The organism is Lactobacillus apis, assembly GCF_003150935.1.
Lineage (GTDB): Bacteria > Bacillota > Bacilli > Lactobacillales > Lactobacillaceae > Lactobacillus > Lactobacillus apis.
This window is the reverse complement of sequence record NZ_CP029476.1, coordinates 1,360,349-1,475,691: the sequence shown is the minus strand read 5'-3', so window position 1 is coordinate 1,475,691 and position 115,343 is coordinate 1,360,349. Positions and strand designations below refer to the sequence as shown.

The 115,343-nt window shown below is 37.4% G+C and carries 102 protein-coding genes, 2 tRNA genes and 1 riboswitch (1 of these 105 cut by a window edge); of the genes, 87 read left to right on the top strand and 17 right to left on the bottom strand.

The genetic code is table 11. The annotated features are described in order from the left end of the window. The 6 genes from DKL56_RS07010 to DKL56_RS06985 all read left to right on the top strand — a co-directional run. Positions 1-1,159 carry the 3' portion of an FAD-binding protein gene (locus DKL56_RS07010; protein WP_109715885.1) on the top strand. 650 nt of this gene lie to the left of the window's left edge, so 1,159 of the gene's 1,809 nt are visible here — the last part of the coding sequence; the start codon falls outside the window, past its left edge; the stop codon is at positions 1,157-1,159. A gap of 96 nt (positions 1,160-1,255) precedes the next feature. Further along, the gene (locus tag DKL56_RS07005) at positions 1,256-2,167 is read left to right on the top strand and encodes a LysR family transcriptional regulator (protein WP_162542517.1); all 912 of its coding nucleotides are present in this window, start codon (positions 1,256-1,258) and stop codon (positions 2,165-2,167) included. Between the two features lie 205 nt (positions 2,168-2,372). Next, entirely contained in the window at positions 2,373-3,857 is a 1,485-nt protein-coding gene (locus tag DKL56_RS07000) for an FAD-dependent oxidoreductase (RefSeq protein ID WP_109715883.1), read from the top strand. A gap of 27 nt (positions 3,858-3,884) precedes the next feature. After that, complete coding sequence (locus DKL56_RS06995) at positions 3,885-5,102, top strand: MFS transporter (RefSeq protein ID WP_109715882.1); 1,218 nt, start codon at positions 3,885-3,887, stop codon at positions 5,100-5,102. Between the two features lie 39 nt (positions 5,103-5,141). After that, a complete protein-coding gene (locus DKL56_RS06990; protein WP_109715881.1) occupies positions 5,142-7,007 on the top strand; it encodes an FAD-dependent oxidoreductase in 1,866 nt (621 codons plus the stop codon). 25 nt (positions 7,008-7,032) lie between these two features. After that, positions 7,033-8,478: a vinyl phenol reductase gene (locus tag DKL56_RS06985; protein ID WP_109715880.1), complete on the top strand. Its 1,446-nt coding sequence runs from the start codon at positions 7,033-7,035 to the stop codon at positions 8,476-8,478. A gap of 88 nt (positions 8,479-8,566) precedes the next feature. Here the strand turns inward: DKL56_RS06985 and add are convergent, their stop codons facing one another. Further along, positions 8,567-9,589, bottom strand: coding sequence for an adenosine deaminase (gene add / locus DKL56_RS06980; RefSeq protein WP_109715879.1), 1,023 nt, complete (start codon positions 9,587-9,589; stop codon positions 8,567-8,569). Positions 9,590-9,782: 193 nt separating this feature from the next. After that, positions 9,783-11,138 carry a threonine/serine exporter family protein gene (locus tag DKL56_RS06975; protein ID WP_239440580.1) on the bottom strand — a complete coding sequence of 452 codons (1,356 nt, stop codon included), beginning with the start codon at positions 11,136-11,138 and terminating at the stop codon, positions 9,783-9,785. 168 nt (positions 11,139-11,306) lie between these two features. On the opposite strand from DKL56_RS06975, the gene DKL56_RS06970 reads away from it, so the two are divergent. The 13 genes from DKL56_RS06970 (at position 11,307) to DKL56_RS06910 (ending at position 26,022) form a co-directional block, all read left to right on the top strand. Continuing rightward, positions 11,307-11,759: a MarR family winged helix-turn-helix transcriptional regulator gene (locus DKL56_RS06970; RefSeq protein ID WP_074425885.1), complete on the top strand. Its 453-nt coding sequence runs from the start codon at positions 11,307-11,309 to the stop codon at positions 11,757-11,759. A 57-nt stretch (positions 11,760-11,816) separates the two neighbouring features. Then, positions 11,817-13,223 carry an MDR family MFS transporter gene (locus tag DKL56_RS06965; RefSeq protein ID WP_109715877.1) on the top strand — a complete coding sequence of 469 codons (1,407 nt, stop codon included), beginning with the start codon at positions 11,817-11,819 and terminating at the stop codon, positions 13,221-13,223. Positions 13,224-13,388: 165 nt separating this feature from the next. Further along, positions 13,389-14,144 carry a DeoR/GlpR family DNA-binding transcription regulator gene (locus tag DKL56_RS06960; protein WP_109715876.1) on the top strand — a complete coding sequence of 252 codons (756 nt, stop codon included), beginning with the start codon at positions 13,389-13,391 and terminating at the stop codon, positions 14,142-14,144. Next, positions 14,144-15,058 (top strand): 1-phosphofructokinase, encoded by a 915-nt coding sequence (pfkB, locus tag DKL56_RS06955; protein ID WP_074425882.1) that lies wholly within the window; start codon positions 14,144-14,146, stop codon positions 15,056-15,058. Before DKL56_RS06960 ends, pfkB begins: the two co-directional genes overlap by 1 nt. 16 nt (positions 15,059-15,074) lie before the next feature. Continuing rightward, positions 15,075-17,045 (top strand): PTS fructose transporter subunit IIABC, encoded by a 1,971-nt coding sequence (locus DKL56_RS06950; RefSeq protein ID WP_109715875.1) that lies wholly within the window; start codon positions 15,075-15,077, stop codon positions 17,043-17,045. Between the two features lie 459 nt (positions 17,046-17,504). Beyond that, positions 17,505-18,395, top strand: coding sequence for a metal ABC transporter solute-binding protein, Zn/Mn family (locus DKL56_RS06945; RefSeq protein WP_109715874.1), 891 nt, complete (start codon positions 17,505-17,507; stop codon positions 18,393-18,395). A gap of 13 nt (positions 18,396-18,408) precedes the next feature. Beyond that, positions 18,409-19,575, top strand: a complete 1,167-nt coding sequence (locus DKL56_RS06940) for an SLAP domain-containing protein (RefSeq protein ID WP_109715873.1) — start codon at positions 18,409-18,411, stop codon at positions 19,573-19,575. A gap of 56 nt (positions 19,576-19,631) precedes the next feature. Beyond that, complete coding sequence (locus DKL56_RS06935; RefSeq protein WP_109716050.1) at positions 19,632-20,252, top strand: metal ABC transporter ATP-binding protein; 621 nt, start codon at positions 19,632-19,634, stop codon at positions 20,250-20,252. Continuing rightward, the gene (locus DKL56_RS06930) at positions 20,252-21,049 is read left to right on the top strand and encodes a metal ABC transporter permease (protein WP_074425878.1); all 798 of its coding nucleotides are present in this window, start codon (positions 20,252-20,254) and stop codon (positions 21,047-21,049) included. Before DKL56_RS06935 ends, DKL56_RS06930 begins: the two co-directional genes overlap by 1 nt. A 172-nt stretch (positions 21,050-21,221) precedes the next feature. Then, positions 21,222-22,451: a lactate oxidase gene (locus tag DKL56_RS06925; protein ID WP_074425877.1), complete on the top strand. Its 1,230-nt coding sequence runs from the start codon at positions 21,222-21,224 to the stop codon at positions 22,449-22,451. Between the two features lie 175 nt (positions 22,452-22,626). Further along, positions 22,627-24,123 (top strand): ABC transporter substrate-binding protein/permease, encoded by a 1,497-nt coding sequence (locus tag DKL56_RS06920; RefSeq protein WP_109715872.1) that lies wholly within the window; start codon positions 22,627-22,629, stop codon positions 24,121-24,123. Continuing rightward, a complete protein-coding gene (locus tag DKL56_RS06915; protein ID WP_046307802.1) occupies positions 24,116-24,865 on the top strand; it encodes an amino acid ABC transporter ATP-binding protein in 750 nt (249 codons plus the stop codon). The genes DKL56_RS06920 and DKL56_RS06915 overlap by 8 nt, the downstream gene beginning before the upstream one ends. A 14-nt stretch (positions 24,866-24,879) precedes the next feature. Continuing rightward, positions 24,880-26,022 (top strand): ArgE/DapE family deacylase, encoded by a 1,143-nt coding sequence (locus DKL56_RS06910; RefSeq protein WP_074425875.1) that lies wholly within the window; start codon positions 24,880-24,882, stop codon positions 26,020-26,022. Positions 26,023-26,063: 41 nt separating this feature from the next. On the opposite strand, the gene pepF is transcribed toward DKL56_RS06910, so the two are convergent. Next, the gene (gene pepF / locus DKL56_RS06905) at positions 26,064-27,869 is read right to left on the bottom strand and encodes an oligoendopeptidase F (protein ID WP_109715871.1); all 1,806 of its coding nucleotides are present in this window, start codon (positions 27,867-27,869) and stop codon (positions 26,064-26,066) included. 144 nt (positions 27,870-28,013) lie between these two features. Here pepF and DKL56_RS06900 point away from each other — a divergent pair, with 144 nt between their 5' ends. From DKL56_RS06900 to DKL56_RS06880, 5 genes are all read left to right on the top strand, one after another. Further along, entirely contained in the window at positions 28,014-29,222 is a 1,209-nt protein-coding gene (locus DKL56_RS06900; RefSeq protein WP_109715870.1) for an LCP family glycopolymer transferase, read from the top strand. 45 nt (positions 29,223-29,267) lie between these two features. After that, positions 29,268-29,627 carry a hypothetical protein gene (locus DKL56_RS06895; RefSeq protein ID WP_109715869.1) on the top strand — a complete coding sequence of 120 codons (360 nt, stop codon included), beginning with the start codon at positions 29,268-29,270 and terminating at the stop codon, positions 29,625-29,627. Positions 29,628-30,045: 418 nt separating this feature from the next. Beyond that, positions 30,046-31,593, top strand: a complete 1,548-nt coding sequence (locus DKL56_RS06890) for an ABC-F family ATP-binding cassette domain-containing protein (protein WP_046307793.1) — start codon at positions 30,046-30,048, stop codon at positions 31,591-31,593. A gap of 10 nt (positions 31,594-31,603) precedes the next feature. Further along, positions 31,604-32,380, top strand: coding sequence for a threonine/serine exporter family protein (locus DKL56_RS06885; RefSeq protein WP_109715868.1), 777 nt, complete (start codon positions 31,604-31,606; stop codon positions 32,378-32,380). 2 nt (positions 32,381-32,382) lie between these two features. After that, entirely contained in the window at positions 32,383-32,859 is a 477-nt protein-coding gene (locus DKL56_RS06880) for a threonine/serine exporter family protein (protein WP_046307789.1), read from the top strand. A 212-nt stretch (positions 32,860-33,071) separates the two neighbouring features. Here the strand turns inward: DKL56_RS06880 and DKL56_RS06875 are convergent, their stop codons facing one another. Further along, positions 33,072-33,782: a C39 family peptidase gene (locus DKL56_RS06875; RefSeq protein ID WP_239440578.1), complete on the bottom strand. Its 711-nt coding sequence runs from the start codon at positions 33,780-33,782 to the stop codon at positions 33,072-33,074. A 163-nt stretch (positions 33,783-33,945) separates the two neighbouring features. Next, positions 33,946-35,607, bottom strand: a complete 1,662-nt coding sequence (locus DKL56_RS06870; RefSeq protein ID WP_109715866.1) for a multicopper oxidase family protein — start codon at positions 35,605-35,607, stop codon at positions 33,946-33,948. A gap of 362 nt (positions 35,608-35,969) precedes the next feature. Here DKL56_RS06870 and DKL56_RS06865 point away from each other — a divergent pair, with 362 nt between their 5' ends. Further along, positions 35,970-36,512 carry a hypothetical protein gene (locus DKL56_RS06865; protein ID WP_109715865.1) on the top strand — a complete coding sequence of 181 codons (543 nt, stop codon included), beginning with the start codon at positions 35,970-35,972 and terminating at the stop codon, positions 36,510-36,512. 94 nt (positions 36,513-36,606) lie between these two features. Further along, positions 36,607-37,227, top strand: coding sequence for an LVIS_2131 family protein (locus tag DKL56_RS06860; protein WP_074425865.1), 621 nt, complete (start codon positions 36,607-36,609; stop codon positions 37,225-37,227). Positions 37,228-37,429: 202 nt separating this feature from the next. Here DKL56_RS06860 and DKL56_RS06855 read toward each other — a convergent pair whose 3' ends face one another. The 3 genes from DKL56_RS06855 to DKL56_RS06845 form a co-directional block, all read right to left on the bottom strand. Further along, complete coding sequence (locus DKL56_RS06855) at positions 37,430-38,044, bottom strand: Fic/DOC family protein (protein ID WP_109715864.1); 615 nt, start codon at positions 38,042-38,044, stop codon at positions 37,430-37,432. Next, positions 38,041-38,460: a helix-turn-helix domain-containing protein gene (locus DKL56_RS06850; RefSeq protein ID WP_109715863.1), complete on the bottom strand. Its 420-nt coding sequence runs from the start codon at positions 38,458-38,460 to the stop codon at positions 38,041-38,043. Before DKL56_RS06850 ends, DKL56_RS06855 begins: the two co-directional genes overlap by 4 nt. Before the next feature lie 152 nt (positions 38,461-38,612). Next, positions 38,613-40,148 carry an O-antigen ligase family protein gene (locus DKL56_RS06845; RefSeq protein ID WP_109715862.1) on the bottom strand — a complete coding sequence of 512 codons (1,536 nt, stop codon included), beginning with the start codon at positions 40,146-40,148 and terminating at the stop codon, positions 38,613-38,615. A 284-nt stretch (positions 40,149-40,432) separates the two neighbouring features. On the opposite strand from DKL56_RS06845, the gene DKL56_RS07875 reads away from it, so the two are divergent. The 4 genes from DKL56_RS07875 (at position 40,433) to DKL56_RS06830 (ending at position 44,135) form a co-directional block, all read left to right on the top strand. Further along, the gene (locus DKL56_RS07875; protein WP_162542516.1) at positions 40,433-40,609 is read left to right on the top strand and encodes a hypothetical protein; all 177 of its coding nucleotides are present in this window, start codon (positions 40,433-40,435) and stop codon (positions 40,607-40,609) included. A 321-nt stretch (positions 40,610-40,930) separates the two neighbouring features. After that, on the top strand, positions 40,931-41,245 hold the full coding sequence (locus DKL56_RS06840) for a YxeA family protein (protein WP_109715861.1): 315 nt from the start codon (positions 40,931-40,933) through the stop codon (positions 41,243-41,245). A gap of 207 nt (positions 41,246-41,452) precedes the next feature. Further along, complete coding sequence (locus DKL56_RS06835; RefSeq protein WP_109715860.1) at positions 41,453-43,462, top strand: hypothetical protein; 2,010 nt, start codon at positions 41,453-41,455, stop codon at positions 43,460-43,462. Positions 43,463-43,472: 10 nt separating this feature from the next. Continuing rightward, positions 43,473-44,135, top strand: coding sequence for a putative bacteriocin export ABC transporter (locus DKL56_RS06830; protein WP_109715859.1), 663 nt, complete (start codon positions 43,473-43,475; stop codon positions 44,133-44,135). A gap of 120 nt (positions 44,136-44,255) precedes the next feature. Here DKL56_RS06830 and DKL56_RS06825 read toward each other — a convergent pair whose 3' ends face one another. Continuing rightward, positions 44,256-44,570 carry a DUF2187 domain-containing protein gene (locus DKL56_RS06825; protein WP_109715858.1) on the bottom strand — a complete coding sequence of 105 codons (315 nt, stop codon included), beginning with the start codon at positions 44,568-44,570 and terminating at the stop codon, positions 44,256-44,258. Positions 44,571-44,664: 94 nt separating this feature from the next. On the opposite strand from DKL56_RS06825, the gene DKL56_RS06820 reads away from it, so the two are divergent. The 4 genes from DKL56_RS06820 to DKL56_RS06805 all read left to right on the top strand — a co-directional run bounded on the left by DKL56_RS06820 (position 44,665) and on the right by DKL56_RS06805 (position 47,857). Continuing rightward, on the top strand, positions 44,665-45,213 hold the full coding sequence (locus tag DKL56_RS06820; protein ID WP_109715857.1) for a guanylate kinase: 549 nt from the start codon (positions 44,665-44,667) through the stop codon (positions 45,211-45,213). A gap of 139 nt (positions 45,214-45,352) precedes the next feature. Continuing rightward, entirely contained in the window at positions 45,353-45,844 is a 492-nt protein-coding gene (locus tag DKL56_RS06815) for a C40 family peptidase (RefSeq protein WP_109715856.1), read from the top strand. Between the two features lie 204 nt (positions 45,845-46,048). Further along, positions 46,049-46,786, top strand: coding sequence for a C40 family peptidase (locus tag DKL56_RS06810; RefSeq protein ID WP_109715855.1), 738 nt, complete (start codon positions 46,049-46,051; stop codon positions 46,784-46,786). A gap of 156 nt (positions 46,787-46,942) precedes the next feature. Then, the gene (locus tag DKL56_RS06805; RefSeq protein ID WP_109715854.1) at positions 46,943-47,857 is read left to right on the top strand and encodes a C40 family peptidase; all 915 of its coding nucleotides are present in this window, start codon (positions 46,943-46,945) and stop codon (positions 47,855-47,857) included. A 48-nt stretch (positions 47,858-47,905) separates the two neighbouring features. Here the strand turns inward: DKL56_RS06805 and hflX are convergent, their stop codons facing one another. Beyond that, a complete protein-coding gene (hflX, locus tag DKL56_RS06800; RefSeq protein WP_109715853.1) occupies positions 47,906-49,171 on the bottom strand; it encodes a GTPase HflX in 1,266 nt (421 codons plus the stop codon). A gap of 274 nt (positions 49,172-49,445) precedes the next feature. Here hflX and DKL56_RS06795 point away from each other — a divergent pair, with 274 nt between their 5' ends. The 16 genes from DKL56_RS06795 to DKL56_RS06720 all read left to right on the top strand — a co-directional run bounded on the left by DKL56_RS06795 (position 49,446) and on the right by DKL56_RS06720 (position 65,930). Further along, positions 49,446-50,186 (top strand): L-ribulose-5-phosphate 4-epimerase, encoded by a 741-nt coding sequence (locus DKL56_RS06795; RefSeq protein ID WP_109715852.1) that lies wholly within the window; start codon positions 49,446-49,448, stop codon positions 50,184-50,186. Positions 50,187-50,286: 100 nt separating this feature from the next. Next, positions 50,287-50,742, top strand: a complete 456-nt coding sequence (locus tag DKL56_RS06790; protein WP_109715851.1) for a PTS sugar transporter subunit IIA — start codon at positions 50,287-50,289, stop codon at positions 50,740-50,742. A gap of 20 nt (positions 50,743-50,762) precedes the next feature. Next, positions 50,763-52,163, top strand: coding sequence for a PTS galactitol transporter subunit IIC (locus DKL56_RS06785; protein WP_074425850.1), 1,401 nt, complete (start codon positions 50,763-50,765; stop codon positions 52,161-52,163). 18 nt (positions 52,164-52,181) lie between these two features. Next, positions 52,182-52,472, top strand: coding sequence for a PTS sugar transporter subunit IIB (locus DKL56_RS06780; RefSeq protein WP_074425849.1), 291 nt, complete (start codon positions 52,182-52,184; stop codon positions 52,470-52,472). A 37-nt stretch (positions 52,473-52,509) separates the two neighbouring features. Continuing rightward, entirely contained in the window at positions 52,510-54,609 is a 2,100-nt protein-coding gene (locus DKL56_RS06775) for a BglG family transcription antiterminator (protein ID WP_109715850.1), read from the top strand. A gap of 325 nt (positions 54,610-54,934) precedes the next feature. Continuing rightward, the gene (locus DKL56_RS06770) at positions 54,935-56,380 is read left to right on the top strand and encodes an MFS transporter (protein ID WP_109715849.1); all 1,446 of its coding nucleotides are present in this window, start codon (positions 54,935-54,937) and stop codon (positions 56,378-56,380) included. Positions 56,381-56,625: 245 nt separating this feature from the next. After that, on the top strand, positions 56,626-56,913 hold the full coding sequence (locus DKL56_RS06765; protein WP_109715848.1) for a type II toxin-antitoxin system HicB family antitoxin: 288 nt from the start codon (positions 56,626-56,628) through the stop codon (positions 56,911-56,913). Positions 56,914-57,250: 337 nt separating this feature from the next. After that, the gene (locus tag DKL56_RS06760; protein WP_109715847.1) at positions 57,251-57,817 is read left to right on the top strand and encodes an aldose epimerase family protein; all 567 of its coding nucleotides are present in this window, start codon (positions 57,251-57,253) and stop codon (positions 57,815-57,817) included. A 99-nt stretch (positions 57,818-57,916) separates the two neighbouring features. Continuing rightward, entirely contained in the window at positions 57,917-59,014 is a 1,098-nt protein-coding gene (locus tag DKL56_RS06755; protein WP_109715846.1) for an LCP family glycopolymer transferase, read from the top strand. Between the two features lie 19 nt (positions 59,015-59,033). Further along, the gene (locus DKL56_RS06750) at positions 59,034-59,651 is read left to right on the top strand and encodes a glycerol-3-phosphate acyltransferase (protein WP_109715845.1); all 618 of its coding nucleotides are present in this window, start codon (positions 59,034-59,036) and stop codon (positions 59,649-59,651) included. Positions 59,652-59,691: 40 nt separating this feature from the next. Next, complete coding sequence (locus DKL56_RS06745) at positions 59,692-62,667, top strand: LTA synthase family protein (protein WP_109715844.1); 2,976 nt, start codon at positions 59,692-59,694, stop codon at positions 62,665-62,667. 265 nt (positions 62,668-62,932) lie between these two features. Then, on the top strand, positions 62,933-64,198 hold the full coding sequence (gene tyrS, locus DKL56_RS06740) for a tyrosine--tRNA ligase (RefSeq protein WP_109715843.1): 1,266 nt from the start codon (positions 62,933-62,935) through the stop codon (positions 64,196-64,198). A gap of 100 nt (positions 64,199-64,298) precedes the next feature. After that, complete coding sequence (locus tag DKL56_RS06735; RefSeq protein WP_109715842.1) at positions 64,299-64,688, top strand: NUDIX domain-containing protein; 390 nt, start codon at positions 64,299-64,301, stop codon at positions 64,686-64,688. A 109-nt stretch (positions 64,689-64,797) separates the two neighbouring features. Continuing rightward, positions 64,798-65,121: a heavy metal-binding domain-containing protein gene (locus DKL56_RS06730; RefSeq protein ID WP_046307748.1), complete on the top strand. Its 324-nt coding sequence runs from the start codon at positions 64,798-64,800 to the stop codon at positions 65,119-65,121. 57 nt (positions 65,122-65,178) lie between these two features. Beyond that, a tRNA-Thr gene (locus tag DKL56_RS06725) sits at positions 65,179-65,251 on the top strand. A 25-nt stretch (positions 65,252-65,276) separates the two neighbouring features. Continuing rightward, on the top strand, positions 65,277-65,930 hold the full coding sequence (locus tag DKL56_RS06720; protein WP_109715841.1) for an HD domain-containing protein: 654 nt from the start codon (positions 65,277-65,279) through the stop codon (positions 65,928-65,930). Here the strand turns inward: DKL56_RS06720 and DKL56_RS06715 are convergent, their stop codons facing one another. Further along, positions 65,931-66,431 (bottom strand): methylated-DNA--[protein]-cysteine S-methyltransferase, encoded by a 501-nt coding sequence (locus tag DKL56_RS06715; RefSeq protein ID WP_109715840.1) that lies wholly within the window; start codon positions 66,429-66,431, stop codon positions 65,931-65,933. It lies immediately after the preceding gene. Between the two features lie 345 nt (positions 66,432-66,776). Here DKL56_RS06715 and DKL56_RS06710 point away from each other — a divergent pair, with 345 nt between their 5' ends. The 6 genes from DKL56_RS06710 to DKL56_RS06685 all read left to right on the top strand — a co-directional run bounded on the left by DKL56_RS06710 (position 66,777) and on the right by DKL56_RS06685 (position 73,707). Continuing rightward, entirely contained in the window at positions 66,777-67,868 is a 1,092-nt protein-coding gene (locus tag DKL56_RS06710) for a BMP family lipoprotein (protein WP_046307744.1), read from the top strand. 125 nt (positions 67,869-67,993) lie between these two features. Next, positions 67,994-69,064: a BMP family lipoprotein gene (locus tag DKL56_RS06705; RefSeq protein ID WP_074425838.1), complete on the top strand. Its 1,071-nt coding sequence runs from the start codon at positions 67,994-67,996 to the stop codon at positions 69,062-69,064. Between the two features lie 78 nt (positions 69,065-69,142). After that, a complete protein-coding gene (locus DKL56_RS06700) occupies positions 69,143-70,678 on the top strand; it encodes an ABC transporter ATP-binding protein (protein WP_109715839.1) in 1,536 nt (511 codons plus the stop codon). Next, positions 70,671-71,804, top strand: a complete 1,134-nt coding sequence (locus tag DKL56_RS06695) for an ABC transporter permease (protein WP_109715838.1) — start codon at positions 70,671-70,673, stop codon at positions 71,802-71,804. The genes DKL56_RS06700 and DKL56_RS06695 overlap by 8 nt, the downstream gene beginning before the upstream one ends. Next, a complete protein-coding gene (locus DKL56_RS06690; protein ID WP_046307737.1) occupies positions 71,804-72,760 on the top strand; it encodes an ABC transporter permease in 957 nt (318 codons plus the stop codon). The genes DKL56_RS06695 and DKL56_RS06690 overlap by 1 nt, the downstream gene beginning before the upstream one ends. A gap of 8 nt (positions 72,761-72,768) precedes the next feature. After that, complete coding sequence (locus DKL56_RS06685; RefSeq protein ID WP_109715837.1) at positions 72,769-73,707, top strand: nucleoside hydrolase; 939 nt, start codon at positions 72,769-72,771, stop codon at positions 73,705-73,707. 63 nt (positions 73,708-73,770) lie between these two features. Here DKL56_RS06685 and DKL56_RS06680 read toward each other — a convergent pair whose 3' ends face one another. Both DKL56_RS06680 and DKL56_RS06675 read right to left on the bottom strand, forming a co-directional pair. Continuing rightward, the gene (locus tag DKL56_RS06680; protein WP_109715836.1) at positions 73,771-75,087 is read right to left on the bottom strand and encodes a C1 family peptidase; all 1,317 of its coding nucleotides are present in this window, start codon (positions 75,085-75,087) and stop codon (positions 73,771-73,773) included. A 145-nt stretch (positions 75,088-75,232) separates the two neighbouring features. Continuing rightward, positions 75,233-75,655 (bottom strand): Hsp20/alpha crystallin family protein, encoded by a 423-nt coding sequence (locus tag DKL56_RS06675; protein ID WP_046307732.1) that lies wholly within the window; start codon positions 75,653-75,655, stop codon positions 75,233-75,235. Positions 75,656-75,880: 225 nt separating this feature from the next. Between DKL56_RS06675 and greA the strand changes: the two genes are divergently transcribed. The 3 genes from greA to DKL56_RS06660 all read left to right on the top strand — a co-directional run bounded on the left by greA (position 75,881) and on the right by DKL56_RS06660 (position 78,506). Next, positions 75,881-76,342 (top strand): transcription elongation factor GreA, encoded by a 462-nt coding sequence (greA, locus tag DKL56_RS06670; protein ID WP_046308155.1) that lies wholly within the window; start codon positions 75,881-75,883, stop codon positions 76,340-76,342. Positions 76,343-76,418: 76 nt separating this feature from the next. After that, positions 76,419-77,735: a Y-family DNA polymerase gene (locus tag DKL56_RS06665; protein WP_109715835.1), complete on the top strand. Its 1,317-nt coding sequence runs from the start codon at positions 76,419-76,421 to the stop codon at positions 77,733-77,735. 108 nt (positions 77,736-77,843) lie between these two features. After that, on the top strand, positions 77,844-78,506 hold the full coding sequence (locus DKL56_RS06660) for a CPBP family intramembrane glutamic endopeptidase (RefSeq protein ID WP_109715834.1): 663 nt from the start codon (positions 77,844-77,846) through the stop codon (positions 78,504-78,506). A gap of 58 nt (positions 78,507-78,564) precedes the next feature. Here DKL56_RS06660 and DKL56_RS06655 read toward each other — a convergent pair. Next, positions 78,565-78,635: transfer RNA gene (locus tag DKL56_RS06655), tRNA-Gly, on the bottom strand. Between the two features lie 94 nt (positions 78,636-78,729). Beyond that, complete coding sequence (locus DKL56_RS06650; protein ID WP_109715833.1) at positions 78,730-79,335, bottom strand: SOS response-associated peptidase family protein; 606 nt, start codon at positions 79,333-79,335, stop codon at positions 78,730-78,732. Positions 79,336-79,431: 96 nt separating this feature from the next. On the opposite strand from DKL56_RS06650, the gene trpS reads away from it, so the two are divergent. From trpS to DKL56_RS06520, 26 genes are all read left to right on the top strand, one after another. Further along, positions 79,432-80,451, top strand: a complete 1,020-nt coding sequence (gene trpS, locus DKL56_RS06645) for a tryptophan--tRNA ligase (RefSeq protein ID WP_109715832.1) — start codon at positions 79,432-79,434, stop codon at positions 80,449-80,451. Positions 80,452-80,456: 5 nt separating this feature from the next. Then, positions 80,457-80,936, top strand: a complete 480-nt coding sequence (locus tag DKL56_RS06640) for a deoxycytidylate deaminase (protein WP_109715831.1) — start codon at positions 80,457-80,459, stop codon at positions 80,934-80,936. Next, positions 80,866-81,522 carry a TPM domain-containing protein gene (locus DKL56_RS06635; protein ID WP_420812388.1) on the top strand — a complete coding sequence of 219 codons (657 nt, stop codon included), beginning with the start codon at positions 80,866-80,868 and terminating at the stop codon, positions 81,520-81,522. The genes DKL56_RS06640 and DKL56_RS06635 overlap by 71 nt, the downstream gene beginning before the upstream one ends. Before the next feature lie 62 nt (positions 81,523-81,584). Further along, a riboswitch (M-box (ykoK) riboswitch) is annotated at positions 81,585-81,749 on the top strand. Positions 81,750-81,835: 86 nt separating this feature from the next. Further along, entirely contained in the window at positions 81,836-84,526 is a 2,691-nt protein-coding gene (mgtA, locus tag DKL56_RS06630; RefSeq protein ID WP_109715830.1) for a magnesium-translocating P-type ATPase, read from the top strand. Positions 84,527-84,637: 111 nt separating this feature from the next. Next, complete coding sequence (gene metG, locus DKL56_RS06625; RefSeq protein WP_109715829.1) at positions 84,638-86,614, top strand: methionine--tRNA ligase; 1,977 nt, start codon at positions 84,638-84,640, stop codon at positions 86,612-86,614. Further along, the gene (locus DKL56_RS06620) at positions 86,614-87,381 is read left to right on the top strand and encodes a TatD family hydrolase (protein WP_109715828.1); all 768 of its coding nucleotides are present in this window, start codon (positions 86,614-86,616) and stop codon (positions 87,379-87,381) included. Before metG ends, DKL56_RS06620 begins: the two co-directional genes overlap by 1 nt. Next, positions 87,368-87,940 carry a ribonuclease M5 gene (rnmV, locus tag DKL56_RS06615; RefSeq protein WP_046307716.1) on the top strand — a complete coding sequence of 191 codons (573 nt, stop codon included), beginning with the start codon at positions 87,368-87,370 and terminating at the stop codon, positions 87,938-87,940. The genes DKL56_RS06620 and rnmV overlap by 14 nt, the downstream gene beginning before the upstream one ends. Next, a complete protein-coding gene (rsmA, locus tag DKL56_RS06610; protein ID WP_109715827.1) occupies positions 87,933-88,823 on the top strand; it encodes a 16S rRNA (adenine(1518)-N(6)/adenine(1519)-N(6))-dimethyltransferase RsmA in 891 nt (296 codons plus the stop codon). Before rnmV ends, rsmA begins: the two co-directional genes overlap by 8 nt. 82 nt (positions 88,824-88,905) lie before the next feature. Further along, positions 88,906-89,151: a Veg family protein gene (locus tag DKL56_RS06605; protein ID WP_046307712.1), complete on the top strand. Its 246-nt coding sequence runs from the start codon at positions 88,906-88,908 to the stop codon at positions 89,149-89,151. 124 nt (positions 89,152-89,275) lie between these two features. Next, the gene (gene purR, locus DKL56_RS06600) at positions 89,276-90,106 is read left to right on the top strand and encodes a pur operon repressor (protein ID WP_074425824.1); all 831 of its coding nucleotides are present in this window, start codon (positions 89,276-89,278) and stop codon (positions 90,104-90,106) included. Positions 90,107-90,156: 50 nt separating this feature from the next. Then, the gene (glmU, locus tag DKL56_RS06595; protein ID WP_109715826.1) at positions 90,157-91,542 is read left to right on the top strand and encodes a bifunctional UDP-N-acetylglucosamine diphosphorylase/glucosamine-1-phosphate N-acetyltransferase GlmU; all 1,386 of its coding nucleotides are present in this window, start codon (positions 90,157-90,159) and stop codon (positions 91,540-91,542) included. A 153-nt stretch (positions 91,543-91,695) separates the two neighbouring features. Next, positions 91,696-93,264 (top strand): SLAP domain-containing protein, encoded by a 1,569-nt coding sequence (locus DKL56_RS06590; protein WP_162542515.1) that lies wholly within the window; start codon positions 91,696-91,698, stop codon positions 93,262-93,264. A 161-nt stretch (positions 93,265-93,425) separates the two neighbouring features. Then, a complete protein-coding gene (locus tag DKL56_RS06585) occupies positions 93,426-94,802 on the top strand; it encodes a glycoside hydrolase family 1 protein (protein WP_204116342.1) in 1,377 nt (458 codons plus the stop codon). 16 nt (positions 94,803-94,818) lie between these two features. Next, positions 94,819-95,688, top strand: coding sequence for an ROK family protein (locus tag DKL56_RS06580; protein WP_109715823.1), 870 nt, complete (start codon positions 94,819-94,821; stop codon positions 95,686-95,688). Positions 95,689-95,690: 2 nt separating this feature from the next. Beyond that, a complete protein-coding gene (locus DKL56_RS06575; protein ID WP_109715822.1) occupies positions 95,691-96,674 on the top strand; it encodes a LacI family DNA-binding transcriptional regulator in 984 nt (327 codons plus the stop codon). After that, positions 96,667-97,992, top strand: a complete 1,326-nt coding sequence (locus DKL56_RS06570; RefSeq protein WP_109715821.1) for an alpha-L-fucosidase — start codon at positions 96,667-96,669, stop codon at positions 97,990-97,992. The genes DKL56_RS06575 and DKL56_RS06570 overlap by 8 nt, the downstream gene beginning before the upstream one ends. A 138-nt stretch (positions 97,993-98,130) precedes the next feature. Continuing rightward, entirely contained in the window at positions 98,131-99,465 is a 1,335-nt protein-coding gene (locus DKL56_RS06565) for a PTS sugar transporter subunit IIC (RefSeq protein WP_109715820.1), read from the top strand. A 296-nt stretch (positions 99,466-99,761) separates the two neighbouring features. Continuing rightward, a complete protein-coding gene (locus DKL56_RS06560; RefSeq protein ID WP_074425821.1) occupies positions 99,762-101,117 on the top strand; it encodes a PTS sugar transporter subunit IIC in 1,356 nt (451 codons plus the stop codon). Positions 101,118-101,143: 26 nt separating this feature from the next. Continuing rightward, positions 101,144-102,244 carry a DUF871 domain-containing protein gene (locus DKL56_RS06555; RefSeq protein WP_109715819.1) on the top strand — a complete coding sequence of 367 codons (1,101 nt, stop codon included), beginning with the start codon at positions 101,144-101,146 and terminating at the stop codon, positions 102,242-102,244. Positions 102,245-102,363: 119 nt separating this feature from the next. Then, positions 102,364-103,413: a MupG family TIM beta-alpha barrel fold protein gene (locus DKL56_RS06550; RefSeq protein ID WP_109715818.1), complete on the top strand. Its 1,050-nt coding sequence runs from the start codon at positions 102,364-102,366 to the stop codon at positions 103,411-103,413. A 100-nt stretch (positions 103,414-103,513) separates the two neighbouring features. After that, the gene (locus DKL56_RS06545; RefSeq protein ID WP_162542514.1) at positions 103,514-103,987 is read left to right on the top strand and encodes a cysteine hydrolase family protein; all 474 of its coding nucleotides are present in this window, start codon (positions 103,514-103,516) and stop codon (positions 103,985-103,987) included. A 109-nt stretch (positions 103,988-104,096) separates the two neighbouring features. Beyond that, complete coding sequence (locus DKL56_RS06540; protein WP_109715816.1) at positions 104,097-106,070, top strand: glucose PTS transporter subunit IIA; 1,974 nt, start codon at positions 104,097-104,099, stop codon at positions 106,068-106,070. 9 nt (positions 106,071-106,079) lie between these two features. After that, entirely contained in the window at positions 106,080-106,976 is an 897-nt protein-coding gene (gene murQ / locus DKL56_RS06535) for an N-acetylmuramic acid 6-phosphate etherase (protein WP_109715815.1), read from the top strand. Between the two features lie 164 nt (positions 106,977-107,140). Then, a complete protein-coding gene (locus DKL56_RS06530) occupies positions 107,141-108,112 on the top strand; it encodes a ribose-phosphate diphosphokinase (RefSeq protein ID WP_109715814.1) in 972 nt (323 codons plus the stop codon). A gap of 190 nt (positions 108,113-108,302) precedes the next feature. Beyond that, the gene (locus DKL56_RS06525; protein ID WP_162542513.1) at positions 108,303-109,892 is read left to right on the top strand and encodes an ATP-binding cassette domain-containing protein; all 1,590 of its coding nucleotides are present in this window, start codon (positions 108,303-108,305) and stop codon (positions 109,890-109,892) included. After that, positions 109,892-111,484 carry an ATP-binding cassette domain-containing protein gene (locus DKL56_RS06520; protein WP_109715812.1) on the top strand — a complete coding sequence of 531 codons (1,593 nt, stop codon included), beginning with the start codon at positions 109,892-109,894 and terminating at the stop codon, positions 111,482-111,484. Before DKL56_RS06525 ends, DKL56_RS06520 begins: the two co-directional genes overlap by 1 nt. A gap of 65 nt (positions 111,485-111,549) precedes the next feature. Here the strand turns inward: DKL56_RS06520 and DKL56_RS06515 are convergent, their stop codons facing one another. Further along, positions 111,550-112,917, bottom strand: a complete 1,368-nt coding sequence (locus tag DKL56_RS06515) for an HD domain-containing protein (protein ID WP_109715811.1) — start codon at positions 112,915-112,917, stop codon at positions 111,550-111,552. A gap of 191 nt (positions 112,918-113,108) precedes the next feature. Between DKL56_RS06515 and DKL56_RS06510 the strand changes: the two genes are divergently transcribed. Then, the gene (locus tag DKL56_RS06510) at positions 113,109-113,939 is read left to right on the top strand and encodes a helix-turn-helix domain-containing protein (RefSeq protein WP_162542512.1); all 831 of its coding nucleotides are present in this window, start codon (positions 113,109-113,111) and stop codon (positions 113,937-113,939) included. 275 nt (positions 113,940-114,214) lie between these two features. Here DKL56_RS06510 and DKL56_RS06505 read toward each other — a convergent pair whose 3' ends face one another. Next, positions 114,215-114,451: a hypothetical protein gene (locus DKL56_RS06505; protein WP_109715809.1), complete on the bottom strand. Its 237-nt coding sequence runs from the start codon at positions 114,449-114,451 to the stop codon at positions 114,215-114,217. 475 nt (positions 114,452-114,926) lie between these two features. Here DKL56_RS06505 and DKL56_RS06500 point away from each other — a divergent pair, with 475 nt between their 5' ends. Next, a complete protein-coding gene (locus DKL56_RS06500; protein ID WP_109715808.1) occupies positions 114,927-115,331 on the top strand; it encodes a YwiB family protein in 405 nt (134 codons plus the stop codon). The last annotated feature ends 12 nt before the right edge of the window (positions 115,332-115,343 follow it).

Genomic DNA, 115,343 nt, shown 5'->3' with positions numbered 1-115,343 from the left:
CATGGTTGAAGATTATCTTGGCGCTAAGAGATTAGCACCTTTAGGTACTCTTTATAACAAAGGTGACGGTATTAAGATGGCTGAACAAGTTGGTGCAGACTTCTGGCACATGCACAACTTTGAATCACTTGGCTTACTTCACGGAATGGCTTTTGCAGTACCAAAGGGTGAACGTGGTCGTTTGATGCTTGGTGCACAAAATATTGCTGTTGCTCATGGTAGTTCATTTGTTATTGGTGATGATGGTACAAGATACTTCGATGAAGCTGAAGAAAACCGTCATGGTCACATTAAGAATCACGGTCAATGGAAAGTGCCAATTAATCAGGAACACCCTTACTTAATTTTTGATGAGGCTAAAAAGGCAGAATTGGATGCAGACCCAATTATTGGTAGTTATCCAGTATACAAGGAAAATGTAGTTAAGGCCGACTCTGTAGAAGAACTAGCAGATAAGATTAAGGTAGATCCTGCTATTTTAAAAGATTCATTGGAACGCTTCAACAAAGCTGCTCAAACTGGTGATGATCCTGAGTTCCGTCGTGATCCAAAGACCATGCGTGTGTTTGCTGATGGCCCAATTTATGCTATTCAAATGGAGCAGACAATGCTTAACACCCAAGGTGGTGCAAGAAGAAATGCTCAAGCTGAAATTTTGGATACTAAGGGTCAACCAATTCCACATCTATATTCAGCTGGTGAATTTGGTGGTATTTGTGCAAATCAATATCAAGGTGGTAACAACATTGCTGAATGCTTGATTTGGGGTAAGATTGCCGGTGAAAATGCTGCTAAGGCTAAAGACGATGTTACTGTTGATGCAGCAACTGGTGCTTCTAGTCATGATGTTCACTTAACTTCTGACCTTAACCATGAAACTTTTGAAACTGGCAAAGATCAATACATTGGTAGAACCAATGGCGGTATGGGCGGCGAAATCGTCGTTCGTGTTACTGCAGACAAGGACAAGAACTTGAAGAAGATTGAGGTCCTGAAACAAGCAGAATCCGAAGACTACGGCTTAAAGGCAGTCAAGACATTACCTGAAGAAATGGTTAAGCAAAATAAAGTTGATGTTGATGCAGTTTCTGGTGCTTCAAGCACAAGCCGCGGACTAAAAGATGCGGTTAATGACGCATTAAGTAAAATCGATAAATAATTCAAAAATGAAAAGGCCATTTGTTAGGATGGCCTTTTTCTGTACAATTACTTTAATACCACTCCAATAACTTATATTAATTGAATGGACAGGAAAATGAACTTTACTCAATTGCGCTGTTTTATTAAAGCAGTGGATAATTCAAGCTTTACAATTGCTGCAGAGCGACTCAATTTTTCTCAATCTGCGGTCTCAAAAAATATCAAGGATCTTGAGGATACAATTGGTGTGACGTTAATTAATCGTGCACATCATCGTATTTCATTGACCAACGCTGGTAAGTATTTTTACCGTGTTGCACGCAATGTTGTTGATGATATGGATTATACGGTAGCGTATTTGCAAAGTAAGAAAAATGATCCAGAAACGTTGCTGCGAATCGGAGTTTGCGATACACCTTTAGAGCAAAAAATTTTACCAATCTTTTTGCGCAAGCTTCGTGAATCTGGTAGCAATATTAATGTCCAATTTGTCTTTGTCCTTAATAATTCGATTGGCGAATTATTAAACCATCACGTTGATATTTGTGCGATTGCACGTGACGACGTTGATATTGTTGATGACGTTTTGTTTGAGCCACTGATTATGGGAAAAGTGGTTATTGCATGCCCACAAGATTCTGAACTTGCTCAAAAAAAGCTAGTTACAATAGCTGATTTAAAGGACAAAAATATTTTTCTGCTAGATCCTAACAGCTCATTGAATGTTCAAATGAACTTTCAAACTACCCTAATTAATAGTTTGGGAATGGAGCATATTAAATTTGTCCAAGACTTTCTCGCGATGGATATCTATGTGCGTGGAGGCTGGGGTTACGGCATTTTGCCGAACTTCATTGCTGATTCACAATCTGAGGGTATTACTTATGTTCCGATTGATTATCACGATATTTCTCCTTATGGAATTGCGTATATGGACTCTTTTTCAAATAAATCAGTTTTGGAAGAAGTACTAAAGACATTGGAGAGTGCAGTTAAAGAGTATTCACAAGTAAATATAAATAAGTAACTCACAAATATAAAAATAATGAAAAGCACTTGTATTTAACGCTGAAGCGTTGGAATATAAGTGCTTTTTTGATGACAACTAAATTAGAAAATAGTTGAACATTCCATTTAGTAATCTTCAATTCTAAAGATGGTGCAGAGATTCACTTGATTAGCAGTATGATGAAAGCGGTTAGAAGAATTGCTTTAAAAGTGAGGGATAAAAAATGGATAATACTTATGACGTTATTATTGCAGGAGCAAGCAATGCTGGTGGAATGGCAGCATGTGCAGCAGCCGAAAAGGGTGCTAAAGTCCTGTTAATTGATAAACAAGGGAGTTCCCAATTTCTCTACCGTTCATTCTTTGCAGCACTAGATAGTAATGCACAAAGAAGAGCTGGCATTAAAGTTGATAAAGCTAAACTGATGAACTTTTTGACGTTGTTTTTCCAAGATAATGTTGATGAACGTTTGTTATGGACCTGGGCTAATCACACGGATGAAACAGCTAACTGGCTGGAAGATAACATTTTGAAGCCTAATGGTGGAGTCTTAAGACCGCAATCTGACGCTCATTATGAAACGATTGTTAACACCGCGTTTAACACCGAATTGGCAATCGCAACACCTGATAATGGTTGGGCTCATTATGGTGATTGGATGATTGATAAGATTAAAGAGCTAGGAGTAACGCTTAAATATAATACTAAGCTTGAAGAATTAGTAACGGATGATAGTGGTGCTGTTACCGGTATCATTACAAGTGACCGTTCTAGTGGTGAAAAAACTGAATACCATGCCAATAAGGGAGTCATTATCTGTACAGGTGGTTATGGTGGAAACGTTGAATTAATGAAAAAGTGGGATCCACTTGGCTACAAGAAAAATGTTTATTCAGATGGACCTCGTGATGATGGTTCAGGTATTCTAGCTGGACTTAAAGTGGGAGCTGCTCGCGATGAAGAACCAGCAGAAATTATTTTTGATCGTGGTGCTGTGCCAGTCGGTACTAATGCGGAAGAACACTATCAAATCGACTTTAAAGATCCAGGATACTTCTGGATGGGTGCTTATCCGTTACTAAAAGTAAACCTTAATGGTGAACGTTTTGGTAACGAAAGTGTTCCTTATCAATTTGATATTAATGCAATGGCTAAGCAGCCTGGTTACTTGGAAGCACAAATTTGGTCAGAAGACACAATGGATCATTTGGCTCAATTTGATACCCAGGGCTGTTCACGTTTGGGTTGGCCTGGCATTTACAATACTGAGGAAAACAAAGAAGAGATTAAGCGCAGAATTGATGATGGTATGATTCAGAAAGCCGACACAATTGAGGAATTAGCTGAAAAACTGGAATTACCAAAAGAAAACTTGGTTGCAACTGTTAAACGCTATAACGAAATGTGTGAGCAAGGCGAAGATACAGACTTTGGTAAAGAAAAGTTCAGATTATTCCCAGTTGATAAGGCACCATATTACGGTGTCATTATGGGCGGTCGACTTCTCGCAACACTTGATGGATTACGCATCAATACCAAGATGGAAGTTATCGATAAAAAAGGTAAGCCAATTCCGCATCTTTATGCAGCTGGTAATGCAAGTGGTGGTTTCTTCTGGGGTAGTTATCCTGACCGGGTTCCTGGCCTTACTTGCAGCCACGCTCAGACTTTCGGTCGATTAGCTGGGCAATACGCAGCTGAAAATTAGTTTTTATCAAAAAGGAGTTAAAGAATCATGGAAGAAAAACAATTACCGAAGCTTTCGAATTATCGGTGGGTAATTTTGGCAATTGCTGCTTTGCTTGATGCAACAAGCAGTTACATTCAATTTCAAATTTCTGCTTTAGCCGTTCAAATTATGCCAGCTTTGCATATTTCACCAGCACAACTGCAGAGTTTAGTAATGGCACCAATGTTAATTGCAGTTTTCTTGAGTATTCCTGCAGGATCACTTGCGGATAAATTTGGTGCAAAAAAGATTGTTTCAGTTGGACTGGTTATTTCTGTAATAGGTGCATATGGCCGTTTAATTGCAACCAACTTCGTTACACTAATGATTATGTTGCTATTATTTGGTGTTTACATGGCACTGTTAAACGCGAACACTTTAAAGATTTTCGGTACTTGGTTCAAGCAAGATACTAATACCGCTATGGGTGTTTTCTTTGCCTCAGCCAGTGTTGGTATCATGCTTTCCCAAGCTACCAGCTCAATGTTCCCAAGCGTTCAAATAGCATATACTTTTTCATCTACTGTTTTATTAGTTTTAGCAGTTTGTTGGATGATTTTTGTAAAAGATACTCCAGAAGGAGAAGAAATTCCTCAACCACAAGTGGAAGATGGAAAGGCTGAGTCTTCACTCGAATTCTTTAAAGCTGCTGCTCACAGTAAGAAAACTTGGTATGTTGCTTTGGCTGTTGGCTTCGGAATGGGTTCTAGTGAGGCCTTTTCAAGCATTATGCCACAGGCTTTTGCCGCTAGAGGTATGAGTCCTGCTCAAGCTGGTGCAGTTGCGGCTGTAGCTACAATCGGTAGCTTATGTGGTTCATTATTTGGACCTGCAATTATTAATAAAGCTAAAAAGGCAAAACCATTAATGATTCTTATTACAATCTTAGGAGGTTTATTAATGGCAGTTACTTGGTACATTCCTTTAGGAATGCCACTAACAATTGCTTTGATACTCGGTGGTGTGTTTGGTGCCATGACCGGACCTATCATGCAAGCAATGCCTATCACATTCCCTGAAATTGGACCTAAAAATGCTGGTAGTGCCGGCGGTTTAGTAGGTACTGTTTCATTACTTCTTTCATATGGAGTTCCGGTTATTATTTCAGCAATTGCCGGTGCAAATTATGCGTTAACTTTTATTATTCAAGGTGTTGTTTTTATGATTCAAGTAATCGTGCTAGCAATTTTACCAGATCCAAATGCTGCTCGTGAGCACGAATAGATTACATTAAAGGTTATGGCTTAGAAAGGAATAATTCTTATGACAAAGGAAATTACAAAGATACCTGGTAAATATACAGGTTCTGGTCAAGGCAAAGAGAGCGAAATTAACCTTGAGGTTGAAGTTGGCTCTGACAAAATAGTTAATGTAAAACCATTAGATAAATATGCACCTGATAGCTTGGCAGATAATGCCTTTAAGAAAATGGCGCAAAAAATTGTTGACCATCAATCAGTTGATGTTGACGTTGTTTCAGGCGCTTCTGAAACTTCACGTGGAATTATCGAAGGTGTAAAAGAAGCTTTAGGCAAAGCACAAGTTGATTTTGCTGCTTTAAAAGAGAATAGCTCGCATTCTAACGCATCTGGTAAAAAAACAGTGGATGTTGATGTAGCAGTTGTTGGAGCAGGCGGTGCTGGTGTTGCTGCAGCTCTTGCTGCACGTCAACATGGTGCAAGTGTGGCTTTAATTGAAAAGACGATTTCACCTCTTGGTGCAAGTACTTTTGCTGGTGGTATGTTTGCTGGTGATAGTCAACAACAGAAAGAAAAGAATGCGGTTGTATCTAAGAAGTGGCTCTATGACGAATACATGGACGCTTCTCAAGGTTATATGAACTCAATTTTAGTTCGTCGCATTATTGATGAATCTGGTAAGACAGTTGATTGGTTAAACGAAAATGGTGCAATCATGAAGTTAGTAGATGCCGGAACGGGCGGTAGTTATGACCATATCGGCATGCCCGCTACATTGCATGGTTACCAAGAAGGCGGTACAAAAGCTGTCACTAAATTAATCGAAAAGTTTAAGTCTTTAGGCGGCAAAATGTACTTTGGCTTTGCCGGTCAGAGACTATTGCAAGACGATAACGGCAATGTTACTGGCGTTGTTGCACATGGCGATGATCAAGTTTTACATGTCAATGCTAAAAAGGTAATCATTGCTACTGGCGGTTTTGGTGGTAATCCAAAAATGCGTAAGGAGTACTTGGGCGATGTAAGTACACAAGGCCAAGTTTTACAAAATACTGGTGATGGCTTAAACATGGCATGGGATGCCGGAACTGCCCACCATATTAATGGTTCTACGCATTACTTCTGGCAAACTTTTAGTGATGAAGATATTGGTGAAATGGCTAAAATTGTTGGTCCTAATTGGATGCCAATCAATGCGCTAGCTGATTTTCCAAACTTACGTGTTAACAATCGTGGTCAACGTTATGCCAGTGAAACTCATGCACTCGACTTTGCAGTTCACGGAGCTGAATTGTCAGAGCAACCACAACAAACCGAATTTGTTGTTTTGGATCAAGCAATGCTTGATAAGATCAAAGAAGGCGGAACAGTAGCAATCGAAGATCACTATGGCAAATGGAAAGATCACCGTGAATTCTATATGGAATTTAATTTCCCTACTGACACTGACGAAGCAATCAAGCGTGAGCATGAAAAAGTTGATTTTACGACACTTTTGGATAAATTGTCTTCAACCAATGTGGTCTTTATTGGAAAGACTATTAAAGAATTGGCCCAAAGAATGGGAGTTAACGAAGAAAACTTGCAAAATGCAGTAGATCAGTATAATAACGCTAAAAAGAAGGGCGAGGATGATCTGTTCTTCTCTGATACTAAGCGCATGATTCCAGTAGAACAAGGTCCATTTTATGCCGTTAAATTCATTGCACGTAACTTAGGTACACTCGGTGGTGCAACAATTGACGAAAAAATGCATGCACTTGCTCCAGATGGTGAGCCCGTACCGAACTTGTATGTTGCTGGTGCTGATGCGTCTGGAATGTATGGTAAAGCTTACGTTGATTTCGAAGGCGGAACTTTAGGATTTGCTTACATTTCTGGCCGACTGGCAGGAATTGATGCTGCTGAGACAGCAAAAGCTGGTAAGTAATTATTAGCCAAAAAGGAGAATAGTGATGGCTGAAGAAAAATATGATGTAGTAATTGCTGGTGCTGGACTTGCAGGCTTTGCAGCAGCTGCTGAAGCGGGGGAACAAGGCTTAAAAACGCTGTTAGTTGAAAAAGGCAAGACAACCGGTGGTACTGGTAACTATGTTGAAGGTGTTTTTGCAGCTGATTCTGCATTGCAACAAAAAGACAATTCTGCACTTGATAAAGAAGAACTTTTAAAAGAAGAGTTAAACTATTCGCACTACAAGGCTGACGGTAAAATGTGGCAAAAGTACATTGATCAAGCTGGTACTAATGTTTCTTGGCTTGAAGACCATGGTGCCAAAATTGCGATGGTTGCCGGACTTGGTGATGGCGCTAAAACATGGCATTTGTTTGAGGGCAAAGGCCATGATGCAATTCATAATGGTTTAGAGCCATATGCCAAAGAAAACGGTGTCGAAATTAAGACATTAACTAGAGTTACTGATCTTCAAAAAGCTAAGAGTGGTTCCTTTGAAGTGACTCTGACTAATGTTGAAGATAATACCGATACTGTTGTTAAAGCTAAAAATGTTGTTTTAGCAACTGGTGGCTACTTGAACAATTTAGAGTTAATGGAACAAACACCACATCAAAACCCTGATAATGTTATTCCAGTAAATTCAGGCAAGAGCACAGGTGATGGCTTGAAATTGGCTTGGCAACTTGGTGCTAAACAATTCTTTACAGGGATGTCAATGATGTTTGGTGGCCAGCTAAAAGATCGCACAGTTCCATCATTTAAGTTATGGGGCACAGCAATTTGGAGCTCAGTTTGTGATCAGCCACAAATGTGGGTTAATGAATTAGGTGAACGTTTTGTTGATGAAAGTGCTGCGGTCGTCAACTGGGCTAATGAAGGTAATGCAATGAACCGTCAAGAGCGTGTCTTCTGCGTCTTCAGCCAAAAAATTCTGGACGATTTTACCGATAAGTCCTATCCAAGGTCAATGAAGCCATTTGTACCAGAAGATCGCTATCCAACCTTGCGTGATGATATAGAGCAGGCCGAAAAAGATGGCCGCGAGTACTTACACAAAGCTAACACCCTTGAAGAACTGGCTGAAGAAATCGATACACCAAATCTGGTTTCATACGTAAAACATTACAATGAAATGGCAGCAAACGGTGAAGATACAGATTTCCATAAACCTGCTAAATATCTATTACCTGTTGATGGCAATGGTCCATTTTATGCAATTGAATTAGGTGTCGGAGCCTATACAACTGGTGATGGCTTAAGAGTCGATACAGATAATGAAGTTCTAGATACTAAAGGCAGACCAATTGAAGGACTATATGCAATTGGTAGTGATGGTTCCGCGATTCTCTATGGCGATACATACGGTGTCAACGTTCCAGGAACACATGCCGGATACTGTATTTTCTCAGGTAGAAATGCAGTTAAAGCAATTGCAGATAAGGCGTAAACATAAGTTAGTTTTAATTCTATATTCTCTCAAAAAAACAACTTCTAAAAAATGGAAGTTGTTTTTTTATTGGTTTTGATTTTTATTTTTATTTACTAAACTTAGCAACATAGGAATCAATTTCTGCTAAGTAGAGTTCTTTTTGCTTTTGGCTAATCCAAGAAGATTCAAAAGAGTTTTTGGCTAATCGAACAACTTGTTCTTGCGATAGCTGATACTTTTGTGCAAGTGCATAGTAATTATCACTGATGTAACCTTTAAAATAGGCAGGATCGTCTGAATTAATTGATACTTTAACTCCTGCTTTTAAAAGAGAAATTATTTCTTCACCTTTCATTTCTGGAGAAACAAAACCATTTGATAGTGGGCATGAGGTTAAACCAATTTGCCTTTTAGCTACTAATTCAACTAAATCAGGATCTTCAACAATGTTTGTTCCGTGGTCAAGACGTTCAACTTCCATAATTTCTAATGCTTGTTGAATGTGCTCAATGGAATCTTTTTGGTCAATATCACAGTGAGTAGTCAAGTGAAGTCCTGCAGCAGCAGCATCTTCAAATTGACGTGCAAATTTTAGTGGTGGATTGTTATGTTCGTCTGAATCAAGTCCAACCCCGATGATCTTATCGCGATATTTCAGACCTTCTTGCAAAGTTAGGCGTGCAGATTCTTTAGAGAAATCACGTAAAAAGCACATGATTAAGTGAGCATCAACGTTTAATGCATGAGCGTCAATTGTTGCTTGATATAAGCCATTGATAACCGTCTCAAAAGGAATACCACGGCTGGTATGAGCTTGAGGATCGAAAAATATTTCAACGTGGCGAACGTTGTTAGCCGCAGCCTTGGTCAAATATGCCCAAGCTAAGTCATAAAAATCTTCTTCGGTTTGTAAAACATTCATAGCTGGATAGTAAACAGCTAAAAATGATGCTAAATCATGGTAATCATATGTTTTTTGGACATCTTCAATAGTTTCTTGTCCAATATCAACATTATTGCGTTTAGCCAGTTTTAACTTTAGTTCTGGTTCTAGTGTACCTTCAATATGCAAGTGCAATTCTGCCTTAGGCAAACCGCGGGTAAATTCTGGCGTCACAGTTGAACTCATTTTATTCCTCCTGAAAATAATGTTCACTTTATATATAACATATTTAAATTTTAACATAAAAATTAGCTCATAAATACAATTTATCCGAACTATTTTGTTAATTTATTTTTATAAAGTACGCCTTTACTCGAAAAGAAGAAAAGAAAAAACCAGCTCTTATCAGCTGGTTTTACAAAACTTTTAGTTTTAAATACTAATCTGCATGACGCCATTTTGGATCTGTTAGAATTCGGGCAGTTAATAATCCAATTGGCAAAGCATTAATAATCATTAGAGCATTCATGATCCAATATGCTCCGATATTAATATTAGTTACACCAAAATTAAAAACTGCTCGATACATGTAGAGCCCTGGAACCATGATAACAATGGCCGGAACGGTAATGGCGATTCGCGGGAATCCAACTTTATCACGGACGAAGCTAGCAATTAAGCCGGCAATCAGTGCACCAATAAAGGCTGCTAAGGCAGCTGGTAAATGATTAAATTCGACTAAATTTAGACGTAAAGTGTTAGAAAATGCGCCGATAATTGCTGCAACTGCAGCCATTGATGGCTTGGCGTTAAACATGATTGAGAAACCATAAACACCGCAGAAACTGGCAATTAGTCTAAAGATGGTTAACGCAAGTGGATTAAGTTGCAATTCAGGAATAGAGCCAGGCTTTAAACTTAAGGCTGTTGCCATGCCCCAACCTACCATAGTTGCAATCAAAATAGTCAAAATGGCGTAGGCTAATCGCTCAAGCCCAGACCTCATGTCTAGTTTTGACATATCAAGTCCAGAAGTAATAAATGGAAAGCCGGGAATAACATAGAGCATAGCCCCGATATAGCCATAAGCATGGCTGTAACTCCAGCCGAAGCATAACTGTCCTAGTTTAAAACAGAGGAAGTAAACAGCACACGAAACTGCAACTCCAGCTGCAATTTTAGCAACTAAAGTTATTTTCTTTTTTCCCATGTATTCACGTAAGTAATTACCAATAACTGCACCAAAGAAAGTACAAATCATTTCTGGCAGTCCGCCGCCGAGTAGAAAAATGAAACTAGTACAAGCGATGCCTGCACTTAAAGCAGAAATAGCAATAGGATAGGTTTGCGTATGACGTTCAATTTGATTAAGTTCATGATGAACGCCCCCAATTGTCCAATATTCGTTTTCTGTTTCAAAGCGGCGTACGAAATCTTCTAATTTATTGAGTTTGTTCATGTTGACGCCAGTAGAAGGCAAAGATAGGGTTTGGGAGTATGACTTGTTATCAACGTCAAAGCAGGTGTAGCTAATAGTCAGCAGTCCAATGTCGGCAGAACAGGTGACGTCCAGTGCCCGTGAGATTGTGTTCATTGAATCGCGCACGCGCCATGCTCCTGTTCCACATTCCAGTAGCATCAGTCCAATTCGGCCAACTAGCGAGCCCTTTTCCACTAGCGTTGTATCCTTTATTAAAGTATCATCTGGACTTTTAAAGAACTCTTTCCAGTGAATTCTCATATGATGATGGCCAGATATATGATGCTCTTCTTGACTTGTGCTATTTTCGTCCATTACTAAATGCATAACCTTTCTAAATGCTAAATTACAATGTTTTCATTGTAGCACAAATGAAAATATGAAAATTATTCTGAAATCACTTACAGTGATACGTAAAATTCCTATCTTAAATTGCAAAAATAATTTTGTGTAGTATACTACACAAATGAGGTGAGGGAAATCATGAACGTATATTTAAACCGAATTGGTCCTAAAATCAAAGCTGCGAATACATTAATTGAAAAACAACTAAATAATCAGTTTGGAGAAATGTTCAAGGACTATTCTTTAACTGGTGCACAGATATCGTTAATGGTTTTTCTGTATGATGCCAAAGATAGAACGGTGACGCAAAAAGAAATAGCGGATATGTTTGTGCTAAGTCATCCAACAATCAGAGGAATTGTGCGACGCTTGGAAGAAAATGGTCTGATTTATACAGCCCACCTTGAAACTGACCAACGTCAAATAGTTTTGCAATTATCTGACAAGGGCTTTGCTCTAGTTGATAAGAACATTAACAAAATTCATGCAATTCTTGATAACACTAATGAACAAATCACACAAGGTTCATCAGTTGTTGAAGTTGAGCAGTTTGAAGCTTTTCTCGATCAAATAATTGAAGGTTTTAAATAAAGTCATGCTTTATTTCTATTAAATGTAGCTTGCTACATATTATAAAAGGGAGAAAAAATGGAAAAAGAAGTGAAAGAAATTTCTGGTAAAAAAAGAGCGCTGATGATGGCGGTGCTACTGTTCGGTGCCTTTGTTTCATTATTGGCTGAAACTTTTTTAAATAATGCATTACCGTCAATCATGAAGTCGTTTAACGTGGGACAGGCAACAGCTCAATGGTTAACCACGGCATATTTATTGGTAGTTGGGTTAATGATTCCGATTTCGGCTTGGATTTTTGAGTCATTTAGTCTCAAAAACAATTTTTTAACTATGATGGCAATCTTTTTTGCTGGCTCGTTAGTTTGTCTGTTTGCGCCAAATTTTGAAGTTTTGCTACTGGGACGTATTATTGAAGCCATTGCCGCGGGAGGGCTGATGCCATTTATTCAAAATGTCATTTTAATTCTATTTCCACCAGAAAAGCGTGGAATGGCAATGGGAATCACTGGATTGGTAATTGGTTTTGGACCAGCCGTTGGACCAACCATTTCAGGCTTGATTTTGAAATATGCAGAATGGCAAATGCTATTTATAATTTTAAGCTTTGCCAGTGCTTTAGTATGTGTACTTGCCTTTTTTACAATTCAAAATATCACTGTTGCTCATTTAAGCTCAGTCGATGTGGTTTCTTTTCTGGAATCAATTGTAGGATTTGGGTTGATCTTGTATGCACTGTCAGAAATAGGTAATACTGGTAAAATCACCGTAACTTTAACTTTGATTTTTATTATTGGTATTGTAATTATTTGGCTATTTTGTCGTCGCCAGTTGAAGATGTCTAAACCTTTATTAGATATCAGAGTTTTGAAAAATTCAGGCTTTGATCTGTGTACATTGCTTAGCACAATTAGTAACATTTCAATGGTAGGAATAGAGTTAGTTTTGCCATTGTATTTACAAACAACGCGTGCGGAAACTGCATTAACTTCTGGCTTAGTGATGATGCCTGGAGCCTTAATAATGATTATCTGCAATCCGATTTCAGGTACTTTATATGATAAATTTGGCATTAAAAAACTGTCTTTGTTTGGCTTTGGGATGTTGTTGTTAGGTACTCTACCAATGTTGATTTTCAACACTAAAACAAGTCTAGTTTTAATTAGTTTATGCTATGCGCTAAGAATGATTGGTATTTCTTTCACCATGATGACTACTTTTACTGCTGGAATTAATCAAGTGGATACAAATATGACAGCTCATGCGAATGCTGTTTCATCAACCATTAGACAAATAGGTGGTTCACTTGGGACTGCTTTGGCGATGCTAGTTATAACATTAGGAGCAACTGGCAGCGGTGTAAGCGAAGCAATAAGGTTGGATAATGGCTATCGCTTAGGCTTTATCATGATGTTAATTTTTGCAATTATTGGGTTTGTTTGCTCATTTATTTTGCCGTCTGCGCAAAAAGAACTACGTAAATAGTGAAGAGAAAGCTGTGATGCTAATAGCGTACAGCTTTTTTGTTGTCTTTAAGGTTAGGAGTTAAGAATAGGCTGCTTGTTTTTGCGTAAAAGTGAATGATTTTGAGTAAAAATGATTGATTTTGAATGGAAACGCGCATAAAATACTCTTCGGAGGTGAGGGAAGATGCTAACACAGGAACGTCAAAAGTTGATTGAAAACTATGTTAATCAACATGAACTATGTCGTGTTTGCGACTTGTCCAAACTGACGGCAACGTCAGAGTCGACGATTCGGCGAGACCTAATTCGAATGGAAGAAAAAGGTTTAGTTCGAAGAGTTCATGGTGGTGCACAGTCGGTTAAGAAACTTGCTCATGATGTTTCGCAGCATATTCGCTTCACAATGAATCACGATGATAAGGTTCGAATTGCACGCTACGCAGTTGAGCATTACGTGCATGAAAATGATTATCTTTTTATCGATGCAGGTACAACTGCTTATGAAATGGTTCCGTTTCTTGCCAATGTAGCAGGTATAACCATTGTCACTAATGGAATTGAAACAGCACTAAGTGCTGTTGGGCATGGCATTAACACCATGCTTTTGGGTGGCAAGATTAAAGAAGATACTCATGCTGTGATTGGGCAATTTGCGATTGAACAATTGCAGAGCATGAACTTTGCTGCCAGCTTTATTGGAACTAATGGAATTGATCACAATGGTAATCTGACAACACCGGATCCAGAGGAAGCAGCCATTAAGAAGCAAGCAATTGCCTGTGCAGATCATACTTACGTTTTGACGGATGAAACTAAAATTGGTGAACGTAACTTCGCTGTTTTTGGCAACGTCAAACACCTCACCGTGATCACAAATAAACTTAAGGTACAAAACAAAAAGATTTTACCTGCAAAGGTTAATTTGAAGGAGGCCAAATAATGATATATACGGTAACCGTTAATCCTGCTTTGGACTATGTCATTCAATTAGACAAAGTGGATAGCGGTAATGTTAACCGTAGCAATAATTGCTCATTTCTTGCTGGGGGTAAGGGAATCAACGTTTCCCAAATTCTAAATCAGCTTGAAATTGACAATACTGCTTGGGGCTTTGTCGGTGGTTTTACCGGTAAAGAGTTGGTGCGTCAACTAAATCAACGCCGCATTGTTAATGACTTTGTGACTATTTCAGACGATACGCGCGTCAATGTGAAGGTTCATGCACAAGACGAAACCGAGATTAATGCTGCGGGACCAAATATTACAGATCAAGAAATTACTGCTTTCAAGTCACGAATGGGTGATTTACAAAAGGGTGATATTGTGGTCTTAAGTGGATCACTTGCACCAAGTTTGCCAGTAGACTTCTACAAAGAATTATTGCCAGAAATTAAGGAAGCTGGCGCCGAGTTTGTCATTGATACAACCGGTCAGGCACTACTTGACACACTGAGTTACAAGCCATTAGTAATCAAGCCTAACCATCACGAACTTGCTGAGCTGTTCAACACTACCTTTGATTCAGATCAAGATATGCTTGAATGTGCACGTAAGCTACTTGATATGGGAGCGCAAAACGTGATGGTTTCAATGGCTGGCAAAGGCGGTTATTTGATTACCAAAGATCATTTCTATCACGCTAAAGGAGCTGTGGGTACGGCTGTTAATTCAGTCGGTGCTGGTGACTCAATGATTGCTGGTTTTGTTGGAACTTATGTTAAGACCAATGATCCAGCTGAAAGCTTCCGTATCGGAATGGCATGTGGTGCAGCTACCGCCTTTACCAAGGATATTGCTGTGATGAGTCAGATTGAAGCTGTTTTACCACAGATTAATGTAGAACAACTATCGTAATTAAGGAGAAGAACTAATGAAAATTAAAGATATTTTAGCTCCTGAATCGATGATTATGTCGCTTAATGCGACTAATAAAGAAGATGCTATTAAGGAAATGGCCGATTTAGAGGTCGAAACAGGCATCGTCAACGATGAAGATGAATTCATCAAATCGATTTGGGCACGGGAGAATGAATCAACAACCGGTATTGGTGACGGAATTGCAATGCCTCACGCGCGCAACAAGTCTATCAATAAGGCACGTGTACTTTTTGCTAAGAGTGCACAGGGAATTGACTACAACTCACTTGATGGTCAACCAGTTAACCTCTTCTTTATGATCACTGCTCCTGATGGTGCAGACAATACTCACCTTGAGGCTTTGGCAAAACTTTCAGGTTTACTAATCAATCCTGATTTAGTTGCTGCACTTAAGGAAGCAAAGAATCCAGAAGAAGTTATTAACTTATTCGAAGAAGCTGAACAAAAGAGCGATGCAGATAAGAAGGCTGAAAAAGAACAAGCTGCTAGTCCTGCTGCTTCAACTGGTGAAGAAAAGCCATTAATTGTTGGTGTTACTGCATGTATTAACGGTATTGCTCATACTTACATGGCTCAAGAAGCTATTATTAAAGCAGGTAAAGCACGCGGTGCGGATGTCCGCATTGAAACTAATGGTTCTGAAGGTGTTAAAGATAAATTGACAGCTGATGAAATTAGTCGTGCTAAAGGTGTCATTATTGCTTCAGACAAGAAAGTGGACATGCCACGTTTTGATGGTAAGCCATTAATCAGTCGTCCAGTTGTCGATGGTATTAACAAGCCAGATGAATTAGTTGAAACAATTTTAGATTCAAAAGCTAGTGTTTACCACTCAGACGGTCAAGCAAGTTCTGAAACAAGTGATGATTCAAAGAAGGGATTCTGGGGCTCAATTTACCAAAACCTAATGAACGGTGTTTCGCACATGTTACCATTCGTTATCGGTGGTGGTATCTTAATGGCCATTTCCTTCATCGTTGAAAACTTTGCCGGTGGACCAAAATCACCTGCTTTCATTTTCTTAAACAATGCTGGTAACATGGCCTTTGCCTTCATGGTGCCAATCCTATCAGGTTATATTGCTGAATCAATTGGTGACCTGCCTGCCTTAATGCCAGGTTTTGTTGGTGGTTTCATGGCTACCGTTTATAGTGGAGCATACGGCGGTGCTTATGTTGCTAATGTTGTAACTAATGCTAAATCACCAGCCGGTTTCTTAGGCGGGCTTGCTTCCGGTTTTATTGCTGGTTACTTAGTAGTTGGCTTAAAGAAGCTGTTTGCTAAATTGCCAAAATCACTTGAGGGAATGAAGCCGATGCTCATTTACCCAATTTTGAGTTTGCTGCTGATTGCCTTAATTATGTACTACATTATTAACCCAATCTTCAGTGCAGTTAACTTTGCAATTACTAACTTCTTAAACCAAATGGGGACAGGCAACTTAGTAGTCTTAACAACTATTTTGGCTGCGATGATGTCAATTGATATGGGTGGACCTTTCAACAAGGCTGCTTACGTATTTGCATCAGGTGCCTTTGCTAACGACCCTCATTCAACTGTTGCCGCTGTAATGATGGCTGCCGTAATGGTTGGTGGGATGGTTCCACCATTTGCTACTGCAATTGGTACTACCTTCTTCAAGAACAAGTACACTTTGGATGAGCGTCGTGCAGGTTTAACTAACTGGATTTTAGGTTTCTCATTCATTACCGAAGGAGCTATTCCATTCGCTGCTGCAGATGCAGGTCATGTTATTCCTTCATGTATTATTGGTTCTGCTGTCGGTGGTGCTCTAGTAGGCCTATGGCGGATTGGTGTTCCTGCACCTCACGGTGGTCTATGGGTATCACCACTTGCTAACCATATTGTGCTTTACTTTGTAGCCACTATTATTGGTTCAATTGTTGCTGGTGTAATCTTAGGATTATGGAAGAAGCCAGTTGACAAGCAAGAACAAAAATAATTAGATAAATTAACCAAGTCTAGTAATGGGGATATTGTCCCTGTAAAAATGAAGAGACATCACACTTTTGAAGTGAGTTGTCTCTTTTTTGTTATCCAACAGTTACTGCTTTAGGATGGTAATAGTGAAAGAAATAATAGGTAAAAAATGAATAGTACGTCGAATGAAGAAAAGAAAAAGATAACCAAATGTACTGAGCCTAAAAATTGACCAGCTTCTGGGCTTTTATGATGAAAGTATATTATAAAGCTTAGTTATTTACTTACTTTAAAAGCGCGCAAAATTTTCGTACGCTTTTTTGTTTACTAGGAACTATCAGAGCTGATTTTGGTTATTATTTGTAAGTGACTTTAATTGCTGTATAATGGTTATTAATAGTAAGTGAAAATACAAATCTACGACTTACTATGTGATAACGGGGTAAAAGCCGATTATTAAATTGAAAGGTTTTTTAACAAGATGAAATTTGAAAAATTGAAGAAATTTTTTGCTGTAACTGTTTTATTTAGCGTGGTAGCAATCACCCTGGGGGCATGTTCGCAAAAGCCACAGAAGAGTAGCAAAAAAATTTCGATTATGACAACCACTAACGTTTATGCAGATATTGCGCAAAACGTTGTTGGAAGATATGGTAAGGCAGAAGCCCTCATTAAAAATCCTAGTGCGGATCCGCATGATTTTGAGCCAACTACTAATGATGCCAAGGCTCTATCAAGTGCTGATATTGTAATAGAAAATGGGCTAGGCTACGATAGCTGGATGGATAAACTTGCGTCTTCTGTAGAAAAAGAACCAATTAAAGTTGGTGAAGACCTAATGGGACGCAAAAAAGGTGATAACCCGCATATCTGGTTTGATTTGAACATGCCAAAAGAGTATGTTAATTACTTAATTAAGCGGCTAAGTAAAAAGGATCCGAAACATGCTGATTACTACCGTGAAAATGGATTGAAGTATTTAGCTAAGATTGACCGAATCAAAAAAGATGCGGCAAAAATAGATCATCAGGTTGATAAACCGGTTTATGTTAGTGAACCTGTTTTTGATTATGCCTTATCTTCTGTTAATATTAAGGTAGCAAACCAGGACTTTGAAAAAGCAATTCAAAATAATACAGATCCTAGTGCTGCGACCGTTCAAGAAATGACGCATGGAATTGAGAAGCGCAAGATAGCCTTCTTTGTTGATAATGAGCAGACTTCGAGTACGACGGTTAATAATTTTATTAAATTGGCAAAAAAGAATAAAATACCAGTTTTAAAAGTTAGAGAAACGATTCCGACTAAGATGACTTACCTTGATTGGATGACTGAAAGTTATCAAAAGTTGGCTGATGTAGCCAAGAAATAGTTATTGAAAGGGAATAAAAATGAGGAAATTAGTTGCTGCTATGGCTGTAGCTGTAGGAATGGCGGTTCCGCTTACGGCGGTCGCAATGGCAAATGATTCTGCGGTCGTTCAGGCAAGCTCGATTAATGATATGGCTAAACAAAATAGCTATGGTGGTATAACTTACCTTGATCAAATGCTTCAGCAGCAAGGCATAAAATATAATGATTTTTATGCCAGCAATCCTTTGAATTACCGCTACGGTAAGCCCGAAGGTGTGGTTGTTCACGAAACTGCTACACCAGGAGCTTCCGCATATAACGAAGCAATTTATTTTAACCGTGAGTGGATGAATATCTATTCTTATGTTCATGCATTTGTGGATAAAACTGGTGTAATCCAGATGACTTCACCAGATCATGGTGTTTGGGGTGCTGGCCCAGTTGCCAACAGCCGTTTTTTCCAAGTTGAACTGTGTGAAGATAATAATTTGGCTGACTTTGCCAAAAGCATCAATAATGATGCAATTTACATTGCGCAAATTATGCGCCAGTATAATCTTGCTCCTGTTAATGCTGTTCATACTGGTAAAGGAACCGTTTGGTCACACGCAGCAGTTTCTAAATTCTTAGGCGGGACAGATCATGGCGACCCAGATGGCTATTTTGCTAAATGGGGCTATTCAATGGATGATTTCTTCGACCTGATTAAATACTATTATGATAATGGTTCAACTGGTTCTACTACACCGGCGCCAACTCCATCAAAACCTGTCACACCAGCAAAACCTGTCACACCAGCAAAACCATCAACGCCTAAACCGACGCAACAACCAAAGCCGATTGATACTAAGCTATTGATGCACAATGCTTTAGTTTATGATGGTAATGGTGAAAAAACTAAGCAACCTACTAAGAAGGCTGGAACAAAGTTAAGCGTTTATGGTACCAAAACTATTAAAGGCAAAAAGTATTTCCAAATTGGGACAGATCAATATGTTGTCGCAACCAATATTGAAGGAAGCTTGCAGCTTTTAACACATAATGCCTATATTTATGATAGGGAGGGCAAGCGTGTTGGCACTGGTAAATTCAAACGTGGCAGTTATGTTAGAACATATGGTGGCCGAGTAAAGATAGACGGTCGTAAGTATTATATTATTGATGAAGATCAATACATTAAAGTGGGAAATTTTAAGTAAAAGATATTATTAAGGAGAGAAAATTGTCTGACATTTTAGAAGTAAAAAATCTCTCAATGAGATTTGATAAAAAGACTGTTTTTTCGGACCTCAATTTTAATTTAGAAAAAGGTTCAACAACAGCTCTTTTAGGACCAAACGGTACAGGCAAAACAACCTTAATTAGTATTTTAATGAAAATGCTAGCACCAACAACAGGCTCTTTTAAGTTTGCAGATGGTGTCAAGCTAGGTTATGTACCGCAGTTTCGAAATATTGATGCGGAATATCCACTATCAATCGAGGCTTTTGTTGGTTTAAATGCATCGACTTTTAAAAAACGTGAAGTTAAAGAAGCCATCAAGAACCAATTACAGGAAACTAATTTATATGAAATTAGGCACACCAGGATGGGCGAAGCCTCTGGTGGACAGAAGCAGCGCGCTTATTTAGCACAGGCGCTACTTGATCACCCGAACGTAATTATCCTTGATGAGGCAACGGCAAGTCTGGATCCTATGGCTAAAGACGAACTGATGAAGCTAATTAGACATTTAAATGAAAAACATAATATTACTGTTTTATTTGTTACCCATGATGTTGCATTAGCACAAAAATATATGCAGAACTATTTGTATTTAATTAATGGGCACATTGAACAAGGCGAAATGGCTCAATTTAAGGAGGCGTATGAATAATGTTTGCTTTTGATTTTATGCGTAATGCCTTCTTGGCCAGTACCTTTATTGCAATAACGTGTGGTACCGTTGGTGTTTATGTAGTTGCCCGTAATTTTAGTTTTTTGGCGCACACATTATCTGAGATTGGGTTCGCAGGTGCAGCTTTTGCTGTGTGGCTTGGAATTGGGCCACTTTGGGGAATGTTACTGTTCACACTCCTTGGTTCGATTAGTGTTGGCGAATTATCACTTCACAGTGATCAAAAAGAATCATCAATTAGTGCGATTTCGGCACTTTTTACAGGACTAGGAGTGCTATTTTTAGCAATTTCTGGTGCAAACAGTAACTACGCAACTAATATTTTATTTGGAAGTATTGTTGGTGTTGACAAGCAGGGGGTTATCCAGCTGGTAGTCTTGTCAGTAATTGTTTTACTAATGATTTTTAGTATTCAGAGGTCACTCAATTTTGATTCATTCGACCATATTGGAGCGGTAGCTCACGGAGTAAAAACTGGTTTAGTCAGTGTGATTTTCTTAATTGCACTGGCAATGTCTGTTTCGATTGGTGCGCAAATTGTTGGTTCCTTGCTAGTTTTCATTTTGCTCACCTTACCACCCGCAACGGCCAATTATATTGGTAAAACAATTGGCTCGATGATTGCATGGTCTGTTTTCTTTGCTTTAATTGGGGTCTGGCTAGGATTGTATCTTGGTTTTATTACTAATTTACCTGTAACTTTCTTTATTGCAGTGATTGAAGTAGTAATCTATCTTGTTACTTACTTCACCCATTTAATTAAGCGTAGCCTATAAGGAAAATAATAAAGAGGAGTCTATAATAATAGATTCCTCTTTTTGTTTGTGAAAAAATGAACGCTGTAAAGGCTGATATTTTAATGTTTCTTAACAAGCGTCACTAACTTTTGTAAGTGTTTGCATGTATAATAGATGTATGACATTTTAGAGTTAAAAAGGAGTATTTATAATGACATCATATTATAATGGATTTCCCCAAAGCGATCGGGATGAAGCAATCGACATGATTAACCTTGATGAACTTGAAGAGCGTGCGAAAGAAGTAATGCCAGAGGGTGCTTACTACTACATTGCTTCAGGTTCTGAAAATGAATGGACATGGCGTAATAATATTGCTGCATTTAACCATTTCCAAATTGTGCCACGTGCATTAACAAATATGGATAATCCACAGCTTGATACTGAATTCATGGGAATGAAACTCAAGACGCCTGTCATGATTTCACCAATTGCATGTCATGGTATTTCTCACAAGGATGCAGAAGTCGCCACTCAAAAGGGTGCAGCAGCGGCTGGCGCACTCTTTTCATCAAGTACATATGCTAATAAGAGCGTTGAAGATATTGCAGCAGCAGCTCCAGATGCACCACGCTTTTTCCAACTTTACTTAAGTAAGGATTGGGACTTTAACGAGATGGTCTTTGAAGCAATCAAAAAAGCTGGATACAAGGGTATTTTCTTGACGGTTGATGCACTTGTTTCTGGTTATCGCGAAGCTAACCTTAGAACTAACTTTGCCTACCCTGTACCACTAGATTTCTTCACTCGTTACCAGGGCGGTAAAGGTGAAGGTCAAACTGTTGCGCAAATGTACGCTTCATCTGCACAAAAGATTGGTCCAGAAGATGTTAAACGAATTAAGGAAATGTCCGGCTTGCCAGTTTTTGTCAAAGGTGTAGTTTGTGCTGAAGATGCATATCTAGCAATGGGTGCCGGAGCTGATGGGATTTATGTCACTAACCACGGTGGACGTGAAGTTGATTGTGGTCCAGCTACTATCGATATGTTGCCAGAAATTGCTAAGGCAGTTAACCATCGTGTACCTATTGTCTTTGATTCAGGTGTTCGCCGTGGTTCACATGTCTTTAAGGCTTTAGCACTTGGTGCAGACCTTGTTGGTGTTGGTCGACCATACCTTTACGGTTTAGCTCTTGGTGGTGCTAAAGGTGTGCAATCAGTAATTGAACAACTCAATAAGGAATTATTGATTGATATGCAATTGACTGGTTGCAAGACAATTGAAGATGTTAAGCACGCTAAAATTACGCACATCAACTACGCAGCTGATAACTTGAAGTCAAACACTGATCCTTCAAGAATCAAGCCATACCCTGTAACTGCAGAAAATCAAATGAAAGAAAGTGCAGCTGATGCAGTTTCAGGTGCTTCACACCATTAATAATTAAATAAGATTATCAAGGAGCTTTGTCTATATTGGGTAAATCGATATGCGACAAGGCTTTTTTTTGCGATAAAATATGATAAATGAGAAAATAACTCAAATATATCGTTGTATTCTAATTTTCATATTATTATAATTGCAATAACTATACTAACCTCGGAGGGCAGGAATAATGAAAAAAGCGTGGAAATGGCTTGAAGCGCTTTTGGTAGCAATGATGATGTTGGCGTTAGTGCCACAAACTGTCAATGCTGCCGAAAGTACGCAAGCCCCAAAAGTAACGGATAATTATTTGAAAAAGGTCAAGGAAAAGGGCGAGTTGGTTATGGGAACTAGCCCCGATTTTCCTCCTTATGAATTTGTCCAAAATGTGAATGGCAAATCCAAAGTAATGGGTATGGATATCGAAGTTGGCCGCAAAATTGCCCGAGACATGGGGGTTAAGCTAGTCATTAAAACGATGGACTTTGATTCATTATTGGTTGCCCTTGAGACAGGTAAGATTGATATGGTCATTTCTGGAATGACCGCAACACCGAAGCGGGCACAAAGTGTTGACTTTAGTCAAACTTACTATAAAAGTGGACAGGATCTAATCATTAGAAAGTCCGACAAAGGTAAATTCCATGATTATCGGTCTTTTAGTGGCAAAGCGATTGGTGCACAAACTGGTAGTATGCAAGCCACACTGCTTAAGGAACAAGCCAAAAAGTCTAAAATCAAAACAATGGATAAGACCAACGATCTTATTTTAGGCCTGAAAACTAACAAGTTTGATGCAGTCTTAGTTGATACTGCATCTGCTGCTGCTTTTGCGAAAAATACAGATGGCATAACATCAATACCTTCTGGACTTAAAATACCTTCTCAAGGTAGTGCTGTAGCTTTTCATAAAGGCGCTAAAAGTTTAGTTAAGTCTGCTAATAAATCAATCGATGAAATTAAAAAGAAGAAATTAGTAACTAAAGTATATTTACCTAATGTTGGTAAATATATTGCTAAAGGCAAAACTAAAAAAGAGGTTAAGGCTTCTAACTCGATGTGGGCCTACAAGGACTTCTTTATTGCTGGTGTTGGCTATACGCTATTTATTTCGGCAATTTCAGTTTTCTTTGGCTTTCTTTTAGGAGCAATCCTAGCCTTAATGCGCTTAAGTCATAATAAAATTGCACACTCAATTGCTACAGCATATATTGAATTCATTCGTGGCACACCATTAATGGTGCAATTATTATTCATTTACTTTGGCTTAGGCTTAGTTATTAATATACCTGCACTTTTATCAGGAATCATTGCGGTCTCACTGAACTCGGCGGCCTACGTTGCTGAAGTAATTCGGTCAGGAATTAGCTCAATTTCAGTTGGGCAAACCGAAGCTTCTCGCTCATTGGGACTGTCTAAGACAGCTACAATGCGCTATGTCATCATGCCGCAAGCAATGAAGAATATTTGGCCAGCACTTGGTAATGAATTTGTTTCCCTAATTAAGGAAAGTTCCATTGTATCGGTTATCGGTGTGAAGGATCTGATTTACCAATCAAGAATTGTCCAAGCTGATACTTACCGTGGAGTCATGCCATTAGTAATCACTATGATTTTGTACTTCATCATAACCTTTGGCTTGTCTAGCTTAATGAAAGTTTTTGAAAGGAAAATGAATCATGACTAAAAATGCGCCAGTGTTGAAAGTTGAACACTTGAAGAAAACTTTTGGCAAAAATGAAGTTTTAAAAGACATTAATGCAGAAGTTAAAGATGGCCAGGTTATTTGTTTAGTCGGACCATCAGGAGCTGGTAAGAGTACTTTTTTGCGTTGCCTTAACTTATTGGATCAACCAACTGCAGGCAAAGTGCTGTTTGAAGATAAAGAATTAACTGCTTTAAGTGAAAAACAGCTTGATACCTTGCGTGAAAAAATGGGCATGGTGTTCCAACAATTCAATTTATTTCCACATATGAATATTATTGAAAATATTAAGTTAGCACCAATGAAAGTTAAAAACGCTAGTGATGAGGAAGCAACTGCTAAAGCTGTTGAACTTTTAAAACAAGTTGGACTAGAAGAAAAAGCGATGGCTTTTCCAGCTAATTTATCAGGCGGACAACAACAACGTGTAGCGATTGCACGTGCATTAGCAATGGATCCAGAAGTAATGCTTTTTGATGAGCCAACCTCAGCATTAGATCCTGAAATGGTCGGGGAAGTACTTAAGGTTATGCAGGACTTGGCTCAAAAGGGGATGACAATGGTTGTTGTTACCCATGAAATGGGCTTTGCCAAAAACGTTGCAGATGAAGTATGGTTTATGGCAGATGGTTATATTCAAGAAAAAGCAACGCCACAAGAGTTCTTTGAGCACCCAAAGACTGAACGTGCGCAAGACTTTTTAGCTAAGGTACTTGAAGCATAAGAGGGGATAAAGCTGTGGAAAAAGAACGAGCACTTAAAATTTTGACCGATTTAATTGCGATTGATTCGGCTAATGATCATGAAAGTTTAGTTGCAGATTACCTAACAGATCTTTTTAAAGGATATGACGTAGAAATAGAACGTGTGTCTTATGCTCCAGGACGTGATAACCTGGTTATTACAATGGGAAGCCACGGCCCCTTGCTTGGCTTTTCAGGACACGAAGATGTTGTTTCCGCAGGAGAATTAGAGAACTGGCAGTATCCGCCTTTTGAAGCGACTGTTCAAGATGGCAAAATTTATGGCCGTGGAACTAGCGACATGAAATCAGGCCTATCTGCCATGGTTGTAGCCATGCTCGATTTATTAGATAGTGGAAAAGAACTACCAGGTCGAATTAGGTTGTTAGCTTCCGTTGGCGAAGAGACCGGTGAATATGGTGCAGCCCAGCTAGCAAAAGAAGGCTATGCAAACGACTTAGATGGATTAATAGTCGGTGAGCCATCCAATTTTGACGTCCGCGTCACGCACAAAGGTGTGATTGACTATTATGTTACTTCTAAAGGTCTTTGTGTTCATTCTTCTACACCTGAAAAGGGCCGCAATGCAATTATGCCATTGGTCACTTTTGCCCAGCGTGTACAGGAACTAATGGATTGTCATGACCAAAAAGATCCAGTCTTAGGTTCGCTTACCCATGTCATTAGTCAGATCCAAGGTGGTAGTCAAATTAACTCGGTCCCTGATAGTGCATGGCTTTCAGGAAATATTCGGACAACGCCACTTTATTCTAATGATCAAATTTATCAGGAATTAGAAGATTTAATTGCTGAACTCAATAAACAGGGTGCGGAATTAACAATTCGCTATAGTTTCCCTGAAGTTCCACTCCCAAGTCAGGCAGGGACAAAGCTTGCTAAATTGGCTCAGGAAGTTGTTCAAAATGATTTTAATCGCTCCTGTGATTTCACTGCAGGAACTGGCGCAACAGATTCATCAGAATATATTCAGGCTGGCGCTTTTCCAATCATTATTCTGGGACCATCTGATGGTCTAACAGCACATCAGCCGAATGAATTTGTTAAAGTTGATGACTATCTCGTGGGATGTCAGCTTTACCAAGCAATTGCACGGAAATTTTGGCAAGAATATGCTTAGGCATGCAAAAACCACTTCAAAATATGAAGTGGTTTTTATTTTTATTTAAAATCATTTTTGATGATGTCTTTAAATTCGGCTAGGCGCTTTTTAAAGGTTTCAAAGGCTTCTTCCAGATAATCTGGTTTAGTCATATCAACTCCGGCTTTCTTCATGATTTCGACTGGGTAATCACTTGAACCTGATTTTAAGAAGTTAATATAAGCTTCTCTTTGTTCTAATGTGCCGTGCACAACATTATTGGCTAGTGCAGTTGCTGCTGCAAAGCCAGTTGCATATTGGTAAACGTAGAAATTGTAATAGAAGTGTGGAATTCTTGCCCACTCTTTAGCAATTTCACTTCCTGGTTCAACCGCATCGCCATAGTAACGCTGGTTTAAGTCACCGTAGAAGTCGTCAAGCATGTCTGCAGTTAATGGCTCACCTTTGGCGTCTAAATCATGAATGTACTGCTCAAATTCAGCGAATTGAGTTTGTCTAAATAGTGTTCCCTTAAACGAATCAAGGTAGTAGTTAAGCACAAAAGCACGTGTTTTTGAATCCGTAATATGATCTAAAAAGTACTCGGTTAAAATATTTTCGTTGGTAGTTGATGCAATTTCAGCCACAAAAATAGGATAATCGCCATAAACATAAGGTTGAGTTTGACGTGTGTACATACTGTGGACAGAGTGGCCAGTTTCATGAACAAGGGTGTAAAGTGAATCGATATTATTTTCCCAGTTCAAAAGCTCATAAGCATCTGTATCATAAGAGCCACCAGAATAAGCACCAGTAACTTTATTTTGTGATTCAACGACGTCAATTACACGGTTATTAAAAATATAATCAACTTGCTTTAAGTAATCTTCTCCTAATGGAGCTAGGGCTTTTTTAGCCTCTGCTTTTGCCTGCTCAAAAGTATATGACAATGACGGTGTTCCAGTTAGTGGAACATACAAGTCCCACATTTGCAGATCATCAAGTCCAAGAATTTGTTTGCGCAAAGCAACGTAGTCATGAAGTAAATCAAGGTGACTGTCAACTTCACTAATCAAAGTATCATAGACAACAGTAGGTACGTGATTTTCTGCTAAAGCTGAGCTGCGTGCAGAGTCATAATTATGAACTCGAGCCAAGTAATTATGCTGTTTAACAACTCCTGAAAGAGTTGAAGCAAGTGAATTTTCAAATTGGCCATAGGTAGCATACATTACATCAAAGGCATTTTTACGCACTTCACGGTTTTGCGATTGAATGAGGTTGGAATAAAGTCCGTCTGACAGCTGAACCATTTCGCCATCATCTGTTTCAACGTAACCATATTCCATATCTGAATTTGTCAAAACGTTGAAGGTGTTTTCTGAAGTGCCAAGGGCATCCCCAGCATCAGCAATTATTTTTTCTTCCTGTGCCGAAAGAGTATGCGGCTTTTGCTGCATAATTTGTTCAAGCATATGAGCGTAATTGTTTAGCTTGGGCTCATCTTCCATAAACTGTTTTAACTCTGCTTGCGAGAGCTCTAAAATTGAAGGGTTCATAAAGGAAGTTGCTGCTTCAAATTGGCTTACTAAGGTTTGGGCTTGTGCTACATAGCCAAGATAGTGTGAGTCGCTTGAGTCAACGTCACTGGACATTGTTGCATAAACATAGACTTTTTCTAAACGGCGACCAACTTCTAAAATTTTGGTTAAGTCATCGTACAGATGATGACCATCCTTAGTAAAATCTTTCTTAAGTTTGCTTAAGTCTTGCACTTCTTTTTTGATAAGAGTATATTCTTGTTCCCAGTCATTATCTGAACTAAATACTCTTGTTAAGTCCCATTTAAGTTCTTCTGGGACTTCTGTTCTTTTAGGTATAGCCATAAAAATCTCCTTACATGTGTTAATAATAGTTATGCCAAATAATAAAAAATAAGATATTATTAATTATATTTGGTAATATTCTAATTCAACTTTGAAAGTGATACAAATAAACTTGGATAATTATGAAGGGAATTGAATAAAGGTATGGAACCAAGTTCAAAACGTAGAGAAGATTATCGTAAACATCAATCTTCTCTAAATCTTCACCGCAATCATGTTTTTGCTTCACCAGCACAAAAAATGACGGGTAGTGTAATTGCTCGAATTTGCGGTATTGTAGCTGTCTTATGCTTAAGTTGTGGACTCGCTTGGGCAGCTCATATGTACTTTGCTTTGCATAGTGCCATCGATGGGCAAGACGGTAACACCGCTACCTCTGCTCGAATCGCTAATCGGCAACCTATTTCAGTTCTAATTCTTGGCGTTGATCAAGGGCTTGAAGGACGTCATGATAAAGGTAATTCTGATACAATTATTTTAGCAACGGCTAATCCAGGAAAAAATAAGGCAACAATGACCTCGATTCCGCGAGATACGTTAGCCAACATTTTGGGCGATCCAGGGGACAAATATAATATGTTTAGGGTTAACTCAGCTTACGGTATCGGTGGCAGTAAAGCGTCAATGAGTACCGTATCTGCGTTGTTAAATGTACCGATTAACTATTATGTTGAAGTCAACATGAAGGCCTTAAAGAGTCTAGTTGATGCTGTTGGTGGTGTCGACGTTAATGTTCCATTTAAGTTCTCTTATGACTGGTGTGATTTCCATAAAGGAAAGCAGCATTTGAATGGTCGTCATGCTGTGGCTTATGTCCGTATGCGTCATGACGATCCTAGAGGAGACTACGGCCGCCAAATGAGGCAACGACAAGTAATTAATGCTGTCGTACACAAGGCTGTTTCTGTTGATTCAATTGCTAACTACCGCAAGTTAGTTAAGATTTTTAATAAATATGTCCGAACTAACTTAACCTTCAATGACATGCTGGCTTTGGCGTTAACTTACCGCGGCTGTTCGCAAAATATTAGTAGTGGGTACATTCAAGGTCACGATGCATGGATTAATGGTTCTTCAATCCAGGTTGCATCAACTGAAGAATTACAAAAAGCTTCAAACAAAATGCGTGCTAATTTAGGGTTAGAACAACAAGTTTTGGATAATGATGAAACTAAGCTCAATAAGTTGAATGAGCAAAACAATCACATTAATTGGAAGGATCCTAATCCGTTTACTAATTATCAAATTTATCATTCTGTTGTTACTAATGAAAGCACTGATAGTACCAATAATACTAATGGCTCTTCTGATACTGGGAATGGCACAGGCAGTGATAATTCTACTGGGCAGTAAGTCTTTTGAAGTAAGTTATTTAAGTGGAACTAAGAGGAGAACGAAATGCAAAAGAAGGCACTTTTCCCCATTATTTATGGTGTATTGTCTGCACTAATTGGCTTTATTGCAGCATTCTTTATTTGTCTGCGATCATTCCATTTGACGCTCCCTGTCTCTGTCATGGTTGCTGGGATTTTCGCATTATTCTTCTTTGCTCTTTCATGGTTTCGTGGGCATGCTTCCTATGAAATTAAGCGGATTGCACGTGAATTTCATTTGTCAGATGAAGATTTGGCGAAAATAACAGGGATGAAAGCAAGTGATTTTCCTATCTATAATGATAAATTGCAGTTAATCTTGCCTAAACGCTACTGGCCTAAAGTTCTAGATGCTCTGCAAAAGTATGAGCAGGAACGAAAATAAAAAGATGTCTGACGAAAAGTCAGACATCTTTTATTTATGACCACCTTTAAGACACAAAATTTTACCAATCAAATGTATTCTTTCTTTGTGCCAACTGCAACGGTGCTTTGGATAGTCTTGACTTGATTTAAGCAATAATAGATAATTATGAAACAGTACGCAGACTATTAATAAGACAAAAAATTTTGACTTAAGACTAATTTTGGCTTATATGCAGCTAATAGTCTAAAACAGACAGCTGTTATTAGGGATGATTAAAAATCCTAGCAATTACAACTAAAGAAAAGCACTTGGAATAAGATGAAAATAAAAGGGTGGGCAAGACGTCCACCTTTTTATTTCGGATGTAATTAATTAAAACTGCAAGCAAAAAAGATTACTTTACTATATAATTTGATTAACCCAAAGGAGATGCACAATGAGCTTACTAACAGTTAAAGATTTAGGTCAGGGCTTTGAAGATAAGACTTTGTATCAGGATGGCAATTTTGTGCTCAATAAAGAAGACCACATGGGAGTCACCGGCCAAAACGGAGTTGGCAAATCAACTTTAATTAAAATTTTGACTGGTGAAATTCTTCCTGATGAGGGCCAGATTAAATGGCAAAATCGTGTGACGGTTGGCTATTTAGACCAATATGCTAAATTAGCACCTGGTGTGACCATTCGACAGTTTTTACGTACAGCTTTTGAAAAGCTATACCAAAAAGAGGAAGAATTAAATAAATTGTATGAGGAATATGCGGAAGACGGCAACGATGAGTTACTGGAAAAAGCAGGAAAGATTCAAACATACTTAGAAGAAAATAACTTTTACGGAATTGATACTGAAATCGAACGTGTTGCTTCTGGCTTAGGGCTAGCAGAATTAGGCTATGAACATGATGTTAGTCAGCTTTCAGGTGGTCAGCGATCGAAAATTATTTTAGCCAAGTTGCTACTGCAAAATCCTGATGTTCTTCTTTTGGATGAGCCAACTAACTACCTTGACGTGTCACACATCGATTGGTTAGTCGATTACTTAAACGAATTTGCCGGAGCATTTATTGTTGTCAGTCACGATTATGATTTTCTTGGTCGAATTGCCAACTGCATTATTGATATTGACCTCGGCACAATTACTCGCTACACGGGTACATTGAAACAGGCAATGCGTCAAAAAGAGGCTAATCGTGAAACTTACCTAAAGGCCTATACTAACCAGCAACGAAAAATCGCTAAGACTGAAGCCTATATTCGAAAAAATAAAGCAGGTACCCGTTCAAAGAGTGCCAAATCACGTGAACGTCAACTGGCTAAAATGGACGTATTGAATCCGCCTAAGGGTAACCGCAAACCACATTTTGAATTTCCTTATGTAGCGACTGCTGCCAACTTGCTTTTACAAACCCAAGACTTAGTTATTGGTTATGATGAGGCAATCGTAAAGGAGCCATTTAATTTTTCAGTTGGTGGTAATGAAAAAATTGCAATTACTGGTTTTAATGGGATCGGTAAGTCGACTTTATTAAAAACGTTACTAAGTCAAATAGAGCCAATCTCTGGTTCATTTAAACTGTCAGAAACGGCAAAGGTTGCATATTTTAAGCAGGATTTAGCTTGGCCAAATAAGAATATGACACCGCTACAATACTTGCAGGAGATTTTTGAACGAATCAAGCCTAAAGAATTGCGTGGGGCCCTAGCTAGACTAGGTGTAACTGCGCAACAGGCAATGAGTCCACTGAAAAAGCTATCCGGTGGGGAACAGGAAAAGGTTAAGTTGGCTAAAATGCAGTTCGAACCGGCTAACCTGCTATTTTTGGATGAGCCGACCAACCACTTGGATCGTGATTCAAAAGATGCACTTAGGGATGCAATCGTGAAGTTCCCAGGTGCAGTAATTATCGTTAGTCATGAGCGTGATTTTTTCCAAGGTAATTGGATTGATAAGACGATTGACATTGAGACAATGAATAATAATTAGAGGAAAAATTATGTCTAGCAAGCAAGATAGCTCTTTTTACCATGATTTACTAGATACATGCTTAACAGTTGGCGAGCTAATGATTGAAGGCGGTAGTGAGATGTATCGTGTTGAGGACACAATGGTGCGAATCGCAAAAACCGCCGGTGAACCTGATCCACGTGTCTTTATCGTACCGACAGGGATTTTTATGAGCCTTGATCGAGGGAACTATTGCCAAAGCATTTTGGTTCATGAGCGGAATATCAACTTGGAACTAGTTGACCGCATTAATTCATTATCACGTGATTTTGCTGCACATAAAATCACTTTGCCACAAGTAAAAGAGCAGGTTTATAAAATTGCCAATGGTGATTTTCCAGTTTTTCCTTTATGGGTACAAGTAATTGGTGCTGCTGTTTTAAGTGCGACATTAATGGTAATGTTTATTGAAAACTACGATTGGCTTGATTTCCCCGCTGCTGCAGTTGTTGGTGCAATTGGTTTTGTCTCAGCATATTACTTTAAACGATTTACAAAGGTTAAATATTTAGCTGAATTAGTCGCGGCGATGATTATGACGACAGTCGCGGTTGGAATAGTTCACCTTTTTCCGGCAATGATTATCGACAATATTTTAACAGGAGCACTGATGCCACTAGTGCCAGGCTTGTCCTTAACAAACGCGCTACGTGATTTGTTTAAGGGTGATCTGTTATCCGGGATGGTTAAAATTTGTGAAGCCTTGCTTACCGCCTTTGCACTTGGTGGCGGAGTAGGTATTATATTGAAATTTTTGGGAGCTTAAAAATGCCATTTTGGTTAGAGTTAATTATTAATATCTTATTTGCCTACCTTGCTTCTGTTGGCTTTGCATTGACCATTAATGTTCCGCATCGGGTGCTGAACTTGGCGGGAGTGAGCGGAGTAGTTAGCTGGATTATTTATTGGTTAGCAATGAGAGCATCAATGGGAAGACTGATTTCAAACCTTTTAGGATCATTTGCAATTGGAATTTTGGCAATTGTTTTTGCTAGAAGAAAAAAGTGTCCTGCATCTGTATTTTATATTCCGGCAATTGTTCCATTAGTTCCAGGTGTTCCGGCTTACCAAGCGGTTAGGGAATTAACAGCTGGAAATATCAATGGTGCGAGTGATTCAGCACTAAGAGTGATTATTGTTACAGGCTCAATCGCGCTAGGGATGTTACTGTCTAATATGTTTGTCGAGATTTTTTTCAGAGCAAAAAAGTTTTACAAAGAGAAGAAAAATTCGTATAATAATTAATACGAGTCGACAAAACGCGAGATGCGTATTTGGATGAGGACACCAGCCTTAATTGGCAGACACGGGAAGTGTTGGTGCTTGACCAACCTGATGTGAACAGAAGTAGTCACCTATTTTTTAACGGGCCTCGATTTAAAAAGAGCAGATTCTTAATTGAATCTGCTCTTTTTGCTTATAAAAAACGCAATCCCATATAATCTGGGACTGCGTTTTTAGTTAATGTAGATAGCCTGTTTACCTTGCTGAATATAACTGCTTTCCAAGTTCTTCCATGAGACTACTTTGTTTTTATGTCCGAACGGGTCATTTACGAGTACTGTACCGTTTTTCTTATTAAAACCTGTAATTACACATGCGTGTGAAGAAGGGGTTACATGGACCTTTCCTTGAGCAGTGTCCCAAGTTTGCATGTCATTAACACGGTTAAACTTGATTGTGGTGATAATTAAAACAGGATGGCCCTCAGAAACACGCTTCAGGACCTGAATAAAGTCATGGCCGGTATAGTTTTGCACCCGATTAGTGTATTTACGTGCAACCTGTTCAAGAGGCTCATTATAAACGCACCAGCCAGCGTTAGCTTGGCTCATATATCCGACAAAGCCAACATGGGGATTACCACGATATTGACCATTATCTGTGTATGAAGCAACGTGTTTGATATTTTCTGATAAATCCAGCTTATTGACCTTGATGCCATAATATTGCAATAGCATGGATAGCGAAGTAACTTCACAGCCATTTGGCAGGTCAGGGTACTGATTCTCTAGCGGTACATCAAGTTTTTGTTCTGACTTCAAGGTTAACCAGTCGTAGCGATCTTGAAATGCTCTTGAGTTAAGAACTGCAAAAACCAGTCCTAAAAAAATTACACCCAAAAGTAGATACATAATTTTTCGGGTAAGTGTTCTTTTCTTTCTCATAGGGCTATTTAACCACATGATAAAGAAAAAAAGCAAAGGAATTTGCTAAATTTCATAACAAGTCCAAGCTATTTAGGGAAATTTTAACCATTATATTTTGGAGAAAAGAAAAACCACTCAATTGCTTGAGTGGTTTTAATTGATTTATGCAAAAATAAATTAATTAGTGATGACTTGCACCTGAAGTAGCGTCTTCGTGGCTAGGTTCTTCATGACTAACTGGAGCTTCTTCGTGATGTTCTTCATGGTGGCTGTGGCTAGCACCTGAAAGTGCGTCTAATGAGTGGTCAACACCCTTAACAGCCATACCTTCAGTATCCATACCTGGGCAGTAAACTTCATCCATAGGAATACCCTTTTCTTCTGAGAAGGCCTTAGTTAAAGTTTCCATGTCCATCAATTCATATGTCTTATCTGGATCTTTTGGATCAACGATTTGAATTTGAGCCATCATACCTGCATCTTCGTGTTCGATGATGTGGCAGTGGTACATGAAGACACCAGTGTTTTGGAAGTAAACCTTCAAACGAACAGTTTCTTGTGGGGCAACTTCAACAGTGTCCTTGTAAACGCCCTTTTCGTTTGGATATGGTTCTTCACCATTACGTGAAACGACTAAGAAGTGAGCACCGTGAATATGGAATGGGTGTAACATACCGTTAACCTTGTCGTTAGTGTTAGTGACGTCCCAGTATTCTGCGTTCATTAAGTCTTGCTTCAAGTCGATACGTTGCATAGCAAACTTCTTACCGTTGATCATGTTGTGGTTGTCCATAGTAACATGAGGAACTGGTGAGTTAGGGTTAACAACTGGATCATATGGCTTGAATAAGGTGTCAGGAATTACGCTGTCATCTTTTTCGTAGTTATGAATTCTAAATTCAACTAACTTGAAGTCATCAGTGTAAAGGTTAACAACGTCACCTTCTTTGTAGTTGCTGAAGTCAACAACTACTTGTTGACGTTCACCAGGTCCGATTAATACTTTAGTCATCTTAACTGGATGCTCCAAGAATGAATCGTCACCACCGATTTGAGTCATTACCAAATCGTCACTAAAGTGTAAACGCCATTCACGACGGTTAGAACCACCTAAGAAGATTAAACGAACTTTTTGAGTTGTAACATCAACGTAAGGACGAACAACACCGTTGATAATTGGAGTATCACCAAAGATACCCATTGCGTTGTAGTCTGCCTTGTAGTCAAATTGGTTATCTTCATGGAAGATTCTATCTTGCAAGATAATTGGGAATTCGTCTTTACCATAAGTCTTAGGAATTGGTAATTGTGCTTCATTAGCATCAGTAACAACAACACCCATTGCAAGTCCCATCCAAACTTGTGAAGCAGTTGATGGACATGGGTGAGCGTGAAGCCAAGTAAGTGCGGCTGGTTGGTTAACAACGAAGTCGATTTGCTTTTCTTCGCCTGGGTATACAGGTGAGTGACATGCACCATCGTTACCAGGACCGGAAACTTCCATACCGTGCCAATGGTAAGTAGTTAATTCTGGCAAGCTGTTTTTCAAGGTTACATGTACATGTTGACCCTTAGTTAAAACCATTGTCTTACCAAGAACTGGGAAATTATAGCCCCAAGTATGAGTCTTCTTACCTGGCAAAAATTGGAATTCACCTTCTTGAGATTCAATGGTGTACCAAACATCATTGTTTTCTTGCTTATCAGGCTCTAATACTGGAGGAACGATTAAAGGCTGAGCCTCTACTCCTTCTGGAATATGAAGTTCTTTGTAGCCCATACCATGATTTTTGTCAAAATCATCTGAGTTATAGAAATAATCTGTGTAAACTTTTTCTGACATATTTGTCTACCTTTCAATTTAAAACTTTAGCTAAAAATTTTATATTCAAGTTAAATTTTATTCTTTGTGAAAACGCTTGTAAAGTGCGGGAAGTAATGTTTTTTAAGCTTGAAAAATATAAAAACGCTTTTTTGATTTTTAGACTGGCAGAGTGTTATTTTATCTTATTCACAAATAGCTTGAGCGCAAGTGATTGTAAAGAAAATTGGATAAAAAGAGGAACAAAAGTTCACTTTCTTCAAACAATTGTTCTTTAAAAAAAAATTTTAAAGAAAGAAAAATAAATTGTTTTTAATGATGAATTTGAGTATCGTAATAGAAGACTGATAACAAATTGATTAACTTAAAAGGGAATTTTTATTTTGAAGATTAACTTAACAGACTTAGCAGAGAGAATTGAAGAACAAAACTACCTGCAAGATTTAGAAACCGTTAAATACGCTGACATTAGTAAGTCCAAAGCCAAGCTTAAGGAACTAGCGACGAAAATGGTTAAGGAAACAGTTGCCGCAATCAAGCATGATTCTTTAAGCCATGTTGCCCTTGAAGTAACAGGACAAAGACCAGTCACTTTCATTTTAGAAAATAATATTATCAACTTGCCATATAGCAATTACAAAAAGGTCAGTAACTTTTTTGAAGAAGGCAAAGACTACCCAATCTATGTTTACTTTGAAACACAGTCAGAATTTTTGAATGCATCGAATTTTCGGATTGATCAATTAGCTACTGAAGATGAAATTATGCAATCCGAAGATGAAGTCACCGCAAAGCTAGTGGAAGCAATCGAAGAAAAAATCACGCAAGTAAGAGAATATGCTAAGCCTGAGCCAGCACCTGCTAAAAAGCCTGCCGCTAAGAAAGCTGCTACGAAAAAGAAAACTACAAAAACCAAGAAAAAATAGCCCGATTATTTATGAACAGGAGATAGTTTAGGCTTTTTTTACTATTCAAAATCAAGTTTTTACAATATAATGAAAGCAATTACAGGAGGGTGTTATGTTTAGTTGGAATTTGCTCGGCGTCTTATTGTGGGTCTTTGTCATTTTATATTTTATCTTTGTCATTCAGAACATTCGCAGACGGCGAATTACAATGATTATCAAGGAGCACCGCAAATTTAGCTGGACTAATTTTTTAATTGATCTAGTTGAAGTGGTGATTTTTTTAGTGGCACTTATTTGGTTATTTGATCGCACAATGCTTGATAATCCAGACCTTGAGGATACGAGCAAAATCACGTCAACAGTAACCTATGAACCACTGGTAATGAACACAGGTGAGGGTAATTCTTCCTATGTAACGATTAATTCAAAGAAGAAAAAGATTGGCACCCAAACATATACTTATTTCCGTAATGGTAGAAAAGCGCAAGTTTCAAGCGACTTTGCAACGGTAGCATATGGTAAAAATCCAATCGATCTTAATGCTACTAGGATTCCTTATGACAAAAAGCAACTAGAAAAAATGGATCGAAAATATCAGCGTGCGTATGTGGCTGTTTACTCTGCCAATTATAAAAAAGTTTGGCAAAATGGCATTGGCATGCACGCTGGACATAATGCTATTAGATATTATCTAATCAGGATTCCAGACGCGTCATTTATCAAAGAAAAGTAAAATTAATTTTAATAATAAAAAGGGTTCTGAAAGTTGTTTAGCTTTCAGGACCCTTTTCGTTATGCGGTAGCTTTAAGGATATTATTAAGTTATAAAAAGCCTTACCAAGAATTAGGGCATATAATAAATTTCCAACCTCACTAAAGGTAAGGATTATCATCGCAATCAATTTCTTGCTGTCCAGAGTTTTTGGGAGTCTAGATTAGTTAATTTGCTTCTGCGCATTCTTTTGCTGTGAGGCCAATAATTGAAGTGTTCTATTACGGCTTGGAGTATTTTCAACTTTAATTAATTTCGCAATCTTGTCAATATTGGCCTCACTTTGCGCTTGAATCATTTCTTCGTTTTTTCTTGGATAATCAATAATTTGACCATGATTAGCTGCGTATGCAGAAAGGAAAACTTTGCAGCTACGACCATTGCCTTCTCTAAAGGGATGCATAAAGTTAATTGCGTCTAATAGTTCAGCATAGTCTTTAGCAGATAAGAGCGTTGTTTTGGGATGCTTATGTAGCATACTATTGATGTCTTTTTCAGCGAAATCAAATCTGGTGAAGTCAAAAAACTGATAGCCATTTTTACTAAAATTACCTGGGCGATATTTACCAGCCCAATCGTATAGTTCGCCAAATAAGAATTGGTGAATTTTTTTAAGGTCATTGATATCTTTTATCTGCGGCTTTTTTTGTAATAGGAATAAAGCATTTCGAGCAGATAATTCATTCTCTTTTTTCTCTAATTCTGCTGCATCATGAACATGGAGCTTGTTTTTTAATACACCATTTGAATACAGAGTTTTACTAATCCAATCATTCACTGTTCTTGCTCCCAAACTTCTTCAAAACGTTTAGCTACTTGAGGATCGGGATTGATTGCTTCATCTAGCAGTTCCTGAATATCTGATTTTGTTGGATTCCATCCTTCTAGGTGGTTAACTTCGACAACAGTTCTAATTTGCTGATAAGTCTCTTTATCAGCAATAAAAACTCCTTGGATAGTTTGCGTCTCATCATTTATATCTAAAATATATGGTTGCGCTTCTAATACGTTTAACAAATCTCCTGGTCTTTCTCCTAAGCCAATTGCAAACGCATTAAGCACACGGATTGACCAGGTTTCAATCGGTTTAACGATTGCATTTCTTAAGGTACTAAGTGGAACATTACTAATTTCAGAAACTTTTGTAACACTCATATTTTTGCTTTCAAGCAGTTTAACAATTGTTGCACTCATTTTAGAACCCCCAGTGTTTTGTCTCGATTTTACCATATTTAGACACTTTTTTGATGATATATGGGATAGAGAGCATGACACAGTATATTTTTAATTAACTAAAAAAACCTAACAAAAGTTAGGTTTAGTTATTATATCTATCACGAGTCTTTTCAATTCTGATTTAAATTGATAGTCGTATTAGTTTTCGTTTTTCGCACCTGTAGTAATAAGTTTCCTTCAATGAATGCGAAGATAAAGCTGGCTGTTAGGAAGTCCATTACGTTGCCTGAATAAAAAGCTGCAAGCAAGATAAAAGCGCTTGAGACAATTAATGAACTAACCAGATAGGTTCGAGCTGATTGATACCTGAGCCAGCGATAAGCAGCATAAAGTAGTATTGCCAAGTAAGGTCCGACAAAGATTAACATGCCAATCCAGCCTAAAGAATAAATCTGAGCCGCGAAGTCACGCTCTAAGTTGAAAATGTTGTTTTCACGAACATAGGAAATACCTAGGAATTTGTCTAGCTTATTGTCATTAGTCTTAACAACTTGATTCAGCATAGCCTTTTCAAGATGGCGATTTTCCATACGCGTTTGACCGGGCTCGTTAATAATTTTTAACCAAAACTCAGGATCATACTGGTAAGGATAGCTCTTGAAGACGAATTTTGGATTGAGTGCATAGGCTTGGTAGTTTTCCTTAATAAAACTTCGTAAAAAGTCTTCTCGCTTTTGACCAGTAGGATATTTTTTAAGGCCAGCATTCAATTCACGTGTTTCGTCGGATAAATCATGGTCAGATTGCTTTGCCAAATATATTTCGTAATTATAGCGATGAATTGCTGGACCAAAAGGTAAGATTGCAATCGAGCCTGCTCCAATTAGCAAACTAACTAAAACGGCAAGCATATTTTTTTTCGCATTCTTAAGGATATAGCGGTGGAATAGGTAGAGCAGAAGCCCAACTAGAATTCCGCCAATTAAGCCGATTGCGGCAACCTTAGTTCCGATTTCAATCATTGCTAAAGCCTGAACAACGTTCAATGTGATTGTGCTCCAGTTGAAATCAGTAAATAGATAATAAATAAGTAACGGTAACAGCATAAACAAAACAGCTGAAATCATGTTGGTGAAATTAAAGAAACCTTTCGAAGCCATATGCGAATAGCCGATATTTGGATTGAAAAACCACTCGAAAATATTAGCGCTGATTACGCCTGTTTCATAAGATTTCAGTGAAATTACGAACAAGTTTGATAGGACAATTGTGCCTGAAAAAAGTCCAGAAACGCCCTCGATTACTTGCTGTAACTGTTTTGTGCCAAAATTAAGTTCTTTGGTTAAATAAATAATGACGAGTGGCAGACACATGCGAATCAAATAGAATAGCTCACCACTAGTGGAGTAACCGTAGTTAGTGGGATTAACACTGGTAAATGTCCGTACGTGCACTAAATGCAGAAAGCTATAAATAATTAATAAAATTAGATAGGCGATTAACCATTTTTGTGTACTCAACTTCTGCCACGACTCTTTTTGGCTAAAAAATAGACAAAATAAAACAGCTACGGCAATGAGTCGAATAATGGTCGGCAATGTAAAAGGTAAAATAGTAGCAAGGCTGCCATGGTAAAACCAGTACAAGTCAAGAAACGGTTGAACAAGGATAAACCAGAATAAAATTTTTTTTGCTTTTTCTTTCACTGTTTTTCTCCCAAAATGCTAAGTAATATGTAAGCCTAATTTTAGGCAAAAATGAACGAAAAAAAAAGAGTTTAAAAGTTTAGCTGAGCTAAAATTAAGCGGATTTTTATATCTTATCCACTAGATTAGCTATATACTCAGAAAAGTATCATATATTACGAGAATTGACTTGTAACTTATTTGATGTGATAATTGTATTGAATTTATTAAAATTAAATTAAGTGATTCAAGCTGAAGACGTGTTTTAACAGTTACGACTACTTGTTAATTGAAGAGGATTTATTATGAAAAAAGGCACTTTAAGTGATAAACAAATTCTAGAAAGTTTACTTGTATTCTTTTTCTTATTAATTGCTATGCCTAAGCCATATAATATACTATTGAAGGTAGCTATTATTGTTACTTTGATTCTTTTGTCTTTCATGCTTATTAAAATATATAAGAATGAAAAGGGCGCTTAAATCAAGCAGCTGGCCATTTATAGTAATTTAAAGGGTGTAGAAGCATTTTGGCTTGTACATCTTTTTAATTATTTGCGAGTGCAATAACAAATTACTTTCAATGAATGAGAAGATTAACATATAAATATGGTTAAACTTTTCTAAATTTAAACTAAACTAATAATGAAGTAAGTACAATTGTTTATAATTATCATTATAAGTCAGAAAAAGTCATACTATGTCAGAATTCGGGGAGTGCTTTGAGCAAATGCTGCATCAGTCATAATGGAAGCTGATAATTGCAGTAGTAATTCAAAATAAGTACATTAAAAGGAAGAATATATGAAAAAACTATTTTATTCTATTATTGGTATTATCGCACTCGCAATTGCAGCCTTGGTAGTTATACCTAATCAGTATACGGATTACTTTAATCCTCACATTAAGATGGAAACCGATTATGCAAAGGTACCGAAGAGCACACAAAAATATTACAATGTTCAGGCAGTTGACCGTAATGGCAAAAAACTCCCTTATAAGATAATGTATGTTGGCGGTTATGATCCGTCACAGGAGTATATTGCAATTCATCATAAGAGACAGTATGTAAAACTAATTGAATATATCTCTAAAAACAAAATGCCAAAAAATGACTAACTGGAAAAATGTCCAAACCAAAAGGTTTCATTACGATATGAGACCTTTTTAATAGCAATTATACACATAGTATTTAAACTCTCCTAAATTTAAATTAAGTTAATGCTGATGTTTCTATAACTATAGTACAATTAACTAAATTGTGATTTTAAGCAAAAAGTACGGGTATTAATAGACTGTGTTTTTTGTATATTAGAAAGATAAAACATGTTACGGAAATTAAAAATTATACTTTTTTCACTAACCACAGTTATTGCAATTGGCTTATTTGCTGAGAGTATTCACACTTATGATGATGAAACACTGCCAAACAATCAAACTTGTATAAATGTTTATGCCGCCAAGCCTGTAAAAAATAGTGCCCCTATAAATCAAAAAGTTACTAAGAAGGCATTTTTTGATAAGCTTCGGGGAATAGCTGACGATAAAAATGTTTCTTTGATTAAATTACGGATTAATAAGACTAACGGACGTACAAGCAAACTAGTATATAATCTTGGCTCCAAAAATGAAACTTATGCAATTTATAAAAATGCAGCAATAAAAAAGCTGACAAATAATGAATTTCAATTAGAAGATATATACGGCTTATATTTTACCAATGCTAAAGGTGAGGCTTTAAATCGAATAGTTTCATTCCTACGTAAAGAAGACCTGAAAGTAGAAGTCAGAAGCACTGCCCCAACTCCCAGTATTTTATTAAGCTCAACTCTTAGTGGCTTTCCGCAAGGTACAGCAACTATTTTTATTAGTGTTATTAGTATCATATTTATTATTATGATACTGGAAAAAGTATACCGCTTTAAAGCTTATGCCATAATGAAGATCCATGGCTTGAGTAATTGGCAAATAATCAAGTCTGATTTCAAAGATGAAATGCTATGGTTTTTGTTGACACTGGGTGCTATTGCTATGATAGTGATTGCAAGGAGTTTATATGTGTTTACATTTGCAGGCTTGCGAATGTTCTTACCGTATTTACTTATATTTTTGACGATTTTCTTACTAGTTTTTTTATGTTTAGACACTCTATCATATTCAGTTTTAGTATTAATAAAACCATATCAAGTGATTAAAGGAATAGGAAATTCACGCCCATTTTTATTAATTGGTTATGCGTTAAAGATATTATTGCTTGGGATAGTAGCACTTAATGCTATATCTCTACACAATAGTCATCAGGCTTATGTAAGAGACACAAAAATAATTCAAGAAATCCATTCCAAGAATAATCGTTATTCACTTGGGCTTGTGTGGCAACTGTCAGACAAACAAGTAGATAGACGAGTAGCAAGACTGGTACATAAACTGGTCGTGCAAACACCGAACGTAATAGTTGCGCAAAATTCACAGGAATATCTTCCACCTAGGCGCTCTACTCATCCTGACAATGGCAATGTAATTATTGCAAACGATAATTTCATTAAGAACAGTGAACTTAAGTCTCAACGACTCAAACTTGACAGTAAGAAAGTTCTTTTACTAGTACCGAGCAATCGCTTAGATCAGACCAAACGCGCTAAAAAGCAGTTGATAAGCTATCTTAAATTCAGGAACTCTCTCCCTAATTATTATCAAAAAAAATCAAATCATTTACCGTCCATTCAAGTTGTACCCATTGACAGCGGACAAAAAATATTTAATTACACAGTTGGATATGATGATATTACGACGGCAATCTCGATAGACCCAATAATCGTAGTTGCAAACAATAAGCTACTATCAGATGATTTTTATTTGGCTTCCGTTAGTCAATCAAAAACGGTATTTTCTGATCTCAAGTTACTTAAAAAAATGATCAAGAAGTTGGGATTAAGGCCGTATTTTTGGGGCATTACCAGTCAAAGGGCATTAACAGATAATTATCAGCGAAATGCTAATCGCCATTTACTGATGCTAACAATTACAATGATTTTATCTATTCTCCAGCTTAGCTTTGTTATTATGTTTGTTAGCTCAACTTTTCTACAAAGCCAGAGGCATAAGATGGCAATTTATCGAGCATTTGGTAAATCAAATGCTAAATTATTGGTAGAATTTTTGGTTTTCAATCTGGGCTTCGACTTATTGACAATTAGCTTTATTTTAATAAAGCATAGTTACTTGAGCTTGATTCCATTTGGTTTCGGCTACATTTTACTGGAAGCAGTTATTATTTTATTAACATACTATAGAGCCCAGCAAAATATATTAATCACACTTAATCATGGAAATTAGGAGCTGTAATTTGATTAAAATAAGGAATCTTACAAAAAAATTTAAAGAAAAAACCATTTTTGAAGATGTTAGCTGTACTTTAGAAACGGGGAAAAGCTATGCTATTGTGGGCAAAAGTGGGGCTGGGAAAACTACTTTTCTAAATATTTTGAGTGGCTTAGAAAAAGCTACCTCAGGTAAAGTGGAATTTAATGACTTGAATATTAACTCAAAAAATAGAAAAAAACTATATCGTGATTACTTTGGCTTCGTTTTTCAAAATTTTGCTTTAATTGATACTGAGACAGTTAAACAAAATTTGCGCCTGGGACTAACTAATTCAAAGCTGTCTAAAACGGAAAAAGATAATAAAATGCGGGCAGCTTTGGCCCAAGTTGGACTTGGAAAAATGCAATTACAGCAAAAAATATACACTTTAAGTGGTGGTGAACAGCAAAGAGTAGCACTGGCGCGAATAATATTAAAAGAGCCTAAGGTGATTTTTGCAGATGAGCCAACTGGTTCGCTAGATGCTGAAAATAGTCAACTAGTACTAAGAACTTTGTTAACTAGCTTTGATTCAGATGCAACAGTCGTGATAGCAACACATGATCCAACGGTTTGGCAACAGTGTGACTATGTAATTGAAGTTGAGAATCAAAAAATAAAAATAACTAAACGTAAAACTAATTGAATATATCCCTAAAGATAAAATGCCAAAAATAACTAACTGAAAAAATGTCCAAACAAAAAGGTCTCATTATGATTATGAGACCTTTTTAATATCAGTTTTTAAAAACTGCTTCTTGTTAGACTACTTTTCAGCTTTTTGTTCATCCTCCGTTTCATCTGCTACTTTGGCAATTTTTTCCACCTTAATATCACTTGTAGCCTTAGCCTGAATTTCTTTGATTTTGCGTTTAGGTGCCTCTTTAAGGTTTTTAAAATTAACTACGATTTTTTGGTTAAGGTCGCTAACTGCAGTATCATCAACCTCATCATAGTCGATAATTGTCAACAGGGCAGAATTCTCGTAAATTTTTTCCACCTTACCTATAAATGGTTTGGTAAGTTCTTCTTCGGATTTTGCGCTAAGAATGTCATCTATTTTTACATCTGATTTTTTCATGATGAGTTTTACTTCCTCTCTTACCCATGTTTATTTATAATAGAAAGATATTATTATAAAAAGCAATTGTTTTCAAGTAAAGGAAGCCTGGATATTGCGAAAATTAATTTTGATTGCCGGTCCGAGTGGAGCAGGTAAAACGACAATTTCGGATTATTTAACCAAGGAATTTGCTATTCCACGTGTTGTAACACATACTACAAGACCAATGCGTAAGGGAGAAAGTCCGGATAAATCTTATTATTTTGAAAGTGAAAGTAGCTTCAAAAAGCTTCACTTTTTTGAGCATGTTAAATATGGGTCATATCAGTATGGCTCAAGTAAGGAAGCACTTGATGCTGCTTGGAAAAACCATCAAGTAGTTTCACTGATAGTTGATATCAAAGGTGCTGCTTCCTATATTAATGCACTAAAAGAACAAGTTTATTTTTTATATGTTACGACAAGCACTAGAGAGGAATTACGCCAGCGTTTATTGGAACGTGGTGATACTCCAGAAAAAATCAATGAGCGTCTTAGTGGCAGTGAACTAAATGCCTTGCCAGAAGAATTAAAGGCAGATGCACACATTTTGATAAATGATGATTGGGCACAAACGCAGCAAAAACTGCGTGAAGTTGTTACAAATTGTCAAGTTTCATAATAAAAATTACATAAATACCGTCTTTCCTATAAAATTTCTAAATGTTTTGTAGCTCGTTTGACATGAACGTGTAACATTCTGTGAGTAGTATATAGACTGTTGAGAACGAAATAGATTTGATATAGGAAAGAGATTAATTTTGAAACACGGACATAGACAGAATTTAGTTAAATTAATTGCTTTAGTAGCTTTATTTTTCACAGGTATTGTCACTGTCGGTAAGGTATCTGCAGCAACAGCAACTGAAGTTGAAGCAAGTACTGTTACACAAAAACGTAATTCAGTTGCTAAACTTGCAAAAAAACAAGTTGGTAAGGGTTATGTATATGGTGCAACTGGTCCCTATGCCTTTGATTGTTCTGGATTAGTCCAATATGTCTATAGGAGCTCCGGTGCAGCTGTTTTACCAAGAACAACATATTCACAAGTTGCTTTGGGTAAAAAGGTTTCAATGAATAAATTAAAAAAGGGTGACTTGCTTTTTTGGGGCTCTGTAGCTTCACCATACCACGTTGGCATTTATGTTGGTGATAATCAATATGTTCACGCTGCAACACCTGATCAAGGAGTAATAAAGCAATCAATTAGCACCTACTTCTATCCTTCAGCTGCAAAGCGCGTCATTCAGTAAATAGTTTCCGTTCAAATAAATCTTTTTCAAAAAATTATTAACAACTCAAGCCTCGCAAACTAACCTTTGGGAGGTTTTTTACGTTTCAGTATTGTTTTTGTAATGGTTCTGTAACATAACTGACGTAGAATTAAACTTGTGATATTAAAATAATAATTAACTAATTTAAATAAAATACAGATAAAAACATGGGGGCAATTTGATTTGAAAGTTAAGAGCAATTTAGTAAAATTTACTACGGCTGTAGCTCTGACCATTACTGGGTTAGGAGCAGTAAATGCCGTTAATTCAAATTCCACCACTAACCGTGTACAAGCTGCAACAACTAAAGTAAAAATCAATTACGTTCCAGGTTACGGCATTAACATTTGGGACGATTATAATAATCCAAGCTTTACCGGCAAACGAATCCAACACGGTGAGACAGTAGATGTTCTAGGTACTGCGGTTGATGCTAAAGGTAAAACATGGTACCAAATTGGTGAAGGAAAGTGGATTCAAGCTCGATATACTGTTGACGCTAATAAAAAGGTTAAGCAGCAGGCTGAGCCAGATATTGCAAATAGTGTAATTTCAACTTCAAAGCAAGCAAACAAAGTTGTTAATGTTGCAAATTCAACGGTTGGCAAACCTTATACATGGGGTGGAAATGGTCCTAGTGGCTTTGACTGCTCAGGGTTAGCACAATATGTATATAGTAAAGCTGGTCTTGACATTAGTCGTACGACTTATTCTCAAGTTAAGCAAGGTAAAACTGTTTCAATGAAGAATTTAAAACCAGGAGATTTGTTATTCTGGGGTTCAGCCTCCTCACCTTATCATGTTGGCATTTATGTTGGTGACAATCAATATGTTCATGCAGCAACTCCTGCCCAAGGTGTTGTAAAAGATAATATTAGCTCCTACTTTTATCCATCTGTGGCCAAACGTGTTCTTAACTAATTTAGATTAAAGAAATAAAGCATTCCGATATTACATCTGAGTGCTTTTTATTTTGTATTTTAACCAGTGTAGCTTGATAAATTAATTTAACCAGTTAAAATAAAGGGTGAAGTACTAATTTATGACCACATTAGCTACCAAAGGAGATTAAATTTAATGAGACGTAATTTCTTGAAAATAGGTCTTGCAGCGGCGATGACACTGACAGGAGTCGCCACAGTTGCACCACAAAAAATAGTGAATGCAGCTACATTGAAAGCGCCAATCAAACGCGTCCAAATAGATTACTTACCGGGTAAGGACGTTAAAATATGGACAAATTATCAAAAAGGCCAGTTGATTAGCTTCCGTGCCAAAAACAATAGCAAATGGAATGTTGCTGAAACTGCTGTCGATAAAAAAGGCAACTTATGGTATAAAATTGGCGACAATGAATGGATTGAAGCCCGCTATACTAAAGATTTAGATGGTGAGGCTGTTGATTCTGACGATCAGCCAGCTAAAAATCAGCTAAAAGATTTGGCTAATAATAAAAAGGATAAAAAAGACAAAAAGACTAAGAAGCAAAAGCAGCCTAAACAGACAAATAAAGAGGTTACCCCACAACCAACCAATGTGACAAATAAACCTCAAAAGCCTAGTCAAGCTAAGAATAATCCTAGTTCATTACCTGCAGCAACTGCACCAGCAGCTACTGGCAGTACAGCACAACGTCAACAAGCAGTTGTTAAATTGGCTAAAAGCCAAGTCGGTAAAGGCTATGTCTGGGGCGGAAATGGTCCTGATGCTTATGATTGTTCTGGATTGGTGCAATCAATCTATAGTAAAGTAGGTGGAGTGCAATTGCCCCGCGTAACTACTGATCAAGTAAAAATGGGTACAACAGTTTCAATGGATCAATTGCAGCTAGGCGATCTGCTATACTGGGGCTCAGTCGATGCTCCATATCATATTGGAATTTACATTGGAAATAATCAGTATGTTCATGCTTCTACTCCCGATAAAGGTGTAGTCCTTGATACAATTAGCTCATACTTTTACCCTTGTATTGCTAAACGTGTCATTCAATAAAAATAAAATAATAAAAGGTCACGCATTTGCGTGACCTTTTTGTGTCTTCTAAACAATATATTGGTGAAACTGAGCCTGCTTTTCAGGAGCCAATCTGGCAGTTACATGAACTCCATCAGTCTTATATTCTTCTAGAATAATATGGGCGTATTCATGCAGGTTAGCCAGTGCCTTACCATCAGCCAGTGGAACAACCAAATTAACCTTCTGATAGCTTGCAAAAACACGCTTAGTAATTAGTTGGGCGAGCAGCTTAATCGATTCAGAATCAGTCGCAGAATATAAAATGCCGCTGCCCTCAATTTGCGGATAATTTCGGTCGGTTTTATCAGCCTTGTTATATGCGGTAATCATTGGCACATCCTTAACGTCAATTTCGCTCAAAACGTTCTGCGTTGTTCGAATCATTTGAATCATGTTTGGATCTGAAGAATCAACAATGTTAATCAATAAATCAGCATCCTTAACTTCCTGTAAAGTTGCCTTAAAGGATTCGATTAGATTGTGTGGCAATTTAGAAATGAAGCCAACTGTATCAGAAAGAATGAAGCTGAAGTTATTACTTAGCTCAATTCGCCGTACGCTAGTATCAAGTGTTGCAAATAACATGTCTTTAACAAAAACTTGCTTTTCATCATTTTCTTTAGAAAACTCTTCCAGTAAACCGTTCATCGTGGTTGATTTACCAGCGTTTGTATAACCGACTAAAGCAACTTTGGGAATATGAGTCTGGTTGCGGCGTTTTGCTTTGATTTCTTCTTGCCCCGAAATAGCGTTAAGCTCTTTTTTAATTATCGTAATTTGCTTACCGATTGTTCTTCGATTTAATTCCAATTTTGATTCACCGGCACCACGGTTGGCAAAGCCACCACCACGCTGCTGGTCTAAATTGTTTTCTGATGGGTGCAATCGCGGCAACTCATACTCTAACTGAGCCAACTGAACTTGAAGTTTAGCCTGCTTTGTACGAGCACGACTTGAAAAAATTTCTAGAATAAGTTCGGTGCGATCAATAACACGTAATTTTGTCATTTTTTCCAAATTGCGAATCTGCACTGGGGATAACTCATCATTTAAAACAAGCACTTCAGCTTTTAAGCCATGTGCCATATCTTTTATTTCATTGATTTTTCCAAGACCGAAATAAGTACCTGCAACCACATGCTCTAAGTTTTGTCTTGATTGTCCGACAACTTCCATATTGGCAGCTTGAGCCAGGTTAGCAAGCTCGGTCATATAGTAATCAAAATTCGAATCATCTAAATTAACGCCGGCGAGATAAGCTTTAACTTTACGAGGGGTATTATCAATCATTTGTTCCTCTTTCTACGTAAATCTTTAGTTTGTTTATTTAATATTCGCTGTTTTAATTTTAATAATCCACATGATTGCTATCTTCCTTCTTTAATTAGGTTAGTTTAATTGTAATACAAATGTTTGGGTTTACAAATAAGTAAAGTTTAGTTACACACATGTAGTTAACAGTGTGCACTAAAAACAACTCCTTTATTTGACTTCTTTGCTTTTTTACAGCGTGCTTCAATAATTGTTGGCAAGCTAGTATTAATGAATTAGAGGAAAAAAAGCAATGTTAGAGAAGCTTAAAAGAGAAGTTTATGAAGCAAATATGCAGTTACCCAAATTAAATTTGGTCACTTTTACTTGGGGAAATGTCTCAGGAATAGATCGAGATAGTGGATTATTCGTTATTAAGCCATCTGGTGTCAGCTATGAAGAACTAAAGCCAGATGATCTTGTGGTAGTTGATTTAAATGGACAAGTTGTTGAAGGAGAAATGAATCCGTCTAGTGATACGCCAACACATACAATTCTTTATCGCGAATTTCCTAAGTGTGGCGGAATAGTTCACACTCATTCTCCTTGGGCTGTTTCTTTTGCTGCAGCACAGATGGATATTCCAGCAATGAATACGACTCATGCCGATACTTTCTACACCGCAATTCCAACAGCTGAGGCTCTAAGTAAGGAAGAAATAGAATCAGATTATGAAGGTAACACGGGACGAGCTATCGTACGCACTTTTAAAGATCGTGGACTCGACTATGAGGCAACACCTGGTTCACTTGTTAGCCAGCATGGTCCATTTTGCTGGGGTAAAACGCCTAAAGAGGCGGTTTATAACGCTAAGGTTTTAGAAGTAATAGCTGAAGAAGACTACCATACTTTACAATTAACAAGGAAGAATTCTGAATTACCGCAATTTTTACTTGATAAACACTACTATCGAAAACATGGTCAAACAGCTTACTACGGCCAAAATAATGCTAAGTCTAAGGAATATAGCAAAGCGAACCACAAGATTAGCTAGTTCAGTACTTGCACTGGTATTTTGTGTTAGCGGTTACTTATATAGTATTAACATAAATGCTTAAATGAAAAAGTAAACAAAAAGTAAAGGGGGTGGCTAGATGAATTTATTAAGTCCTCAGTTGGTTTTTGCACAAGTTGATTTTAATAGTGCAGATGAAATTATTCATTTTTTAGCAGAACAGTTAAAAAAAGAAAACAAAGTCAAAAATACGTTTGAGCAAGCAGTCAAAAGCCGCGAAGCAGTCCATCCTACTGGATTGCCTAGTGGCGAAATTGCGGTTGCGATACCACATACTGACGTTCAGTATGTAAACGCACCTGCAATTACATTTGCGACCTTAAGTCATCCAATAAGTTTTCATAATATGGCTGTTACAGAGCAAATTTTGAATGTACAGATTGTTGTTATGCTTGCTTTAAAGGATCCACACAGTCAAGTGGAGATGCTTCAGAAGCTAATGGCTTTATTTCAAGATCAGGAATTATTAAGCAAGTTGATGCAAATATCAAGTGATGAAGATCTTTATAAAGCTGTTTCTAAGCATATACAATAAAAAAGTTTGGAGGGAAATTTATGAAACCGGTAATTGATTTCATTATGTATATTGTTGGCTTAGGTCCAACTGTTTTAATTCCAATCATCATGTTGATTTTTGGATTGTGTGTTAGGGTTCCATTTACTAAAGCATTACGTGGCGGATTAATGGTAGGTATTGGCTTTATCGGTCTGAATGCTACAGTTTCGATTTTGACTGACGTAATGAATCCTGCAATTAAGAATATGATTCAGGTTATGCACTTGAACTTACAGGTAATTGATGTTGGCTGGCCTTCAGCATCTGCTATTGCATATGGTACTGCCGTTGGAGTAAGTATGATTCCATTAGGAATTGCCATTAATATTTTGATGCTTATTACCAGAACAACTTCAACTATTGATGTTGATATCTGGGACTTCTGGCACTTTGCTTTTAGTGGTTCACTTGTTTATGCTCTAACTAAAGACATCATTCTTAGTCTGTTTTTAGCTAGTGTAAACATGATTGTTATCATGGTAATTGCTGATAGAACAGCCCCACTTTCAGAGAAATACTTGGGTCTACCAGGAATCTCAATCCCACACGGTTATGCAGGATCATTTGTTCCAATTGCAATCGTATTTAACTGGATTATTGATAAGATACCTGGAATTAACAAGATTCACATGGATGCAAAAGACTTTAACAAGAAATTTGGTTCTTGGGGTGAACCAACTCTACTAGGTTTTGCAATTGGTATTATTATCGGTATTTTAGCTTATGGCTTTATACCAGGGATGACAATTGCCACAAAGCTTGGGAAAATAATGCTTATGGGTGTTACTTTATCTGCGGTAATGATTATTACGCCAAAGATGGCTGCATTACTTTTGCAAGGAGTAGTACCAGTCTCAGATGCCATTCAAACTTTTATCCAAAAGAAATTCGCTGGAAAAAGAAAAATTTATATTGGAATGGATACCGCAGTAGGTATTGGTAGTCCAGTAGTTTTAGCTTGTGCTACATTAATGATTCCAGTTGCTTTGCTTTTTGCATTTATTTTGCCAGGTAATCAATTTTTGCCAACAATTGGTTTGGTTGGATTCGTCTTCATGTTCCCACTAATCGTTTCGGTTACTCATGGTGACTTTTTCAGATCATTCATTATTGGTGCGATAAATGTTGTTATCGGTTTATGGATTGGTACTAATTTAGCACCTTTAATTACTAAATGTGCTCGCGCAGCTCATTTTGCAATTCCAAAAGGCTCATCACTTATTTCAAGCATCGACTATGGCTCAAACCCATTCCCATGGTTAATTGTACAAATTGCACCATATAAGATTTTTGCTTATGCAATTGGTCTCATTTTAATTATTGGTTTATGTTGGTGGAACAGAACAAAAATAGTTGCTTCAGAAAAGCAAGATAATGCTGCAACAGACAGTAAAGAATAGAAATTAAGGAGAATAATCATGAAAAAAATTTTAGTCGCATGTGGTGCAGGTGTTGTTACCAGCACATCAGCTATGAACAAATTACAAGAAGAATTAGCTAAACGTGGAATTTCTGAAGATAAGTATACTCTGGGTCAATCATCAGTTGCCCAAGTAGAATCTTTGGCTCCAGAGTACGATTTAGTTATCACAACAACTCAGTATGATAATGATGCTATCAAGGTACCTGTTATTAATGGTTTGCCACTTTTAACAAATATTGGAATTGATAGCGTAATTGATGAAGTAATTGATAAATTAGATCTTTAGTTTGAAATTATGTACTAAATAAAAAGGGTGATTAAGCGTGGTAGCATTTAACTCTACAGAGGTAATCAAAGCCCAAAATTTGCTTAATTATTTGACAAAAGCATCTGGTTTTGTGAGCTTAAAGGAAATACTCGAAACTTTTAATATTTCTCGTCGAACTGCATTTAATTGGCTAAATTCAACGAATAAAATATTACGCGAAAACAATTTAGATGAGATTGTCAATATCCCTAACTATGGGTACAAAATTACTGATCGAACAAAAAGAGAATTGAATTCTAATCATGAGATTATAAAGTCAGTCAACCAATCAAGTATGAGCTCAACTGACCGGAGAACAACGATCATCTTGCTTTTGATGAGTGAAAGCAAGGACGTTTCAATTAATAAATTGTCTACTAGATTTAAATGCTCACGAAATACTATTATTAAAGATTTTAAAGCCATTAATGATCTTTTCCCTAATTTGAAAATAGTGAGTTCTAGGTTGGGGCATAAAATTGCAAGCGATGAAGCCTCAATCCGAATAACAATGTACGAGCTTTTACTACATCAAAATAAGGTTGCACATACATTTATTAAGAATTTAGATTATTCAATGACCGAAACTCAGCAAGCAGTAGTCAATATTCAGAGAAAGCTCCATATAAGCTTTTCAGGAAATTCCATTCAACAGTTAACGTATTTATTGGTTTTTACGCAGTGGCGGATAGCAAATAAAAAGTTAATTAATGACAGTTCAAATTTACAATGGATTGCTGATAATACTGATAATGTTTTAGCAACGTGTGAAGAGTTACTTAACTTTTTGACAAAGCAGAAAATAGAAGCTGCTGAGGTGGTTTTTATTAGTAAAATAGTTCTCTGTTCTCAAGCAACCGAAGTGGATTGTGTTAATAAAAATTTGTATAGGGACTTAGATAATATTGCTCAAGAAATAATTTTTCGCTATGAGCAGCTAACTGAACAACAAATTTCTTATAATTTGTTTACTAAAGTTCTACGTAATCATTTATATGCTACTTTTTTCCGTGTCAAATTCGATATTCCATATACGTCTAGTGAGGTAGACGAAATTAAAAAGCAGTATCCTGAGCTAATCAAATTTACAGCTATTGCTTGTGCTCCCCTCGAGCAATATTTGAATAAAAAATTACCAGACTCAGAAATTGCATTAATTTGTCTTTATTTTGGATCAGTAAATGCAAAAGGTTACCAAGACTTTTCGAATATTGATAAGCTGAAAAGAGCATCACTTGCTGAAGTTTTAGTAGTGTGCTCAAGTGGAATTGGAACTTCGGCCATGCTATACCAGAAGCTTAGCAAAATGTATCCATTAATTAAGTTTTCTTTACCGCTTGAAATAAAAGATCTGTGTGAAATATTTAAGCATAACTATCAAGCTAGATTAATTATTAGTACCGCAATTTTGCCCAGCTCAAAATATCCGATTCCTGTGGTCAACGTTAAAGCAGTGCTAACTAAAAGTGATCAGAATCTTGTTGAAAAGTACTTGCAAAAAGAGATGCCAAATAAAATTGGGCACAATACAAGTGCTGTCAACAATTTAGTGTCAATTATAAATGAATATGCAGATGTTAAAGACGAAAAAGGGCTAAGACTAAGTTTAGATCGTTTTATATCACCTGAAGCGAAGCAAGTCGATAAGCGCGACTTACCCTCTTTAATGAGTTTGTTACCAGAAAGACGCATTAAACTTATTCACAATGATGATAGTTTGAATTGGAAAGACGTTTTACAAATGGGATGCAAGCTGCTAGAAAAAGATCAGGTGATTGATGATCATTATTTTAAAAAAATCGTTAAACTAATCGATCAATACGGACCGTATATGCTGATTTCCGAAAATATTTTTTTAGCCCACGCGGCTCCAAGTGAAAGCAATAAAAATATAGGGCTATCTTTAATAGCTTTAGATCAAGAAATAGAAATTGCTTCACGTAATCAACATGTACTCGTGACTTGTATATTTGTGCTATCACCTGGCCTTAAAAGAGAACATGAAAAAGCTCTAGAACAGCTTATCGATATCGTTAGAAATAAAAATAATGTTTCATGTCTAGTTAATGCTAAATCGTCTAAAGAGATACGTAGATTTTTACTTTCTTTTTGTTAAGCTATCTATAAGCATAATTAAAAGTTAAAAAGCAACTATGCAGCTATGTATAGTTGCTTTTTAATTTGTTCAATAATTAAAAGCTTGGTGCTTCAAGTGTGAATCAATTTTTTGCAATATATAAGTTAGGCTACTTCGTCAGTAGCCTTAGTTTTTAACTCTGGTTATTTAACTAAGAGCATAGGCAAGTAAGAACTAGTAGCGCTATTTTAAACAAAAAAGTAAAATTTAACTTATTTTTCTACTTGGCACAAAAGAAAATAAGAGTATAATTTAACTCATTAAGGTACCTAACTAAATTTAAAAATTGAGAGGATCTGTAAAAATGACACAAGCTTTGAGTTATCAGACTGACGAAAAAGTGCAAAAAAATAGATGGTGGATCTTAGTGGCAGTCGGTTTGTTTACCTTCATGTCAACTCTAGATGGAACGATTGTTAATATCGCTTTACCAGTCATTAGTAAAAATTTGAACATTTCGATGAGTCAGTCCGAATGGGTTGTTTCATTATATTTAATTGTTGTTTGTAGTTTTATTCTATTCTTCGGTAAATTGAGTGATCTTCACGGGAAAATTAAAATCTTCCGTCTAGGTGCCATCTTCTTTATTGCTGGTTCACTTTTATCGGGATTTAGAGTCAACTTGGTATTTTTGTTAGTTTCACGTGCGATTCAGGCTTTTGGTGCTGCAATGACAATGGCAACCAATAATGGAATTATCACTGAAATTTTTCCATCAACTGAACGCGGGAAAGCTTTAGGAACAATTGGTTCATTTGTTGCCTTAGGCTCAATTGCTGGTCCTGGTTTGGGTGGCTTGATTTTGAGTCACCTGTCATGGTCATACATTTTCTGGTTGAATGTTCCTGTTGGCATTATTGCTGCAATTATTGGCGCAATTTTCCTGCCAAAAGATATTACTTTTACCAATGCAGCATTGGACAAGAAGGGCTCATTTGGCTTTGCATTAGGGATGATTACTTTATTCGGTGGTGTCTTCTTAGGCCAACAATTAGGTTTTACTTCTGTACCAGTTCTAGCAATGTTAATAATTGGACTAATTAGTTTCATTTGGTTTGTTTATACTGAAAATCACACAACTAATCCATTATTACAATTCAATCTGTTCAAGAATCCAGACTTTTCAGTTAGTTTGTTATGTGCATTGTTAATCTTCATTACAAACTTCTTCTTTAATGTAGTAACGCCTTTCTATTTAGAAAATGCGTTACACTTGGCACCAAGTCAAGCTGGTATTATCTTAATGATTTTACCTGTAGTTCAATTATTTGCTGCTCCAGTTGCGGGTACACTTTCAGATAAAATTGGACCAAAATTGATCACTTTTATTGGACTAGTATTACTATTAGTTAGTCAAATTGGTTACTCACTATGCAATCTGCACTCATCAATCTGGCTATTTATTATCAGTATTGCAATTATGGGACTGGGTAGTGGTATTTTCAGTTCACCAAATAACTCTTTAGTAATGAGCTCAGTAGAACAGAAGGATCTTGGTGTTGCCGGAAGTATTAACTCGCTTTCACGTAACCTCGGAATGGTAATTGGTATTTCAAGTGCAACGACAATCTTGTTTGCGGCAATGAGCCATGCAAAGGGAGCACGTGTGACCGAATACCTACCTAAGCAACCAGAAATTTTTATTTATGGTATGCATGTTGTATTTATTATTTCAATGATCATCTGTTTAATAACTGTTGTTCTAAGTGGCTGGCGTCTATTTAAAAAAGACGAAAAAACGGCTAAATAGTCTATTATTAAAATAAAACTAAAAAACGTTATTGCATTATTAGCAATAACGTTTTTCTTTGTACATTAAGCAAAAAAACTGTGAAAGCTTTATTTATCAACATTCTAATTGAGAAAAATAGCCAATATAAAACAAAGGAGTAAATAAAAATTTCATAATTTTTTCTTATTTCGCTGTTTTTGGGTATATGATGGTATTAAAGGAAAAGCTATGAACTATAACTAAACGATAGGGAGGTTGGGTAAATGGATCATCGAATTGTTACGTATCCGGCAATTTTTAAGCCGCTAGAAAATGATGTATATGTGATTCACTTTCCAGATATCAAAGGTGGTATCACAGAAGGTGAAGGTCTTCGAGAAGCGATGAAAATGGCTGCTGATACTTTGGCAAGTAGACTATACAATAAGTCAGATTTGCCGAAATGCAGTAAAGCAAGTGAAATAGAGCTTCCTGATGATGGATCCTTTGTTGCACCAGTTTCCGCAGATTTGACAGAGGCATCCCATGATCGGATGAATTACGAGATATAACAAAAAAGCACCCCAGTTGCTTGAGGTGCTCTTTCTTATTAACTTGTTCCAAAAACTAATTATATTCTCGGGAACAATAGTATTATAGTATATTATAACGAGATTTGCTAATAATTTAGGCTGATTTTTTTAAAAAAATCAGTTGATAAAGGTGGTTGAGCGCTTGCAGTAAAAGCTTAACCGACCTTTTTAATATAACTGATATTAGTTTTGTAGTATAATCCTTGCACATTGAATTTCTCAGTTAAACTTAGCTAAAAGCGGGATTCTAAGCTCGAATTGACATTAGTGTTAGTTACATGCTATTTTCTATAAGGGAGAAAGTTTGGAGTAAGCTATGCAAACAATAGAAAGTTCTATTTTGCGTGCTGCTGTCGATGAAAAGGATGCAAAATTAGTTAATTTTGTATCTCAACATGATCAAATTGATTATTTCAAAGATGGCGACATGCAAAAGAAATTAGGAGTTACCTTTTTAGGTGACGGCCAGGGTGAAAATTGGGCGAAGCTCTTGCCTTGGACAGTTGTAGATAAAGGAGACTCGCGGGTCAGTTTGGCCTTAATTGATGATAGTGAAAGCTATAAAAAGTTTCCGTATCATTTTGAAGTGATCTTAACCTATATTCTGGAAGGTAACCGGATTGATGTTAAGTACTACCTCAAAAACAATTCACATAAAGAAATGCCTTTTTCAGTGATGTTCACGTTGCCGATTATTGAGGGCTGGGTTAAAAATAGAAATGTGAATGAGATTGAGTTAAGTAATGATGAAGTTAAATTAAAACTTGCCTCATCAAGTTTTGACCTAGATGTTAAAGACCAGCAAGTTGTTGCTTTACTTGATAAAGCAACACTTGAAGGTGATAGTGATGAAGAATTCACACTAACTTTGACATTAAGCTAGATAATTAATGATTTTAATAAGATAATATAGACAAACCGCAGATGGTTTGTTTTTTGTTATAATGTATTCATTGTATTTAAATTAGGTAAGTAAGAGAATATGGATCACAATCATAATCATCCGGACAAGAGTCGGGTAGAAATACATGTAAAAGATTACAACAAAAAGAAGAAATTGATAGCATGGCTATGTGGATTTATTTTTCTCATAGCCGCTGGTGTTGCTGCTTACTCGTCTTACGTTTATTTTAAAACTAAGAATGCGGTAGACAATACCTATGATAATAATACGCATGTTCAAGTAAAAAACGGCGAATTTAATGGTAAGAAAAAGTTTGCCGTCTTACTAATGGGTACCGATACTGGAGCACTTGACCGTAAGGAAAAGATTGGCAATACTGATACGCTTATCATTGCAGTTGTTAATCCACAAAAAAAGCGCTACTCACTAGTGTCTGTTCCCCGCGATACAATGGCGCAAATGGTTGGTGCTGAGCAGTTCCAAGTCGAAAAAATCAATGCGGCCTATCCAATAGGTGGTGCTAAGATGGCAATGGACAGTGTCTCTGAGCTTGTTAACGTACCAATTAAATATTATGCCCTAGTTAATATGAAAGGTATCATGCGTCTTATTCGCTATGTAGGTGGAATAAATGTCAGACCTACACTTAGTTTTGAATATGGTGGTTATGTTTTCAAGAAAGGACAGCTGACTCATATGGGTGGCGGCGGTGCCCTTGCATATTCACGGATGCGCTACGACGATCCTGAGGGTGATTATGGCCGTCAGGAACGGCAAAGACAGGTCATTACGACGCTTATTAAAAAGGCCGTTTCATTAAACACATTGACACAGCTTGATTCGGTTCTAACTTCAATTTCTGGCAATGTTAAAACTAATTTACCATTTGATTCATTGAAGGAGATTGCCTTTAATTACCGCAGCTCGACTAAGAACGTTAAAAATGACTATCTTCACGGGCATAACGCAATGGTTGATGGTGCATCTTATCAAGTTCAGTCAACTGAAGAGCTTCAACGAATTTCTGACTATCTTCGGGCTGAATTAGGCTTAAGTCCCAAAAAGGTTGATAATAATGAAACTTACCAAAACAAGCGAAATAAGGAACACGGCTTTGATTTCACTGATCTTGCAACGCAGGACTATAGTATCTTTAGTGATTATGAAGGACAATAATAAAAGAAGGTGACGATTAATGACGAGACTGCTTGCCGTTTTAATCGGCTATGCATTCGGATGTATTTTATTTGCCATGCTAGTGGGTCGTTTCTGGCTACATCAAGACCCGACTAAAGTTGGATCTGGGAACCCAGGAACCGCCAACGTTGGTGCCGTTTTTGGTAAAAAATGGGGTATAATTACTTGCATTGGTGATATTTTTAAAACACTAATTTGCTTACTACTTGTACACTATTTTTTAGGAAAAAAGGTAATGTTGACCTATGCAGGTTTAGGACTAATTTTAGGACACTGTTTTCCTTTTTGGGATCATTTTCGAGGTGGCAAAGGAGTAACAGTTGCTGTCATTTTAGCGGCTATTTATGATGTTAAAGCTGCGGCAGTAACGCTTTTAATTGCACTTATTTTGACTATTATTCTTAAGAACTTAACGGTTCCGCCGTTAGTTTTTATTTTATTATTTAGTCTATACGAATTGACTCAACTCAGGGAAGCTGGCATTGTATTATTAATTATTACCTTGATCATGACTTTTAAATTTAGATATGATTTACGGGACTTTTTTACTGGAAAAGGGAAAAAAGTAGATATTTTATACTCAATTAAGAAAAAATTGGGTATAAAAATGCAGTGATTGATAGCATCATTTTTTAGTGAGGACAGATACTAGAAACATGAATAAAAACAAAAAATCGTTAAAAGTCGTGCAGGAGATTTGCATATTAGTAGCAACTCTCTTTATGTTAATTCAAATGTATAGTTTGAAGGGTGTTGCTGCGAGAGCACATTACTCATTCGTGCGTTTTATGCCTAACATGATGCATAACGCAACAATGATGATTGTACCAATGGTTTTTGGTGCAGTTTATAGCAGGAAAAAACAAAGTGTAAGTGAAAGCTTTAAGTATTGGCTGATGGCCTTCGTTACGCTAGTTGTTTATTACGTCCTATTTTTCATTAAGGTACCTGCGCGCTTTAACATGTGGCGTGTTTGGGGGATGTTGTTCCCAATTATTACCAGTACCTCGGTTTTATTTTCTGGCTTGTTTTTCAGTTTACTGGCACAACCACGGATTTATGATTTACAACATAAGCTGACTAAAAAGCAAAACTTACTAGTACTTAGCTTATTAAGTCTTCTTGGCTTTGCCTTGAGTGCCGGAAACTTATCCTTCCAATATTCACTCTATGGTTTATACCTTATTTTGTTCTTTGCATGGGGGATGTTTTTAGCTGGCGTTAAGGTTAATGGTAAGCTCTTTGGTCTAGCTTTATTTAGTGGGATTGCTTCATTCTTTGTTGTTGTAATCGGTGTTTCTGGTTTTGATGCCGTTTACTGGTCACAAATCATTTCCGGCAATGGTGGTGGTGACTGGAACAGAGAATTTTTGAACAATCCATCTTCACCATTTATGCTCCTGATGGTCCTAGCGGCATTCTTATTGTTTAAAAAGGTTATTATGACCTTCAATGAGAAGCAAATGCGTTACTTTATCCCAGTAATCATGTTCATGGATGCGCCAATTTCGACTAGGTTCATGAACGATTTCCGCTTCACTGGCTCATCTGTTGCTAACAAGCTAATCATGATTGTTGTCATGCTGCTTGTTGCTGCAATTTGGGATATGGTACTGGAAAAGTATCTATTTAAATTTAAGCCAGTTACTAAGATAGTTAGGTACTTAGATCATGAAACTAATTTAGCTAAAATTTGTGAAAAAGTTTGGACAAAATTCACTAAATTTATTGTTGCCAACAGAGTTAACTTACTCACTTGGGCTTGGTTCTATGTTTTGAGTTTCGGTTCATTTTTAATTGAATCTGATAACTTAAGAATCCAAATCAGTACTGCAGCGACAATTAATGCGATTGTTTACTTACTTGGCACCAAGTTCTTTGCCATTATTTTAACAACTATCTTCCTTGATGCGTTATTCTCAATTTTCTACTTTGTGACTACACGTTATTGGACATCCAATGTGCTAGTCAGCCTAATTGGAATCGGTTGGGCCATTGCCAATAAGATTAAACTGCTTCTTCGTGGTGAACCAATTTATCCAACTGAAATCAGTGAAATCGTCAATTGGAAGACGCTTTTACCAATGATTGGTAAAACAACAGTTATTGCTATCCTAGTTGCAATTGTAATCGTGATTGCACTGGATGTTTTCTTAGAAATTAAGTTTCCAATTAAGAAACGCGGCTCATGGAAAAAACGTGGTATTTGGGCACTATTGAGTTTAGCGCTATTCATGACACCATTCCGCTTCAACCATGATGGTGGAGTTATTTACCACATTAATCGTGGATTCGATAATAGACAACGCTTTAGAAACCCAGAACGTGATATCCAGGTTAACGGTCCAGTTCTGAATTTCTTAAACTATATTGACTTGCAAATCATGGATCAGCCAGCGACAGGCTACTCCGCTTCGACTATCAAACAGTTGAATGATAAGTATGCTAAAGTTGCTAATAAGATCAATAAAAATAGAAAGAATAAACTTAGTGACCAGACAATTGTCTTTAATCTAAGTGAAAGTTTCGTTGATCCGAATACTTTCCCAACCATAAAGATAGAACAGTCTGCACCAAATCCAGTTAAGTTTATTGAATCAATGAAGTCACGCTCTTCATACGGTACAATGCTTAGTGCTGGTTATGGTGGTGGTACGGCTAACATGGAATGGGAAACCTTAACGGGATTGAACATGGGATTGTTTAAGTCTACTTTGACACCATATGTTCAGATTGTTCCTAACTATAACTTCTATCCAACAATTGGGATGAACTTTGATTACAAGTCAGCGATTCACCCATTTATTGGGACATACTACTCTAGACGTGAAGACTATCGTCGCTTTAAGTTTGATAAGTTCGTCTACACTGGTTCGAAGTATAAAGTTATTGATCAAAAGAAACTTGGTAAGAGTGGCTATAACTCCGACTTTACTACTTATGCTAATGGATTGCAGCAAATTAACGCACGTAAAGATGGCCAGTTCATCAATCTGATTTCAATTCAAAACCACATGCCATATAACAATTGGTATCCACACAACGAATATATGGGTAAGATCTCGGGTGATCTATTCAATACCCCAGCAGTTCGTGAACAAATGGCGACATATGTTAAGGGTACGCAATACACTGATAAGGCAGTTAAGCAATTTATTGGTCAAATTGATAAGATTAAGAAACCAATTACGTTAGTCTTCTACGGTGACCACTATCCAAGTATTATTTCGCAGAGTTACACTGCTAAGTATCCGGTTGAAATGCACTCAACTCGTTACTTCATTTACTCGAATAAGTATGCCCGTGAACATGGTGCCAAAACGCACTTACCACGTAAGGCCAACAATTTCGTAAGTTCAAGTGACTTTATTGCGATGATGCTTGAGCAGACTGATTCAAAGGTTACACCATACCAAGCACTCCTTACTGAAGTTCATAAGAAATTGCCTGCAATTACAATTAACTTCAAGGGTGATAAGGGTTATGAATTAATTGGACGTAAGGGACAAGTAATTGAACCTCAGTACCTAACCAAGGAACAACAAGATCTCTTGGCTGATTATGAAACTATCCAATATGATATGACTGCTGGTAAAGCTTATGGTTTACAAATTAAGGGCTTCTACAAATAGTATCTGGTGTTGACTTATTAGAAAAAAATGAGTATTATTCATTTAGATATTTTAAGTAGCGCTTCAGTTCAGTGTTCAGAGAACTAGCGGTTGGTGTAAGCTAGGCAGGCTGAAGTTTCGCGAAATACATATCGGGTGGTTCCGCTAAAAACCGAACTTGAGGTGCTAATAAGCGCAAACGTGGGTGGTACCACGGCTAAAAAAGTAATTTAGTCGTCCCTGGATTTCTTAGGAAATCCGGGGACTTTTTTATTGGAGGAAAAAGATGGCAAACTTTGATATTTTAGAAGATTTAAAATGGCGTGGAGCAATTAACCAGCAGACAGATGCAGAGGGGCTAGCTAAGTACTTAGAAGAACATGATGACTTAGCACTCTATTGTGGTACTGATCCAACCGGTGATTCACTTCACATTGGCCACCTAATCCCCTTTATGATTTTAAAGAGATTCCAATTAGCTGGTTACCATCCAGTAATTGTTATTGGTGGTGGTACTGGTACAATTGGGGACCCATCAGGCCGTAGTACCGAAAGAGTTTTACTTGATGCTGAAAAGCTTCATCAAAATGAAATTGCTTTGACTAAGCAAATGGAGAAGCTGTTTGGTACTGATAACTTTGAAATTGTTAACAACGCAGAATGGCTAGACAAGCTAAGCTTAATCGACTTCTTACGTGATTACGGTAAACACTTCCAAGTAAACAACATGATTAACAAGGACGTTGTTGCTAGTCGCTTGGAAAATGGCATTTCATTTACTGAATTTTCATACCAGATTTTGCAAGCAATTGATTTTTACCAATTAAACAAAAACCACGGTGTGCAGATGCAAATCGGTGGTAGTGATCAGTGGGGCAACATTACAGCAGGAATTGACCTTATTCATAAGTTGATGGGATCTGATCGTGAAGCATTTGGTTTAACTATTCCATTAATGCTTAAAGCTGATGGAACTAAATTTGGTAAATCAGCTGGTGGAGCAATTTGGCTTGATCCAGAAAAAACCAGTCCTTACGAGTTCTACCAATTCTGGATTAACCAAGACGACCGTGATGTAGTTAAATACCTGAAGTACTTTACTTTCCTGAGTCATGAAGAGATTGATGAGTTAGCAGAACAAGTTAAGACTGAGCCGTGGAAGAGAACGGCGCAAAAGACTTTAGCTAAGGAAGTAACCAAGTTTGTTCACGGTGAAGAGGGATTGGCTGAAGCGGAAATGATCACAGACTCTCTATTCTCTGGTAATGTCAAAGACTTAACTGTTACGCAAATTGAGCAGGGATTAAAGAGCGCACCAACTGCAGAATCAGGCTCGGCTGCTAAGAATATTGTTGACTTTTTAGTTGATACCAAAATCGAATCGTCTAAGCGTCAAGCACGTGAAGACGTTGAAAACGGTGCAATTTACATTAATGGTGACCGTGAACAATCAGTTGATTTTGAAGTTGATCCAGCAAAAGCATTTGATGGTAAGTATGTAATTGTTCGTAAAGGAAAGAGAAAATATACTTTGGTTAATATCAAAGACTAATTATATGAATAAAAGTCTGGTAGATTATGTATCAGACTTTTTTTATAAAGTGAAAAAAGCAGATGTCAAATAGTAGAGATTAAAAATAAGGGGGCTAAAAATGAGAGCACGAGTTGTCTTATATAATCCGGAGTTAAAAGCTATTTTATTAATTCACAGGCTGAAAAACGAGCGCGACTATTGGGTCATTCCTGGTGGCGGTGCAGAAAACAAGGAAACGCCAATTGAAACCGCAATTAGAGAAATCAATGAAGAACTGAAAATTAAGTTGTTACCGGAAAAGCTTAAGCAATTGATTGAAATTGACGATGAGGTATTCTTTTTAACCCAAACTGGGCAAACTAAAGCACCTCAAATTAGTGGGGAAGAAAAAGAACGCTCGAGCACTAAAAATATTTACGAGCCGGCTTGGGTTGGCTTAAAAGATCTCACTACAATTAATTTAATGCCACCAGAAATTGCTAAACAGCTTTTAGAATCTATCAAATAATATGATACTTTTAAGCAATATTTGACAAAATATCAGGCTATAATTCATAATCTATTTAAGGCAATAATTATTTATTGCTATAAATTACCCCGTTTTAGGAGGAAAAGAAATGTCTGAAATATTAGTTACTACTACGGAAAATATTCCTGGTAAAGAGTATGAGATTATTGGTGAAGTTTTTGGCTTAACCACTCAATCTAAAAATGCTTTTAAAGATTTTGGCGCTGGCTTAAAATCAATGGTGGGTGGAGAAATCCGTAGCTACACTAAGATGTTACAAACATCTCGTGAGCAAGCTCTTGAACGCTTACGTCAAGAAGCTGAAGAAAAAGGTGCCGATGCAATCGTGATGATGCGTTTTGACTCGGGTACAATTGGCGGTGACATGCAGTCAGTAGTTGCATACGGTACAGCAGTTAAGTTCGTACAGTAAATAATTAAATTTAGCATCCACTAACTAAGGTGGGTGCTTTTTTGTTAAAATTAATTTGCCGCTTTAGCTCAGGAGGTAGAGCACCGCCGTGGTAAGGAGGAGGTCCTCAGTTCAAATCTGGGAAGCGGCTTAAGACTAAAAAAGGAGTGATTAAAATGGAAATAACAAAGGTAATCGATTTTGTTCAAAAGCAATTAGAAGGTGAAAAAACGGGTCACGATTTTTATCATGGTCAGCGTGTGGCCCACTTAGCAAGTCAATTATATTTACAGGATAATCCTGATGCACACGCAGACAGCCGCATGGTGGCGATTATCCAGACAGCAGGGTATTTACACGATACGATTGATGAAAAGATCTGTGCGGATCCTGAGCAAGTTGTCGAGCAAATTAAGCACTTGCTACCACAGGTTGGCTTTAGTGAGCTTGAAGTAAAGGATATTCTTTTTACCATTCAACATATGTCGTTTTCACAAAATATTGAACACCATTATCAATTACCAGTTTCTGGTGAATATGTTCAAGATGCTGATCGCATTGAGAGCTTGGGTGCAATGGGAATTGCACGCGCATTTACCTATGGCGGTGCTCACGGTAATGTGATTTATGATCCAAAGATTAAGCCTGAAAAACTGGTTAGCCATGATCAATATCGCGAACACACCGAAACCACCATTAATCACTTTTATGAAAAGCTGTTTCAATTAGAAGATTTAATGAATACTGATGGTGGCAAAAAAGAAGCACACAAACGAACTGATTTCATGCGTGCTTTTGTTCAAGAATTTATGGATGAGTGGAATGTTTAACTAATTCTGGCGTTCGAATTGCAGTAAAGCCTTTTTACGTTCAATTCCACCAGCGTATCCAGTCAATGAGCCGTCACTGCCAATTACGCGATGACATGGGACGATTAGTGTGATTGGGTTATGACCAATTGCACCGCCAACGGCGCGCGCTTTATTGGTTTTGATTGCTTGTTTTGCTTGTAGTTTGTCAGAGAGCTCACCGTAAGTGGTTGTTTCTCCATAAGGGACTTTTTGCAATTCATGATAAACTGCTTTTCTAAATGCTGTAACTTCTGGTCTAATTGGAATAACGAAAGGATCAGGGTTCAAACCAGCAAAGTAGTCATTGAGCCAGCGAAGAGCTAGCTTAAGTGGGATGTTTTTAACATCATCTGCTTGGTCCAACTGATAGTTTGCACCGAAAAATTTCTGATCCGCAAACCATAAGCCTAGTAAGGCCTTCTCATCACTAAGTAAGATCATGTCATCTAATTTTGACTGGAAAACTGCTCGATGTAACACTTTAATCACTCCATACTAATAAATTATGAAAACCATGCGGTTTCACCGGATGGTTTTTATTTGCGCATTATATTATTCATTTTAGCGTGCATTAATTTATTTTAATAGCGAACAACTTAAAAGCTCATTTTTTCAAAAGCTAGTTTTAATAAACATAACACAAGTAAAAAAGTTGAAAAAATTTTCCTTGTTATATACAAAGCTCGATGGTTTAAGAGCCAAGCGCTAATTTGACAAAATCAAAAAGGTTGTTACATCAACACTCTATGTTGTATTATGACTTTGACGTGAATACTAAATATTGATATTCTAGTACTAGAAATTATATGGGGGTCATACATAACTATGAAGACTAAAATCAAGAAAATCCTATCCTTTGCTACCGTAACATTTGCGGCTGGTGTTGCACTTACTGCATGTTCCGGTAAAAAGCAGGGTGGAAGTGGTAACTCAACTGATAGCGCAAAGCATTCAATCGCGTTGATTACTGATACTGCGGGTGTTAATGATAACTCATTTAACCAATCCGCTTGGCGTGGCTTTAAGGCATATGGCAAAGATCATAACTTAAAGCGTGGTAAGAACGGCTATCAGTACTTCCAATCGAGTAGTGCAGCTGACTTTGAACCAAACTTTGACCAAGCTAGCAAAGCAGGATACCAAACAATTTTTGGTATTGGTTATAGTCTGAAAGATGCTGTTAGTGCAGCAGCTAAGAAGGACCCTAAGAAGAACTTTGTCATCGTTGATGAAGTAATCAAAGGCCAAAAGAACGTTGCTTCAGCTAACTTCAAGAGTGAGCAAGCTTCATACTTAGCCGGTGTTGCAGCAGCAACTCAAACTAAGACAGGTGTCATTGGTTTCATCGGTGGAGCTCACGGTAACATTATTGATTTGTTTGACGCTGGCTTTACTAAAGGTGTTAACGATCAAGCTAAGAAGTTAAATAAGAAGGTTACACTTCTAAATCAATATGTTGGTAACTTTACAAGTGCTGACAAGGAAAAAGCTATCGCACAATCAATGTATGCTAAAAAAGCTGACATCATCTTCCACGCTTCTGGTTTAGCTGGTAATGGTCTTTTCCAAGAAGCCAAAGCAATCAACCAAAACCGTCCTGCTGATAAGAAAGTTTGGGTTATCGGTGTTGATGTTGACCAATCGTATTTAGGTAATTACAAGAGTAAGGATGGCAAGAAAGACAACTTTGTATTAACTTCAGTAATCACTGGTGTTAATGTTGCTACTCACGATATTGCTAACCGTGCATATAACGGTAAGTTCCCTGGCGGTAAAGAATTAGTTTACGGTTTGAAGACAAACGGTGTTTCCATTACCCGCGGCCATATCGAAGACAAGGCTTGGAAATACTCACGTGACGCACGTCAACAAATTATTGACGGTGAAATCAAAGTTCCAATTCACCCTTCAAAATAGTTCGATTTTGGAATAACAAAAGTTTTTATATGCAAAGTCGAATAGATTCATCTTGTCTTTTTACGTATTTTATAATAAAGTAATAGATGAAAAGTTCGTATTTTTGTGGAGGATAAAAACTAACAATGGGTAAAAAACTTGCGAGACTTTTGTCATTAGGAACTGTGGCTGCTTCAATTACTTTATTAATGAGCGGTTGTTCTGGAAAGAAACAGAATTCAACCGGTGAAAGTAAAAAGAATAGCATCGCCTTAATTACTGATAGCAACGGCGTAAACGACCAATCTTTCAACCAAGCTGCCTGGGAAGGCTTTAAAGCTTATGGTAAAGAACAAGGTCTTAAAAAAGGAAGTGGCTATCAATACTTCCAGTCAAACAGCGCAACAGACTATACGCCTAACTTTAACCAAGCGGCTAAATCAGGCTACAAAACTATTTTTGGCATTGGCTACTTATTAAAAGATTCGGTTAGCGAAGCTGCCAAGAAAAATCCAAAGAAGAATTTTGTAATTGTTGATGACGTAATCACCGGGCAAAAGAATGTTGCTTCGGTAACTTTTAAGAGCAACCAAGCTTCATACCTTGGTGGTGTAGCTGCTGCTTACTCAACTAAAACTAACAAGGTCGGTTTTGTTGGTGGGGCTAAGTCAACCATTATTGAAAGCTTTGAAAATGGCTTTAAACAAGGTGTTGCAGATGCCGCTAAGGCAATGCATAAGAAGATAACAGTTGACGCACAATATGTTGGTAACTTTACCTCAACAGATAAAGCGAAATCAATGGCACAATCGATGTACGCAAACAAGTGCGATATTATCTTCCAAGCTGCTGGTTCAGCCGGTAACGGTGTTTTCCAAGAAGCCAAAGCTCACAACCAAGCACATGCTGCCAGTCAAAAAGTTTGGGTAGTTGGTGTCGACGTTGACCAAGAAAACATGGGACAGTATAAAGACAAAGATGGCAAAAAAGACAACTTTACTTTAACTTCTGTTTTAAAGGGCTTGGACGTTGCAACTAAATCTTTAGCAGATGATGCGGTTAAGGGTAAGTTCCCTGGTGGCAAGCACCTTGTTTATTCTTTAAAGGGTAACGGCGTTTCAGTTACAAAGGGTAATTTATCATCAAAAGCTTGGAGTGCAGTTCAGAAATCTAGGGCTGATATCTTAGCTGGTAAAATTACTGTAGCCGGAGATTAATCGCAAATAATCAAGTAATAGGAAACTCTTTGTGTTTTAATATACAAAGAGTTTTTTATAGAAAGAAATATAAGCAAAATGGAAAATACGACGAATGTAATCGAGATGAAGCATATTGTCAAAGATTTTAATGGCTTTAAAGCAAATAATGACATTAATCTAACTTTGCGCAAAGGAGAAATCCTAGCTCTTCTTGGTGAAAATGGTGCTGGCAAGTCAACCTTGATGAGTATTTTGTCTGGTTTGCTAATGCCAACTTCTGGTGAAATTGATGTTCGTGGTCAAGAAGTTGAAATTAAAAATCCGACTGTTGCCAAGAACTTAGGAATAGGAATGGTTCACCAGCACTTTATGTTGATGGAATCATTCACGGTTTTAGAAAATATTATTTTAGGTCATGAAATCACTAAGGGACCAAAGCTAGATTTTAAAAAAGCGCAACAACAAATTGAGGAGTTATCGCAACGCTATAATTTGAACATTGACCCTAAAAAGAAGGTTAGTGAAATTACGGTTGCACAGCAACAACGAGTAGAAATCCTTAAGGTGCTCTACCGTGGTGCTGATATCATGATTTTTGATGAACCAACTGCCGTTTTGACCCCGCAAGAAATCACGGAATTTATTCAAATTATTAAAGAACTGGCTAAAGAAGGTAAGTCAATCATTCTGATTACGCATAAGCTTGAAGAAATCAAGCGTGCTGCAGATCGGGTTACGGTTATCCGTGCAGGTAAGAGCGTTGGTACTTTTGATGTTAGCGGTGTAACTAATAACCGCTTGGCTGAATTAATGGTCGGCCGTCACGTTAACATGAAGCTGGATAAGCCTAGTGCTGAAGTAGGGAAAACTACACTTAAAGTTAATGACCTTAAGGTTAAGAACAAGCAAGGTATTCTCGCATTAAAGGGATTGTCATTTGACCTGCGTGCTGGTGAAATTTTGGGTGTTGCCGGGATTGATGGCAACGGACAAGATGAATTAGTACGAGCTTTGACAGGGATGCAACATGTTGATTCTGGCAAGATAAGCATTAATGATGAAGATATGACCAATCAAAAGGTACGAAAAATCACCGAAAAGGGTGTTTCGTACATTCCTTCTGATCGGCAAAAATATGGTTTAATTTTGCCATTTTCAATCTCGGATAATTTGGCGTTACAGAATTATTATCATCAACCGTATTCAAGTCACCATGTAATGCACTACGATTTAATTCATCAACATGCTGATGAGTTGATTAAAAAGTTCGATATTAGAACGACTGGTAGCAGTTTGCCAGTAAGTGACTTATCAGGTGGTAATCAACAAAAGGTAATTATTGCACGTGAATTAGATCTCGACAGTGATTTGATTATTGCCTTTCAGCCTACTCGTGGCCTTGATGTTGGTGCAATTGAATATATCCACCAGCAACTCTTGCTTGAACGGGCAAAAGGAAAAGCAATTTTGCTAATTTCTTATGAATTAGATGAAATTATGCAATTGTCTGATCGAATTATTGTTCTTCATAATGGCGACATTTCTGGTGAAGTTAAGCCGGAAGAAACAAGCGATGAAGAATTAGGCTTGTTAATGACTGGCATTAAGAAAGAAGGCAACGCTCTTGCTTAAAGTAACACCAAAAACGAAAAAAATCTTAGTACCACTAATTTCTATTTTTGCTGGTTTTCTAGTTGGTGCATTGATTATGTTGATCTGGAGCTATAATCCGTTTGAAGCATATTCATCAATGTTCTCTAGTGCTTTAGGCAACATGAATGGAATTGGTGAAACAATCCGTGAAGCGACGCCGCTTATTTTTACTGCAATTGGCTTTGCCATTGCTTCAAGTGCTGGCTTCTTTAATATTGGTTTGCCTGGTCAGGCACAAGCTGGTTGGTTAACCTCAATTTGGATCGTACTTGCTAATCCAAACATGCCAAAAGTTATCTTACTGCCATTAGCAGTTATTGCCGGTGCCCTTGCTGGTGCTGCTGTAGCTAGTGTTGCCGGTTGGCTGCGTGCACAATTTGGAACAAATGAAGTTATTACTACTATCATGCTGAACTACATTGTGCTCTATTCCTGCCAGTACTTGATGCAACAAGTTATGTCTAGCAAATTGAGAATTGATACCGACACAACTAAGACAATTACTGCTAACGGTAGTTTGAAAATTGATTGGTTGAGTTCAATGTTTGGCGATTCTAGAATTAACGCAGGTATTTTCTTAGCCTTAATTGGTGTTTTCGTTTACTGGTACTTAATGAAAAAGACAACAACTGGTTTTGAGATTCGCTCAGTTGGTGCTAACCCTTATGCGAGTCGCTATGCCGGAATGTCAACGAAAAAGAATATTATCTACTCAATGCTTCTTTCAGGTGGCTTTGCTGGCTTAGGTGGTGTTGTTCAGGGACTTGGAACTTACCAAAACTACTTTACCCAGACTACTAGTTTGGACATTGGTTGGGATGGTTTGTCTGTTGCGCTACTTGGTGGCGGAACTGCAATCGGTATCTTGCTGGCAGCCATTTTGTTCTCAATTTTGAAAATCGGTGGCCTAGGAATGCAAACGATAGCAGGTATTCCTTATGAAATAGTTTCAATTGTAATTGCGGCAATTATTTTCTTCGTAGCAATTCAATATGTCATTGGGCTTCTATTTAAGTCCCGCAAAGCATCAGTTGAAGAGCCTGAACAAAAGACAGACGGCACTAATACTGCAAATACAACGTCAACTGAAGGAGGACAAAGGTAATGAATTTAGTTGGAATATTATCTTTATTGGTTTCGTCAACTTTTGTTTACTCTACGCCACTAGTTTTTACAGCTCTAGGCGGGGTTTATAGTGAAAACTCTGGTATTACTAACGTCGGTCTTGAAGGTATCATGACGATGGGCGCTTTTTCTTCAGTTGTCTTCAATCTGACCTTTGCTTCAACTTTTGGTAAGTTGACACCATGGTTAGGTTTACTAGTTGGCGGCGTTGTTGGATTGCTATTTTCACTATTGCATGCTGTAGCAACGATTAATTTCCACGCTGACCACGTAATCAGTGGTACTGTGCTTAACTTAATGGCACCACCACTAGGCGTCTTTTTGGTAAAGGCAATTTATGATAAAGGTCAAACTGAAAATATTACTCAAAGCTTTGGTTACTTTAGTTTTCCTGGTCTTGCTGATATTCCAGTCATTGGACCAATTTTATTTAAGAACACCTCTGCTCCTGCTTGGGTAGCAATTATAGTTTCAATTATCCTTTGGTGGGTATTGTATAAAACGCGCTTTGGTTTGCGTTTACGTGCCTGTGGTGAAAACCCACAAGCAGCCGACACAATGGGTGTTAATGTCTATGGGATGCGCTATGCTGGTGTTCTGATTTCTGGCTTTTTAGGCGGAATTGGTGGTGCTGTTTTTGCTCAAGCAATTTCCGGTAACTTTTCAATTTCGACCATTGTAGGTCAAGGATTCATGGCTTTAGCAGCAATGATTTTTGGTAAATGGAACCCAATTGGTGCGATGCTTGCATCACTGTTCTTTGGTTTTGCTCAGAGTATCAGTATTATTGGTAATCAATTACCATTTTTCAACCATATTCCATCCGTTTACATGCAGATTGCACCATATGTAATCACGATTGTGATCCTAGTTCTGTTCTTTGGTAAGTCAGTTGCACCAGCTGCTGATGGTCAAAATTATATTAAGTCGAAATAAGGAGAAAAATGAAAGAATTCTATTTCAATCACGATGGTAATATCGATGATTTAGTATCATACCTATTGTTTTTACAAGCACCAGAAATCAAGTTGCTTGGTGTTGGTGCAATCGATGCCGACGGTTATGTTGATCCATCAGTTGAGGTCTGCCGTAAGTTAACCGATCGTTTTAATACGCGCGGTGATAAGCTAGAAGTTGCTAAGTCAAATTCACGTGCTGTTAACCAGTTTCCTGAAGCTTGGCGGACAGCATCGTACTCTTTCAATTCATTACCAATTCTCAATGAATCAGGCAAAATGGTTACCAAGGAAGCAGACCAGCCTGCTCACTTAGACATGGTCACTAAGCTCGAAAATGCTACTGCGCCTGTAACTGTTGTTATGACAGGTCCATTGACTGACTTGGCTCGTGCCCTAGATGCTGCGCCTGAAATTGAATCAAAAATTGAAAAACTTTATTGGATGGGTGGCTCTCTTGATGGTCACGGAAATGTTGTCCAAGTTAATGCAGATGGCACACAAGAATGGAATGCATTCTGGGATCCATACGCTGTTGAGCGTGTACTAGCTTCAAATATTCCAATGGAAGTCATTGGCCTAGAAAGTAGTGAAGAACTACCGCTAACAAATGAATTGAAGATGCACTGGGCAGGTTTACGCAAGTATCCAGCTGTTGATTTAGCTGGTCAAGCTTATAGTCTTCTGGTTAATCCACCAATTCAAACAGCTCAACTATACTTTTGGGATATTTTAACTGTTATCAGTGCACTTTATCCTGAAGTTGTTTTAACAGCAGAAAAACGTAAGGTAAAAGTCATCACTAAGGGAACTGCTGCTGGCCGAATGGAAGAAGATCCAAATGGCCGTGAAATAACTTTAGTAACTAAAGCAGACAAAGATTTATTCTTCAAGAAGTTTGACGAATTACTTATGCGTGCAAAATAATAAACAAAAAAGAGTGAAGTTCATAATTTGGAACTTCACTCTTTTATTTTGCCTATTTTTAGTTTAAGCGATTGAATCCCAAGCAGGAAGATCTGTAATTGGGCCTTCTGCCAAGGCAAGTTGTTCAGAAGTTAAGTACTTCTTGTGTACGACAACTTCGTAGACGTAGTCCTTGAACCAGTCATTATTCATAACGAAGAAGCCCTTGTCACCGTTTTGTTCGCCCCATGAGTTTTCAACTTTCCATTGACGAATGTGACCGTTATCTTCATCAACACCGACTAGCGTCATAGCGTGAGTAGCTGAACCAGCACCAGTACGCAATCTGTCAGCCTTAGACATTGTTAAATCAACGCCAAACAACTCGTTGAATTTGTATAGATTGTTATCAAGGTAACCTGCCTTACGGTCACTTTGTATACCAACATCATTACCAAACCAAACAGCTTCACCGTCTTTTAATTGGTTAACTGCGTAAGTTTCCAAAAATTCCATTGGCAAGTTTAGGAACTTGATGCGGCAGACACCTTCAACATTGTCAGCGAATGGTAAACCATAGAGCTTGTTGTATTCATGATCAGGTGCATTTGTTAATACAACGTAGTCATCAAAGTCAACATCGCCCATGTACTTGTGCAAAAATTCGAGTGGGGTTAAGTCTTTATCTAAGTGATATTTCTTATCGTCATCACGATATTCCAAATCGAATTTCTTTGGTGGTTCACCAACGGCAATTGCTGTCATTTGGTAAACTTCACCTAAAAATTGTTCACGTGCTTTTTCGACTTCTTCGTCTTTTCCTTCTTGCTTTAATTTACGCAAAACCAAAGCGTCTTTCTTCAACTTGTCACCCAAAGCCTTACCCAGGGCACTGGTGTTATTAGCGTTGAAACTTTCAGGCATTGCATAAGAAGGTACAACACCGTATTTTTCAATCAAAGCAGCTCCCATGTGGAAATGACCACCATCTTGACCGGCACCTTCTAAAATAGCTCTAACTGTCCGTGAGTTGAGGGGCTTGTCTGCTGTGTCCAAAATGTTGTCATAAAAAATGTTTGCACGCTCGATTTTGTCCCAGAAGAAGTTATAACTTTGTGAGAAAGTAAAATTCTTACAGTTATGCTTTTTACCAAAGTTGTGGCGCAAAATATTTAATGTGGCGAATTCCCAGCAACGACCAGATTGACGCTGATTAGTAACATTTTCTGTGTCTAATTCTGTAGAGAAAACACGAGTTAGTTCACCTTGTACACGTTCATTGTAAGCAGCAGCTAACACACCACTTTTTTGCGTTGCACGTGCAACTACTTGATTTTTAGGGTTTTGATTAAAATTGTCCGTAAACTTTTCTAGTTCTTGGACAGTAACTTGATGTCCCATAGATAATTCTCCTTTTTTAATCTAATTTTAAATTACTTTCTATTTTAAGCTAAAAGAAAAGTGGGTTCAATAGCTGAACCCACTTTAGAGAATTATTTGTATTGGCAACTTATCTAGAACTTCTTGCAATTAAAATATAAATAAGCTAATCAATTTGAATTGAATTATCACTTTGATCAGAACTTTGTTTTGGTAAAGTAATAGTCAATACACCATTATCATACTTTGCACTGATCTCACTTGCAACTACATTTGGTAATCTAAAGCTACGAGAAATGTGACCATCGATTCTTTCACGATGAATAAGGCTGTTGTCCTTGGACATATCTTTAAATGATTTTCTTGAGCCTGAAACGCTTAAAATACCATTATTGTAGCTTAGATTAATATTGCTCTTATCCATTCCTGGCATATCAACTTTAATCACATATTCTTTATCGTTTTCAATTACATCTGATTGCATTAATTTGGCAACATTAGTATCGTCAAAAAACTTTCTAGGAAGATCAAACCAATCATTCATTGCATCAAATAAGTCATTACGACGATTCATCATATCATTTGCCATAATTTAAAACTTCCTTTCAATTTTTTGTTTTCAATTTAGTTAAATATGTAAGTGAAGACTTTCATTTCTTCCTTACAATTAATATTATAGTACCATTATTCGAAAAGTGAACAACTTTTTAGCACTTTTCTTCGTCGAGTGCTAAAAATCGAAGGAAAATGCTGATATATCAAGGAAAAAACTTGTGGAAAATTTTTATAAAAAAGTAAAAAAGGAGATAAAACTTTGGTTTATTATCAGAAAATGACGCCAACAGGCTACCAAAAAATTGAAGAGGAAATTGCTCGTTTAAAAAAGGACCGACCAAGACGAATCAAAATTTTGCAGGAGGCCCGATCACTTGGTGATTTATCGGAAAATACCGAGTATACAGAGGCTAAGAGAGACTTGGGGCACCTGCAAAGTCGTTTGCGCTACCTTGAAAAGCAATTGAAGTATGCTGAAGTAATTGAAAAGAACGATGATGGCAAAGTTGATTTAGGTAAAACAGTAACGCTTCGTTTTGATGATGATGAAGAAACAGAAAAGTATCAGATCGTTGGACGAATGGAAGCTGATATTGCCGAAGGCAAAATTTCCTTTGACTCACCTTTGGGCCAGGCAATAAATAAAAAAGAAGCTGGCGCAGTAGTAAATGTGGCAGCCCCTGCGGGTGAATACCAAGTGACAATTCTTGCAGTCGAATAAAAAATTCTTGCCTAACCGAACTTGCGTTTGTATAATTTATAATACAAACAAGAGTTCGGAATGGAAGTGGTAAAAAATGTATGATTATCGTTATGAACCTCATAATGTTGTGTTTATGATTGATAATAAATCGTTTTTTGCTAGCTGCGAAGCAATTGAATTAGGTCTTAATCCAATGAAGGCGGTATTGGCAGTTGCGTCTCATCAGCAAGATGAGGAAAGTTACGGTTCTGGCTTAATCATGGCTGCTTCGCCCTTAGCTAAGGCAAAATATGGTCTAAATAATGTAATGCGGGTTCGTGATGTTCCTAGCAAAAAAGAGGCACCTGACTTAATTTTGGTGCCTCCGCATATGAACTTATATATTAGGCGCAGTACGCAGATACTTGAAATCTTTCGTCAATTTGCGGCTGATGAAGATATTCATCCCTATTCCATTGATGAAAGCATGATTGACATGACAAAATCGTGGCATCTATTTGGCGATGATCCATATTTAGTTGCACGTAAGATACAGCTTGAGATAAAAAATAAACTTGGTTTCTATACCACATGTGGAATAGGGGAAAATCCATTATTGGCTAAATTATCAATGGATATCTCAGCTAAGCATCGTCACTCAATGATTGACTATTGGCACTACATTGATGTTCCAGATACTATCTGGCAGATTAAAGACATGGAAGAAGTTTGTGGTATTGGCAAACGCACAGCAAAGCATTTGCGCCGGCTTAACATTAATAATATGTATGAACTAGCACATTCAGATCCTGCAATTCTAAAAAAAGAGTTTGGCGTAATGGGCGAGCAGTTATTTGCAATGAGTTGGGGGGTTGACCGAAGCATTATTAGAGAACAGTATTTTCCAAAAATGAAGAACTATGGCAATTCACAAATTTTGACAAGAGATTATACGGATCAGCGTGAAATAGAGATTGTCTTGCGTGAAATTAGTGAACAAGTGGCAGCTCGGATTAGATCACATAGAGTGCAGACGGGATGCATTAGCCTAATGGTGAACTTTTCAAAATATCGGCTTAAGGGCAAACGAAAATGCTTTAACGTTCAGCAAAAAGTTTGTCCAACTAATGATAATGATGCAATTGCAGCAGAAGTGCTTGCCCTTTTTCGCAAAAATTGGCGTGGAGAAAGGGTTCGTGCTTTAGGGGTGAGTTGTGGTGATTTGCATCCCGATAATTACCAACAATTGACCTTCTTTGTGCAACCAAGTCAACAGATTAAAAAGAAAAAAATTGATCAAACAGTTGATCAAATAAGACAAAAATATGGTTTTACAAGCTTAGTCAAGGCGTCAAGTCTGCTTCATGGCGCAACTGCAATTAAACGTAGTAGCTTGGTTGGAGGCCATAATGGCGGTAATGCTTACGATTAGTGCTTAGCCTTTCTTAAATGAAAAATCGTGCTGGTGTTTCATAAAGTAGTCTTTTTTTGCTATAATATGGAATTTGTAGGGTACACAAAGAGATAGGGGTAATTGATAGTGAATACACCAGCATCAAGACAGGGTAACCTAATACGCTATATTTTCTATTTAATTGGTTACTTAATGGTTGCCGGCGCGTTCAAACTGGTTACGATGAATTCACCAATTCACATCTGGGATTTGATTTTGTTTATAACCATTTCTTTGATGGTGTTGCTATTTTTCATTTACCGGTTTAATCGTGAGCAACGCTTTTTCGATAGAAGCTATTCTGGTTCCTGGCTTAATAACTTTGGCTTAATTATTGCTTCAACAATTGTTATAACAGTTTTACGCATTTTTGTTTCGTGGTTGCAATCAACTGGAAAATTAAAAATGTATCATTTTCAGATTGCTTATTTGCATCATGAATCGACTTTAGCCTATTGGTTTCTCTTATTGGCGTTGGGTGTGGTTATACCAGTTTTGCAGGAATTCTTAATTACTGGTTTCTTGTTTAATTATGCTTTTCGCCAAAACACAGTAATGACAGCAGTTTTGGGTATTATTGTTTCAGGCGTTTTGTTTAGTTTGCTAAACTGGCAAGATTCAATTGCGCTTTTGCTAGTTAATGCGCTTTTTGGCGCAATATTTGCATGGTCGTATCTGCATACCCAGACAATTTGGATGCCAATCTACTTGGCGGTCCTAAATAGCGTAATTCTAATTATTATGACTTAAGCAAAATAACATAAAACAAAAAAGGCAACGATGATTAATCGTTGCCTTTTTCTTGTTAAGCGGATAGCGTGAATCGAACCCGCATCTTCAGCTTGGGAAGCTAACGTTCTACCATTAAACTATACCCGCATTACTCAAATAGTTTACCATGTTTCTTTTTTGAAACCAAGCACAGATTTGGTAATTAGCTTATGAAGAAGTTGAAGTTATTTTAAAAAGATACTTACTGCCGTTGAGGAAGCTTGGCACTTGTGAGCTGAAAGTGACTACGATCAACGAGGGATGAAAAGTCCTGAAAGAGCCATTGGCGTAGTTCACTAGGTTTGATCACTAGCGGCATCCGATCGTGCACTTTGGCATATTCTGCTGACGGCTGCGTAGTTACCATTGAAAAATGGTCTTTTTGATAGATTCCGGCAATCAGCGTTAATGGCTCATTAGCAGTTTGAAAATAGTAGCGTTCGTGATATTCATGGTTGTTAGCAGCAACATAAGTTTCATGACTGGATTCAAAAAACTGGCTAGCAATAATGATGCACCGATATTTAGCAAAGGAAGAATCCCACATTGACTTCTTTTGCTCAAAAAACCGTTCAACGCGTGCGTTAAAAAGCACCTTTTGGTGGTCAAATGGACTAGGGTAACCCCAAGCTTTTGACTGGAGTTGAAGCTGATCATTTTGGTATAGCAACACTGAAGCGGCCCCTTTTGGAAAAACTGCCTGATTTTGTGGTAAGTTCTTATCGGGTTCAATTAATGGTAGGTTTAAGTCATTTACTAAGTATTTTTTAATATCTGCTAAGGTAGGCAGCTGAAATTGATTGCACATTTTATCCTCCATGTTTAATCATTGCTTGATTTTTGGTAGAATTAACTATAATTATTACATTAAAACAGTTTTTAAGTTTTCAGAAAGGTAAAAACCATGGCTAAAAAAGTTATTTTGACGGGTGACCGCCCAACCGGAAAGCTCCACGTTGGGCATTACATCGGTTCCTTAAAAAATCGGGTAATGCTACAAAATTCAGGGGAGTATCAGCCTTATATCATGATTGCTGATACACAAGCATTAACTGATAATGCCCGCGATCCCGAAAAAATCCGTAATAGTCTCATTCAAGTTGCATTGGATTATTTGGCTGTTGGCATTGACCCTGAAAAATCAACTATTTTTGTGCAATCCCAAATTTCTGCTCTATTTGAATTGACAGCATATTATATGGACCTTGTGACTGTGAGTCGCTTGGAGCGTAATCCAACAGTTAAGGCTGAAATTAAGCAAAAGAACTTTAATGATTCCATTCCGGTTGGCTTTCTGAACTACCCAGTTTCGCAGGCAGCCGATATTACGGCGTTCAAGGCAACACTAGTGCCAGTTGGTGATGACCAAGAGCCAATGCTTGAGCAGGCACGTGAAATTGTTCGTACGTTTAACCGCGTTTATGACTGCGATGTTTTGGTTGAACCAGAAGGTTACTTTCCTGAAAAAGGCCAGGGTCGTTTACCAGGACTTGATGGTAACGCCAAAATGTCAAAATCTTTAGGTAATGCGATTTATCTATCTGATGATTCTGAAACTGTTCAGAAAAAGGTCATGTCAATGTACACTGACCCTAATCACATTCATGTTGAAGATCCAGGCAAGGTTGAAGGCAACACTGTTTTCACTTACCTCGACATTTTCGATCCTGATAAAAATAAGGTAGCGCAATTAAAGGAAGATTACCAAAAAGGCGGCTTGGGTGACGTCAAAATTAAGCGCTATTTAAATGAAGTGCTTGAAAACGAATTGGCACCAATTCGCCAGCGCAGAGCAGAATATGAACAAAAGCAAGATGAAGTCTATGAAATGCTAATCGAAGGCTCGGAAAAAGCCAACCAGGTTGCAAATCAAACCTTAAGTGAGGTAAGGGATGCAATCGGTCTGAACTATTTTAAGAGGTAAAAAAGATGCGTGATCGGATTCCTTGGAAGCAATATTTTATGATGCAGGCGTTGGTAATTGCCCAACGTTCCACCTGTGATCGTGCGCTTGTTGGTAGTGTTCTGGTTAAGGATAATCGGATAATTGGTACGGGCTATAATGGCTCTGTTACGAATGAACCACACTGCGATGATGTTGGCCACCAGCTGGTCGATGGGCACTGCGTCCGCACCATTCACTCCGAAATGAACTCGCTTATTCAGTGCGCTCGTAATGGCGTTTCAACTGATGGTACGGAGATCTATGTCACGCATTTTCCATGCTATAATTGTGCCAAGTCGCTGGTTCAAGCTGGAGTTAAGAAGATTAATTATTATTTTGACTATCACGACAGTCCGTTAACAATTGCACTGTTTAAAGATTGTGGGGTTCCTTATGAGCAAATTAAAATCGACCGAAATTACGTGGAGCAGTTGGCACGTAAATTGGAAGATGCTGAAAACTAAGCTAGTAGCAGTTATTGCACTGATCGGTCTTTTTCTAACAACGACCGCTTTTTCAAATCCAGATTTACACGATAACTGTAATTTGGTAGAAAAAGAAACTAGCAAGTTAATTAAGGAGAAAAACAACCGCTATTTACAAACCAGTGAGCAACCCAAGATCATTGTAAAAACAGTCAACCGGGTTGATCATTTAACACCTAAGAAATTAAGTAAGTATAAGCGCACTGTCTTTATTATTGTGGGTTATAAGGATAAAAAGAAAAATGTTCAGATTTATTCCAGCAAGGATCTACATAGTGCCTTTACTGCTGACATTAGGGGTAACATTATTCGGTCACAATCTGATCAGCTTCGTAGTAACAATAAAAAAGAGTTTAATAAGGGCCTGCGGTTCGTTTTTAGAGCTTGCGCTACCACAATTGATCAGCGCTACCAATATGCACTAGATAAATATGATTTATCAAACGATGAACGGACACAGCTTACACATCCGCGCCGTCTGGCATTACCGATTGCCTTGGCACTAGTACTAGTAATCGGTGGCTTATTATATTTCTTCAAGAGTAATATGCAACTAAAGAAATAAATTAAATAACTTGACTTAGCATAGTTTGATATATTACACTCAATATGAAAATTAAATAGCAACAAATAAACTGTTAGGTGAGACTCCTACGTGAACATATGCTATCGCCCGGAAACATCCAGAGATGCCAACGAGTCAAATAGTTTCCGTCGACATAAGGCGGCAACCAGATAGCTAGCTCTAAGCTTACGTCACGTAGTGTTAAAACTGAACGACGAGTATTAATGATACCTTGTTTTAAAGGGGTCGCCAGCGGTATGTAGGCGGTCCCTTTTTAGTTTGTTTGAGTTCTTTGAAAAAAGGAGTGAGAATGATGCTGAGAAAACCAAATGAGGCAACCAGCAACAAGGATTTAGAACTGGTGAAGGCAATTGCCAAAGAAAGCAGGTCTGAAACTTTAGCTAGACTACATGCAAGTAGTGAAGGCTTATCCACTGAGCAAGCAGAAAAAAATCGTGAGGAGTATGGCGCAAATACAATTGAGTCCACACAACACAATTCAAAATTGCGCTTTTTGGTAGAAGCCTTTATTACACCGTTTACACTGGTAATATTAGTTTTAGCTGCTTTGTCACTATGTACAGATTATATTTTTGTACCAGCAGGTGAAAAAGACTTAACTACTGTTTTAATCATGTTAATCATGGTATTTATTTCGGGAGTAACTAGTTTTATTCAAAATGTTAGGTCATCAAACGCGGTCGATTCGCTGCTCAAGATGGTTTCTGTAACAACAGACATTATCAGAGACGGTAAGGACCAAGAAATTGATACCAGCGAAGTGGTCGTTGGCGATATCATCAGACTGGCTGCAGGCGACATGGTTCCTGCAGATATGCGTCTTTTAAATAGTAAAGACTTGTTCTGTTCATCCAGTTCACTAAACGGTGAATCGAATCCAGTAGAAAAGATTGCGACTAAGAAACCAAAAATTGGTGCCGATCGAGATTACCTCGACTACCCTAATGTTCTTTACGAAGGGACCACAATTGTTTCTGGTTCCGGACTAGGTGTGGTTTTTGCCACTGGTGAACGAACCATGTTTGGTAAGTTAGCCCACGACATTTCACACAATGATGTCAAAAACACAGCTTTTGATGACGGTATCAAAAATGTTTCTAAGCTGTTAATTATCATGACGGCAATTATTGCACCACTTGTTTTCATTATTAACGGCTTAACAAAGGGTGACTGGGTTAGTGCATTAATCTTTTCAATCGCAACTGCCGTTGGCTTAACGCCGGAAATGTTGCCAGTAATTGTTACAACCAATTTGGTTAAGGGTTCAATCGAAATGTCTAAAAAAGGCACGATTGTTAAGAAGATGAATTCAATCCAGAACTTTGGTTCAGCTGATATTCTATGTACTGATAAGACCGGTACATTAACTCAAGATAAAGTGGTTTTAGAGCGTCACTATGACCTCAACTTGCACGAAAACCAACATGTTTTGGAGTTAGGCTACCTGAATTCATACTATCAAACAGGAATGAAAAACTTGATTGATAAGGCAATTATTGAAGCTGCCGGTGATGAACTAGACATTAATGAAATTCAACGTGACTACAACAAAATTGACGAAATTCCGTTTGACTTTTCTAGAAGAAGAATGAGCGTGGTTGTGGAAAATTCTGACCGTGAGCACGGTGAACACCTTTTGGTAACTAAGGGTGCGTCCGAGGAAATGATGGCTGTTTCCACTAAGATCGAGGTTGACGGACAGATTTTGCCACTTACTGATGAACGCAAGAAAAAGGTAATGGACAAAGTCAATGATATGAACGATGATGGCTTGCGGGTTATCATGATGGCATACAAGCGCAATCCAGCACCCGTTGGTGAATTCTCTGTTAAAGATGAGAGTGATTTGATTCTATGCGGCTTCCTTGCCTTTCTTGATCCACCAAAGGAAAGTGCTAAGGCTGCCCTTGCACGACTCAAGGATGATGGAATTACCGTTAAAATTCTAACGGGCGATAATGAAGCTGTTACCAGAACAGTTGGTTTACAAGTTGGCTTGAATGTTGACACTGTCTATTCTGGTGCAGACTTAGAAGGTAAGAGCCCTGAAGAATTGGCAAAAATGGTGGAAGAGTGCAACATTTTTGTTAAGTTATCTCCAGAAGACAAAACCAACATTATAAACTTATTGAAAGACAACGGTCACACGGTTGGCTACATGGGCGATGGCATCAACGATGCCCCTGCAATGAAAGCCGCAGACGTTTCAATCTCAGTTGATACAGCAGTTGATATTGCTAAGGAATCAGCTGACATTATCTTATTACACAAAGATCTGAACGTACTAGAAACAGGTGTTAGAATTGGGCGTAAGGTCTTTGGTAACACGATGAAGTATATTAAGATTACCTTATCATCCAACTTCGGTAATATCCTGTCGATTATGGTTGCTTCTTCATTTTTGCCATTCTTACCAATGCTGCCATTACAACTGTTAGCACTAGATTTACTGTATGGAACTAGCTGTCTATCGCTACCATTTGATGATATGTCTGATGAATTCTTGCGTGAGCCGCGTACTTGGTCAACGAAAAAGCTGCCAAAATTCATGTTCTACTTCGGACCAACTTCATCCGTTTTTGATATTTTGACGTTTGCACTGCTGTACTTCGTCATTTGTCCACATTTAGTTGGTGGCAGCTTTACTGCAATTGGGCCAGCTAAACAAGCAGCGTTTATCGCATTGTTCCACACTGGCTGGTTTATTGAGTCACTTTGGACACAAGAAATGGTTATTCATGCTTTACGTGATCCACGCTTACCATTTATTGGCCAGCACGCATCGCCAAGCGTTACTTTGTCTACTTTTGGCGCAGGGGTAATTGGAACATTGATTCCATTTTCCTTCCTTGCACAAAAATTAGGCTTTGGACCAATGCCAATTTCCTTTATCTGGATTGTTTTAGTGATTTTAGTTCTCTATATCTTGTTGACGATGATTGTAAAACACTTCTACATGAAAGATGAAAAATTCTTAATTTAAATAGGCAAATCTTTATAATATATCTAAAAAAGGGAACTCCGTGAGGAATTCTCTTTTTTATTGATGTAGTATAATATAATGAAATTAAACGAATCTTAAGGAGAACAGAATATGGCTGATAAAAAAACTTTTTATATTACAACCCCAATTTACTATCCGTCCGGCCGTTTAACCATTGGTAATGCATACACAACAATTGCTGCCGATGTAATGGCACGTTACAAGCGTAGCCAAGGCTATGACACTTTCTTTTTAACTGGTACTGACGAACACGGCTTAAAGATTGAACAAAAAGCAGAAAAGCAAGGAATTAAGCCACAAGAGTTTGTTGACAACATGGTTGTAATATACAAAAAGCTATGGAAGAGCCTAGATATTTCATACGATAAATTCATTAGAACTACTGATGAAGAGCACGTTAAGGGTGTCCAGAAAATTTTTGAACAACTATTAAAACAAGGCGATATCTATCTTGGTGAATACACTGGCTGGTACTCAGTTGAAGATGAAGAATATTTCACTGAATCTCAACTTGCAGAAGTTTATAAGGACGATGAAGGCAATGTGATTGGTGGTAAGGCGCCATCAGGTCATGAGGTTCAACTAGTTAAGGAGCCATCATACTTCTTTAAGATGAGTAAGTATGCTGATCGACTTTACCAATATTACCAAGACCATCCTGAATTTATTTTGCCTCATTCTCGTGAAAAAGAAATGGTTAATAACTTCATTAAACCTGGTCTTGAAGATTTATCAGTTACTCGTACTACTGTTTCCTGGGGAATTCCTGTCCCAAGTGATCCTAAGCACGTTGTTTACGTGTGGATTGATGCATTGTCTAACTATATTACTGCATTGGGTTATGGTTCAGATGACGACTCACTCTTTAAGAAATACTGGCCTGCAGATGTTCACCTAGTAGGTAAGGAAATTGTTCGTTTCCACACAATTTACTGGCCAATTATGTTGATGGCACTAGACTTGCCTTTACCTAAGCACGTTATTGGTCACGGCTGGGTATTAATGAAGGACGGTAAGATGTCCAAGTCTAAGGGTAATGCAGTTTATCCTGAATCTATCATAAATCGCTATGGCGTAGATGCTTTACGCTACTACTTAATGCGTGCATTACCATTTGGTTCTGATGGAGTCTTTACACCGGAAGACTTTGTTGAACGTGTTAACTACGATTTAGCAAATGATTTAGGTAACTTGCTTAACCGGACAGTTTCAATGATTAATCAATATCAAAATGGTGAAGTGGCGCCTGTTGCTAAAGACCAAGATGAGTTCGGTCAAGAGCTTGCTAGCGTTGCCACTGAGGCAATTGCTAATTATCAAAAAGATATGGATAAACTTTACTTTACCCAAGCAATTGAAGATATTTGGAAACTAGTTAGCCGTGCAAATAAATACATTGATGAAACCACTCCTTGGGAACTAAATAAGGAAGGCAAAAAAGAGGACTTGTCGCGTGTAATGTCCAACTTAGCTGAAAGCTTAAGAATCATTGCCTTATTAATTGCACCAATTATGACTAGAACACCAGTTGAAATGTTTAGACAGCTGGGACTTGATTGGGATAATTCTGAACAAAAGCAACTTGGTTTTGGCGATTTTGCTTGGAATGTCAAAGTTATCAGTGATCCAAAGCCAATTTATCCACGTTTGAAACCAGAAGACGAAATTAAGTACATCAAGGATGAAATGGCTAAGGCAAAACCAAAAAAGGAAAGCCGCAGTGAGAAAGTAAAAGATAAAGAAATCTCAATTGATGATTTTGACAAAGTCAAAATTAGAGTTGGAAAGATTCTTTCAGTTGAGCCTGTTCAAGGATCAAGTAAACTATTAAAATTCCAACTTGATTTTGGTAATGGTGATGAACGTCAAATCTTAAGTGGTATTCGGAAGTATTATCCAAATGCTAGCGAGTTACTGGATAAAAAAGTTTTGGCAGTTACTAACCTGAAACCACGTAAAATGCTTGGTCAATTAAGTCAAGGAATGCTTTTATCAAGTGAAAAAGGTGGCACAGTTAAGTTAGCAATTGTTGGCGACGAACATGAAATTGGGGCCGAATTAGGTTAATGGAATTAATTGATAATCATACGCACTTGCAAGATGGGCCTTTCCAGGGTAAAGAAGAATTTTATCTTGATCGCGCACGCCAATTGGGTGTTAATAAGATGATTTGTGTTGGTCAAGATCCAGAGTTTAATCGGGGCGCAATTGAACTTAGTCAACGTTTTGAGCAGGTTTATGCAATGGTCGGGTACTGTCCTGATGTTGCTAAAGATTACGACCAAAAGGCTGAAGATGAGTTAATTGAACAACTGCAAATACCTGGTGTTGTTGCAGTTGGAGAAATCGGCCTTGATTATTACTGGGATGAATCTCCGCGTGAACAGCAGCGCGAAGTATTTGCACGCCAGATTGAGGTTGCACATGAATTGAAAATGCCCGTAGACATTCACACAAGGGATGCCTTTGCAGATTGTTATGACATTTTGAAGAACAGTAATCTAGAATACGGGGCAGTTTTGCATAGTTTTAACGGTGATGTTTCTTGGCTTGAAAAGTTTTTAGATTTAAACGTCTGCTTTTCATATTCTGGTGTTGTTTCTTTCACCAAAGCAACGGAGGTTCATGAGGCCGCAAAGAAGACACCAATGGACCGGTTATTAGTTGAAACGGATGCACCATTTTTAACACCTAAGCCATATCGCGGTAAGCAAAATGAACCTGGCAATGTTTATTACGTTGCAAGAGCAATTGCTGAATTGAAAGACATTCCGTTAGAAGAAGTTGCCAAGGCAACTTATGAAAATACGATGAGGGTATATGGTCTTAACTAAAAAACAATTTAATGCCGTTGTAGTGGTAGAAGGTAAAGATGATACAATTCGCCTAAAACAGTTTTTTCCTGGCATCGAAACAATTGAAACCAATGGCTCTGATGTGCCACCGGTGGTCTTGACTGAGTTAAAAGAATTATCAAAGAAACGTGAAATAATTGTCTTAACCGACCCAGATCTTAATGGTGAGAGAATCCGCAGATTAGTTACTGAGGCGGTCCCTAGTGCTAAGCAGGCCTTTATTACACGCAAAGAAGGCGATCCTCATAAAAAAGGAAAGGGCAATTCACTGGGAGTTGAGCATGCCTCAAAGCAGGCACTTGTTAGGGCTTTGAGCGACTTACATGAACAGCAGGCTCCTTCTAGTGATATTAGCAAGCAAGCTTATCAAAAACTGGGTTTATCAAGCGGGCCCAATTCGCGAAAATTACGTGAGCAAGTGGGAATTAGCTTGCGTATCGGTTATGGCAACGCAAAACAGTTTTACAACCGGTTATGCACATTTGGTATTACGCTTAAGCAACTTGAGCAGGCCGTTAAGGAGGCAAAAAATGAATAACGAAATTCCAATTGGTTCCGCGGTTCGGACTCAAGCAATTATTAATCGCTACTTTATTAAGGCGAAGAAGAACCTAGGACAAAACTTTTTAGTTGATCTAGATGCAATTAAGGGGATTGTTCAGGCAGCTGGAATTCAACCTGGTGATCAGGTGATTGAAATTGGACCAGGGATTGGTTCGTTGACGGAGCAGCTCTTGCTTGCTGGTGCAAAGGTCTTTGCCTACGAAGTTGATGAGAGTTTACCGGAAATTTTACATAGTGAACTCCCTGCTAAAATAGATGGCGCCCCACTTGATGACCGCTTTAAACTAATGATGAAGGACATTTTGAAGGCAGACTTTCCGGCAGATTTTGAAGATTTCCTTGATGTAAAAAAACCAATTAAGGTTGTAGCTAATTTACCATACTATATTACAACTCCGATTATTTTCTTTTTGAATCAAGCAAACTTAAATTTCACTAGTTTAACTTTAATGATGCAAGAAGAAGTTGCCGAGCGGCTAGACGCTCAGCCAAATAGTAAAGCTTATGGTCCTTTGACAATCGCGGTTCAAACGCAAATGACAGTCAAACTTGCGCTAAACGTAAAAAGCAGTTCATTTATTCCGCGCCCTAAGGTTGACTCAAGTGTAGTTGTTTTGACTCCTTTGACAGAACAGATGGATGTTGGTGATCCGAAACACTTTAATTGGGTAGTGAAAATGTGTTTCAGTCAAAGGCGTAAAACTTTAAATAATAATTTAAAGAATTTAGTACCAGATCCTGATCAACGAAAACAGTTGGTAGATTCTTTAGGAGTGGATCCACGTATTAGACCGGAACAGCTCACAATCAAGCAGTTCATCCAGATTGCAGCCGCGATTTCACCGCAAAAATCATGAAAAGCTTCTGGGCTACCACTTAAAAAGAATTGAAAAAATGATAATATTGTAGTAAAATAGAGCTCCAAAGGAGTTGTTAACAGTGCCAACATCTATTACTACTATTAAGCAGAAATTAGATTCACATTTGGGTGATTCTTTGACTGTGGTTGCAAGAGCAGGACGTAAAAAAGTTACCAAAAGACGCGGGGTCTTGAAGGAAACATTCCCAGCTGTTTTCGTTGTTGATTTGGATCAGGACCAAAATAACTTTGAACATGTTTCATATAGCTACACGGATTTGTTAACCAAAAATATCACATTAAAATTTGATGATGCGGCTGAATAAGCTAGATTAAAAATAAAAAGATCATACTTTTTGGCATTAACATTTTGTAAAATGTTAGTGTCTTTTTTTGTCGTTCAGTGTATAGTAGAAGCAGGCAAAAGACAAACATTAGAGAGGGGATTTTATGAAACGTTCAGAGAGATTGGTCGATATGACTAAATATTTAATGGAACGCCCACATGACTTGATACCATTACCATTTTTCGCTAAGCGTTATGGAGCTGCTAAGTCATCTATTTCAGAAGATTTGGCAATCTTAAAGCATACTTTAGCTAATAATCAGGATGGTATCTTAGAAACTGTTGCGGGTGCTTCAGGAGGTGTCCGTTACGTTCCTTTTTGGGGTAAAAAACATGCGCAAAATTATTTAACTGATTTAGCTGCAAGAATTGAGGACCCGGATCGGATATTAGCGGGCGGCTTCGTTTATCTTTCTGATATTTTAGGAAATCCGCAAGACCTTGAAAAAATTGGTAAGCTGATTGCTACACGTTATGCATATTCCAAAATTGATGTGGTAATGACAATTGAAACCAAGGGTATTTCACTAGCTCAAGCTGTTGCGCGCCATTTAAACGTACCATTTATTATTGCACGCAAACGTTCAAAGGTGACTGAAGGCGCAACGGTTTCTGTTAACTACATTTCTTCTTCGCTTGATCGTGTGTCCAAGATGGAATTACCTACAAGGGTTTTAAATGAACACTCTAATGTTTTGCTAGTAGACGACTTTATGATGGCCGGTGGTACTTTGACCGGTATGCAGCAACTAGTTAGAGAATTCGATAGCAATATTGCTGGTATCTGTGTTTTATGTGAAGCTGATTTTGAAGATGAAAAGCTAATTGAAGGTCACCTTTCATTAGTTAAAATTAAGCGTGTAGACGGTAAAAAGAAAGTCATTATTGCTGAGCCAGGAACCATAATCGCACATACCGATTATGATCGCTTTTAGTTTGAAATAAAAGTAGGGCAAAATCCAAAATTAGAAGAGGCTAAAAAACATTGAAAAAATTTGTTATTGTTCTTGCTGCTGGCAAGGGTACAAGAATGAAATCTCAGCTATACAAGGTTTTACATCAAGTGTGTGGAAAAACAATGGTTGAACACGTTGTTGAGGCTGCACAAGGAATCGAACCTGATAAGATTGTAACTGTTGTTGGCACAGGTGCAGAAGATGTTAAAAAGGTACTAGGTGGAAAATCAGAATTTGCACTGCAGAAAAAGCAGTTGGGAACGGGTGACGCCGTTTTAACTGCAGAAAAAGAGTTAGCAGGAAAAGATGGTGCCACTTTAGTTATTACTGGTGATACGCCATTGTTTACTAGTGAAACCTTTAAAAAATTGTTTGATTACCATCAAACTAAAGGTAATGCAGCTACTGTTTTAACTGCGCAAGCACCTAACCCATACGGCTACGGTAGAATTATCCGTGACGATCAAGATAACGTCTTAAGAATTGTTGAACAAAAAGATGGCAGTCCTGAGGAATTGAAGACCAAAGAAATTAATACAGGTGTTTTTTGTTTCGATAATAAATTGCTGTTTGAAGCACTGAAACATGTTAATAATCAAAATGCACAAGGTGAATATTATCTGACTGATGTTCTGGAAATTTTGCGCAATGAAGGTCAACGAATTGGAGCATATCGCATGCGTGATTTTAGTGAGAGCATCGGTGTTAACGACCGTGTTGCGCTCGCGCAAGCAAGTAAAATCATGCAAAAGCGGATTAATGAAAAGCACATGTGCAATGGCGTTACCTTTATTGATCCTGATACAGCTTATATTGATTCAGACGTGAAAATTGGTTCGGATACAGTTATTGAAGGCAATGTTGTCATTAAGGGCAAGACAGAAATTGGCAGTGATTGCTTGATTACTTCTGGCTCACGGATTGTTGACTCATCTATTGGCGACCATGTAACAGTTACTTCATCAACAATTGAGAACTCACAAATGTTTGAAAACACTGATATTGGACCAAATTCGCATTTGCGGCCTAATTCAATCATTAAGAAGGGTGCACATATCGGTAACTTTGTTGAAGTTAAGAATGCCGAAATTGGCGAGAACTCTAAGGTTGGTCACTTGACTTATGTTGGGGATGCAACTTTGGGTAAAGACATTAATGTCGGTTGTGGCACAATCTTTGCTAATTATGATGGTATAAAAAAGGATCATATTAATGTCGGTGACCGTGCCTTCATTGGCTCAGGAGCCACTTTAATCGCACCGGTAAATATTTCAGATCACGCCTTTGTTGCTGCTGACTCAACTATTACCAAGGATGTAAACAAGTATGATATGGCGATTGCACGTGGACGTCAGGTGAATAAGCCCGACTATTGGCACAAGTTACCGTTATCAAAAGATGAAAATTGGGAGTAAACCTGTTTTTCAGGATTAAATTTAGAAGACAACACAAATGTAATTAAATAGTATTAAGAAAAGGTAAGATGTTACCATCTTGATTGGTTTAATTGCATTTTCGGTATACAATAAATATATTAAAATAGTTTTTTAATGAGGTGTAATAAACAAATGAAACTAAGTCATAAATTAATGATGGTATCAACAGCTGCACTTATTGGTGTTAGTCCAGTATTGAGTGCGAGTCAAACTGCAGTGGTGCAAGCAGCTCATAAATCTACAGCAAAAAAGACTTCTTCTACTAAGAAAAATACTTCAAAGAAGGGCACAATTAAATTAAGCCACAATTCTTATGTATATGATAAAGACGGTAAGCGTCTAAAGACTTATATGGGAAGTTCAAAGAACACCACCATAGGTAAAGGCATTACTCTTAAATATAAAGACAAAGTGCTAATCGATGATATTGAATTTTACGATATTGGTGGTGGTGCTTTTGTCAAAGCAGCTAATGTTGGCTATGTTGACGGTAAGAAGGTTACCAAAGCTAACGCAACCACTTCTACTGCAAGTGCTAAGATTAAGCACAATGCTTACATTTACGATGCTAAGGGCAAAACTGACAAGAAGAAGATCAAGAAGGGTCAAATAGTTACCTTTGATCAAGCAATTTACATTGGTAATAAGCTCTACTACCGCATCAGTGGCCAATCTAATCAATTTGTCAAGGCAGCTAATGTTGGCAAATTATCTGGTGCAAGTTTAAAACCAGTCAACGAGGACAATACGCCAAGCGATAACCAAAATGATCCTACTGTAATTACTTTGAACCATAATGCATATATCTACGATGATCAAGGTAATGCAAGCAAGACTTTGCTTAAGAAGGGGCAACAAGTTCAAGTAGATAAATTACAGTATATTGACGGAAAATTATACTATCGTATTAGCGATAGTAAATATCCTGGTGAAAATCAATGGGTTAAGAAGAGCAATGTTGGTGTAATCACCGGTAAGCAATTAAAACCCGCAAATGAAAAGCCAGTAGACAATCAGAATGAAACTTTTGCTACTATTGCGCGTGACACTAATGTTTATGATGAAAAGGGTGTTGCTCAGCCAACAAAGACCTTTGCTAAAGGACATGTTGCTCGTGTAAATGAACTGCGTTATATTTGGGTTCAATCTGAAAGCAAGGCTGTTTTGTTCTATAAATTACAAAGTGATAAGAATGGTTTTATTAAAGAGAGTGATGTTAACACTGTAAGTGGACATAAACTTACTCCAGTTAACACACCAGAAACTGCTAAAAGTCAGACCGTTACTGCTACTGATACAGACAAGAAGCCACTACAAGATGCTTTAGGTCAAGCAGCAGCTGTTAAGGCTAGCGATGCATATAAGCTTTCAGCTAAGTCATTACGTGATGCCTACGATGCAGCTATTGCAACTGGTACACAAGTTAATACTGCAATTTCAACTGTTGCACAGGTAAATGATACTTTAAGCAAAATAACTTCTGCTAAAAATGCTCTTAACGGCAAAAAAGTTGTAGTTAACGACTTAAAGAACTTAAGTATTAGTGAAGCTGATCAAATTGTTCAACTTGCTGCTACAGCAAATGGTGTGGACAAATCAGCAATTCAATTTAGCAACAACAACACTGTTCTAACAATCACTAGTGCAAATGGTTTCCAACAAACTTTGAACATTACTGATTACGCAACTACAAACAAATAGTTAATGCGTTTATATCAAATGCCACCAAATATTTGGTGGCATTTTTTATTGTCAAAGATAGCTTACTAATATGTCAGTTAAGTGGCAAGAAGCTTTACTTAATAAAGATGTTTTACTATAATATATTGAAACGTTTCAAAAATATTGAGTGAGGTATGAAAATGAATAATCAAGCGTTACCTGATAATTTTATGTGGGGTAATTCAACTTCAAGCATGCAGACGGAAGGTGCGGTCCATGAAGGTGGAAAAGGCGACTCTGTTTATGCAAACTATCGATCAGAAGATGGCTCATCAGTATGGGATGAAGCAATTGATGAGTACCATCGATATCCAGCTGATTTAGATTTGATGGCTGATCAGGGAATTAATTGCTATCGTTTTCAAATATCATGGAGTAGAGTAAACCCAACGGGTGACGGTGATTTCAACCCAGAGGGAATTAAGTTTTACTCGGATCTAATCGATGAACTGTTAAAAAGAAAAATTCAACCAATGATTTGCCTCTATCATTTTGACATGCCACTAAATCTAGCTAAGAAATATAATGGCTTCAGTAGTAGGTATGTAGTTGACGCTTTCGTTCGATACGGTAAAAAGATGATCGACTTGTTTGGTGACCGTGTTAAATACTGGATTACTTTTAATGAACAAAACCTTTATTTTATGCCTGGTGCAGCGAAAATTGCAGGCTCACTAAAAGAAGAAGAAACGCTGACGGATATTTATACCATTAGTCACCACTTGATGCTAGCTCACGCTAGAATTGCTGCTTACTTACATCAAACAACGGACTGTAAAATTGGGGGCATGCTCGCCTACAGTGAAGTTTATCCTGTTTCTGCACTTCCCAAAGATGTTTTGTATGCACGTCAATTAGATGAGTTCTTTAACAAAAATTTGTTAGATGCGTTTGTTTTTGGACATTACTCAAACGAAGTGATTAGTTTTGTTAAAAATAATAATCTTAATGTGGATGTTTTACCTGAAGACCTTAAAGAGATTAGTAAAATGAAAAGTGATTATATTGCTTTTAGTTACTATCAAAGTGCAACAATTAGTAGTAGTTTGATTCCAGACAAAACTGCGCCAAATTATTACCTTCAATATGGCGGTAAAGAAAATCCATTTTTGCAAGTAAACGAGTGGGGCTGGTCAATTGATCCTACTGGCTTTAGAGACATTTTAACCAAGACGTATAATCAGTATCAACTGCCAATGTTTCCGATTGAAAATGGAATAGGAATTAGAGAGAACTACCACGGAAAAGAAATTGATGATGACCTTCGGATTAGATATCACAAAGAACATATTCAAGCATTAAAAGACGCAATGTACATCGATGGTGTCGACATTATTGGCTACTTAGTTTGGGGACTTATTGATATACCAAGTTCTTCAGGCAACATGGATAAGAGATATGGCATGGTTTATGTTAATCGTACTAACAAAGAAGTCCTTGATCTCAAACGGATTCCTAAAAAAAGTTACTGGTGGTTTAAAAAAGTAATTCAAAGTAATGGTAGGTACTTGGACTAAATACTAGGAGAGAAAAATGAAATTAGCGGTTTTCGATATTGGTGGCACCAATCTTAAATGTGGATATTTCGGTGACGATTATAACATTACGTGTCAAAAAAAGTATGAAACACCTAAAACATTCAAAGGACTGGTAAAACAGATGCATCGCTATCTTGATACACTACTGGATATAGATGGGATTGCTATCAGTGCTCCAGGAGCAGTTGATGACACAAGGGGTGAAATTGATGGTATCAGTTCAGTACCCTATATTCATAATCGGCCAATTTTTCATGAGCTTGAAGCAGAATTTGGGCTGCCAGTAACTATTGAGAATGATGCTAATTGTGCTGGCATTTGCGAAGTTAATATTGGTGCAGGTAAAAACTTTACCAATGTAGCTTTTGTTGTAGTTGGTACTGGTGTCGGTGGTGCAGTTTTTATAAATAGAAAATTATACAAAGGTAGTCATCTGTTTGGAGGCGAGTTTGGTTTAATGTCGACTGCTGATGGTTCAATCTTGAGTATGCAAGCAACAATTGTTAAGGCAGCAGCCAAGTATGTTGCTCAAACAGAAGCCGATGATGTAGATGGAGAAAAACTGTTTTTATTGGCTGATCAAGGTGATAAGTTGGCAAATGAGCTGATTGACGAAGTGTATGACTGTTTAGCTATGGGACTTTATAACATTCAAGTTTCGTTCGATTTTGATGCAATTATTATCGGTGGTGGTGTTTCAGCGCGTAGCAGTTTTAGTGCTGAAGTAGCCAAGCGTCTAAAGGCACAACTTGTGGAAAAGAAAGTTGAAAAGATCATGCCTGTTGTTGAAACGTGTCAATACCATAATGACGCTAATTTATATGGTGCAGCCTATAATTTTATTGAAAAACAAAAAAAGAGGTAAAAATGGTCACGATTAAAGATATTGCCAATAAGTCAGGTGTGTCTGTTGGGTCTATTTCACGCTATTTGAATGGTGTTCATTTAAAAAAAGCAAATGAGGAAAAGATTCAGCAAGCAATCAAAGAACTGCATTATATCCCAAATCAAACGGCAAAAGCGCTGAAGATGAATAAATCATTTTCAATTGGGATCTTAGTTGATAATATGGATAACTTTTATAGCTCTCAGCTGCTGGCAGCATTAGAACAACTATTTGATCAGGCTGGTTACTTTTTGCTTTTAACTAGTCACCGAAACGACAAGGAAACTTTTGAATACAAGCTGAAAAAACTGATTGAACGGTCAGTAGATGCATTAATTATTTTGAAAGCTGAAACTAAGTGGGATGCATTTCAAGAAGTAGGTCAGGTTGGGATTCCTGTAATCTCAGTTGAAGCATCTTTAGCAGACAAATCAGTTCCAGAAATATTGAGTGCCGATCAACAAGCGTCTCAAGAAGTTGTGGAACGAATGTTGAAAAAGCGAAAGAAAACAGCATTCATCATTCCAACTGAAAGCGATTATGTACTTCAACAACGATTAGCAGGAATTAATGCGGCATGTAAAAAAATGTCAGTTAAAATTTCATCTGATCAAATAATTTATGTTGACTATGGAACTACTGAAGCGTATGAAGCTGTATCCGAGCTAATAAAAAACGGCTTTGATTCGATTTTTGTTACCAATTATACGAATGCAATTCAAGTTGTAGAAGGAATTCGTGATGCTGGCATGGAAGTTGGAACACAGATTGCAGTTGCTGGATTTGGTTACTCTCACCTACTCCAAAACATGAAGCTACCGATTACATTAATTAAGCAGCCTGTGGATAAAATTGCGGAAAAAGTGGCAGACTCAACTTTAAAACTTCTCGACAATCAAGAAGTGAATAAGCAAGTATTTATTCAGGATAAGATTTTTTGGCAAAAGGAGCTAGAAAATGAGTGAAAACAAGAAACGACAGGATATTATTGAAAACAAAGCAACTCAGCAAGAAGCCTATCAGGATTTGCCAACTGAAATTATTGACAAGCTTGAGTGGTTCCAAGATCAAAAGCTTGGCATTATTTTTCACTGGGGCCTATATTCACAAGCAGGAATAGTTGAATCGTGGCAATTATCTAAAGAAGATGACTGGGCTCGCAAGCATGGTGCTTGGAGATCAGATTTAACCACATTAAGGCATGACTACTGGAATTTGAATAGGGAATTCAATCCAGTTAAATTTAATCCGAATGATTGGGCAAAAGCAGCTAAAGATGCGGGTTTTAAGTATATGTTATTTACAACTAAGCACCACGATGGCTTTAATATGTACGACACAAGCTATAGTGACTACAAAATAACGGCAGCAGATTCTGCGTTTCATACTAATCCACAAGCCGATCTTTTAAAGTATGTGAATAATGCATTTCGCAAAGAAGGGATTGCGACAGGTGCATATTATTCCAAGGCTGACTGGCATAGTCCTTTTTATTGGGAGCCTAATTCAGACCCGCAAGGTCGATATGCTAGTTACGACCCTGAAGAGAAACCAGAATTGTGGCATCAATTTCAGCAGTTCGTTGAAAATCAGCTATTAGAAATTTGTCAAAATTATGGTCCAATTGATATTTTATGGCTTGATGCTGGTTGGGTTAATAGTATGCATCATGAGCAACTACCAATGGATGAAATTGCACAAAAGATTTGGCAGATTAAGCCAGATACTTTAATTGTTGATCGAACAATTGGTGGGAAATATGAAAATTATGTTACCCCGGAGCAAAAAATTCCAACAGTACCACCGAAAAAAGTTTGGGAAAGCAATCTTACTTTGGCCAAAAACTGGGGCTATGTTCCTAACGACCAGTATAAGAGCTTTGACGAAATTTTAAGTAGTATCGTAAAGATTATTAGCTTAGGCGGGAATGTGATTTTAGGTGTTGGGCCTAAGCCAGATGGGACCTTACCAGAACCCGCACTAGCTCTAATGAAGCAACTGGGTGAATGGCTAAAAGTGTTTGGGGAAGCGGTCTATAGTACACGTGGGTGTCCCGATTATGCAAAAAATCAGCTATATCTAACTAAGAAAGATGGTAATCACTATCTGTTTTACGAGCAACAACAGGGTGGTGAACAAAAATCTCTTGCTGATTTAGCTTTTTCTTATAAATCTGTTGAGAACTTAGAAACAAAAGGAAACATCCAGTCTTCTGGTTCTAGGATCACTTTGCCAGAAACTGCATTTCCTTTTGGAGTATTAAAACTAAAAGCGGGTAAGTAATTAAACTAAAGTAATCTGTAAAAGCTTTCATTTTTATATTGAAACGTTTCCAAAAACATTGTATAATAGTGTTATTGAAACGTTTCAATAATTGAATCCTTTAAGTTAGAAATTTCAAAAATAGTTAAGGGAGTAAAAATGAATATTTCTGAAAAAATTAATAAGCTTGTTTTACCTTTAGCAAATAAAATTGGTAATCAGCGACATTTAGTGGCTATTCGAGATGCCTTTGTTGACATTACGCCAATAATTATGGTTAACTCGCTTTTCCTATTATTAAACTCGCTAGTTCTAAATCAACCTGCGGTTTTAAAGGCATTTCCTTATGCAGCTAAATTGACTGAAATGGGAACGATGGTAAACAACGGTACTATGGGCTTTATGACCATATTTGTAACGTTTATAATTGGCTACCGGTTGCTTAATTCTTATATTGCTGACGGTAGAATTGGTACGAACGATATTAGTCCAATTCATGCGGGAATCTTAAGTGTAGCTACTGCCTTAATTATGTTTCCGTTGAATAATCCTGCAATGATAACTGGTACGGTCAAAACAGTCACAGTTGCTGGGGTCTACGCACAATCTCTAACTTCATCTGGTGGGATGTTTGTGGGCCTGATTGCGGCAGTTCTAAGCACAGAACTATTGTTGTTTTTCTACAAAGCGAAAAAGTTAAGAATTAAAATGCCAGACGGTGTACCGCCTGCAGTTGCGCAGTCTTTTAATTCGCTGATACCTGAGTCACTTGTAGTTATCGTTTTTGCGGTTATTACTTTTGCTTATGTCCAAATTTTCCACCAAGGAATAACCGACTTAGTTCAAGCAGTAATTTCCCAACCTTTGCAAGCAGCAATGGAGTCATGGATTGGTTGCTTCGTTATTCAGTTTGTGACACAGTTCTTGTGGTTCTTTGGTTTGCACGGACAGAATATCGTTGCATCGGTGACCTCTCCACCAATGATAGCAGCAATTCAGCAAAATATGGCTGCCTTTGCTGCCCACAAAGCCGTTCCGAATATCGTTACGAATCCTTGGATTGGTATGTACACTTTGTTTGGCGGAACCGGTGCAATTTTGCCGTTCTTAATAGCAATCTTTATTGCTTCCAAGCGTAAGGAATATCGTGATGTAGCCAAATTAGGCTTGCTTCCAAGTATCTTTAACGTTTCTGAACCAATTATGTTTGGGATTCCAATTGTAATGAATCCTTACTTTGTAATTCCATTTATCTTTGTTCCACTGATTAACCTTGCAATTGCATATCCGCTAACCTTATTAGGGGTAGTGGCAAAAAGCGTTGTTATTCCTGCTTGGACAATTCCTCCTATTTTAACTACATGGGTGACAACCGCAGGAGATATACCAGCAACGATCCTCTCACTCTTACTGTTCATTTTGGATATTTTCCTATATTTACCATTTGTTTTGGCAAGTAATAAAGGTGCCAAGTTAGAAGAAAAACAAAGCTAGTAACAGTTATGAAAATAACTAAAGGACTAATTTTTAATTAGTCCTTTTTTGGTATTATTAAAAATTATGAAAGGCAAAAAATGATAATGTTTTTCGTATAATACTGTTATTTAATAATTCTGAATAAGCTGTTTTCCGAAATTAAAAGCTAGTATTTATGGTTTTATACATATAAAACTATACAGAGACCTTGTTAAATGCTATTATTTAATGCGTTTTTTTTTACTTTTTCTAAAGCGATTTCATCTACTATGGTATAATACAAGTGTAGTTAAAAATAGTAGGAGGAAATTAAAATGAATGCTTTAATTAACTGGTTAAATAAGCATGTCGTTCCCGTTGCTGCAAAGATAGGTTCGGTTCGTTGGCTTGTAGCCTTGCGTGATGCTTTCATTTCTATCATGCCATTGATTATGGCAGGTTCTGTAGCTAATGTTATTAATGCGTTAGTAAGAGATCTACCAAATCAATTCGGCTGGACCGGCTTTGTAAATTCAATGCAATGGCTAATTGCCATTAATGCATTAGTCTGGACAGGTACAACCGCTGTTCTAGGTTTGCTATTTGCATTTACATTTGGTTACCAAATGTGTGTTCAATACAAAGTTGAACCAATTGCTGGTGGTTTAGTTACCTTAGGTACTTTTATCATGGGACTGCCACAGAGCTTCTCACTTGATTTAAAAGCTGCTTTAACAAAGGGAGATGTTAAAGCTATCACTGACGCTGGTGCAGCTGTAGCTGGTAAAAACGTTAGTGCATGGGGTTACTTCAACTTTAACAAGTACTTTGGTGCTTACGGTTTCTTCACAGTAATGATCATGGGCGGTATTGCTATTGCCGTATACATCATGTTGATGAAGAAACATATTACAATCAAGATGCCTGCTAGTGTTCCACCAGCAGTTTCTAACGCATTTACTGGAATTATTCCTGCTGTTGCAGGTTTGTATGTTGTCGGTATTATTAACTATCTATTCCAACTCAACAACACAACTGTTATTGACTTTATCTCAAAGACAATTCAAGAGCCTTTGATGAAAGTCAGTCAAGGTTACTGGTCAGTATTATTGATTACCTTCTTGGTTCAATTATTCTGGTTCTTCGGTATTCACGGTACCAACGTTCTTGCACCAGTTACCGAAAGTATTTGGACTACTGCGTTGATTGCTAACGTTAATGCCTACCACAACGGTAAAACATTACCTTACATGTGGACAAGAACAGACTTTGATCTTTATGTTTGGATTGGTGGTGCAGGTTCCACCTTACTATTGCTATTAGCAATCTTGATTTTCTCAAAACGTGAAGATCAACGTGCTGTCGCAAAAGTTTCATTAGTTCCTGGTATCTTCAACATTAACGAACCTGTAATGTTTGGTATGCCTGTTGTTTTGAATCCAATCTACTTCATTCCATTTGTTCTTGCACCATTAGTTATGGTTTCAATTTCATATGCTGCTTTGAAGTTTGGCTTGGTTAACCCAGTTAGAGCACAAATAACTTGGGCAATGCCACCATTCCTCAACGCATTTTTAGGAACAATGGATTGGCGTTCAATTGTGTTACAGGCTGTTAACATGGTTATAGGTTTCTTTATCTATGTACCATTCGTTATCGCTGCTAACAATATGAAACCTGAAGCAGAATAGTCCTAGTTTAAGGAGTAATAAAAATTATGAAGCAATTAGGTATATCACTTTATCCAGAGCAAAGTACTTTTGAACAAGATCAAAAGTATATGGATTTGGCTCATAAATATGGTTATAAGCGCATTTTTACATCGCTATTGCAGTTAAAGAGCGATGATGGTGAAGATTTATTAGCTAAGTTGAAAAAAGATGTTGCTTATGCAAATAAGCTAGGCTTTACGACTGTTGTTGATATTAATCCAGGCTTATTCAAGGAATTAAACATTGACTACAATAATTTAGTCTTTTTCCATGACTTAGGCGTTTGGGGCCTGCGCTTAGACGAAGGCTTCAGCGGGATGGAAGAAGCAGCAATGACTCATAATCCATACGGATTAAAGATTGAGCTTAATATGAGTCGTGGTACGAATTACCTTGATAGCATTATGTCTTATGATCCAGAGCCTGATAACTTAATTGGGTGTCATAATTTCTATCCACAGGAATATACTGGTTTGAGTGAAGATATTTTTATGGAATATTCACTTAAATATCGTGAGTATGGTTTACACACCGCTGCATTTATTTCTTCAAAGAATGCACAATTTGGTCCATGGCCTGTTCATGAAGGCTTACCAACAATTGAAAGTGATCGTCAAAGAAACATTGCTAGCCAAGTGACACACTTACGCTTAAGCAAAATGATTGATGACATTGTCATTGGTAATGCGTTTGCTAGTGAGGAAGAACTTGCCGCAGCTGCTGAAGCCTTCAATAGTCCATTTCCAGTTTTAGGAATTGATTTTGAAGAAGGTGTTCTACCAATTGAACAAACAATTTGTTTAAAAGATAAGCATCTATACCGTGGTGACGCCTCTGAATACTTATTACGTGACACAATGCCACGTGTGGTTTATTCCGATGAGGACATTCCTGCTCATAATAATGAAAAGTCTATCTTTGATTTTGGCGATGTTGTAGTTGTAAATGACAAGTATCCTCGCTATAAGGGCGAGTTACAAATTGTTTTAACTCCATTTGAAAATGATGGTAGGCGTAATCTGGTTGGCCACTTGAGAAAGGATGATCTTGATTTACTTGATCTAGTGGAACCATGGAGTACATTTGTACTTGAAGAAAATAACTAAAACTAGTTTTCTGCAAAAGAAAAGGCTATAGGTTTAACCTATAGCTTTTTTGCTTTGATATCGCTTTCAAAAAAATAGTATAATAAAAATAACAGTTTTTTATGAAGGAAAGAGAAAAAATGCTTGGATTTTCAATTTATCTGGATCATGACCTAACAGCCGCTGATTATAACTACTTATTGGCAATGCGTAATGCTGGTTTAACGACAATTTTTACTTCTCTAAATATTCCTGAAGATGATGATAGACTAGTTTTAAAGCGCTTAGGGGAATTAACTAAGTGGTGTAGTAATTTGGATATAGATTTAATTGCGGATGTTTCTAAGGCTGGCTTAGAGAAATTAGGTGTAGCAATTACCGATATTGATCAGGTTAAAAAGTTGCATTTAACAGGATTAAGGATAGATTCAGGAGTTGATTACAGCACAATTGCAAAGCTATCAAAAGAGATGCCGATAGCACTAAATGCAAGCACGATTGAAAAAGAGGATGTTACTGCATTGCGAAGTTATTGTGCTGACTTTACCCATTTACAAGCTTGGCATAATTATTATCCACGACCAGAGACTGGTTTATCCACAAATTGGTTAGCTGCCAAAAATGTTTGGCTGCATGAAATGAACTTGCAGACGATGGCTTTTGTTGCGGGAGACGCAAAAAAGAGAGGTCCAATTAATGAGGGCTTGCCGACAGTAGAACAGCAACGAAAAGAAAATCCATTGGCAGCGATGCTTGAATTGAAAGAGCTCGGCTGTGATCACGTTTTTATCGGTGATGCTGACTTATCTCAGGCATCACTGAGAAGCTTTAAAAACTACATTAAAGAGAATGCAATTACGTTGCGAATAAACAAAGATGTACCAGAGCTATTTAGTCACGAATGGCACAATCGAAGGGATTGTGCAGAAAAAGTTATTCGTTTAGCTGAAGGACGTGAACGGCAGCTCTTTGGAACAACTCCTAATAGCGAAGCTCTGGCACGTCCTAAAGGATCGATTACCTGTGATAATAGCTTATATATGCGTTATCAAGGTGAGTTACAAATCACAAAATGTGATTTGCCAGCTGATAAACGGGTTAACGTTTTAGCGCAGGTGATACAAGAAGATTTGCCATTATTAAATCAAATAGAAGCGGGTAAAAAGCTATTCTTTACATCGGATGAGTAATTTATCTTACAGCGAGTAATAAAGTTTAGGTTGAATACCAACAATATAGCGTTATAATAAAAACGGTTTCAAAGAAATGTTTTTAGTTGAGAGGATAATTATGTCAGCCGATAATTTATTGTTAGTAGTTGATGTTCAGGAACAAGCGATGCACTTTTCGAGCAAGAAGGCAAAATTGCTTGAACGGATTAACCGTGTCATTAAAAAGTTTGAAGAAAATAATGATCCAGTTATTTACGTCAAGCAGGAAAACCTTGGTGACTTTTCTTCTAAGTTGAAGGTCGAGAGCTCGGCACCAGTTTTCACTAAGAACGAACCAAGTCCGTTTACGCAAACAAACTTTGCTCAGAAGGTACATGATCTTAATCCTAAAAATGTTGTTGTGGTGGGGTTAATGAATCATACCTGTGTTCAGGCAACAGTAAAGAGTGCATTGAGTCGCGACTACTCAGTTACATTAATTTCGGACGGATATGATTCTTCTATTAAACCAGTAACGAATCATTATAATCACTTATTAACTAAATTAGGTGCTCATCGGTTAACGACGGATGAATTTTTATTAGTTCAATAATTTATGTGAGCCACGGATATACTGAAAAAGTATCTCCGTGGTTTTTGTGTTCTAAAAGCAGTAATATTTTGGTAACTAGCAAGTTATTTTTTTAAGCAAGGAGGCTTAAATGAGTATAGACAAGTATACAGATTTGGGACAAAAAATTTATGACCAGATCGGTGGAATCGAAAATGTTAAATCGCTGTATCATTGCATGACAAGGGTACGAATTTCGATAAGAGACAGAAATAAGGTTAACTTAGCCGGACTTAAGAAAATAGATGGTGTCATTGGAGTTGTTGACGGTGAAACTTTAGAAATTGTTTTAGGACCAGGGGTGAATACTAAAGTCGCTCAAAGCATGGTTGATGCTGCCGGTGTAAAAGAGAATGATCCTTTCCCAGCTACCGCACCAAGTTCGTCAAGTACCGAGACATATCAACAAGATAAATCAGAGGTAATGCAAAAAGCACAAATAGTTCATAATGCGCAAAAAGCTAGTTTAAAGCAAACTTGGTGGAGAGCAATTTTACAACATATTTCTGCTATCTTCATTCCACTTATTCCTGCCTTTGTTGGTGCGGGACTGATTTCTGGTGTGGCTGGGATGCTGAGAAACTTGATGACAGCTAAAATATTGCCACCAAGCTGGAATCTGGGCATAACTGTTTTAGGTGTAATTTCTTCTGGTTTATTTGCCTATCTAAACATTTATGTTGGTAGTAATGCTGCTAAAGAATTTGGTGCTACACCAGGTTTAGGAGGCATTATTGGTGGAATTATTATGTTGCCAGGTGTATTACCGCCAGTTACTATTCCGAATGTGTTTGATGGCAAACCACTTGCTGCAGGACAGGGTGGTATCATTGGAGTTTTAATATCTGTATGGCTACTTTCTTACGTAGAAAAGTTTTTCCACAAGCATATAGCTGATTCTGTGGATATTATTTTCACACCATTTTTAACGCTCTTAATAATGGGTTTAGCTACCATCTTTATTGTCATGCCTTTTGCGGGTTGGATCTCAAATTCACTAGTTAACAGTATTAATTGGGTACTTAAAGTTGGTGGTCCAATTGCCGGTTTTATTTTAGGTGCAGTATTTTTACCAATGGTTCTTTTTGGAATCCACCAAATTTTGACGCCGATTCATATTCAAATGATTCAAAAAATGGGCTATACTCCACTTCTGCCGATTTTAGCTATGGCTGGTGCAGGCCAAGTGGGTACGGCAATAGCTTTATGGATTAAATGCCGCAAAAATAAAGCGTTAACTAAGTTAATAAAAGGGGCATTGCCAGTTGGAATTTTAGGTGTTGGTGAGCCCTTGATTTATGGAGTTTCGCTCCCGCTTGGACGCCCATTTATTACTGCTTGTCTTGGCGGTGGTATTGGTGGTGCAGTCTTAGGTGCTTTTGGTAATGTAGGATCAACGGCAATTGGTACCTCAGGAGTTGCGCTGATACCATTAATTGCGAATAACAAGGCTCTATATTACTGCATTGGCTTATTAGCAGCTTACCTTGGTGGATTTGTTTTAACTTATTTATGGGGCGTTCCTCAAGATGCAATGTTAGCCAAAAATGAAGATGGCACTTTAGCAAACCAGGTTGAGGAAACAAATGAAGTGAAAAATAGTGTTTCAGTATCTTTAGCTAGTCCAGTTAGTGGTCAACTTGAAGCGTTAACTGCCGTACCTGATGATGTGTTTTCGCAAAAAATGTTGGGTGATGGTTTTGCTGTTATTCCAGATAGTGATGAGATTGTTGCACCAGTTGATGGGCGAATTTTAACAATAATGGATACCAAACATGCGATTACGATGGAGTCAGCAGAAGGACCACTCGAAATAGTTCTGCATTTTGGAATAGATACGGTTGAACTTAAAGGTGAGACATTTGAAATTAATGTAAAAAGTGGTCAGCATGTAAAACAAGGAGACTTAATTGCCAAAATGGATGTTGCAGCAGTTAAAGCGGCCAATAAGCCTACAGATGTGATGACCATTGTTAATAATATGGAAGATGTAGCTCAAATTAGTCCTATTTCTACTAAACAGGTGAAGGCAGACCAAATTGTTACAACTGTTACAACAAAGTAGAGGATAAAAATGGAAATTAAAGAGTTAAAAACTGAAGAGCGTAATCCTGCAACTAGTGAAATTGATAGAATGTCAACACTAGAAATGGTTAAGACGATTAATCAAGAAGATCAGAAAGTTGCTCAAGCAGTAAGACAGGAAAATGAGCAAATTGCCCAAGCAATTGATGCAGCAGCTAAAAATTATTCTAATGGCGGTCGTTTAATCTATCTTGGTGCTGGAACTAGTGGACGGCTTGGCGTATTAGATGCTGCAGAGCTAGTGCCGACTTATGGCATTAAGCCCGAAAGAGCAGTCGGACTAATTGCTGGTGGAAAAAGTGCAATGTTTTCAGCTGTAGAAGGCGCCGAAGATTCGGCAGAACTGGGTGAAAAGGACTTAAGTAATTTGGCTTTAACTCAAAATGATGTTGTACTTGGCTTAGCTGCAAGTGGCCGAACACCATATGTGATTGGCGGATTAGACTATGCCAAAAAGCAAGGTACCTTAACAATTGCAATTGCCTGTGTAGCAGATTCTGTCATTGGTCAGCATGCAGATATTGCTATTGAAGCGGTGGTTGGTCCTGAAGTAGTCACTGGTTCAACTAGGATGAAGGCCGGCACAGCTCAAAAAATGATTTTGAATATGATTTCCACAGGCGTGATGATTAAGCAGGGAAAAGTATATTCAAATATGATGATTGATGTACAGCCGACTAATGAAAAGTTGGTTGATCGAGCATGTCGCATCATTAGTGCAACTGCCGATATTGACACTAAAAAGGCACTACAGCTCTTAGAAAAGGCCAACAAAAATGTGGCTCAAGCAATTGTGATGGCTAAAACTGGAAAGACTGAACATGAAGCTGCCGCATTACTAAAGAAATATCATGGTAATATTCGTAGTGTCTTAGATCATGAATAAAAATTTCTTTTAAAATAAGTGGAAAACTTACGCATTATCTGTGCATTCTAGCATTCGGGGCTTGAATGTCGTCCGCTAAAGTTGAATAATAGTATAGGAAAAAGCTTTTTCGGACAACTTTTGGTAAAATAATAAGTTGTTAACATTTTAATACGGAGGAAATTATGTCTTATAAAGACAATATGATGTTGTTTGCCCTCAATTCGAATTTGCCGCTAGCACAAAAAATTGCGGACCGCGTTGGGATTCCACTTAGTAAATCTAGTGTACAACGCTTTAGCGATGGGGAAATTCAAATTAATATAGACGAATCTGTTCGTGGTAAGGACGTATATTTAATTCAATCAACGAGTGTACCAGTCAATGATAATTTGATGGAATTGTTGATTATGATTGATGCTGTTCGCCGCGCAAGTGCACAGACGATAAATATTGTAATTCCATATTATGGCTATGCTCGTCAGGATCGCAAGACTCGTCCACGTGAACCAATTACAGCCAAATTAGTTGCTGATATGTTGCAAGAAGCAGGTGCCACTAGACTATTATCACTAGATTTACATGCACCTCAAATTCAAGGCTTCTTCGATATACCTGTAGATAATTTAATGGGTGCACCATTACTTGCAGATTACTTCTTAAGAAATAATCTGGAAAAGGATGCAGTTGTAGTTTCACCAGATCATGGTGGTGTTACTCGTGCTAGAAAGCTTGCAGAATTCCTAGGCACTTCAATTGCAATTGTTGATAAGCGTCGACCACGTGCTAATGTTGCCGAGGTGATGAACATCATTGGTGACGTTAAAGGTAAGCGAGCAATCATTATTGATGATATGATTGATACTGCTGGAACTATCACATTAGCTGCACAAGCATTGATTGATGCAGGTGCAACTGAAGTTTATGCCAGTGCTACACATGCTGTTTTATCTGGTCCAGCCATTAAACGTTTAAATGATTCTCCGATTAAAAGCTTGGTATTAACAGATTCAATTAACCAGCCTGCTGAGAAGAAGTTGGATAAGACTTCGCTTGTTTCAGTGGGACCGTTAATTGGGGATGCAATTAAGTGTATTCAAAAGAATGAACCACTTAGTCCTTTGTTTAATACCAGATATGAAAAAGATAAGCACTAAAATTTAAAATGACACGTAATAAAAACCTGAAATCAAACTGATTTCAGGTTTTTTTCTATATACTAAATTATCTTACTAATAAAATATGTGTCACTTAGTTGGAAAAAATGACCACTTAATTGAATAAGATTGAATTTAAAATAAAATTAGACTTTAATAAGAAATATGAAATTAAGGAGGCTTGAGACCATTGACACTAAAGCAATTATTAAAGACTAGCATACCAAGAACAATTTTAATTTTATTAGTTTTCTTGGCTTATGCATTAAGTGGTACTGCAACAACATATTTTTTCAAATACATAACTAATGATCTTAGTAATGGAAACTGGAGCGGGTTTGCTTTTTGGATAGTTTTAGAACTTATCATTTCAATTTTTACTATTCTTCTACTACCACTAGGAACATTTTTGTTTAACAAGCAGATTCAAGAATATTTGCACGAAATTCGCGCCAAAATAATGAAACACTATTATGCCGCCGAACCAACTAAGGTTGCAGATATGCAGAATCAATTGGGAAATAATCTCAAAGTTTTGTCCGACGATTATGCGACGCCATGGATAAAAATCTGGATTAACTTATTAAGCATCATTATGGCAATAGGAACACTATTAACATTGCATTGGTCATTAATTTTGATTGTGACCGTAGTAACGATTATTGTTCTTTGTTTACCTCAAATCATGACCAAAAAATTGTCCAGTTCAGCTGCTAAAGCAGCTCAGAAGAATGCGCAATTTTTAAATACAATTGAGAACTGGTTTTCTGGTCTAGGAGAATTACGACGTTATGGTGCTGGTGGCCGTTTAGCCAAAGCGCTTGGTCAAGATAACCAGAAACTTACAGATGCCAATGTAAATAGTAATAAAATGAAGTCTATTGCAATTGCAATTAATGGCGTGGGCAACTCAATCGGTCAAGTGGGAACAGGTCTCTGGGCTGGTCTACTATTTTTCAGACATATAATATCTCTGGGTGACTGGGCCATCGCTAGTAGTTTTGCTTCAACTATTTTTAATGGCTTATGGGAAATCATTAGTGCAATTACCCAAATTCGTTCAACAAAGGAATTGCGTGCTGATGTTACTAAACTCATTCATCCGTTACCTGAAAGAAAGCCTAAGGCTGCAGTATATGGCTTAAAATGTCGCAACCTAGAGGTTCAATATCAAAATGGTGAAAGTATCACTTATCCCGATTTCACTATTAATCAAGGCGACAAAGTTCTACTCACAGGTGATTCTGGCACTGGAAAGTCAACACTTTTCAAGGTTCTATTGGGTAAAATTGAGCCCCAAAACGGAGAGGTCTATTTTATTGATCAAGCTGGTAACAAACTACTACCTAAGCAAGCTGAATTAGGTTATGTGGCTCAAGACGCTACGCTTTTCCCAGATACGGTTGCTAATAATATTACGATGTTTAACCAAAAACTAAGTTCTAGATTAAGTGGAGCCGTTCAAAATGTACAGCTGGCTTCAGACATAGCAAACTTTCCACAACAAATTGACACTAATGTTGATTTAGATCAAGGAAACTTATCTGGGGGGCAAAGACAGAAAGTTGTTTTAGCAAGGGCTGAAATACATGACAAACCATTTCTTTTATTGGATGAGGCAACAAGTGCAGTTGATAGCAAGACAACTAATAAAATCATTAGTGAACTGTTGCGAACAGATAAAACAGTCTTGCTAATTGCACATAATTTTAGTCCTGATTTAATGGAAAAATTTGATTATCAAATCTGCTTAAAAGCAAAGAAAAAGGAGGTCAAGTAATGACTATTAAAGGTTTTTTTAAGCAAAACCCATTACGCTTTGTAGTGATAATGGTAGTGCTAATTAGCTTTTATGCACTTATGATTGTTAACTCATTAATTGTAATCATTGAAACTACAGCAATTCAGCAAGGTAATTTTAGGACTTTCATGTTTATGGTTCTTGCCAGTTTTGTATTCATCCTGATCGATTATTTATTGCAAGGACTGCTACGTTACCTTCAATCTAAACAAGAGGAACAATATAAAGCTGCTATCCGTCAAAAAACAATTGACCATTTTTATAAAGATCAAAAGGAGCACCCTGTAGCCCAGGTCCAGAATGGATTAACTAATGACTTAGTTCAAAGCCAAGAAAATTACTTAGAACCCTTTTTCAATTTGCTCGGTGGTGTAGCAATTATCGTGTCTGTTGTTGCGTTATTAATTTCATTACACTGGAGTTTACTTCTAGCGGTCACTTTGATGGTGATTATTTCGTTAGCTGTGCCTAAATTGCTTGAAAAACCGTTACAGCAGGCAACAACTCACATTTCTGAAAGTAATCAAAAGTATTTGGATTGCTTAGACAAGTGGCTTAGTGGCTTAGAAGAAATACAACGCTATTTTGCCGGTGAAAAATTATTTGCGATAACAGATAAGGCAGCCAAAGACTTGGAGGATGCAAATGTTAAACAAAATGGGGTCATGCAACTGCTGTCTATTGTTAATGGGTTAATTTCAGTTTGCTTTTCAACAATCTTATTTTTATTAGCTGGCTACTTATTTCAGCAAAAACTAGTTGCTTTTGGTGTTATTATCGGTGTTGGAAACTGTCAATATTATCTAAGAATGGGCGTTGAAGAAATCGTTAATTCATACGGCCAGATGAAGGGTGCCCAATCTTTAAATAAAAAAATTGCTGAGGAAACTGAAAGTGTTGAACAGCCTAAACTAGAACAAGTCTCAGCACCTGCGGAACTGAGTGTTCGTGACCTTAGCCTACAATTTCCAAATGGTGAGAGTCTAAAATTCCCTGATATTGATATTAAAGTAGGTGAAAAAATACTATTAACTGGGGATTCAGGTGCAGGTAAATCAACTTTATTTAAACTTATTCTAGAACAGCTTAAGCCGACTACGGGAAAGATTGTTTTCAAGAATAAAAATGGCGCGCCAATTAATCCTGATATGGAGAAAATTGGTTATATCCCTCAAGATCCTGTTCTCTTTCCAGCAAGTATCGCTGACAATATGACGATGTTTGCTGACAAACTAAAAAATGCTTTACCTTCGCTTGTAGAAAAAGTTCAGCTTGATGGAGATATTGCTAAGTTTGACCAAGGACTGAATCAGCAAATCGATTTGAATAAGTTGAATATTTCTGGCGGACAAAGGCAAAAAATTGTTTTAGTACGTGCATTAGTTCATCACAGTGAATTGATTCTAATTGATGAGGGAACTAGTGCGATTGATCAACAAGCTACGATGGAAATTTTGCGTGAAGTAACTGCAACCTCTGCAACGGTAATCTTTATAGCTCATAACTTTAATGAACAAATGAAGCAGTTATTTGACCGTGAAATTCATATAGTTAAAAATACAGAAAGTTAAGTAAACGTATAACCTAACAAATAGCTCCCCAAAAAAAGATCGAATTCAATCAGAATTCGGTCTTTTTATTTTTTACTAGTTTTCGGTTTTCGCAAATAGCGCAGCTTACCGTTTTTGACATAACGTTGGAATTGTTGGTAAAGCGGGTCAAAAATTTGTGGTTCGTCGCTATTGGACATCATGATTTTAGGGAAGAAGAACCGCTCGTCACCCTGAATTGTTCCATTAAGTGCACGAACTAACGGACTTAACTGTGACAGCTCAATTAGCTGACCGTCAGCTTGCATGATTTCAATTTGACTATTAGCGTTTTTCCCGCTTGGTTTATACGCATCATAGGGCTCATCAAAAGCGGAATTGGTGTCTGTATAATAGAGTGGATCAAACCCAGCTTGCTTAATTAGGTCCTTTAATTTAGGTAATAAGCTTTTAGTTTCGTCATCGATGCAAATACTTGCTAGTGGTTTTCGGTACAAATAGCAATTTGCTAAATCAGCTAAAATTGGGTCGCTTGCCTTTGTCCACATGGAGAAGTTTGTTTCCATGACTCCATCGTCTAATTCAAGGTAGTCACTGAGCGTCCAGTCGCCAGCTAAAAACTTGGCTAAACTTGGTGTGACTTGTAGGGTACCTTGCTCATAAACGACTTTTGCTCGTTCAAGTAAATGCTGCAAAATGACTTCCATTGAACGGCCTACACGGTGGAAGTACACTTGCTGATACATTTGATAGCGCGAAACGATATAGTCCTCAACTGCGTGCATTCCAGCCATTGTGAAGCAAATGCCACCTTGATAAGGTCTTATTTCTTGTAAAATTCGCGACAAATCAAATTCGCCGTATGTAACGCCAGTGAAGTATGCATCACGTTTAAGATAATCCATTCGGTCAGCATCAGCCTGACTGGAAATCATTTTAACGACTTGAGGATTAGGATAAGTTTTGTCAATAACACTAGCCACTAATTCAGGAAAGTTTGGCGCAACTTCGCGCAAAACATGGTTAATTTCTGTATTAGGGTCAGTAATAATCTTTTGGCCAATCTTTTCGTGGTTTGTACCAAATAGATGCTCAAAAGTATGTGAGTATGGTCCATGTCCGATATCGTGGAGTAAACCGGCACATTCAACTAATAAGCGGTTATTGTCATCCCACAGACCATCCCCCGAATTATGAGATGGGTACTTTTCTGCGAAAATATTACAGATTTTTCTAGTTAACTCGTATACACCTAGATTATGTTCGAAACGGGTATGAGTTGCTCCAGGGAAAACATATGAAAGAGGCCCGAGTTGTTTGATACGGCGCATTCTTTGGAATTCTTCTGTTTTTAAAATGTCCAATATGACTTGATCTTCAATGTGAATGTAGTCATGAACAGGATCACGTAAAACAACTTCTTTAGTTAATTTTTTACTTTGAAATTTTGGCATAAATATTCCTCGAAGTTAGTTTATAATGTAAGATTAAAAATTGATTATTTACTTGATTATAGCAAATTTGCAATTTATAGGGCACTTTGAATATTCAAAAGGATCAATTTGTTAAAAACAAATAATATTTTTGAATGTTTTTCTGATTAGTGACCATAATATTTTATATGGAATAAAAAGGGATGATAATTATGAATCGTATTGGGAGCAAATTAAAAAAGTTACGTCATGATTTAGGTTTAACCCAAAAGGAGATGGCCGCTGATGTAATTTCTGTTTCGTTTTATTCAAAGGTTGAACGTGGCTTTCATGATATCGGAGCAGAAGAGTTGATCCAAATTCTTGAAAAACATGGGGTTAGTTTTCAAGAGTTTTTTGCTGAGCCAAAAAAGAATGATTTTAATACTAAAAAGCTTAATGCGTTGGTAAATGATCTTGTTAAGGCGGCAAACGAGGATAATGATGTTGAGATAACAAACATTACTAATCAATTAATGCAAATTGAACCTCAAACAAGTGTAACAGAATCACTTATTTTACAAGCAAAGGTTATTTCTAGTACACATAGTAAAGATTCATTAAAAAAACTATCAAGTACGGAAAAAAAGAAAATTAAGCAATTAGTGTTTCAAAAAGATATTGATGAAAATGGATATCTAAGAATTGTTTTGATAAGCAATGTGATGGAAATTTATAGTATAGATGAATTAACTTTTCTAATAAAAAGTATTATTAGAAGATATCAAGATGTGACTAAGCTAGAAAAGGAAGTACTATTGGCACTGAGTGTACTGATGGTAAACTATATAGACTTTTGCTTACAGCAAAATAAGATAAATCTATGTAAAGACCCATTAAATTATTTAAAAAAGCTCCCTTGCATAGTTGAACTAGCGCTTACTAAAATATTAGGCAAGTACTATGAAGATATAATAGATGGTAAAAAAGAAGAAGCAGGTAAAATAAAAAAAGTTCTAACTATTTCAGGCTATAAAGCAAATGTAGAAAGAATGAAAAGATGATTTTTCGAATATGAAAATTGTATTGTAAATAATGTAATAGGGGGTATTATTACTGTAAAAAGTTCGATTTATATAGGAGAGAAAAAATGGATTTATTGAGAACAGTAATTATCATTGTTGCATATTAAAAATTAATCATTTAAGAAGTAATATAGTATAAATTAAAGTAAAAAATAGCTAGCCAAGTATAAAACTTGAGCTAGCTATTTTTTATTCTCTCTTTTTGAAGTCAAATCTATTTTTAAACTTCAAACCAATTCCAAGTTGACGAGTTTCTACTTACTCCTCTGTTCCCAGATAGCTTTGATTCGTGCTAGCTCTTTGGGGTCAGGGTTCATTGCATTAGCCTTCAATTTCTCAATATCATCAGAAGATGGTTCCCATCCATCTAAATGTGTAGCTTGAACTACACCTCTAATTTGCTGGAACATAGTCTTGTCGGATATAAAAACGCCTTGAATAGTTTGCTTCTCGTTGTCAATTTCTAAGCTGTATTGTTTTAAGTTTGACATGTTTAGTAAATCTCCTACATTTTGAGCTGGTAAAAAATAGTGGACTCTTAAAAGGTCAATTTTTAATTGGTTTTCTTAAGTTCCAATGATAGTATAGGATCATCACAATTCATCTTTTAATTGGTTGCAATTATGTTATGAGTTACTATCAGTATAGTTATATTTTATCAAATTTTGCTCATTTAATGGGCGGGTTCTGGCCATAATCAGAAATATTGATGGCCCAGTTTCATCAATTGCGTCAGGTATAATTTTTGATTGTGTCGGTGAAAAAATCATTTATTTTTTTGCGCAAGCTTGATTGCAATAGGTCGGATCAACATTTTGCTGGCAATACCACCGAAAAAGGAATTGGAGTAATTACTGGTATAAAAAAATAATTTGTTTTATAATGTTTTCTGCTAAAATTAAGAAGGATATTAAGAGTTATTGCTAATCTTGATGGTTAGCTTTTTTATTGCAAAGAATCAAATATATGACTAAAGTAAAAATTGATTTTACTAGTAAAATTGTTCAAGAAAAGGAAAGTGAGACTTTCCATAAAACTGGGCAGGGTGAACTAATCAAAAATGGAGACGTAACTAGGGTTTCTTACTTAGAAGATGACAAAGTTCCAGTTAAGCTGCTAATTAAAGAAAATGATGTAATCATCAAGCGTGGTAATACTAACGATGATTATTCGCAACTTCATTTTACGGTTGGACAAAAAAAGGACTGCCGTTATGTTGCATCTGGCTACCAAATGGACCTGAAGAGTTCCACTAAATTAATTAAATTTTTCCCTAAAATTGACGGTTCAAAGCAACTTCAGATTGAATATGACCTCTTTAGTGGACTATACTTAGTAGGAAGTTACACAGTTACGTTGATTTTTACTTGAGCGCCTAGTAAA

Coding starts and splice junctions, on each gene's coding strand:
- DKL56_RS07005 (WP_162542517.1), top strand. CDS start 1,256: ATGAACTTTACTCAATTGCGCTGTTTTATTAAAGCAGTGGATAATTCA.
- DKL56_RS07000 (WP_109715883.1), top strand. CDS start 2,373: ATGGATAATACTTATGACGTTATTATTGCAGGAGCAAGCAATGCTGGT.
- DKL56_RS06995 (WP_109715882.1), top strand. CDS start 3,885: ATGGAAGAAAAACAATTACCGAAGCTTTCGAATTATCGGTGGGTAATT.
- DKL56_RS06990 (WP_109715881.1), top strand. CDS start 5,142: ATGACAAAGGAAATTACAAAGATACCTGGTAAATATACAGGTTCTGGT.
- DKL56_RS06985 (WP_109715880.1), top strand. CDS start 7,033: ATGGCTGAAGAAAAATATGATGTAGTAATTGCTGGTGCTGGACTTGCA.
- add (WP_109715879.1), bottom strand. CDS start 9,589: ATGAGTTCAACTGTGACGCCAGAATTTACCCGCGGTTTGCCTAAGGCA.
- DKL56_RS06975 (WP_239440580.1), bottom strand. CDS start 11,138: ATGGACGAAAATAGCACAAGTCAAGAAGAGCATCATATATCTGGCCAT.
- DKL56_RS06970 (WP_074425885.1), top strand. CDS start 11,307: ATGAACGTATATTTAAACCGAATTGGTCCTAAAATCAAAGCTGCGAAT.
- DKL56_RS06965 (WP_109715877.1), top strand. CDS start 11,817: ATGGAAAAAGAAGTGAAAGAAATTTCTGGTAAAAAAAGAGCGCTGATG.
- DKL56_RS06960 (WP_109715876.1), top strand. CDS start 13,389: ATGCTAACACAGGAACGTCAAAAGTTGATTGAAAACTATGTTAATCAA.
- pfkB (WP_074425882.1), top strand. CDS start 14,144: ATGATATATACGGTAACCGTTAATCCTGCTTTGGACTATGTCATTCAA.
- DKL56_RS06950 (WP_109715875.1), top strand. CDS start 15,075: ATGAAAATTAAAGATATTTTAGCTCCTGAATCGATGATTATGTCGCTT.
- DKL56_RS06945 (WP_109715874.1), top strand. CDS start 17,505: ATGAAATTTGAAAAATTGAAGAAATTTTTTGCTGTAACTGTTTTATTT.
- DKL56_RS06935 (WP_109716050.1), top strand. CDS start 19,632: ATGAGATTTGATAAAAAGACTGTTTTTTCGGACCTCAATTTTAATTTA.
- DKL56_RS06930 (WP_074425878.1), top strand. CDS start 20,252: ATGTTTGCTTTTGATTTTATGCGTAATGCCTTCTTGGCCAGTACCTTT.
- DKL56_RS06925 (WP_074425877.1), top strand. CDS start 21,222: ATGACATCATATTATAATGGATTTCCCCAAAGCGATCGGGATGAAGCA.
- DKL56_RS06920 (WP_109715872.1), top strand. CDS start 22,627: ATGAAAAAAGCGTGGAAATGGCTTGAAGCGCTTTTGGTAGCAATGATG.
- DKL56_RS06915 (WP_046307802.1), top strand. CDS start 24,116: ATGACTAAAAATGCGCCAGTGTTGAAAGTTGAACACTTGAAGAAAACT.
- pepF (WP_109715871.1), bottom strand. CDS start 27,869: ATGGCTATACCTAAAAGAACAGAAGTCCCAGAAGAACTTAAATGGGAC.
- DKL56_RS06900 (WP_109715870.1), top strand. CDS start 28,014: ATGGAACCAAGTTCAAAACGTAGAGAAGATTATCGTAAACATCAATCT.
- DKL56_RS06895 (WP_109715869.1), top strand. CDS start 29,268: ATGCAAAAGAAGGCACTTTTCCCCATTATTTATGGTGTATTGTCTGCA.
- DKL56_RS06890 (WP_046307793.1), top strand. CDS start 30,046: ATGAGCTTACTAACAGTTAAAGATTTAGGTCAGGGCTTTGAAGATAAG.
- DKL56_RS06885 (WP_109715868.1), top strand. CDS start 31,604: ATGTCTAGCAAGCAAGATAGCTCTTTTTACCATGATTTACTAGATACA.
- DKL56_RS06880 (WP_046307789.1), top strand. CDS start 32,383: ATGCCATTTTGGTTAGAGTTAATTATTAATATCTTATTTGCCTACCTT.
- DKL56_RS06875 (WP_239440578.1), bottom strand. CDS start 33,782: ATGAGAAAGAAAAGAACACTTACCCGAAAAATTATGTATCTACTTTTG.
- DKL56_RS06870 (WP_109715866.1), bottom strand. CDS start 35,607: ATGTCAGAAAAAGTTTACACAGATTATTTCTATAACTCAGATGATTTT.
- DKL56_RS06860 (WP_074425865.1), top strand. CDS start 36,607: ATGTTTAGTTGGAATTTGCTCGGCGTCTTATTGTGGGTCTTTGTCATT.
- DKL56_RS06850 (WP_109715863.1), bottom strand. CDS start 38,460: ATGAGTGCAACAATTGTTAAACTGCTTGAAAGCAAAAATATGAGTGTT.
- DKL56_RS07875 (WP_162542516.1), top strand. CDS start 40,433: ATGAAAAAAGGCACTTTAAGTGATAAACAAATTCTAGAAAGTTTACTT.
- DKL56_RS06840 (WP_109715861.1), top strand. CDS start 40,931: ATGAAAAAACTATTTTATTCTATTATTGGTATTATCGCACTCGCAATT.
- DKL56_RS06835 (WP_109715860.1), top strand. CDS start 41,453: ATGTTACGGAAATTAAAAATTATACTTTTTTCACTAACCACAGTTATT.
- DKL56_RS06825 (WP_109715858.1), bottom strand. CDS start 44,570: ATGAAAAAATCAGATGTAAAAATAGATGACATTCTTAGCGCAAAATCC.
- DKL56_RS06805 (WP_109715854.1), top strand. CDS start 46,943: ATGAGACGTAATTTCTTGAAAATAGGTCTTGCAGCGGCGATGACACTG.
- hflX (WP_109715853.1), bottom strand. CDS start 49,171: ATGATTGATAATACCCCTCGTAAAGTTAAAGCTTATCTCGCCGGCGTT.
- DKL56_RS06795 (WP_109715852.1), top strand. CDS start 49,446: ATGTTAGAGAAGCTTAAAAGAGAAGTTTATGAAGCAAATATGCAGTTA.
- DKL56_RS06790 (WP_109715851.1), top strand. CDS start 50,287: ATGAATTTATTAAGTCCTCAGTTGGTTTTTGCACAAGTTGATTTTAAT.
- DKL56_RS06785 (WP_074425850.1), top strand. CDS start 50,763: ATGAAACCGGTAATTGATTTCATTATGTATATTGTTGGCTTAGGTCCA.
- DKL56_RS06780 (WP_074425849.1), top strand. CDS start 52,182: ATGAAAAAAATTTTAGTCGCATGTGGTGCAGGTGTTGTTACCAGCACA.
- DKL56_RS06770 (WP_109715849.1), top strand. CDS start 54,935: ATGACACAAGCTTTGAGTTATCAGACTGACGAAAAAGTGCAAAAAAAT.
- DKL56_RS06765 (WP_109715848.1), top strand. CDS start 56,626: ATGGATCATCGAATTGTTACGTATCCGGCAATTTTTAAGCCGCTAGAA.
- DKL56_RS06760 (WP_109715847.1), top strand. CDS start 57,251: ATGCAAACAATAGAAAGTTCTATTTTGCGTGCTGCTGTCGATGAAAAG.
- DKL56_RS06755 (WP_109715846.1), top strand. CDS start 57,917: ATGGATCACAATCATAATCATCCGGACAAGAGTCGGGTAGAAATACAT.
- DKL56_RS06750 (WP_109715845.1), top strand. CDS start 59,034: ATGACGAGACTGCTTGCCGTTTTAATCGGCTATGCATTCGGATGTATT.
- DKL56_RS06745 (WP_109715844.1), top strand. CDS start 59,692: ATGAATAAAAACAAAAAATCGTTAAAAGTCGTGCAGGAGATTTGCATA.
- tyrS (WP_109715843.1), top strand. CDS start 62,933: ATGGCAAACTTTGATATTTTAGAAGATTTAAAATGGCGTGGAGCAATT.
- DKL56_RS06735 (WP_109715842.1), top strand. CDS start 64,299: ATGAGAGCACGAGTTGTCTTATATAATCCGGAGTTAAAAGCTATTTTA.
- DKL56_RS06730 (WP_046307748.1), top strand. CDS start 64,798: ATGTCTGAAATATTAGTTACTACTACGGAAAATATTCCTGGTAAAGAG.
- DKL56_RS06720 (WP_109715841.1), top strand. CDS start 65,277: ATGGAAATAACAAAGGTAATCGATTTTGTTCAAAAGCAATTAGAAGGT.
- DKL56_RS06710 (WP_046307744.1), top strand. CDS start 66,777: ATGAAGACTAAAATCAAGAAAATCCTATCCTTTGCTACCGTAACATTT.
- DKL56_RS06705 (WP_074425838.1), top strand. CDS start 67,994: ATGGGTAAAAAACTTGCGAGACTTTTGTCATTAGGAACTGTGGCTGCT.
- DKL56_RS06700 (WP_109715839.1), top strand. CDS start 69,143: ATGGAAAATACGACGAATGTAATCGAGATGAAGCATATTGTCAAAGAT.
- DKL56_RS06690 (WP_046307737.1), top strand. CDS start 71,804: ATGAATTTAGTTGGAATATTATCTTTATTGGTTTCGTCAACTTTTGTT.
- DKL56_RS06685 (WP_109715837.1), top strand. CDS start 72,769: ATGAAAGAATTCTATTTCAATCACGATGGTAATATCGATGATTTAGTA.
- DKL56_RS06680 (WP_109715836.1), bottom strand. CDS start 75,087: ATGGGACATCAAGTTACTGTCCAAGAACTAGAAAAGTTTACGGACAAT.
- DKL56_RS06675 (WP_046307732.1), bottom strand. CDS start 75,655: ATGGCAAATGATATGATGAATCGTCGTAATGACTTATTTGATGCAATG.
- DKL56_RS06665 (WP_109715835.1), top strand. CDS start 76,419: ATGTATGATTATCGTTATGAACCTCATAATGTTGTGTTTATGATTGAT.
- DKL56_RS06650 (WP_109715833.1), bottom strand. CDS start 79,335: ATGTGCAATCAATTTCAGCTGCCTACCTTAGCAGATATTAAAAAATAC.
- trpS (WP_109715832.1), top strand. CDS start 79,432: ATGGCTAAAAAAGTTATTTTGACGGGTGACCGCCCAACCGGAAAGCTC.
- DKL56_RS06640 (WP_109715831.1), top strand. CDS start 80,457: ATGCGTGATCGGATTCCTTGGAAGCAATATTTTATGATGCAGGCGTTG.
- DKL56_RS06635 (WP_420812388.1), top strand. CDS start 80,866: ATGAGCAAATTAAAATCGACCGAAATTACGTGGAGCAGTTGGCACGTA.
- mgtA (WP_109715830.1), top strand. CDS start 81,836: ATGCTGAGAAAACCAAATGAGGCAACCAGCAACAAGGATTTAGAACTG.
- metG (WP_109715829.1), top strand. CDS start 84,638: ATGGCTGATAAAAAAACTTTTTATATTACAACCCCAATTTACTATCCG.
- DKL56_RS06620 (WP_109715828.1), top strand. CDS start 86,614: ATGGAATTAATTGATAATCATACGCACTTGCAAGATGGGCCTTTCCAG.
- rnmV (WP_046307716.1), top strand. CDS start 87,368: ATGGTCTTAACTAAAAAACAATTTAATGCCGTTGTAGTGGTAGAAGGT.
- rsmA (WP_109715827.1), top strand. CDS start 87,933: ATGAATAACGAAATTCCAATTGGTTCCGCGGTTCGGACTCAAGCAATT.
- purR (WP_074425824.1), top strand. CDS start 89,276: ATGAAACGTTCAGAGAGATTGGTCGATATGACTAAATATTTAATGGAA.
- DKL56_RS06590 (WP_162542515.1), top strand. CDS start 91,696: ATGAAACTAAGTCATAAATTAATGATGGTATCAACAGCTGCACTTATT.
- DKL56_RS06585 (WP_204116342.1), top strand. CDS start 93,426: ATGAATAATCAAGCGTTACCTGATAATTTTATGTGGGGTAATTCAACT.
- DKL56_RS06580 (WP_109715823.1), top strand. CDS start 94,819: ATGAAATTAGCGGTTTTCGATATTGGTGGCACCAATCTTAAATGTGGA.
- DKL56_RS06575 (WP_109715822.1), top strand. CDS start 95,691: ATGGTCACGATTAAAGATATTGCCAATAAGTCAGGTGTGTCTGTTGGG.
- DKL56_RS06570 (WP_109715821.1), top strand. CDS start 96,667: ATGAGTGAAAACAAGAAACGACAGGATATTATTGAAAACAAAGCAACT.
- DKL56_RS06565 (WP_109715820.1), top strand. CDS start 98,131: ATGAATATTTCTGAAAAAATTAATAAGCTTGTTTTACCTTTAGCAAAT.
- DKL56_RS06560 (WP_074425821.1), top strand. CDS start 99,762: ATGAATGCTTTAATTAACTGGTTAAATAAGCATGTCGTTCCCGTTGCT.
- DKL56_RS06555 (WP_109715819.1), top strand. CDS start 101,144: ATGAAGCAATTAGGTATATCACTTTATCCAGAGCAAAGTACTTTTGAA.
- DKL56_RS06550 (WP_109715818.1), top strand. CDS start 102,364: ATGCTTGGATTTTCAATTTATCTGGATCATGACCTAACAGCCGCTGAT.
- DKL56_RS06545 (WP_162542514.1), top strand. CDS start 103,514: ATGTCAGCCGATAATTTATTGTTAGTAGTTGATGTTCAGGAACAAGCG.
- DKL56_RS06540 (WP_109715816.1), top strand. CDS start 104,097: ATGAGTATAGACAAGTATACAGATTTGGGACAAAAAATTTATGACCAG.
- murQ (WP_109715815.1), top strand. CDS start 106,080: ATGGAAATTAAAGAGTTAAAAACTGAAGAGCGTAATCCTGCAACTAGT.
- DKL56_RS06530 (WP_109715814.1), top strand. CDS start 107,141: ATGTCTTATAAAGACAATATGATGTTGTTTGCCCTCAATTCGAATTTG.
- DKL56_RS06520 (WP_109715812.1), top strand. CDS start 109,892: ATGACTATTAAAGGTTTTTTTAAGCAAAACCCATTACGCTTTGTAGTG.
- DKL56_RS06515 (WP_109715811.1), bottom strand. CDS start 112,917: ATGCCAAAATTTCAAAGTAAAAAATTAACTAAAGAAGTTGTTTTACGT.
- DKL56_RS06510 (WP_162542512.1), top strand. CDS start 113,109: ATGAATCGTATTGGGAGCAAATTAAAAAAGTTACGTCATGATTTAGGT.
- DKL56_RS06505 (WP_109715809.1), bottom strand. CDS start 114,451: ATGTCAAACTTAAAACAATACAGCTTAGAAATTGACAACGAGAAGCAA.
- DKL56_RS06500 (WP_109715808.1), top strand. CDS start 114,927: ATGACTAAAGTAAAAATTGATTTTACTAGTAAAATTGTTCAAGAAAAG.